This window comes from Methylomonas sp. HW2-6 (assembly GCF_052474525.1).
The window spans coordinates 1837159-1951458 of the sequence record NZ_CP184124.1; the positions used below are offsets into that span (position 1 = coordinate 1837159).

The 114300-nt window shown below is 55.9% G+C and carries 114 protein-coding genes, 3 tRNA genes and 1 pseudogene (1 of these 118 only partly in view); 77 read left to right on the plus strand and 41 right to left on the minus strand.

Translation table 11 applies throughout. From position 1 onward, the window contains the following. On the plus strand, positions 1 to 22 hold the end of the coding sequence (locus ACH518_RS09515; RefSeq protein WP_445372714.1) for a DUF2786 domain-containing protein. The gene continues 680 nt to the left of window position 1, outside the view; only the last 22 of its 702 coding nucleotides appear in the window; its start codon lies off the left edge, out of view; the stop codon is at positions 20 to 22. A gap of 192 nt (positions 23 to 214) precedes the next feature. After that, a complete protein-coding gene (locus ACH518_RS09520; protein ID WP_445372715.1) occupies positions 215 to 652 on the plus strand; it encodes a hypothetical protein in 438 nt (145 codons plus the stop codon). Between the two features lie 258 nt (positions 653 to 910). Here ACH518_RS09520 and ACH518_RS09525 read toward each other — a convergent pair whose 3' ends face one another. From ACH518_RS09525 to ACH518_RS09540, 4 genes are read right to left on the minus strand one after another with little or no spacing between them, the layout of a single operon-like run. Continuing rightward, entirely contained in the window at positions 911 to 1309 is a 399-nt protein-coding gene (locus ACH518_RS09525) for a PBECR2 nuclease fold domain-containing protein (RefSeq protein WP_445372716.1), read from the minus strand. Between the two features lie 10 nt (positions 1310 to 1319). After that, on the minus strand, positions 1320 to 1811 hold the full coding sequence (locus ACH518_RS09530; RefSeq protein WP_445372717.1) for an HNH endonuclease signature motif containing protein: 492 nt from the start codon (positions 1809 to 1811) through the stop codon (positions 1320 to 1322). Between the two features lie 12 nt (positions 1812 to 1823). Further along, positions 1824 to 2321 (minus strand): hypothetical protein, encoded by a 498-nt coding sequence (locus ACH518_RS09535; RefSeq protein ID WP_445372718.1) that lies wholly within the window; start codon positions 2319 to 2321, stop codon positions 1824 to 1826. Beyond that, entirely contained in the window at positions 2318 to 2749 is a 432-nt protein-coding gene (locus ACH518_RS09540; RefSeq protein ID WP_445372719.1) for a helix-turn-helix domain-containing protein, read from the minus strand. The genes ACH518_RS09535 and ACH518_RS09540 overlap by 4 nt, the downstream gene beginning before the upstream one ends. Before the next feature lie 81 nt (positions 2750 to 2830). Here ACH518_RS09540 and ACH518_RS09545 point away from each other — a divergent pair, with 81 nt between their 5' ends. The 33 genes from ACH518_RS09545 to ACH518_RS09705 all read left to right on the plus strand — a co-directional run bounded on the left by ACH518_RS09545 (position 2831) and on the right by ACH518_RS09705 (position 27439). Beyond that, on the plus strand, positions 2831 to 3037 hold the full coding sequence (locus ACH518_RS09545) for a hypothetical protein (protein WP_445372720.1): 207 nt from the start codon (positions 2831 to 2833) through the stop codon (positions 3035 to 3037). Between the two features lie 115 nt (positions 3038 to 3152). Beyond that, positions 3153 to 4112, plus strand: a complete 960-nt coding sequence (locus ACH518_RS09550; RefSeq protein ID WP_445372721.1) for a hypothetical protein — start codon at positions 3153 to 3155, stop codon at positions 4110 to 4112. 45 nt (positions 4113 to 4157) lie between these two features. Further along, on the plus strand, positions 4158 to 5789 hold the full coding sequence (locus tag ACH518_RS09555) for a transposase (RefSeq protein ID WP_445372722.1): 1632 nt from the start codon (positions 4158 to 4160) through the stop codon (positions 5787 to 5789). Between the two features lie 10 nt (positions 5790 to 5799). Further along, the gene (locus ACH518_RS09560; protein WP_278211993.1) at positions 5800 to 6126 is read left to right on the plus strand and encodes a hypothetical protein; all 327 of its coding nucleotides are present in this window, start codon (positions 5800 to 5802) and stop codon (positions 6124 to 6126) included. Then, positions 6123 to 7061 carry an AAA family ATPase gene (locus tag ACH518_RS09565; protein WP_445372723.1) on the plus strand — a complete coding sequence of 313 codons (939 nt, stop codon included), beginning with the start codon at positions 6123 to 6125 and terminating at the stop codon, positions 7059 to 7061. Before ACH518_RS09560 ends, ACH518_RS09565 begins: the two co-directional genes overlap by 4 nt. An 8-nt stretch (positions 7062 to 7069) precedes the next feature. Further along, complete coding sequence (locus tag ACH518_RS09570; protein WP_445372724.1) at positions 7070 to 7261, plus strand: hypothetical protein; 192 nt, start codon at positions 7070 to 7072, stop codon at positions 7259 to 7261. A gap of 7 nt (positions 7262 to 7268) precedes the next feature. Beyond that, positions 7269 to 7424, plus strand: a complete 156-nt coding sequence (locus ACH518_RS09575) for a hypothetical protein (RefSeq protein WP_278211997.1) — start codon at positions 7269 to 7271, stop codon at positions 7422 to 7424. Positions 7425 to 7434: 10 nt separating this feature from the next. Then, positions 7435 to 7677, plus strand: a complete 243-nt coding sequence (locus ACH518_RS09580) for a hypothetical protein (protein ID WP_445372725.1) — start codon at positions 7435 to 7437, stop codon at positions 7675 to 7677. After that, positions 7674 to 8228: a hypothetical protein gene (locus ACH518_RS09585; protein WP_445372726.1), complete on the plus strand. Its 555-nt coding sequence runs from the start codon at positions 7674 to 7676 to the stop codon at positions 8226 to 8228. Before ACH518_RS09580 ends, ACH518_RS09585 begins: the two co-directional genes overlap by 4 nt. A gap of 84 nt (positions 8229 to 8312) precedes the next feature. Beyond that, complete coding sequence (locus tag ACH518_RS09590; RefSeq protein ID WP_445372727.1) at positions 8313 to 8984, plus strand: DUF3164 family protein; 672 nt, start codon at positions 8313 to 8315, stop codon at positions 8982 to 8984. Between the two features lie 2 nt (positions 8985 to 8986). Then, the gene (locus tag ACH518_RS09595; protein ID WP_445372728.1) at positions 8987 to 9433 is read left to right on the plus strand and encodes a regulatory protein GemA; all 447 of its coding nucleotides are present in this window, start codon (positions 8987 to 8989) and stop codon (positions 9431 to 9433) included. Between the two features lie 2 nt (positions 9434 to 9435). Next, on the plus strand, positions 9436 to 9837 hold the full coding sequence (locus ACH518_RS09600) for a hypothetical protein (protein WP_445372729.1): 402 nt from the start codon (positions 9436 to 9438) through the stop codon (positions 9835 to 9837). Between the two features lie 136 nt (positions 9838 to 9973). After that, the gene (locus ACH518_RS09605; RefSeq protein ID WP_140911030.1) at positions 9974 to 10258 is read left to right on the plus strand and encodes a hypothetical protein; all 285 of its coding nucleotides are present in this window, start codon (positions 9974 to 9976) and stop codon (positions 10256 to 10258) included. Positions 10259 to 10550: 292 nt separating this feature from the next. Then, positions 10551 to 11555 (plus strand): phage protease, encoded by a 1005-nt coding sequence (locus ACH518_RS09610; protein ID WP_445372730.1) that lies wholly within the window; start codon positions 10551 to 10553, stop codon positions 11553 to 11555. A gap of 34 nt (positions 11556 to 11589) precedes the next feature. Beyond that, positions 11590 to 12480: a Mu-like prophage major head subunit gpT family protein gene (locus tag ACH518_RS09615; RefSeq protein WP_222101858.1), complete on the plus strand. Its 891-nt coding sequence runs from the start codon at positions 11590 to 11592 to the stop codon at positions 12478 to 12480. Between the two features lie 65 nt (positions 12481 to 12545). Next, entirely contained in the window at positions 12546 to 13376 is an 831-nt protein-coding gene (locus ACH518_RS09620; RefSeq protein WP_445372731.1) for a hypothetical protein, read from the plus strand. Further along, positions 13376 to 13879: a phage protein Gp36 family protein gene (locus ACH518_RS09625; RefSeq protein WP_445372732.1), complete on the plus strand. Its 504-nt coding sequence runs from the start codon at positions 13376 to 13378 to the stop codon at positions 13877 to 13879. Before ACH518_RS09620 ends, ACH518_RS09625 begins: the two co-directional genes overlap by 1 nt. A gap of 19 nt (positions 13880 to 13898) precedes the next feature. Further along, on the plus strand, positions 13899 to 14369 hold the full coding sequence (locus ACH518_RS09630) for a phage tail terminator protein (protein WP_445372733.1): 471 nt from the start codon (positions 13899 to 13901) through the stop codon (positions 14367 to 14369). Beyond that, positions 14366 to 15826 carry a hypothetical protein gene (locus ACH518_RS09635; protein WP_445372734.1) on the plus strand — a complete coding sequence of 487 codons (1461 nt, stop codon included), beginning with the start codon at positions 14366 to 14368 and terminating at the stop codon, positions 15824 to 15826. The genes ACH518_RS09630 and ACH518_RS09635 overlap by 4 nt, the downstream gene beginning before the upstream one ends. A 47-nt stretch (positions 15827 to 15873) precedes the next feature. Continuing rightward, positions 15874 to 16239 (plus strand): phage tail tube protein, encoded by a 366-nt coding sequence (locus ACH518_RS09640; RefSeq protein ID WP_445372735.1) that lies wholly within the window; start codon positions 15874 to 15876, stop codon positions 16237 to 16239. Between the two features lie 9 nt (positions 16240 to 16248). After that, entirely contained in the window at positions 16249 to 17436 is a 1188-nt protein-coding gene (locus ACH518_RS09645; protein ID WP_445372736.1) for a hypothetical protein, read from the plus strand. 18 nt (positions 17437 to 17454) lie between these two features. Beyond that, positions 17455 to 17874 carry a hypothetical protein gene (locus ACH518_RS09650; RefSeq protein ID WP_445372737.1) on the plus strand — a complete coding sequence of 140 codons (420 nt, stop codon included), beginning with the start codon at positions 17455 to 17457 and terminating at the stop codon, positions 17872 to 17874. Between the two features lie 209 nt (positions 17875 to 18083). Further along, positions 18084 to 20045, plus strand: a complete 1962-nt coding sequence (locus tag ACH518_RS09655; RefSeq protein WP_445372738.1) for a phage tail tape measure protein — start codon at positions 18084 to 18086, stop codon at positions 20043 to 20045. A 1-nt stretch (position 20046) separates the two neighbouring features. Further along, positions 20047 to 21225 (plus strand): DNA circularization N-terminal domain-containing protein, encoded by a 1179-nt coding sequence (locus ACH518_RS09660; protein WP_445372739.1) that lies wholly within the window; start codon positions 20047 to 20049, stop codon positions 21223 to 21225. Beyond that, complete coding sequence (locus ACH518_RS09665; RefSeq protein WP_186289479.1) at positions 21218 to 22261, plus strand: phage baseplate assembly protein; 1044 nt, start codon at positions 21218 to 21220, stop codon at positions 22259 to 22261. The genes ACH518_RS09660 and ACH518_RS09665 overlap by 8 nt, the downstream gene beginning before the upstream one ends. Beyond that, positions 22242 to 22712: a phage baseplate assembly protein domain-containing protein gene (locus ACH518_RS09670; protein WP_222101857.1), complete on the plus strand. Its 471-nt coding sequence runs from the start codon at positions 22242 to 22244 to the stop codon at positions 22710 to 22712. Before ACH518_RS09665 ends, ACH518_RS09670 begins: the two co-directional genes overlap by 20 nt. Beyond that, entirely contained in the window at positions 22713 to 23108 is a 396-nt protein-coding gene (locus ACH518_RS09675) for a phage GP46 family protein (protein ID WP_140911018.1), read from the plus strand. Beyond that, the gene (locus ACH518_RS09680) at positions 23105 to 24151 is read left to right on the plus strand and encodes a baseplate J/gp47 family protein (protein WP_445372740.1); all 1047 of its coding nucleotides are present in this window, start codon (positions 23105 to 23107) and stop codon (positions 24149 to 24151) included. The genes ACH518_RS09675 and ACH518_RS09680 overlap by 4 nt, the downstream gene beginning before the upstream one ends. Continuing rightward, positions 24148 to 24720: a hypothetical protein gene (locus tag ACH518_RS09685; RefSeq protein ID WP_445372741.1), complete on the plus strand. Its 573-nt coding sequence runs from the start codon at positions 24148 to 24150 to the stop codon at positions 24718 to 24720. Before ACH518_RS09680 ends, ACH518_RS09685 begins: the two co-directional genes overlap by 4 nt. Beyond that, the gene (locus ACH518_RS09690) at positions 24707 to 26026 is read left to right on the plus strand and encodes a hypothetical protein (RefSeq protein ID WP_445372742.1); all 1320 of its coding nucleotides are present in this window, start codon (positions 24707 to 24709) and stop codon (positions 26024 to 26026) included. Before ACH518_RS09685 ends, ACH518_RS09690 begins: the two co-directional genes overlap by 14 nt. Beyond that, positions 26023 to 26388, plus strand: a complete 366-nt coding sequence (locus ACH518_RS09695) for a hypothetical protein (protein WP_445372743.1) — start codon at positions 26023 to 26025, stop codon at positions 26386 to 26388. Before ACH518_RS09690 ends, ACH518_RS09695 begins: the two co-directional genes overlap by 4 nt. Positions 26389 to 26514: 126 nt before the next feature. Beyond that, positions 26515 to 26664 carry a Com family DNA-binding transcriptional regulator gene (locus ACH518_RS09700; RefSeq protein ID WP_445372744.1) on the plus strand — a complete coding sequence of 50 codons (150 nt, stop codon included), beginning with the start codon at positions 26515 to 26517 and terminating at the stop codon, positions 26662 to 26664. Positions 26665 to 26671: 7 nt separating this feature from the next. Further along, positions 26672 to 27439 (plus strand): DNA adenine methylase, encoded by a 768-nt coding sequence (locus tag ACH518_RS09705; protein ID WP_445372745.1) that lies wholly within the window; start codon positions 26672 to 26674, stop codon positions 27437 to 27439. Here ACH518_RS09705 and ACH518_RS09710 read toward each other — a convergent pair. From ACH518_RS09710 to ACH518_RS09735, 6 genes are all read right to left on the minus strand, one after another. Further along, complete coding sequence (locus ACH518_RS09710; RefSeq protein ID WP_445372746.1) at positions 27417 to 28379, minus strand: MASE1 domain-containing protein; 963 nt, start codon at positions 28377 to 28379, stop codon at positions 27417 to 27419. The genes ACH518_RS09705 and ACH518_RS09710 overlap by 23 nt on opposite strands. Positions 28380 to 28626: 247 nt before the next feature. Beyond that, a complete protein-coding gene (locus ACH518_RS09715) occupies positions 28627 to 29508 on the minus strand; it encodes a transglutaminase family protein (protein ID WP_445372747.1) in 882 nt (293 codons plus the stop codon). 9 nt (positions 29509 to 29517) lie between these two features. After that, positions 29518 to 32049 (minus strand): circularly permuted type 2 ATP-grasp protein, encoded by a 2532-nt coding sequence (locus tag ACH518_RS09720; protein WP_445372748.1) that lies wholly within the window; start codon positions 32047 to 32049, stop codon positions 29518 to 29520. A 267-nt stretch (positions 32050 to 32316) separates the two neighbouring features. Further along, entirely contained in the window at positions 32317 to 32655 is a 339-nt protein-coding gene (locus ACH518_RS09725; protein WP_445372749.1) for a hypothetical protein, read from the minus strand. A gap of 308 nt (positions 32656 to 32963) precedes the next feature. Further along, entirely contained in the window at positions 32964 to 33716 is a 753-nt protein-coding gene (locus tag ACH518_RS09730) for a peptidase (RefSeq protein ID WP_445372750.1), read from the minus strand. 130 nt (positions 33717 to 33846) lie between these two features. Further along, entirely contained in the window at positions 33847 to 35067 is a 1221-nt protein-coding gene (locus ACH518_RS09735) for a toxic anion resistance protein (RefSeq protein ID WP_445372751.1), read from the minus strand. Between the two features lie 230 nt (positions 35068 to 35297). Here ACH518_RS09735 and ACH518_RS09740 point away from each other — a divergent pair, with 230 nt between their 5' ends. The 8 genes and pseudogenes from ACH518_RS09740 to ACH518_RS09775 all read left to right on the plus strand — a co-directional run bounded on the left by ACH518_RS09740 (position 35298) and on the right by ACH518_RS09775 (position 44600). Continuing rightward, the gene (locus ACH518_RS09740) at positions 35298 to 36350 is read left to right on the plus strand and encodes a PspC domain-containing protein (protein ID WP_445372752.1); all 1053 of its coding nucleotides are present in this window, start codon (positions 35298 to 35300) and stop codon (positions 36348 to 36350) included. A 61-nt stretch (positions 36351 to 36411) separates the two neighbouring features. Beyond that, the gene (locus ACH518_RS09745) at positions 36412 to 36798 is read left to right on the plus strand and encodes a diacylglycerol kinase (protein ID WP_445372753.1); all 387 of its coding nucleotides are present in this window, start codon (positions 36412 to 36414) and stop codon (positions 36796 to 36798) included. Between the two features lie 357 nt (positions 36799 to 37155). Then, a pseudogene (locus tag ACH518_RS09750) lies at positions 37156 to 37688 on the plus strand (REP-associated tyrosine transposase). A 70-nt stretch (positions 37689 to 37758) separates the two neighbouring features. Next, positions 37759 to 39213, plus strand: a complete 1455-nt coding sequence (locus ACH518_RS09755; RefSeq protein ID WP_445372754.1) for a hypothetical protein — start codon at positions 37759 to 37761, stop codon at positions 39211 to 39213. Between the two features lie 364 nt (positions 39214 to 39577). Further along, positions 39578 to 40606, plus strand: coding sequence for an efflux RND transporter periplasmic adaptor subunit (locus ACH518_RS09760; protein ID WP_445372755.1), 1029 nt, complete (start codon positions 39578 to 39580; stop codon positions 40604 to 40606). Then, positions 40603 to 42366, plus strand: a complete 1764-nt coding sequence (locus ACH518_RS09765; RefSeq protein WP_445372756.1) for an ATP-binding cassette domain-containing protein — start codon at positions 40603 to 40605, stop codon at positions 42364 to 42366. The genes ACH518_RS09760 and ACH518_RS09765 overlap by 4 nt, the downstream gene beginning before the upstream one ends. Further along, a complete protein-coding gene (locus ACH518_RS09770; RefSeq protein WP_445372757.1) occupies positions 42363 to 43484 on the plus strand; it encodes an ABC transporter permease in 1122 nt (373 codons plus the stop codon). Before ACH518_RS09765 ends, ACH518_RS09770 begins: the two co-directional genes overlap by 4 nt. Positions 43485 to 43487: 3 nt before the next feature. After that, positions 43488 to 44600 (plus strand): ABC transporter permease, encoded by a 1113-nt coding sequence (locus tag ACH518_RS09775; RefSeq protein WP_445372758.1) that lies wholly within the window; start codon positions 43488 to 43490, stop codon positions 44598 to 44600. A 9-nt stretch (positions 44601 to 44609) separates the two neighbouring features. Here the strand turns inward: ACH518_RS09775 and ACH518_RS09780 are convergent, their stop codons facing one another. The 3 genes from ACH518_RS09780 to ACH518_RS09790 form a co-directional block, all read right to left on the minus strand. Then, positions 44610 to 44771, minus strand: coding sequence for a hypothetical protein (locus ACH518_RS09780; protein WP_278212787.1), 162 nt, complete (start codon positions 44769 to 44771; stop codon positions 44610 to 44612). Positions 44772 to 44837: 66 nt separating this feature from the next. After that, positions 44838 to 47555 (minus strand): TonB-dependent receptor, encoded by a 2718-nt coding sequence (locus ACH518_RS09785; protein ID WP_445372759.1) that lies wholly within the window; start codon positions 47553 to 47555, stop codon positions 44838 to 44840. 207 nt (positions 47556 to 47762) lie between these two features. After that, positions 47763 to 48596 (minus strand): hypothetical protein, encoded by an 834-nt coding sequence (locus tag ACH518_RS09790; protein WP_445372760.1) that lies wholly within the window; start codon positions 48594 to 48596, stop codon positions 47763 to 47765. 599 nt (positions 48597 to 49195) lie between these two features. Between ACH518_RS09790 and ACH518_RS09795 the strand changes: the two genes are divergently transcribed. Next, entirely contained in the window at positions 49196 to 50071 is an 876-nt protein-coding gene (locus ACH518_RS09795; protein WP_445372761.1) for a hypothetical protein, read from the plus strand. A gap of 617 nt (positions 50072 to 50688) precedes the next feature. Here the strand turns inward: ACH518_RS09795 and ACH518_RS09800 are convergent. Then, positions 50689 to 51141 (minus strand): hypothetical protein, encoded by a 453-nt coding sequence (locus ACH518_RS09800; protein ID WP_445372762.1) that lies wholly within the window; start codon positions 51139 to 51141, stop codon positions 50689 to 50691. A 585-nt stretch (positions 51142 to 51726) separates the two neighbouring features. Here ACH518_RS09800 and ACH518_RS09805 point away from each other — a divergent pair. Then, entirely contained in the window at positions 51727 to 52341 is a 615-nt protein-coding gene (locus ACH518_RS09805; protein WP_445372763.1) for a LuxR C-terminal-related transcriptional regulator, read from the plus strand. A 54-nt stretch (positions 52342 to 52395) separates the two neighbouring features. Continuing rightward, complete coding sequence (locus tag ACH518_RS09810; protein WP_278212781.1) at positions 52396 to 52920, plus strand: PepSY domain-containing protein; 525 nt, start codon at positions 52396 to 52398, stop codon at positions 52918 to 52920. Between the two features lie 121 nt (positions 52921 to 53041). Here ACH518_RS09810 and ACH518_RS09815 read toward each other — a convergent pair whose 3' ends face one another. After that, positions 53042 to 53911, minus strand: a complete 870-nt coding sequence (locus ACH518_RS09815) for an autotransporter outer membrane beta-barrel domain-containing protein (protein WP_445372764.1) — start codon at positions 53909 to 53911, stop codon at positions 53042 to 53044. Positions 53912 to 53999: 88 nt separating this feature from the next. Further along, positions 54000 to 55367: a beta strand repeat-containing protein gene (locus ACH518_RS09820; protein ID WP_445372765.1), complete on the minus strand. Its 1368-nt coding sequence runs from the start codon at positions 55365 to 55367 to the stop codon at positions 54000 to 54002. Positions 55368 to 55751: 384 nt separating this feature from the next. On the opposite strand from ACH518_RS09820, the gene nifB reads away from it, so the two are divergent. The 7 genes from nifB to ACH518_RS09855 all read left to right on the plus strand — a co-directional run bounded on the left by nifB (position 55752) and on the right by ACH518_RS09855 (position 60839). Further along, positions 55752 to 57245: a nitrogenase cofactor biosynthesis protein NifB gene (gene nifB, locus ACH518_RS09825; protein WP_140913106.1), complete on the plus strand. Its 1494-nt coding sequence runs from the start codon at positions 55752 to 55754 to the stop codon at positions 57243 to 57245. A gap of 93 nt (positions 57246 to 57338) precedes the next feature. Then, positions 57339 to 57623, plus strand: a complete 285-nt coding sequence (locus ACH518_RS09830) for a 4Fe-4S dicluster domain-containing protein (protein ID WP_140913107.1) — start codon at positions 57339 to 57341, stop codon at positions 57621 to 57623. Positions 57624 to 57628: 5 nt separating this feature from the next. Beyond that, entirely contained in the window at positions 57629 to 58054 is a 426-nt protein-coding gene (locus ACH518_RS09835; RefSeq protein WP_445372766.1) for an ArsC/Spx/MgsR family protein, read from the plus strand. Further along, the gene (locus tag ACH518_RS09840) at positions 58051 to 59331 is read left to right on the plus strand and encodes an FprA family A-type flavoprotein (protein ID WP_445372767.1); all 1281 of its coding nucleotides are present in this window, start codon (positions 58051 to 58053) and stop codon (positions 59329 to 59331) included. Before ACH518_RS09835 ends, ACH518_RS09840 begins: the two co-directional genes overlap by 4 nt. Before the next feature lie 205 nt (positions 59332 to 59536). Next, positions 59537 to 59824 (plus strand): 2Fe-2S iron-sulfur cluster-binding protein, encoded by a 288-nt coding sequence (locus ACH518_RS09845; protein ID WP_054763155.1) that lies wholly within the window; start codon positions 59537 to 59539, stop codon positions 59822 to 59824. Positions 59825 to 59844: 20 nt separating this feature from the next. After that, the gene (locus ACH518_RS09850; protein ID WP_140913110.1) at positions 59845 to 60195 is read left to right on the plus strand and encodes a 2Fe-2S iron-sulfur cluster-binding protein; all 351 of its coding nucleotides are present in this window, start codon (positions 59845 to 59847) and stop codon (positions 60193 to 60195) included. A gap of 41 nt (positions 60196 to 60236) precedes the next feature. Continuing rightward, positions 60237 to 60839: a nitrogen fixation protein NifQ gene (locus ACH518_RS09855; protein WP_445372768.1), complete on the plus strand. Its 603-nt coding sequence runs from the start codon at positions 60237 to 60239 to the stop codon at positions 60837 to 60839. A gap of 162 nt (positions 60840 to 61001) precedes the next feature. On the opposite strand, the gene ACH518_RS09860 is transcribed toward ACH518_RS09855, so the two are convergent. Together ACH518_RS09860 and ACH518_RS09865 are read right to left on the minus strand one after the other, a co-directional pair. Continuing rightward, complete coding sequence (locus ACH518_RS09860) at positions 61002 to 61298, minus strand: hypothetical protein (protein WP_445372769.1); 297 nt, start codon at positions 61296 to 61298, stop codon at positions 61002 to 61004. A gap of 191 nt (positions 61299 to 61489) precedes the next feature. Then, the gene (locus ACH518_RS09865; protein ID WP_445372770.1) at positions 61490 to 63997 is read right to left on the minus strand and encodes a TonB-dependent receptor; all 2508 of its coding nucleotides are present in this window, start codon (positions 63995 to 63997) and stop codon (positions 61490 to 61492) included. Positions 63998 to 64654: 657 nt separating this feature from the next. Between ACH518_RS09865 and ACH518_RS09870 the strand changes: the two genes are divergently transcribed. Together ACH518_RS09870 and ACH518_RS09875 are read left to right on the plus strand one after the other, a co-directional pair. Beyond that, positions 64655 to 65143 (plus strand): TlpA family protein disulfide reductase, encoded by a 489-nt coding sequence (locus ACH518_RS09870; RefSeq protein ID WP_445372771.1) that lies wholly within the window; start codon positions 64655 to 64657, stop codon positions 65141 to 65143. Positions 65144 to 65628: 485 nt separating this feature from the next. Continuing rightward, positions 65629 to 66954, plus strand: coding sequence for an HD-GYP domain-containing protein (locus ACH518_RS09875; RefSeq protein WP_140913115.1), 1326 nt, complete (start codon positions 65629 to 65631; stop codon positions 66952 to 66954). A 131-nt stretch (positions 66955 to 67085) separates the two neighbouring features. Here the strand turns inward: ACH518_RS09875 and ACH518_RS09880 are convergent, their stop codons facing one another. Both ACH518_RS09880 and ACH518_RS09885 read right to left on the minus strand, forming a co-directional pair. Beyond that, positions 67086 to 67361, minus strand: a complete 276-nt coding sequence (locus ACH518_RS09880; RefSeq protein ID WP_140913116.1) for a cupin domain-containing protein — start codon at positions 67359 to 67361, stop codon at positions 67086 to 67088. 62 nt (positions 67362 to 67423) lie between these two features. Then, positions 67424 to 68881, minus strand: a complete 1458-nt coding sequence (locus tag ACH518_RS09885) for a GumC family protein (protein ID WP_445372772.1) — start codon at positions 68879 to 68881, stop codon at positions 67424 to 67426. A 354-nt stretch (positions 68882 to 69235) separates the two neighbouring features. On the opposite strand from ACH518_RS09885, the gene ACH518_RS09890 reads away from it, so the two are divergent. Together ACH518_RS09890 and ACH518_RS09895 are read left to right on the plus strand one after the other, a co-directional pair. After that, positions 69236 to 70459, plus strand: a complete 1224-nt coding sequence (locus tag ACH518_RS09890; protein WP_445372773.1) for an HD-GYP domain-containing protein — start codon at positions 69236 to 69238, stop codon at positions 70457 to 70459. A 43-nt stretch (positions 70460 to 70502) separates the two neighbouring features. Further along, a complete protein-coding gene (locus tag ACH518_RS09895; protein ID WP_445372774.1) occupies positions 70503 to 71666 on the plus strand; it encodes an HD-GYP domain-containing protein in 1164 nt (387 codons plus the stop codon). Here ACH518_RS09895 and waaC read toward each other — a convergent pair. From waaC to ACH518_RS09940, 9 genes are all read right to left on the minus strand, one after another. Continuing rightward, the gene (gene waaC, locus ACH518_RS09900; RefSeq protein WP_445372775.1) at positions 71663 to 72682 is read right to left on the minus strand and encodes a lipopolysaccharide heptosyltransferase I; all 1020 of its coding nucleotides are present in this window, start codon (positions 72680 to 72682) and stop codon (positions 71663 to 71665) included. The genes ACH518_RS09895 and waaC overlap by 4 nt on opposite strands. Beyond that, on the minus strand, positions 72679 to 73692 hold the full coding sequence (gene waaF / locus ACH518_RS09905) for a lipopolysaccharide heptosyltransferase II (RefSeq protein WP_445372776.1): 1014 nt from the start codon (positions 73690 to 73692) through the stop codon (positions 72679 to 72681). The genes waaC and waaF overlap by 4 nt, the downstream gene beginning before the upstream one ends. A 6-nt stretch (positions 73693 to 73698) precedes the next feature. Beyond that, positions 73699 to 74625, minus strand: a complete 927-nt coding sequence (locus ACH518_RS09910; RefSeq protein WP_278212764.1) for a branched-chain amino acid transaminase — start codon at positions 74623 to 74625, stop codon at positions 73699 to 73701. 100 nt (positions 74626 to 74725) lie between these two features. Continuing rightward, positions 74726 to 75571, minus strand: a complete 846-nt coding sequence (locus ACH518_RS09915) for a CHAD domain-containing protein (RefSeq protein WP_445372777.1) — start codon at positions 75569 to 75571, stop codon at positions 74726 to 74728. Positions 75572 to 75573: 2 nt separating this feature from the next. After that, complete coding sequence (gene pssA / locus ACH518_RS09920; RefSeq protein ID WP_140913124.1) at positions 75574 to 76314, minus strand: CDP-diacylglycerol--serine O-phosphatidyltransferase; 741 nt, start codon at positions 76312 to 76314, stop codon at positions 75574 to 75576. 148 nt (positions 76315 to 76462) lie between these two features. Next, positions 76463 to 77236 (minus strand): outer membrane protein OmpK, encoded by a 774-nt coding sequence (locus ACH518_RS09925; protein ID WP_445372778.1) that lies wholly within the window; start codon positions 77234 to 77236, stop codon positions 76463 to 76465. Between the two features lie 65 nt (positions 77237 to 77301). Continuing rightward, positions 77302 to 78318, minus strand: coding sequence for a ketol-acid reductoisomerase (gene ilvC, locus ACH518_RS09930; protein WP_445372779.1), 1017 nt, complete (start codon positions 78316 to 78318; stop codon positions 77302 to 77304). An 87-nt stretch (positions 78319 to 78405) separates the two neighbouring features. Continuing rightward, positions 78406 to 78897, minus strand: coding sequence for an acetolactate synthase small subunit (ilvN, locus tag ACH518_RS09935; RefSeq protein ID WP_278212760.1), 492 nt, complete (start codon positions 78895 to 78897; stop codon positions 78406 to 78408). Then, on the minus strand, positions 78897 to 80633 hold the full coding sequence (locus ACH518_RS09940) for an acetolactate synthase 3 large subunit (protein WP_278212759.1): 1737 nt from the start codon (positions 80631 to 80633) through the stop codon (positions 78897 to 78899). Before ACH518_RS09940 ends, ilvN begins: the two co-directional genes overlap by 1 nt. Positions 80634 to 80776: 143 nt before the next feature. On the opposite strand from ACH518_RS09940, the gene ACH518_RS09945 reads away from it, so the two are divergent. Next, the gene (locus ACH518_RS09945) at positions 80777 to 81478 is read left to right on the plus strand and encodes a 4'-phosphopantetheinyl transferase family protein (RefSeq protein ID WP_445372780.1); all 702 of its coding nucleotides are present in this window, start codon (positions 80777 to 80779) and stop codon (positions 81476 to 81478) included. 64 nt (positions 81479 to 81542) lie between these two features. On the opposite strand, the gene rpsI is transcribed toward ACH518_RS09945, so the two are convergent. From rpsI to def, 8 genes are all read right to left on the minus strand, one after another. Further along, positions 81543 to 81932 carry a 30S ribosomal protein S9 gene (gene rpsI / locus ACH518_RS09950; protein WP_256609801.1) on the minus strand — a complete coding sequence of 130 codons (390 nt, stop codon included), beginning with the start codon at positions 81930 to 81932 and terminating at the stop codon, positions 81543 to 81545. A 15-nt stretch (positions 81933 to 81947) separates the two neighbouring features. Continuing rightward, on the minus strand, positions 81948 to 82376 hold the full coding sequence (rplM, locus tag ACH518_RS09955; protein ID WP_054759837.1) for a 50S ribosomal protein L13: 429 nt from the start codon (positions 82374 to 82376) through the stop codon (positions 81948 to 81950). A 77-nt stretch (positions 82377 to 82453) separates the two neighbouring features. After that, positions 82454 to 83815, minus strand: a complete 1362-nt coding sequence (locus tag ACH518_RS09960; RefSeq protein ID WP_278212757.1) for a sigma-54-dependent transcriptional regulator — start codon at positions 83813 to 83815, stop codon at positions 82454 to 82456. Further along, a complete protein-coding gene (locus ACH518_RS09965) occupies positions 83808 to 85967 on the minus strand; it encodes an ATP-binding protein (protein WP_445372781.1) in 2160 nt (719 codons plus the stop codon). Before ACH518_RS09965 ends, ACH518_RS09960 begins: the two co-directional genes overlap by 8 nt. After that, positions 85949 to 86515 (minus strand): DUF4390 domain-containing protein, encoded by a 567-nt coding sequence (locus ACH518_RS09970; protein WP_445372782.1) that lies wholly within the window; start codon positions 86513 to 86515, stop codon positions 85949 to 85951. The genes ACH518_RS09965 and ACH518_RS09970 overlap by 19 nt, the downstream gene beginning before the upstream one ends. Then, the gene (gene rsmB, locus ACH518_RS09975; protein ID WP_445372783.1) at positions 86490 to 87785 is read right to left on the minus strand and encodes a 16S rRNA (cytosine(967)-C(5))-methyltransferase RsmB; all 1296 of its coding nucleotides are present in this window, start codon (positions 87783 to 87785) and stop codon (positions 86490 to 86492) included. Before rsmB ends, ACH518_RS09970 begins: the two co-directional genes overlap by 26 nt. Then, complete coding sequence (gene fmt, locus ACH518_RS09980; RefSeq protein WP_445372784.1) at positions 87782 to 88708, minus strand: methionyl-tRNA formyltransferase; 927 nt, start codon at positions 88706 to 88708, stop codon at positions 87782 to 87784. Before fmt ends, rsmB begins: the two co-directional genes overlap by 4 nt. An 8-nt stretch (positions 88709 to 88716) precedes the next feature. After that, the gene (def, locus tag ACH518_RS09985; protein ID WP_445372785.1) at positions 88717 to 89223 is read right to left on the minus strand and encodes a peptide deformylase; all 507 of its coding nucleotides are present in this window, start codon (positions 89221 to 89223) and stop codon (positions 88717 to 88719) included. A gap of 25 nt (positions 89224 to 89248) precedes the next feature. Here def and ACH518_RS09990 point away from each other — a divergent pair, with 25 nt between their 5' ends. From ACH518_RS09990 to topA, 5 genes are all read left to right on the plus strand, one after another. Next, complete coding sequence (locus ACH518_RS09990) at positions 89249 to 89470, plus strand: hypothetical protein (RefSeq protein ID WP_445372786.1); 222 nt, start codon at positions 89249 to 89251, stop codon at positions 89468 to 89470. A 4-nt stretch (positions 89471 to 89474) separates the two neighbouring features. Next, the gene (locus ACH518_RS09995; RefSeq protein WP_445372787.1) at positions 89475 to 90509 is read left to right on the plus strand and encodes a LysM peptidoglycan-binding domain-containing protein; all 1035 of its coding nucleotides are present in this window, start codon (positions 89475 to 89477) and stop codon (positions 90507 to 90509) included. Between the two features lie 117 nt (positions 90510 to 90626). Beyond that, entirely contained in the window at positions 90627 to 91673 is a 1047-nt protein-coding gene (gene dprA, locus ACH518_RS10000) for a DNA-processing protein DprA (protein WP_445372990.1), read from the plus strand. An 8-nt stretch (positions 91674 to 91681) separates the two neighbouring features. After that, the gene (locus tag ACH518_RS10005; protein ID WP_140913138.1) at positions 91682 to 92149 is read left to right on the plus strand and encodes a DUF494 family protein; all 468 of its coding nucleotides are present in this window, start codon (positions 91682 to 91684) and stop codon (positions 92147 to 92149) included. 15 nt (positions 92150 to 92164) lie between these two features. Further along, positions 92165 to 94480 carry a type I DNA topoisomerase gene (gene topA / locus ACH518_RS10010; RefSeq protein WP_445372788.1) on the plus strand — a complete coding sequence of 772 codons (2316 nt, stop codon included), beginning with the start codon at positions 92165 to 92167 and terminating at the stop codon, positions 94478 to 94480. On the opposite strand, the gene ACH518_RS10015 is transcribed toward topA, so the two are convergent. Then, positions 94477 to 94962, minus strand: a complete 486-nt coding sequence (locus ACH518_RS10015) for a DUF192 domain-containing protein (RefSeq protein WP_445372789.1) — start codon at positions 94960 to 94962, stop codon at positions 94477 to 94479. The genes topA and ACH518_RS10015 overlap by 4 nt on opposite strands. An 89-nt stretch (positions 94963 to 95051) precedes the next feature. Between ACH518_RS10015 and ACH518_RS10020 the strand changes: the two genes are divergently transcribed. The 14 genes from ACH518_RS10020 to ACH518_RS10085 all read left to right on the plus strand — a co-directional run bounded on the left by ACH518_RS10020 (position 95052) and on the right by ACH518_RS10085 (position 110875). Next, positions 95052 to 95135, plus strand: a tRNA-Leu gene (locus ACH518_RS10020). A gap of 109 nt (positions 95136 to 95244) precedes the next feature. Beyond that, entirely contained in the window at positions 95245 to 96537 is a 1293-nt protein-coding gene (gene tig / locus ACH518_RS10025; RefSeq protein ID WP_445372790.1) for a trigger factor, read from the plus strand. A 48-nt stretch (positions 96538 to 96585) separates the two neighbouring features. Next, on the plus strand, positions 96586 to 97191 hold the full coding sequence (gene clpP / locus ACH518_RS10030; protein ID WP_140913164.1) for an ATP-dependent Clp endopeptidase proteolytic subunit ClpP: 606 nt from the start codon (positions 96586 to 96588) through the stop codon (positions 97189 to 97191). A gap of 103 nt (positions 97192 to 97294) precedes the next feature. After that, positions 97295 to 98572, plus strand: a complete 1278-nt coding sequence (gene clpX / locus ACH518_RS10035; RefSeq protein WP_445372791.1) for an ATP-dependent Clp protease ATP-binding subunit ClpX — start codon at positions 97295 to 97297, stop codon at positions 98570 to 98572. A gap of 159 nt (positions 98573 to 98731) precedes the next feature. Continuing rightward, positions 98732 to 101140 (plus strand): endopeptidase La, encoded by a 2409-nt coding sequence (gene lon / locus ACH518_RS10040; protein ID WP_445372792.1) that lies wholly within the window; start codon positions 98732 to 98734, stop codon positions 101138 to 101140. A gap of 205 nt (positions 101141 to 101345) precedes the next feature. Next, complete coding sequence (locus ACH518_RS10045) at positions 101346 to 101618, plus strand: HU family DNA-binding protein (RefSeq protein WP_020482925.1); 273 nt, start codon at positions 101346 to 101348, stop codon at positions 101616 to 101618. Between the two features lie 13 nt (positions 101619 to 101631). Beyond that, positions 101632 to 101707 (plus strand) — tRNA-Val (locus tag ACH518_RS10050). A 6-nt stretch (positions 101708 to 101713) separates the two neighbouring features. Then, positions 101714 to 101790, plus strand: a tRNA-Asp gene (locus ACH518_RS10055). Positions 101791 to 101887: 97 nt separating this feature from the next. Beyond that, a complete protein-coding gene (locus ACH518_RS10060) occupies positions 101888 to 103756 on the plus strand; it encodes a SurA N-terminal domain-containing protein (RefSeq protein ID WP_445372793.1) in 1869 nt (622 codons plus the stop codon). Positions 103757 to 104018: 262 nt separating this feature from the next. Continuing rightward, entirely contained in the window at positions 104019 to 105866 is a 1848-nt protein-coding gene (locus ACH518_RS10065) for a peptide-binding protein (protein ID WP_445372794.1), read from the plus strand. A gap of 15 nt (positions 105867 to 105881) precedes the next feature. Further along, positions 105882 to 106955: an ABC transporter permease gene (locus ACH518_RS10070; RefSeq protein WP_445372795.1), complete on the plus strand. Its 1074-nt coding sequence runs from the start codon at positions 105882 to 105884 to the stop codon at positions 106953 to 106955. Then, positions 106948 to 108129: an ABC transporter permease gene (locus ACH518_RS10075; protein ID WP_445372796.1), complete on the plus strand. Its 1182-nt coding sequence runs from the start codon at positions 106948 to 106950 to the stop codon at positions 108127 to 108129. The genes ACH518_RS10070 and ACH518_RS10075 overlap by 8 nt, the downstream gene beginning before the upstream one ends. Then, positions 108126 to 110003, plus strand: a complete 1878-nt coding sequence (locus ACH518_RS10080) for a dipeptide ABC transporter ATP-binding protein (RefSeq protein ID WP_445372797.1) — start codon at positions 108126 to 108128, stop codon at positions 110001 to 110003. Before ACH518_RS10075 ends, ACH518_RS10080 begins: the two co-directional genes overlap by 4 nt. A 164-nt stretch (positions 110004 to 110167) precedes the next feature. Further along, the gene (locus ACH518_RS10085) at positions 110168 to 110875 is read left to right on the plus strand and encodes a hypothetical protein (protein WP_445372798.1); all 708 of its coding nucleotides are present in this window, start codon (positions 110168 to 110170) and stop codon (positions 110873 to 110875) included. A 419-nt stretch (positions 110876 to 111294) separates the two neighbouring features. Here the strand turns inward: ACH518_RS10085 and ACH518_RS10090 are convergent, their stop codons facing one another. The 3 genes from ACH518_RS10090 to ACH518_RS10100 form a co-directional block, all read right to left on the minus strand. Continuing rightward, the gene (locus ACH518_RS10090; RefSeq protein ID WP_445371965.1) at positions 111295 to 112254 is read right to left on the minus strand and encodes an IS110 family transposase; all 960 of its coding nucleotides are present in this window, start codon (positions 112252 to 112254) and stop codon (positions 111295 to 111297) included. Between the two features lie 630 nt (positions 112255 to 112884). Beyond that, positions 112885 to 113277, minus strand: coding sequence for a lipocalin-like domain-containing protein (locus tag ACH518_RS10095; RefSeq protein WP_140912822.1), 393 nt, complete (start codon positions 113275 to 113277; stop codon positions 112885 to 112887). A gap of 248 nt (positions 113278 to 113525) precedes the next feature. Then, positions 113526 to 114101, minus strand: coding sequence for a chemoreceptor glutamine deamidase CheD (locus ACH518_RS10100; RefSeq protein ID WP_140912821.1), 576 nt, complete (start codon positions 114099 to 114101; stop codon positions 113526 to 113528). Between the last annotated feature and the right edge of the window lie 199 nt (positions 114102 to 114300).

Sequence of the window (114300 nt, forward strand, 5' to 3'; positions counted from 1 at the left end):
GTTGTTGGGGGTGTCGCCATGAAAGCCGGCGTGCTGTTTCGCTGGGGTAGCGTGTGGATCGGCGCGCATTGGTCGCCGTACAACAAGCGCCTTTGCCTCAACGTCCTGCCGTGCGTGACTGTTTGGATTGTGTTTCCGGGAGGGAATCCGCCATGACACATACCTGGCGCTGGCGCAAATGGCTGCCGGACCGCTCGGTGCGCAGGGTCGCAATATGAACGCGCTGCTACATCGCGAAAACGGATTCGACCGGCTGTCGGTGGAAGACGCCTACGTCTTCGGATTTTTTACACCCCCAACCCTCAATCTAAAACCCTTACCCATTTCCGATCCGGATCATCCGTTTTTGCTACCGGGCGATATGTTGAGCGCAATCGGCGGCGAAAGGCGCTCGGCCGGCTTCAAGCAGATCGAGTTTATCAATAGTTGGATGGAGTATTGCGGTTCGGTCAAATTTGGCGATTTCGAGTTGCTCTGTTTCGACTATTACCTACGCGGAGAGTACAAGCCGTTGCAGTTTCATCATCGGGATTCATTGCACTACGCCGCCGCGTATTACGGCTGGCTACGCATGTCCGTCGACGAATGGTTTGTCTCCAATACGGCCGGCGCCGGCCGGATCATTGAAACAAAGCGCGTAGTGCTGCTATGACCTGGCAGGAACGAGCCGACCGCAACTACCAGCGCATCCAGGCGTTTTACGAGAGCAAGGGCGGGACGAAATGGCACGAAGTCACCGCAGACCCCAGGGTTTTCAATCGAGTTTGGCGGCATATGCTTGGATTGCCAAAAGGCGATGATCCGCCGCCAATCGATAGGAGATAAATTATGTTAGAAAAGCCAATCCAAGGCGTTAAAGTTCAACTGCTGCCTTTGGGAGTTCTTGGTGCTGAAGAATTCCTAGCGACGTTTAATGTTGATATGCGGAATATTCGCAAGCCCCTTTCCTTATTTCTTCGTCGATTCTATCCATGACATTTTCTTGGCTTCCAAGTAATAGCCCAACCGTTTCAAGTTCCCACCTGGTGTTATAGGTAAATCCCATTACAGCTGCGCCGAAATTTTCGTCGATATCGGTTTCCGTTAGGTCGAGATACTGTATATAAAAGCGAGACCAATTCCATTTACCTTTGACCGCTTTATCTTCACGCATGGCCTTCCATATTTCATGCGGATTTTGAATAGTATCCGCTAATACTCGGGAAAATCTCCGCTGCTCCGGCGACATAGCCATAAGTAAACCCGCAATTTGTTCTTGCGAGAAGTAAACAAAAACTCCAGTTACATCACGATACTCAATTTGAGCCATTGGCTACCGGTCAACTGCAATATGAGTGGTCCACATATTGTTTTTTGCCGCTACCGTTGTACGTGTAGCAGCCGCCACGAGGACCGATGTGATAATTACCGCTGCCGGTCGGTGCGCTGGGTGCGTTGCCGCCATATCCGGAGCCACCGGTCGAATGCTTGCCTGTTGTCGATTTCCGCTTGCTAAAAAAGCCGGATGATGAACGGCGACCTCTAACATCCATAAGCCCAGGACAATCGGAACGCTCCCATTTATCTTTGGCTTTTGCGTCGGCCGTGGTTTGCCATTGCATATTTGTTGGTGCATCTGCGCCGCCGCAGGCCAATGGTTCTATGTGATCAATCACATAACCGGGGCATGCGCCTTTAGTATTGCCATTGGTGGGGCAAGGATGCGCCTGTTTAAAATCCCTAATTGCTGTTTGGCTTCGGGCTTGGGCAGCTTCGGCACTGCCGATTATGAAAGAAATTACAGTTACGATAGTCAGGATAGTCCGTTTCATAAAAATTCCGTTTTAGTCCAATTTGCCAAATTTAGTATTTTCAGCAATCTCCGCCGCAAAGTGGCTGGCATGTTGTTTCGCAGTTTCCAGTAAATCGGGCTCCAGTTTGCCGCAGTAGATTTCGGCATTGCTCGCGTCGCCGATACCTAAATGTTTGCTGCCTGAGTTCAGCACGACCAAATACCATGCGCACGCCAAAACCGGATTTTTCTGTTGGCCATGATAGGGCTGTGCGGCAAACCCGTAAGCTATATTGCGTTGCGCCTGGTAATTGCCTCGCAGTGCCAACTGCATAACTTGACCGAAATTGTCCGGGTCGGTTTGGTCAACCCCATAAGGGTAACCGTCTGGCACAGGCGTAGAAGTTGCATCGGGTTGGGATGCCAGTTGAGTGGCGGGTGCAGTTGTTGGCAAATAGTCGGCTTGTTCTTTGGTAGCCATGTAGGCGATGGCGGCAATACCTATTACGAGGCCGCCTAGGACTTCATACCATTTCAGATCGATATTCATATTCCATTACCCTCGCCGGCAAAGCCTTCGCTATGCACAGCACTCGAATGAGTACCCAGCCCTAAACCTGAGATCGGGAGCTCCGGGTACTGAGCCAAAGAGTTTGCCCGGTCGACCGCTCTGCCGGTCTCTGCCAAAAGTTTGCTGACACCCAATTGCACGTCGTGCGCGCTATGCCGGTAATTATCCAGCAGCGCAACCTCCATTGGTGTCACCGCCGCATTCTGTATACGTTTACCGGTCAATAAATAGGCAATATCCACCCCGATTTCGGCAATGGCCGCCAGGTAATTCGAGTCCGGACAACGTTCCCCTTTCTCATAATTGAATTGTGCTTGTTTGCGCACGCCGCCGATTTCACCGAATGCACTTTGACTCAGTTGCAGCCGATCCCGCTCTTCCTTCAATCGATCACCAAAATTACTCATACGGATACCAAAAAAGAGTTGACAGTTACTCGAACGAGTAACACAATGTATGCAACTGAATTACATTGTGGAGATTAACACATGTCTGCATTGCTGGACAGAGACGCGGTTCTGCATGCGCTGCGTAAGCGCGGATCGAACTTGACCAAATGGGCGGAAGCCGAGGGGCACGGCTATCGCAATGCCTCCAACGTACTACGCGGCGTCAGCCGGGCTCATTTCGGCCAAGGCCGGGAAATTTTTCAAAAACTCAAAAAACTAGAAGCGGAGGGATTAGCAGATGGCTGATCAAGAAATCGATCTGGGGATTGGCGCGTTGAGGGTTGGCACCAGCGAGTTAGACGGGGGCCTTCCATCGATATCCACGTTTATTGATGGAGTAGAGGTTGACTCTGAGACGCTAGTGCGACGCGGCGCACTCAATAATCAGTTAGCCGCATGCCTAGACGAATTTGGCATTGCCGGCTTGTCTTCCGAAGAACTCTTTCAGACTGGCATTGAAGAGCTCAATCGCAGCGTTTGGCATTCCTGCCGCGCCGGATTTGCGTTTTGGGCCACTCAAGAGTCAATAAAAAGCACTGCCAGCGCACTGGAAGGTGACAATGAAGAGCGAGTGCGACGCGGCGCACTGGGTACTTTTATCGAATGGATTGACGCCGCCGGCATGCCGAAAGAGCGGGTTTACGAGGCAATTCGTATCGCCAAGTTCTTTAGCCGTCTACCGACATCCAAGCGCGCACAAATGCTCAAGCTGGGCAAAAAGCCGGTGCTGCTGCTGGCAAAAATGCCGCAAGAAGTCATCGATCAGGTCGCGGAAAACGGCAAGGACATTCTCGACGAAGCCGAAACAATGACCTACGACCAACTGCGCGATTTGCTGAAAGCCGCCGAGCGGCGCAATCAGCAATTGAACGCCGAGGTCGAGCACCGCGACGCGGTTATCAACAAGTTCAAACAGCGCGACAACCGCGACTACCAGTTCCACTGGAAAACCCACACCGTCCGCGAAGAGTGCTTGGCGTACCAAGCCGAATGCGAAGTGGCGTTAAACAGCCTGCAAGCGGTGTTTAACGAGCAGATGAACGATATGGAAGTGGCCGAGAAAGAGCTGCGGATCGAGCAGCTGTGGGTAACCGCCAACGTCATCGCCGCCCGCGCCGCTACGGTGATGGAGCATATCCGCCTAAATAGCTTGGTCGATCTGCCGAACACTATCACCAGCAAGCACATGCTGACCGACGACGAGGCGCAGCGCTGGCTGCTGGATTACCCGTTGATTGAGCGCAAGCACGAAGCGGCCAAAGCCAAGCGCGAAGACGCCCGGCCCAACCGGCCAGGCCGGCCGAGCAAAAAGGACAAATAGAGGGCATGAGCCATGCGCCGCAACGCCAATCCACTCGTACAACAGATGGCCGATAACAGCCTCGCCGTGCGCCCCACTGCCCAGGTCATCGCGCTACGCCAGCGCGACCCCTGGAAAGAGGCCAACGACAGCCAGCGGGCGGTCGCTACGGCACGGTTCGATATCGTCAACACCATTCTGGACATGGAGCGCAACGGGTTTAGCGCCAACAAAGCGATCGAAACCTTGCTGGCCCGCGCGGAAACCGGCGCGCTGCATCCTTACCTGCAGAACGCGATGAAGACCGCCGCCAAAGCCAACCGCCTGGCGCCAACCCGCAGCGTGTTGTTCGAATGGTTGAAGGTGGTCAAAGCCGGCGGCGGTAGAGTCGATCTGTTGGAGCAACACAAGGGCCGCGTCGTCACCGAACAGCCGGCCTGGTGGGGGCCGGCGCTGGAGTATTACAACCAGCCCAGCCAACCGGAAATGTCCGTCGTCTGGCGACAGCTGGCGGAGGTGGACGGCTTTGCTTGCACCTACGACCAAGTGCGGCATTACCTGGGCAGCGTGCCGGCCATGCTCGGCCGCCACAGCCCGGCGCGGATTGGTCGCAAGCTGTACCGCCTGACCGAGAAGGCCTACATCCGTCGCTGCACCGAGCGCGCCTTGCCGGGCGACGTGTACGTCGCCGACGGCTACATGGCCGATATTTATCTGGTCAACCCCATCGACGGCAAATTCCCCTGGCGCCCGGAGCTGACCGTGGCGATGGATCTGCGCAGCCGCTTTATCGTCGGCTGGCGGGCCGACGAGCACGAAGGCACCACGGCCGTGCAGAACTTGTGGGCGGAAACCTTCGCCCGCTGGAACCACGTGCCGCTGTTCCTCTACGTGGACAACGGTTCCGGCCATAAGAACAAACTCATGTCCGACGACATGACCGGCTTTTATGCACGCCACAACATCGAAGTGATTCATGCCATACCCGGCAACCCGCACGGCAAAGGCTGGATCGAACGTTTCTTTGTGGAAGTGAAGCGCGACTTTCTGAAAGCCTGGCGGCCGGCGTTTTACTGCGGCGACGACATGTGCGACGAGGCCCGCGCCGAAACCATCAAAGCCGTCAAAGGTGGCAAGTTGCAACCTCCCACCTTGATGGAATTTGCCGAGGCATTTAACGGCTGGATCTCGCGCTACGTGCAACGCCAACACCCGGAGAACAAGCACGTCAGCCGCGCCCAGGTGTGGGGCGAGTTGTCGCCGCTGCCGCCGCATGCCGACCTGCTGGAAATGAAGCGGCAGGCGGTGTTGCTGACCGTGCGCCGGGCCAGTATCACCCATAACAAGCGCCAATACGGCCATCCGGACCTGCATGCTTACAACCACCTGCAAGTGGTGCTGGAGTACGACCTGATGGACAACAGCGTCGCCGTCATTCGCACCCAGGACGGTCGCTGGATCTGCGATGCGCATTTGATCAACAGCGTCGATGCCGTGGACAAGAGCCGGTTGGAAGAGCGCCGCGACAAGCGGGTGGAAGACCAACGCAAACGCTTGCAGCGCAAGGTGGACGAACTCAACGCCCGCGCCGGCCTGGTCATCGACGCCGACGCCGTCGCCAGCGATGCGCAAACCCTGTTGAACCAAACCCCGGCGCTGCCGGAAACCATTGAGATTGATCTTTTTAGCTTTGAGTGAGGCAAACCCTATGAGCACATTTACCGATGCATTTTTAGTCAACCGACGGCTAGCCATTCAGTTGGGCGAATCGATGGTATGGGCGGTTGTCAGAATGGACATTGATAGCCGAGAGCTGCTATCGCTGGATTATCAGAGTGAGTTTCACGAGCAGCAGCGCACGGCGTACCAGCCGGTCAGCAAGCCACACGTTAAAGGCGCTATTGAATTGTTTTTGGGGAAATTAGATCGCGCGGTGCTGATGAAAACCGAGGCCAAGAACCTGGACCAGTTGCGGTATGACACCCGCGAATTCCTGGACATTCTGCGCAACGCGGACGGCAAGGTGGTTTTATGAGCAACTATCCCCAACACTACACGCCGGACGATATCGCCCTGATCGAACAGATCAAAGGCTGGTTGGCCGAGCGCGACTACAAACAAGCGGCCCTGGCCAGGCTGGCCCGCGTCTCGGCCAGCACGCTGAGCCAAATCCTGGGCGGCAGTTATGCCACCAGCCCCAGCAAAATGCTAGTCAACGTCGCCAACGCGATGAAACACGCCGACGACACCGCCAGCGATACCGTGGCGCCGGTGGAAACCAGCGTGTTTCGTTTGGCCTTGACCGCCTGCCAAATGGCCCGTCGCTACCGCAACTTCGCAGTATTGAGCGCCTTCGTCGGCACCGGCAAGACCTTTGCCGTCAAGCATTACCAACGCACCACGCCCAATACCTATCTGATCGAAGCCACACCGACCATGACCGTGCAAAGCCTGATCCAGCTGCTGGCACGCACCGTGGCCGGCTACGAGGGCAAAGGCAGCATCGACGACAAATTCCAGTCGGTCATCAACAGCCTGCAGAACACCGACAGCCTGTTGATCGTCGACGAGGCCGACACGCTGACGCCGCACGTGCTGCACACGCTGCGCCGGCTGCGCGACCTGGCCAACATCGGCATCGTGCTGGCCGGCACCGAACACCTGACCGGCCTGATCAGACCAGCCCACGGCCAGTTCGACCAAATCCGCAGCCGCACCGGCTTCTGGCCGGAAACGGTGAAAGGCATCACCGCCGACGATGCCGCCGCATTGACCCAGGCCGCGTTCGGCGACGAGGACGTCAGCGACGACGTGGTCAAGCGCCTGTATGCCTACAGCAAGGGCAGCGCTCGGATGCTGATCGAGGGCTTGGTTGCCGCCATCCAGCAATTCCGCGGTAACCGCGAGTTGAACGTGGCCCTGGTGGATGCGGTGGCCAAACAGGCGTTGTGCCTGCAATCGGTCGCGTAGGAGGCTCCGTGGCTATTTACCTGATCAAAATCCGCGACACCGAACACGGCGTTGAAATCGAAGGCACCGAAGTCGCCAACCCCGGCGAGCGCAACGCGCCGTCGGCGGTGCTGGGCGAGGCCATGGTCGCCAACGCCACCCGCTATCTGGAACAACACGGCCGGCATATCACGCTGGCCGAGACGGTTACCCGCCATTGAGGCCGCCATGAACAACTATCTCGTCAATCGATTTCTGCGCGGCGACTACGCCGGCAAAACCCAGCGCCAGGCCAACCAGCTCAAGCGGTTGGTGGCCCGGCAATGCCACAAACCGCACAACCGGCTGCGCGTGCGCGTGCAATCGGACTGGGCTTTCTACTAGGAGAGACGCCATGCCTTTGGTTAACCAAATGATCGAACAACGCCGCCGCCGCCAGCAAATTGAACGCGACCAACGCCTGTCCGGGCACGACCGGATCATCGACGACCTGCTCGGCAAAGAGGGCCGTTTGCGCCACCAGCTCACCGATACCCGCTGGATCGCTGCCATCGGCTGGGCCGCGTTTGCCTACCTGGCGTATTGCCATTGGGCCGCGCCGATCATGGTGGTCGCCGGCCTGGAGTGCCGCCTGTGAGCAACGCCTGCGCCATCCCGTGCCCGTACTGCGGCAAGGACGTCGATATCGTCCAGGCGCTGGAAGTGGCGGCCGGCAACGAATGGACCGGTTTACTCAACGGCCTGCCGATCAGCCTGGTCGGTGCGCTGCTGCGCTACCTGGAGCTGTTCAAGCCCACCAAGCAGGAACTGCGCTGGTCCAGACGTTTGGCCTTGACCAAAGAATTGGTGCCGCTGATCAAGGACGCGCAGATCAAGCGCAACGGCATCGCCTATTCGGCGCCGGCAGCGATTTGGGAAGCGGAGATGATGAAACTGGTCGTCAACCGTCCCGAATCGTTAGTGCTGCCGCTCAAGTCCAACGGCTATCTGCTGAGCATGATCGCCGGCCGCGGCGAGCGGGCGGCCGCCAAGCTGGAGCAAGACAAAATCGAGCAACAGCGCAATCGCAGCAATGTGGGCGGTGCGCCGGTGTCGGTGGTCAGTCTCGCCGCCCAGGCACAAACCAAAACCAAGAGCAAGCCGCCGGCCGGCTGGAAAGGCCCGGTGGCGCCGCCGGACACCTCGTAGGGTGGGCACGATAGAGCCCACCGTTATTTCCGCGTGGGCACATAAACCGTGCCCACCCTACGCATAACCCACAAGGATAAGACCATGACCGCAATCAACCCCGAAGAATTGACCGAGCAGCAACTGCAAGACCTGCTGGCCAAGGTGCAGACCAAAAAGGCAAAAGACCGTGAGGCCTATAAAGCCATCGTCGCCAATACCGTGCCTCAGGCCGTGGATTTGCTGCTCAAGGCCAGCGAAGACCTGACCGCAATCAAAACCCACATCTTCAATCTGTTCCGCGACGTACTGACGCTGAAGGCCTCGGCATACGACATCAAAGACCAGCAGCAGAGCCATACCTTTACTGCCGACAAATACAGCATCACCCTCGGCTACCGGGTATTGGATGCCTGGGACGACACGTGCCACACCGGCATTCAAAAGGTCAACGCCTTTCTGGAAACCCTGGCCAAGGACGAAAACAGCGCCAAGTTGGTCGAGACCGTGTTTCGTCTGTTGCGCAAGGATGCTAAGGGCAACCTACGCGCCAACCGGGTGATCGAACTGCAAAAGATGGCCGAAAAGTTCAACGACGCCGGCTTCAAGGACGGCGTCGATATCATCCTCAAGGCTTATCAACCCAAGCGTTCCTGCTGGTTCATCGAAGCGTTTTACACCAACGATGCCGGCGAAAAGGTGGGCATCCCGCTGTCGATATCGGCGGTGGATTTTGCTGAAGATTTCGAATTCGACTTCGCGCCGGCTGCGGTCTAACCATGGCAGACATCCTCGCGCACTACATCCAGCTGGTCGGCATCGCCAAAAGCTGGGCAGAGAAGCACTTGCCCGGTTGGGACGACGACATGCACCGCACCGTACTGGCGCGCCACGGCGCCACCGAGCACAACGGCCATATCAGCGCCAAAACGCTGAACGTGCCGCAACTGGCTAACGTGCTGGAGGATTATGTCGCCCGCGGCTGGCCGCGGCGGAACACCTACGGTGCTGGCAATAGCACTAAAGCCGTATCGCCGCAGATCGGTCTGATCGTTAAGCTATGGGGCAAGATCGGCCGGGCGGGCAAAATCACCAACGCCTCTCGCCCGGCGCTGCTGGCCTTTTGCGCTAGACAAACCGCCCACAACGTACCCGACCTGGACAGCCTGACCGACATGGAGCGGCAGGCCATTATCGAAGCACTCAAAGCCTGGATGGCTAGATAGAAATGGATTTCCCCGACGTCGCCCCCGAACTGCTATCCACGCTGCCGCCCGTGTTGCGGGCGATCGTGCGCGCGCTCGGGTTCGTCCGCGCCCAGGAATGGCTGCGCGACCACGGCGGCGTCAATGTGGAAATCCCCAAATACAAATCGGTGGCGCTGGGGCTGACTCCGGAGGAATTGCAGCGCATGGCATCCGTGCTGGAGCCGCATCTGGATGCCGATCGCCGCTTTTGGTGTCCCAAGGCGGACAAGCTGTTCAATCTGAGCCGCAATGCGGCGATTATCGCCACCGCTCACCGCGACAGCATCAACCGCCAGGCCCGGCAATTCAACCTGTCCAGCCGGCAGATCACCAACATTCGCCGCCAGGCCGACACCGGCGTGCAGCTGGATTTATTCGATTGATCGACCATTTTCGTGGCCTCACGAAAATGATGCAGAACAAGCCCTACAGGGGCACGGCTCCAGCGGGCGGTGAGCCAGCTACAAAAAACACCCGCAGCGGTCCCGGTGACTACCTCCCATCGGCGCAACCGTCGGCATGGCCCCACGAGACGGGGCCGTTTATACTGGTCCGGAGTTGCCGCGCCGGACCGCTTTTATTGAGTTTGTAGGGTTTATGATGAAAATTTCCGAGCTGATCGAATTATTGAAAACATTCCAAAACCAGCATGGAGACCTGCCCGTGAATGTTGTTTGGGAAGGCGTGAAACACGGCGTTGACCGAGACTGTCTGTACGTGAGCGGTGACATACTGTTTATCGACGGCGAAGGCGGGGAATGGTTGATGCCCGTCAGCCAAAACCGAGAGGATCATACCCGGTGACTACCTCCCATCGGCGCAACCGTCGGCATGGCCCCACGAGACGGGGCCGGTTTTTCATAAATCGAAATACACGCCGCACACGGCGCTTAACGGTATTGATCGCCCCCGTTGCATAGCCCAAAAACGTTTAAACGCGCCTGCGAGGTTTTAAACGGGGTTTTGCCGCCAATGCAATCGGGTTATTATCGATAACTCGTTCGGATACTAACAACCCGCCCCTGGAAACATTTCCAGCCTCTTTTTACACCCCTCAAACCCGGATACTGGCCTCAACTGATTTACCGAGGCCGTCATGTCCAAACCCGCTGTCAAAGTTGTTGCCCTGGCTTTTGAAATTGCTGCCGATGCTGCTGCGCCAACGACGGCGCATTTATTGCCGGTAGGACCGTTTCGCGCCACCGACGGCCGCCCTTACGACTGCGAAGCCTGGCAACTGGATGCTTCCATTGCCGCCAATGTGATCCTGCGTTTGCGCGATCGCGCCAACGATACCTTGATCGACTACGAGCACCAATCCCTTCGCACCGAATACAACGGCCAGCCCGTTATCGCTGCCGGCTGGTTTCACGATATGGAATGGCGTGACGGCAAAGGCCTCTACGCCATCGGCGTCGACTGGACTGCAGTCGCCAAACAACGCATCGCCGACAAAGAGTATCGCTACATCAGCACCGTTTTTTTATATCTGGCCACCACCGGCGAAGTGCTGGACGTCATTTCCGTGGCCCTGACCAATACCCCTGCTGTCGATGGCCTGGATGATCTGGGCGAAGACGGTATGGCGGCTTTGAGTAAACGCTTTTCTTTACCCGACCCCGATCCGGAGCATACCGATATGGCCACACCGCAAGAAGAACTCGCGGCGCTGCGCGTCACGCACGCCCAAACCGAAACCGCCCTGGCGGCACTCACCGCCGAACGCGACACGCTGAGCGCCAAAGTCGCCGCGTTGACCACCGAGCGCGATACCGCGCTGGGCGAATTGGCCGCGCTGAACAAGCAAATCAACGACGACAGAGCCGCGGCCGAAGCCCAGCAAAAAACCGACCTGATCACCGCCGCGTTGACCGACGGCCGCATGGCGCCGGCATTGAAACCCTGGGCGGAAAAGCAAAGCCTGGCCGCGTTGACCGAGTTTTTGCAAACCACCGCGCCGTTGCCGATCACCGAACGCCAGGCCGGCGCCGGCCATGCCACCGGCACCGCGGCATTAACCGCCGAGCAAAAGGCTGTTGCCGAAAAAATGGGCGTGACGGAAGAAGAGTTTCTGGCCACGCAAAAAAAACACGCCCGCTAATCGCCGGCACCGCACTTTAACTTAGGAGATACCGATGCTGACGCAAGCGCAACTCGACGCACTCAAAACCTCGCTTCAGGCCAATTTTGATAAGGGCTTGGTTGATACTCCCTCGAACTGGGCCATGATCGCTGAGCTGATGAAATCCACCAGCAAAAACAGCACCTACGCCTGGTTGACGCAATGGCCGTCGTTCCGCAAGTGGGTCGGCTCCAGGTTGCATAAAGCGATCGCCGAAAAAGCGTATACCGTCTTCAACGACAAATACGAGGCGACCATCGACGTGCAGCGGACGGATATCGAGGACGACGATTTCGGCCACTATGCCAATTCCGCCCGCGGTCATGGTAAAGCCGCCGCGCGCTTGAAAGACGAGCTGATTTTTGGCGCGCTGCTGGCCGGTTGGTCGACCAACTGCTACGACGATCAGTACTTTTTCGACACCGATCATCCGGTCTATGCCAATGCCGATGGCACCGGAGCCGTGACCGCAACCTCCAATATCCAGGCCGGCGCCGGCGCGCCGTGGTACCTGTTCTCCGATGCCGCCCCGGCGCTGTTTTTACAAGAACGGGTGCCGGCACAATTGGAGGCTATGGGCGCCGGAACGACCAATTATTTCGAGAATGACGTGTTCAGTTTCGGCGGCCGTTGGCGCGGCGCGGCAGCGTACGGGTTTTGGCAATGCTGCTACGGCTCAAAGGCGACGCTGAACGCGGCCAATTTCGACGATCTGTACAACCGCATGTTTGCCCAGGTCGGCGATGGCGGCATCAAGCTCGGCACGGTGCCCACTCTGCTGGTCTGTGGCCCAACCAATCGGGCTGCCGCGGAAACGCTGCTCGACAAAGAATATCTGGCCGGCGGCGAGAGCAACACCAACTATCAGCGCGTCAAACTGCTGGTGACTCCGTGGGTGGCGTAGGCCAATAACCGTAGGCCGGGTAGCGCGCTCGCGAAACCCGGCACAACCAATCCGAGGATTAGAACATGTCGAATACGAAATACGTCCGTATCAACCCGCGCACCCAATTGACGACCCGCCACCGTGCCGGCATCGGCTTTAGCCAAACCTGGAAGCAGGTGGACGTCGACGCCGCCACACTGGAGGCCATCGAAGAAGACCCCTATCTGGAAGTAACCGACCACCCGACGGTGCTGGTCGAGCTGCCGGCCGTCAGCCAGATCGGAGCGATCGAAGCCGGACAAGAGCCAAATAACACACCCGAGAGCACTGCAACTGATGAGGGATCGACTGGGGAGACTGCGGCGGAAGGAACCGATACCGGTACCGCCTCCCCGGTGGCCAATGCGGCCGACGCTGAAACGGGCAACGAAAACCCAACCGAAACAGGTCCGGAGGCCGACGGGTCCGAGGGCCTCACTACCGGCGACGAAATTAAAACGGGCGACGACGCCCCGGTGGCCGATGCGGCCGACGCTGAAACGGGCAACGAAAACCCAACCGAAACAGGTCCGGAGGCCGACGGGTCCGAGGGCCTCACTACCGGCGACGAAATTAAAACGGGCGACGACGCCCCGGTGGCCGATGCCGCTGACGCTGGAGCGGATGGCACCGCTGCCACGGATGGCGAACAACCGGCGAACACCGCTGAAAAAACCGCAGCCGAGCTCAGAATTGAGCAAATCAAAGGTGCAATCGAGGTGTTGAATCCGAACGTTGCCGAAAACTGGCTGGGGGACGGTCGCCCGGCAACGAAAGCCATTGATCTGATTCTCGGTGCGCCGTTGTCTCCGGTCTCCGCCGCAGAACGGGACGCCATTTGGGCTGAAATCCAATCCGCCCGGAGCGCCGGCTAATGCCCTTCGCCAGCCGCGCCGATCTGCTGGCCCGTACCAACGCCCGTCGCCTGGCGCAGCTGGCGGTACCGGCCGACATGGCGATGCCGCCCGAGGCCGCGCTGCGCGTCGCCATCGACGGCGGCAGCCTGGCCGGCTACAGCGCGGACGAACAAACCGCGCTGGCCGGCGCGCTGGATGCGATCGACACATGCCTTGCCGATGCCGATGCATTGATCCTCAGCTACGGCATTCCGGACACGGTGCAAACAACGCTGATCGCCCGGCTGTCGTCCACTGTTGCGCTCTACTATCTGCACGGCGCCGAGCGGATGACCGACGATGCCGCCAAAGCGTATCAAGGCGTCATGGATACGCTGAATGCTCATGCTACCGGCCGATTGAGTTTGATCCCACCAGAGCCGCCGTTGCCGACCGACCCGGTCGTATCCGACGACCTGGTGCAGTTCGAAAGCTCGGCCCGCCGTTACGGCGTCACATCGACCGTGATTGAGGACTGGTAACGTGATTTCGCTGACGCCTGTGCTCGAACACCTGCGCACCAAACCCGCTGCATTTCCGCACGCCTGGTTCCGCGACTTCGGCCTGGCCGCCGAGTACGCGCAGATCGATCCGGACCGGCTGCCGCTGCCGGCGTTGTGGCTGGTGCGCGCCGCCGATAAGTCCGACGAGCTGGACGCCGAGGCTCGCGCCGCGAATATCACCCTCGGCTTCGATGCGGTGATTGCGATCGAGAACATTCGCGCCGAGCGTGCCGGCGAAACCGATGATGTGCTGCTGTCCTATCGCGACGCCGTCCGCACCAAATTGCAAGGCTGGGAGATCGAGGCCGGCGTGCGACCGATCAAATTCAAGGGCGGCAAGGTGTTGGAGTATTCCGCCCAAGACATTTACTGGGCCGATCGATACGAATTCTCGGCCCTGATCACCAACTATTTACCCGACCCAGGCGCCTACGACAGCCTGGTCTACACTGGAGCCCCCGCGCTATGACTATCTCATTTGACAATATCCCGCAGGCGCTACGCTATCCGGGCGTCTATATCGAAATCGACGGCAGCCAGGCCGGCCTGGGCGACGACATTCCGGCGGTGTTGCTTGTCGGCCAAAAACTGGCGGCCGGTAGCGCCGTGGCCGGCGAGATTACCCGGATTAGTTCGGTCTATGACGCAGTGCAAAAAGCCGGCGCCGGCTCGATGTTAGCGCAGATGGCGGCGCGTTACCGGGCCATCGACGCGACGCTGGATATGTACATGCTGCCTTACAGCGACAACGGCGCCGGCGTTGCCGCGACCGGTACCATTGCCGTGACCAACGCCGCCACGGCCGACGGCACACTCTCATTATATATAGGCGGCCGATTGGTCTCGGTAGGCGTGACCAGCACCATGACCACCGCCCAAATCGCTACCGCGATTGCCGCCGCGTTTACCGATGCCGATTTACCGGTCACGGCCGCCGCCGTGGCCAGCGTCGTCACGTTGACCGCAAAGCACAAAGGCACCTGCGGCAATAACATCGATATGCGGCTGAATCTGTACGGCGAACTCAAGCCGACCGGTTTGGCGTTGACCCTGGCTGCGATGGCCGGCGGCTCCGGCGACCCGGCGCCGGGCAACCTGGCGACATTGCTGGGCGCCAACCGCTGGTACCGTTACATCGCGCTGGGCATCAACGACGCCGCCACCCTGGCCGCCTGGCACACCGAAAGCCAGCGCCGGTATCAACCGCCTGTGCAGGCCGGCTTTAGGTGCTTCACCGCCCATCGCGGCGATTACGCCGCAGCGGCAGCGTTTGGCGAAACCAAAAACTACGAGCACATCTGCCACCTGTCGCTGGAGATCAACCCAACTCCAACTTGGGAAGCGGCGGCGATATTGTGCGCGGCGGCCGCGCCCAAACTTTACAACAGCCCGGTGCAATCGCTGGAAGGTGTGGCGCTGACCGGCATGGTTGGTGTGACCTATCACGACTGGACCAACGCCAACAGCTTGCTGTTTAAAGGCATGTCGGTGATGCAGATCGCCCAGGACGGCAGTTGCTACATCAAGCGGCTGATTACCCTGCACCAGCGCCGGCCGGACGGTTCGCCGGACGATGCCTACCTGGACGTCAATACGCCGGAGACATTGGAGCGCGTGCGCTACGAGCAACGCATCGGCGCCATCAAAGCGTTCGTCGGCACCGCCGCGGCCAAAACCAACGAAGGCTACCGTCCAGGGCTGCGCATCACCACAGAAGACTCGGTGCGGGCGTATTTGCTGAGCCTGTATCAAAACGTGCTGATGCGCGAATACGGCTGGGTGCAGAACTACGACCACTACAAAACCACGCTGGTCGTCGAACAAGACGCCGACAATCCGAGCCGGTTCAACTATCTGGATACGCCGATCCTGCTATCGCCGTTCTACATCCTGGCCGGCCGCGCGCAGTTTGCGAAACGGGTTTAACGGTCGGGCAAACGCATTTGAAACGGGATTTATTGGAGATTTAAACCATGGCCGAATTAAACAACATCCGCACCGTCTCGGTGCCGTCCATCGGCAAATTGCCGCTGGCAACGCCGCCCGGCACCTTCACCCCGGCCGGCGAATCGCGCGAACACAAACCCGGCCGCCTGCCGGAGGACGGCGGCTTTTTGACCGGCTACAAACCGGCCGTGCTGGAGCTGAACATCAATCTGCAAGCCGGCGTCGATCTGGATGCTATCAACGCCATCAAAAATGAGACAGTCACGATCCGGCTGGAAAGCGGCCAAGTCTATATGATGCCGCAAGCGTTCCGCTCCGGCGATCCGGCCGGCTGGGGCGATGGTGAAAGCAAGATCACCATCATGAGTAATACGTCTGAGCGGATTGGGTAGGGGGAGGCCATGATCGGAAGACAAGCGCGGATTGCAACTCAATACGACGATTTGGCGGCATTCGTTGCGGATGGCGGCGCCTCGAATTACGGGGACGGTCCGGTCGGCATCGGTAACCAAAGTTTTCGTTGCCATCAACGATTTTTATTGCCGGTGAGCCATGGTGTGGCGGAGAAAGCAGCCGGTTTTGATGTGATCAACGGCTCCGGTGTACTGAACAACAAAGTGACTGATAGCGGCCACACCTGGTCTTTATCCGGTACGGGCGTCAATAACGCGATTATTGCCGACGATCATGTTGAATCCACGGCCAATACTTACCTGTATATCAATACCGGGCAACCCGTAAGACGTATCATTCAACGCAGTTCCGGCCATGGTGCGACGCTGGCGTTTCTGTTGACCCACGCCTCGCTCGCGGACATGATCCATGTCAATTTCGTATCGGGCGGCGCTCGCAGAATCAGTCATTGGAAAACCGGTACCGGTAGCGATATTGATCCTATTTGGTCTATTCCCTACGGTTCGATGCCGGCGTTCGGCGACGGCAATATTCACGAATTCATGGCGGAGATCATCGACGGTGTCGTCTTCGGCTATATAGACAAACAGCTTGTGATCGTGGCTTACCACCCGGACTACAAAACGGTATCGGGTAACTCGATCATGCTGCAGCTACACGATGCCGGCACGGGCAATGCTTTTGTCGACGACAAGATTTACGAATTTGCGGCTTACACGCACACTCAGTTTGACGATGCGCTTTTACCCAATCCGGTGGCGAATTGCATACGGACCAAGGCGTTGCTCTCATATCAGTTCCAGTTGGGCAACCCTAGCGGTGCCGGATTCAGCCCGCAATCGCGTTCGTATTTCTGGACCGACGATGCCAATGGCCATTTTTTCAGCGGCTCCAGCATTGCCACCGTCCGGATCAAGTCACAAGCGGCCGGCTACGCTGCAAATCTAATCGTCGAAGCAAATATCGGCAGCGCTAGCCGGGTCGAAATCACGGCTGGCAATGACGCGGTCGGCAAAATCCGCCACGGCGGCGTGGACAAAATAACGTTCCCGAACGGTATCACGCGAGCAGATTTCGCCGGCCGTGTGCGTGTGGCGGCGTTGCCGACGTCGGCCGCAGGTCTATCGTCAGGCGAACTGTGGAACAACGGTGGCACACTGGCTATCGTCCCTTAATCTGTTGATGGATCGAGTATGAATTTGAAGCTAACAAACCCGCTGAAAATTGGCAAAACTGAAATCGCGTCTCTGGAGTTTCGAGACTACACCACCGCCGAAGATTACCTCAGCTTCGACCAGCGCGGCGGCGTGGCGCAACGGATTGCGTTGATCGCCTCGCTGACCGGTACCGACGTGGCGTTGATCCGGCAGTTGCGCGGGCCGGATTACATCCGCGCCGAGCAGATGGTCAGCGACATGTTGGAGGCCGATGCCACAGCGGCAAGCGAGGCTAACGCCAATCGCGTCAAGCTGTTGTCCCGGTTGACTGGCGCGACCGAAAGTGAGGTGGCGAAGATCCTCGGCGTGTTGACCGAAAAGGCTGCGTCGGCCGCAACCAGCAACGAGGGCGATGCCGAAAAAAAGTTGTCAGAATCATCACCGCAGTCGGTTTAGTTGCCAAAGTGATGAACCAGCCGCTGCCGATCGTCAAGCGCATGCCGCTGGCCGAGTTGTTCATGTGGGCCAGGATGGCGGCGGCAATGGACGGGCGGAAGTTTGATTAATCCAATGTAGGGGGGGGTTACCCCGGAAACATTTCCAGCCTAAGCGCGCATCCCATAACTCAATAAACTCCTGTTACATCCCGTAACCGGAGTTTTTTTATGTCCAACGCTGCCGACGTCGAGTTGCGCGTCAAGTTTGTCGATAAGACCGGCAACGGCTTCGACAAATACGTCAAGCACGTCGAGCAAACCACCCGGCGCACGGAAACCACCGTCACCCAGTCCAATGCGCGCCAGCGCACCTCATTCGAGAGAACGTCGCTTGCCCGCGAGACCTTAGGCGTTCGCTCAGAGCAGCGCATCCAGCGCGAAATTCAACAGACCGAGGCCGCCTACAAGCGCTTGGCAGCGTCCGGCAAGCTCAGCCAGGACGAACTGACCCGCGCCGCCGAAAAGACCCGGCAAAAGATCACCGGCTTGACCAATGAGATGGGCAAGCTGACCAAAGAGCAGCAGCGCGCCGCCAAGGCCGCGAAGGACTTCGAGGTCGCGCAAGGGCGGATCAGAACAGGAGCAGCCGTTGGCGCCGGTTTGGTGGCCGGCGGGTATGCACTAAAAGCGCCGATTGCCAATGCGCTGTCGTTCGACGAGCGGCTGGCCAGCATGGCTAACACTGCCTATCCGGAGCGCACCGCCACCGGCCGCTTGCAGGGCGCCAAAGAGTTGGAAGCGGTTATCAATCGTTCCGTGGACCTGAAACAAGGCGGCGGCGGTACCCGCGACCAGGCTGCCGAGGCGCTGGATGCGTTGATTGCCAAAGGCACGCTGTCGCGCGAGCAATCGCTGGCATTTTTGCCGACCGTGATGCGCACGGCTTACGGTTCGTCGTCAGCTCCGATCGATATCGCCAATCTGGTCAGCGCGTTGGTCGGCCAGGGTGTCGTCGGCAATGAACGCGATTTAATGCGGGCGTTGAACATGGTCACCGCATCCGGCCAAGCTGGCGGTTTCGAGATTAAAGACATGGCCAGGGCGTTGCCCGGCCAACTTGCGGTCGGCAAAACGGCGGGCTTGGTGGGTTTGCCTGGCCTGCAAAAAATCCTGACCATGAACCAGGCGGCGTTGCTGCCCTCCAGCGATGCCGCGACGGCCGGCAACAATGTGCTGAATCTGTTGACCAAGCTGTCGTCCAGCGACACCGCCAAGGACTTCGAGAAAGCCGGTCGCGGCGATCTGGCCAAGTTTTTGGTGGAGCAACGATTGAAAGGCGTGGATGCTGTAGATGCGTGGATGAATCTGATTGATCAGGAATCGACGAAAAGCCCGCTATTAAAAAGCGCATTGGCCAAACTGAAGGGAGCCGGCAACAAAGCCGACCAAGCAGCAGCTATCGAGGCGATCAGCCAGCTGTCGGAGGGGAATGTCATCGGCCAGTTCTTTCAAGACATGCAGGCGCGTGGCGCTCTGTTCGGCATGCGTAACAAGGCGTTGACCGAGCGCGTGAGCGCGTTTATTGGCAAAAACAATAGCGAATTCGGCGCCAACGACCTCAACTACCAAACCATGGCCGGCACCGGCGCCGCGGCGATCCGCAACGCCGAACAGGAAGCGGCGATCAAGCAAAAGGAAGCGATGGAGCGCTTGATCCCTACCATCACCCGGGCGGCCGATATCTTTGTCGACCTGTCGCAGAAATATCCTGATCTGAGTGCGGCAGTGGTCGGCGCCACGCCGCCGATTATTGCATTGGGTACCGCCGCCGGCGTGTCGGCATTGGCGATGGGTGGCGGGGCTGGCGGTAGGTTTTTGAGCATGGCCGGCAAAGGCGTTAGCGCGTTGGCGGTGGCTGGCGCCGGTGCGGCGGGTTATGGCGCAGGCAGTTTGTTTGTTAAGCCGGCTGTAGACAACGTCACTCGGTTTTTGTCCGGCGATAACAACGCCACACTCGGCACCGCGTTATTCGATTATTTCAACAAAGGCCAGCCCAATAAGTCCGAAGTGCATCTGACTGTGGAGTCGACCACGCCCGGCTTTATGGTCAAGCAAAAATCCAAATCCGACGGCGTCAGTGTGACGACTCGCGGCAGCACCGGCAACATTTTCAGCGGAGCCCCTGAATAATATGGCCGAGCAATCCTACCTTGACCGCTGGGCGCCGGCGCAATGGCGCGATATCGAGTTTTTGACCGACCGCCATGACGACAAGGGTGGTCGGCGCCTGGTGGTGCATGAATTTCCCGGTGCTGAAGAGCCACTGGTCGAAGATCTGGGCGGCAAGGCCTGGGACTACCAGCTGAACGCTTATTTTCTCGGCAATGATTACGACCTCGAGGTCGATGCGCTGATTGCGGAGCTGAATAAGCCGGGCGCGGATTGGCTGGTGCATCCCTGGCTGGGGCGGTTATGGCTGCGGCCGCAAACCTGGTCGCGGCAAGAAAGCAGCGATGCCAACGGCTATTGCACGCTGACCATCGGCTGGGCGCCCGGCGGCGGAGCGCCGCAGGTGCCGCGTCCGGATGCGGCCGATCTGGCCATGGCCTCATTGGCGGAATGGGCCAGCAGCGCCGAGGACGATTTCGATTTGTTGGCGATGGGCGAAGACGCCCTGGCGGCGTTCAGTTCCATCACCCAATCCGGCATGGAAATGGTGCGCCAGGCGATATCTCTGTCAGCGTTGCCGTTGTCGTTTGCGCAAAAGGTCATGACCGGCGCGCTCGGCTTTCAACACGATATCGCTACGCTGGCGGCAGTACCGCGCAGCTATTCCAACGCCTTGCGCGGCCTGTTGGGCGGTATCGGCCTCGGTGCCGACGATGTCGGCCTGGCTCCCGGTAGCCGGGTGCGGTTGGTGTCTCGGCTGGCAGGCTTGGCCGTGGCCAGTGCGTCCCCGACATTCATCACCCCGGCCGGCGTGTCGCTGATCGATACCACCGCGCGCACTAACATCGTCGCGGCCGCCGAGTTGCAAAGCCGGCTACTGTTCGGCGCCGCGATGCAAACGGCGCTGGCCGACTTCACTACCGAGCTCGACCGCGACATGGCCGTGCTGGCAATCGACACCGCCTATGATGCGTTGCTGCCGGCGCTGCCAGATACCTTGTTCCAAGCCGCCGTATCCGCCCGTGCCGCGGTCGTAAAAGCGGTGATGGCACAGGACTTAAAGCCGCAGCAGATCCGCGATATCGTCTCGCCGCTGCCGTCCACGGTGTTGGCGCATCGGATGCAGATCGATGAGGCCGTGTTTTTAGAGCGCAATGCGGTGCGGCATCCATTGTTTGTGCAAGGGCGTATGTATGGTTGAGTTGCGGTTTAACGGCCAGCGCTACGCCTATTGGCAAAAGGTGTACATCAAAAGCTCGGTGGACGATTTGGTTGCCGATATGAACTTTGCCGTGACCCGCGACGGCCTGGGCAAACTATCGGCGCTGGATGAAAACACGGTGGTGCAGGTGTTGATCGACGATCATTTGGTGTCGACGATTCGCCCCGATATCGTCAACGAAACGGTGCGCGCGCAAAGCCACAGTATCGAGATCGACGGCCGGTCGCTGGGCCGCGAGTTTGTCGACTGTAAATATTCGAAAAGCCTGTCCGGATTGAAGCTCGACGAGATTGTAAAGCAGCTTTGCAGCACGTTTAACGTGCCGGTACAGATCGATGCCGAAACCGCCGTGGTCGCCGATTTTGCGATGCAATGCGAAACGCCCGCGAATGCGCTGATCAACGCCGCCCGCGCGGCCAACCTGTTGTTGTATCCCACCCCGGACGGCGGTCTGAAACTGACCAAGCCGACCGCAGCCGCGCCGGTGGCCACGCTGGTCTATGGCGACCATATCGAAAGCTATAGCGTGGTCGACGAATACCGGCTGCGCTACTCCGATTATCTGGTTAAAGGCTACGACTACGCCGCCAATCAGGCCTTGAAAGGTGCGGTAAAGGATGGCGGTCTGACCTATTTCCGGCCGCTGCATATCATGGCGGACAAGCTGGGAAAAAGCCTGGGCGGCTGCGATCGGCGCGCCGAACTGGAACGCAACCGGCGCTTGGCCCGCGCCCATCGCATCGATCTGGACGTGTACGGCTGGACCCACTCCGGCGGAGTATGGGAGATCAATACCCAGGTGCGGGTGGTAATCCCCTATCGCAACATCGATGGCGTGTATTTGATTGGCGACCGGATTTTTACGTTGGACGATCAGGGCGGCAGCATGACGCGATTGACGGTGATGCAGCGCGATGCCTTTATCGGCGAAGACAAGCCTGCCGCTCACAGCAAACGCAGCGCGGCCAAGAAGCCGACCAAACAGCAGACGATTTATGCATCAGATTTGGAATAGATTGCAGCTGTTGTTCTCGCAGGGCGTGGCGACGTTGGTCGGCGCCGATACGGTGCAGGCGCGGGTGCTGGATAACGAGGTACTGGATAACCTGGCGCGGATCGAGCCGTATGGCTTCAGTTATCGGCCAAAGCCGGGCGCGCAGGTCTATCTGGCGTTCCCGGCCGGCGACCGCAGCTATGGCGTGGCGTTGGTGGTGGGCGACAAGCGGTATCAAGTGGAATTACAAGCGGGCGAAGTGGCGCTGCATGACGATATCGGCCACGTCATAAAACTGGGGCGCGATGGAATTTCGATCGATGGCGGCGGCCATGACTTGAACATTGTCAATACACCACGCGTGTTGATTCCGGACGGCGATATCGTCGTCAATGACATTTCGTTTTTAGATCATGCCCACGGCAACGTGCAAAACGGTGGCGGCAATACCAGTCCGCCGGTGGGAGGCTAAATGTTGAAATTGGTCCAAGTCGATAACGGCGTATTCGATCTGCAATTCGACGATCCGGCATTGAACGATGCCGATGCCGCGATTCGCACGGTCGTTTATGCGGCGTTGTTTTCCGATGCCGAAGCCCCGGCGCGGCGCGTGCCGGATCGATACGAGCGCCGCGGCTGGTGGGCCGATCCGGAAGCCGGAAGCGGATTGTGGCATGTGCGCTGGCAAGGGCTAAGCGACGCGGCCCGGCGCGAAGCGCTGTTTATGGTGCGGCAGGCTTTGTTGGACCATGGCGTTTCCGATGTTGTCGTGGTTGAGCAGGCTGTCCCTGGAAATGTTTCCAGCCTCTTTATGCGCATCTCCGGTGCTCATAATGGCCGCAACTTCGATCTGAGCATTGAGCTGTGACCAATTACGTCCGCCCGTCGTATTCCGAATTAAAGGCCCGCATCCAAAACGACCTGGCAGCGCTACCGGCTGTGTTGGCCGGACCGTTGGCGGCCGCCTGGGCGCGAGCCTGCCACGGCGTGCACGGCAATCTGGACTGGATCGATCGCCAATGCTCGCCGCTGACCTGCGAGCTGGAACGGTTGTACGACTGGGCGGCGCTGTACGGCGTCGATCGTTTGGCCGCGACGGCGGCCACCGGTCACGTGCTGGTCACCGGTACCGCCGGCACCGATCTGCTGGCCGACACCCTGCTGCGCGGCCAAAACGGCCTTGATTACAAGGTGCTGGCTGCCGTGGAATTGGGCGCCGGCGCCACGCCAGTGGCGGTGCGCTGCCAGACAGCCGGTTCCGCCGGCAATTTGATTGCCGGCCAGAGTTTGACGCTGGTCGATCCGGTACCCGGCATCGCCGGTTCGTTGACGGTCGACAGTAACGGGCTGACCGGCGGCGCAGCAGAAGAAACGCTCGAAGATTGGCGGATAAGGGTTGCCGATGAATGGCAGGTGATGGTTATTCGGGGCGGCCGCTCCGGCAAGTCCGCGGATTATCGATTCTGGGCCAAAACCGCGCATCCCTCAGTAACCGGCGCTTTGGTGCAGCCCCATGCGTTGGGTATCGGTACGGTCATCGTCCGCCCCATTTGTAACGGCCTGCTGGACCGGTTGCCCACCCCGGCGGTGTTGGATGCGGTAGCGGCGTATCTGGCCGATATCGCCCCGGCCACCGCTGATTGGCGGGTGGCCGCTCCGATCGTCAAGCGCGTGTCCGTGACGATCGATCTTTTGCCTGGTTACGACAGCCAGGCGAATCGTGATGCCATTCAGGCAGCGTTGGCCGCGTTGGTGTTATCGGAATCGTCGGAAGCGGCTGTATTGACCATGGCCGAAATCGATGCGGCGATTGCCAGCGTGACGCAACAGTACACACGTTTAGCACCCCTGGCCGATTTACACGTCGCTGCCGGCGATTTGTTCGTATTGAATCCGGTGACCTGGGCATGATGCAAATTCGTCCGCATAGCGCCGACGACTATGCGACCGCCATCCAATCGTTGCTGCCGCCGGGTGCGGCGTGGCGATGGCCGACTAACGGTGTCGGCCATGCGATGTTGTTGGGGACCGGCCAGGAACTGGCCCGCGTCGAAGCCGAGACCCAACAGGTGTTGGATCGCGCGGTAGAGATTCATCGGCCGCGGGCTGCCAATTGGCATATCAGTACGTACCGGGCGGTAGCAAACAATGCCGTGGCCGACGTCGTAGAGACTATTCCGCGCAAACCGATTCGGGTTGGCAGTCGAGTGGGCGAGCGGCTGTGGCGGGCAGATGCGGTGTTTCCGGTGCCATTGGTGCAAGTCGACCATCTATTTGGTCCGCTCCGCGTCGGCAGCCGCGTCGGCGATAGGGTGTGGGGTACGCGATCGAGGTATGTGCTGCGGGTGCGGTATTACCGATCTGTTGTTAACCCAAAAGCATTGTGGCGGGCGCTGAACGAGTTCAAGCAATCCCACGTTTTTCTCTGGTTCGAAGACATTACCGGGATCGGTGGTGAGGTGAGTTATGCACAAGATTGACGGCGCCGGCAATATCGGCGGCATGTTCGTTTGGGAAGATCCGGATCTGAATCGGCCACCGACCGAATTGACGGCTGAATGGCTCAACGCCGTGCAGCAAGAACTTATCAACGTGATTTTGTGGGCCGAGCTGGACTTAAACAAGTCGGATAACTCGCAATTGCTGCAAGCGCTGCAAGCCAAGTTTGCGTCGATCGATCCCGGCGGCGATTACGCGGCCAAGGCGGCCGTGCAATCAGACGACTATAAGATCGCGGACGCCACCGGGACCGCTAATGCAATCGTGGGTGCGTTTTTTCCGGCGATCACGTCGCTGGCCTCGGCTCATGGCACGTCCTTATTTGTGAGGGCCTCGGCAGCGAATACGATCGCGGCGCCGACCTTTACTCCGAACACTGGCACGGTCCCGGCCAAGGCCATCGTAAAAGGCAACAATCTGCCGTTGGCGCCCGGCGATATCGCCGGCGCCGGGTATTGGATGGAGTTGCGTTACGACTCGGCTTTCGATAAATGGGTGCTGGCCAACCCGGCCCGTGGCTTGTCGAGTGCGTCGGCGGCGGTATCAGGCAGTGCGAAGAATTTGCGTTCATCGGCCACCGGCGCCAGTGTGAGCATTTCGATTTCGGCCGATGAGATCGTAGTGAAAAACACGTTGGGCGAATCAGTGACGCTGGAGAACGTCGCGGTGGTGCTGAATACTGCGTCGGTGGGCGTGAACGGACTGGATAGCGGTATTTTGGCGGCTAACACCTGGTACGACCGCTACATCATTTATGACGGCGCGACGCCGGCGGCGTTAATGTGCGTGTCCGGTAATAGTCCGGTGCTGCCGGCTGGGTATGCATTTAAAGCGTATGTTGGCGCGTTCCGGACGGACAACACCGTCAATAAATTTCCTGTGGGGTTTACTCAGGCCGGCGGAATGTTTCAGCCTCGGGTGTCTGCCAGCGGGAATCTGCCGGCGTTGCCCGTGATGGCGAACGGGGTGGTTGGTTCCGGTATGTCGTCGGCTACGCCGACATGGGGCGCTGTAGCCGTCAGAGGTGTTGTAGCGCCCCCCAACGCCACTGCGGTGCATTTTGTCGTGGGGTGTTTTACGAATACCTCCGGCGCTCAATTCATTGTGGCTCCGAATAACCAATATGGTGGCCTGGGGCTGACGAATAGTCCGGCGCCCATCGCCTCTAACGGTTACGGCTTTGCGAATTTTCAAGGCCGCTTGCTGTTGGAGTCGAATAATATTTTTTACGTATCCGGGAGTGCGTCGTTGACGATGTATTGCTTCGGATGGGAGGAGGCGTTATGAGTTTTGCGGTGCGAGTAGATGGGCTCGGATTTCGCACGGTGGGCGGTGTCGACGAATTGTTGCCCGGCGAGTTTTTCAGCGAAACCCAGCCGCAGTTGATTGGCATGGGCGACGATCTGGCGCAGCGTCGGGCGTTGATGGTGGTCGATGCCTGGCGTATTTTGCGAGCGCTCACCGTGTTGGGGTGGCGTGACGACGTGGAATCGCTCATTGCCGTCAGCAGCCAGGACGTGAAAGATATGTACACTCGGGCGCCTGTTTTTCGGCGCTTGTCGCCCTTCGTCGAGTTGGTGGCGGCCGCTATGAATAAAACGGATGCCGACGTCGACGAGTTGTTCGAGCTGGCAGCGACGATCGAGTAAAACCGGTGCGACCTGACGCGATGTTCGAGCATCGTGCCAGGCCACCTTTCGCAGGGATGAGCTGCTTCAGGCCTAGTCACCGTGCCGTGTACACAGCGTGACAAGCCTAGTTGAAAGTGGCTATTTATGGAAATTGTGCGTTGCGGCCATTGCGGCCGAAAATTGGCCGAAGCCGAATTTGTTCGGTTGGCTATTAAGTGTCCCCGTTGCGGGACGTTGAATACCTTGAAGGCCGTCGAGCCTCTTACCCGTGCGCCACGAGCGCCCGACTGCTAGTGTTACGATGGCAAAACCAATTGTCCCGTGGGTGGGCGGCAAACGCCGCCTGGCTAAACATATCCTGCCGTTGTTTCCCGAGCATGGCTGCTACGTCGAGCCGTTCGCTGGGGGCGCAGCTTTGTTCTTTATGAAGCAGCAGGCCGAAACCGAGGTGTTGAACGATATCAACGGCGATTTGGTGAACCTTTACAGGGTCGTCAAACACCATTTGGAGGAGTTTGTACGCCAGTTTAAATGGGCGCTGATCAGCCGGCAGATATACGCCTGGTTGCGCGATACGCCGATCGACACTTTGACCGATATCCAGCGCGCCGCCCGGTTTTACTACCTGCAAAAGCTGGCGTTCGGCGGCAAGGTGTCGGATCAAACTTTTGGCACCGCTACAACAGGTAAGCCGCGTCTGAATTTGCTGCGCATCGAAGAAGAACTGTCGGCGGCGCACTTGCGCCTGTCGCGTGTGTTTATCGAGCACTTGGCATGGGACGAATGCATCCGGCGTTACGATCGACCGCACACGCTGTTCTATCTCGATCCGCCGTATTGGGGAACGGAGGGCTACGGCGTGGGGTTTGGGCTAGAGCAATACGATTTGATGGCGGCGTTGGCCAGGTCCACCGAAGGCAGAATGGTGATATCGGTGAACGATATCCCTGAGATGCGCCAGGCGTTTGCCGGTTTGGAAATTGACCAGGTCGACATTAATTACACCGTCGGCGGCGGCGCAAAGCGCAAGGCGGCAAGGGAATTAATTATCCGGAATTGGTCCGATTAATTCGTTGTCCGGTTTTCAAGGCAAATCGGCGTTTATTCCCCGTCCGAAATTCAACGCCGCTTTGTCCGGAATTCAAACGCGCTTTACTCAGGGCCAGCATGATGCCGAGGACCGCGCAGAGCAACAGGTAGGACCACTCCAGGTAGGGCCCGCTGTGAGGATCGACGCCGGCGAAGTAACCGCGGCCGAGTGCGGCGCCGAGCAGCGTTTGCATCGCCATTGTCGCGACCAAGGGCAAAACGCCGGGCAGGCCGAAATTCAATGCCCCGTAACCGATAAAGGCCAGCAGGTAAAAGGCTTTGCCGAAAGCGCCCGGATAAAGCGGCCAATTTAAAAAGACGATATGGCCGGCCAAGAGGGCTAGTGCCAGATGGGCCGCGCCGTGGCTGTAACGCCAGACATTCCAGCGGACCAGGGGACGGTATTGCCGGAGCAGCAGTATGGGGGTGGCGATGGCGATGCCCAGCAAATCCGCCATCCACCAATGCAGCCAGTCGTTGGTCCACTGTCCGGCCGGGCTCAATTCGAAAACACGTAACGCCGTGGCGGCGCAAAATGCCGAGATGACCGATACCAGGCTGCCGCAGAGCAGTAAGCGCAGGAAATCCTGCGGGGTTTGCAACAGAGTGGGGGAATGGCGCAATAAACGCTGGCCGGCCAATGCCGATACGGCGGCTCCGCCGGCGAAGGCCAATGCCGCCAGCGGCGGGCTGCCGGCCCACAGATTGCCGGCCAGAGCGCCAGAAAACACGGCAGGCCAGTAGCGGCGGCCGGCCAGCAACAATCCGCCCAAGGCAATCCCGCTGGCCGGCCAGATAATGGCGACCGTGCCATAGGACGTAAAAAAATCAGCCGCCAGCTTTGCCGCCAGCGCGTAGGCCAAGGCCAGTGCGGTTGCTGCAAGCGGATTGCCGCTGAAAGGGGAAAATATAGTTTGCAAACAAATACCTTGGGTCAAAACGAAGAGCCGGGATTCGGGGTGCCGAAACCGACCGTTTATCGCACAAATGATAAGGTTTTGTCATCCATTGCAGCCGGCCGCGGAGGCTGGCCGGTTGAAAGCGGCGCCGGTTCGCTCAATTGATAGCGCCTTTGGTCCCTTGGGTAGGGAGTGTTTCGAAGTGCGGGTCAGCTGGGCCTTAGACAGGTTCAGCCCGAACCGAATACCCGCAATAAACCGCGCCGGTTTATTGGCCCAGGTTTTCCATTTCGACGCTGACGCTCAATTCGTGGTCCTGGCCGCCGAAAATGACGCCTTTCAGCGGCGTGACGTCGCTGTAGTCGCGGCCCCAGGCGACGACGATGTGCTGGTCGCCAGGGGTTTGGTTGTTGGTCGGGTCGAAGTCCATCCAGCCCAGGTCCGGCAAATACACCGAAAACCAGGCGTGCGAGGCGTCGGCGCCGACCAGCTTCGGTTGGCCCGGCGGTGGCAGCGTTTCGATGTAGCCGCTAACGTAACGCGCGGCCAGCCCCTGGGAGCGGATGCAGCCAATCGCCAAGTGGGCGAAATCCTGGCAGACGCCGCGCCGGTGTTCCAAGACGGTTGCCAGTGGCGTGCTCAAAGTGGTGAATTCCGGATCGAAGGTGAAATCGCGGTAGATGCGTTGCATCAAATCGCGTATCGCTTCCGGTAGCGCTCTGCCCGGTGCGAAGGATGGCTTTGCATACGCCGCCAGCTCCGGGCCGGCGCTGACCAGCGGCGAATCCAACGCATATTGGCGCGCGTCCAAGGTCGGTTCGCTGATCTCGCTGTGCAGTATCTGTTTGGCGGTTTCCCAGGCGACGCCGTGACTGAGATCCATTTGTGCCGGCTGGCGGATGACCCGGACTTCGCTGACGGCGGTGACTTCGAACGTCTGGTGCGGTTCGCGGATCGAAAACCAGGCCACCTGGTTACCGAAAAAATCGTTCCGTACCCGGTATTCGCTGGGGCTGGGCAAAATCTGCAATTGGGTGTCGATCACCTGCTGATTCGGGGTCGGCCGCGGCAACATGCGGACTTCGTTGTAGGACAATCCGACCGTTTGCTGGTAGCTGTAAGCCGTGGTATGAGTCACCTTATAACGCATGGCAAGCCCTCAAAGCAGCGATTGCGGCGCATCGCCGTGGCGGAAATAGGTCGCCGTCAGCGTTTCCGACAGGTTGGCCAATAGCCCGTATATTTTGCCGAGTTGGCTGTCCAACGCTTCGCGGCTGCCGCTTGCGGCGACAGTCTGCAATTCTTCGATGTTGGCGATGTGCAAAATGCAACTGGCCTCCAGCAGCAAACGTTCTTCGGCACCGATGCGGCGGTTGCCGGCCTCGCGCGGCAGCTTGGCGACGTGTTCTTGTAGCCGGCCGATTTGGTAAGCCAGGGAACGCGGATTGTTCGGGTCCAGCAACAGCAATTCCAGAAAAGGCGCCAGCTCCAGGTTGGCGCGGTAATGTTGCCGGTAGCAGATCAGATTGTCGCTGCTGTCCAGCAAGGATTCGATTAGCCGGGTTTCGGCGGCTTCGCTTTGCGGTTCGGCGAATGCGGTGCGCAGCAGCGACACCAGTTGCAGGCCGCGTTCCAGGCGGCGGCCGATGTCCAGAAACAGCCAGCCGTCGCCGCGGGTCATGCTTTCCATGGCCAGGCCGCTGAAGGCGGACAAGGTCGTGACCAATTGGTCCATCTGTTCCTGCATCGACCACAGTCCGGACTTGCGCAGGCGTTGCGCCGCGGCGATCTGCTCTTCGATTTCGTCCACCACCCGCCAGGTATCCGACGACCACAAGTCGCGCACGGCATAGGCCGACTGCGCCATGCGGTTGATGGTATCGGGCAGGCTGCCGATGCGCTCGGCATCGGTGGCCAATGCCAGCAACTCGGCTTCCGGCGCCTTCAGCAATTCCTCGGCATCTTCGCCGAAGAAACCGGGGTAGGAACCGGTGGTACCGGTGACGCAGCGTAGCAGGGTATGCATGCTGTGTTGGTAATCGGGATTGTCGCGTTCCGGATTGATGAATAATTTTTTGATCGTGGCCCGGATCAGGCGAATGCCGCCTTCCGCGCGTTCCGCGTTGCGGCCGACCCAGAAAATATTATCGGCCGCGCGGCTGGGCAGGGCGCTGGCATGGCCGCTGAGGCCGTTATCGCCGGCTTGCGGCAGGGTAGTGATTTGCGGTTCGCTGGCGATGACCCAGGTATCCTTGCTGATGCTGCCCATCTGGTTCGTGATCAGCATTTCGCCGTAACTGTGGGCGCTGCGGGTCAAACCGCCCGGCATTAAGGTATAGCCGTCGGCTCGAGCCACCATGAAGCAGCGCAACAAGGATTGCCGCGGCTGATAGCTGCCTTCGGCCAGACTGGGCGCAGTGGAAAAGCTTTCGTACTCCTGGCCGACGTAGAAAGCCGGCCGGGCCTGAATCCGCTGGCGCCAGGCGGCCAGTTCGGCCCGGCTCAGTTTGTGGCCGAACACGGCGTGCTCGCCGGGTTTGCGGTAAATCGGCTTGATCACCAGCCGTGGCAAGTTGGCCAACACGTAGCTCAGTTCCAGACTTTGCCCGCACCACCAGGTCGCGATTGAATTCAATTTCAGCGACTGGCCCAGAAAGTATTCGGCGATACCGGGCAGGAAGGCCATCAGACCGGGGTTTTCCAGCACGCCGCTGCCCAGCGGGTTGGCGATGGCGACATTGCCGCGGCGGACGACCTCCAACAAACCGGGTACGCCCAACCGCGAGTCTTCCCGCAGTTCCAGCGGATCGCAGTAATTGTCGTCGACCCGGCGCAGGATCACGTCGACCCGTTGCAGGCCGGTCAGGGATTTCAGCCAGACGCAGCCGTCACGCACGGTGAGGTCGTCGCCTTGGACCAGCGGATAGCCCAGGTAGGCAGCCAGATAGGCGTGTTCGAAAAAGGTTTCGTTCAGCGGCCCCGGCGTCAATACCACGACCCGCGGCAATTCGTGGTGCTTTGGCGCGATTGCGTTCAGGCCGGCGCGTAGCGACTGGAAAAAACGCGCCAGCCGATGGACTTGGTTGTCGCGAAACAAGCTGGGCAGTACTCGGGACATAGCCAGCCGGTTTTCCAGCGCATAGCCGGCGCCGGACGGCGCTTGGGTCCGGTCGCCCAACACCCACATTTTTCGATCCGGGCCGCGAGCCAGATCGGCGGCATAAAGTATCAGTTGGTGCTGCCCGGCCAAGCGAATCTGGTTGCAGACCCGCAAAAAGCCGCCGTGGTTGTAAACCAGTTCCAGCGGCAACAGGTTCTTTTTGATCAGCTCGCGCGGGCCGTAGAGGTCGGCCAGGATCAAGTTCAGCAATTCGGCCCGTTGCAACAGGCCGGCTTCGATATCGAACCATTCGTCGCTGGAGACCAGCAGCGGCACCGGGTCCAATCCCCACGGGCGGCTGGCGCCGTCCGGGTCGCCGTAGACATTGTAGGTGACGCCGTTCTCCCGCAGCAGCCGCAATGCTTCGCGGTGGCGTTGCGCCACCTCGTCCGGGCCAAGCTGGATCAAGGCTTGCATCAAATGCAGCCAATGGCCGCGGATCTGGCCGCTCTCGTCCAGCATTTCGTCGTAGCACTCGGGCTGTTGGCGGTACGCGGATGCGAAAGCTTCTGGCAGGCTGAAAGTGGTCATGGCGACGAGTTTGCCGGTTTAAGGCGAATTACGCAATCGATAGTGGCAGTCTCGGTTGCTTGGCCGCTGCCGGTTTTCCGACAGCAAATGTCGTGCCGCTGCGTTCGGATTGGGGCGTCGGATTCCGGAATGGGCGGTACGCGGCTGGCAGGCGGCATACCGCGGGTGGCGCAGCAATATCAAGGCCGCGCCAAACCGGAGCGCTGTGCTCGCTATCGGGGCAATGGCGCGAGCGGGTTCGGCGCCTGCAGAAAAGGGCTGGTCGATTTAGTAGTGGTAGCCAAATTCGCAATTGCCGCCGAGGCGTTCGCTGAGCGGGGCGGTACCGAGGGTGTTTTGGTTTAAATCCATATTGCAGTCGACGTCGACATTGGATTTGCGGCTTTTCCGCGAACCAATCAAATTTTGCTCGCGGTTATCGGCCAACGTCGGGCCACTTTGCGCCGGCCGTTCGTCCAGCCAGCGGTCCGATGGCATGCTGAGGATCAATTCCGGGCGGGATTCGGGCGCCGCGGTGGGGGTGGCGCCGGTAGTGCCGGGCCAAACGGCAAAAACGGCGATGACTGCCAACAACTTGGCGGGGTGGGCAACAAGTAGGGTTTTCATGGCACTCTCCTCAAGCCCCTTAGGCTTGGATGACGAGTTTTTTGGTGTAAAAGGCTTTAAAAATGGCCTGTAAGGCTTGGAAAAGTATAGACAAAATTTTCAGATTGTGGATGATTTTTTCCGGATTCTGGCGTGTTGAAATTTGACGGCAACGCTGATCCAACCGCGGTTGGACAGTGTTGGCGGGCGTTATATCCCGCTGGGCGGCGGACCGGTTGGCGTGCGTAGAGTCCAAGTTGGACGCCGGAAGGTTGGGCCCGGCCGAAAGAGTCAGGCCGGGCGGCGAGGGGGGTATAGTCTGGGGGCGTTCAGCAATTCATCGGTAGCGGCCGGGAGTCGGCCTTGCTGAATTGCGGCAGCGTCGCGAATGCTTCCTTCAGCTTTTCATGCCACATGCGGCGCAGTTGAATCAGGTACTCGTTATCTTCCTGGAAGCAGTAGTATTCGTCGAGAGTCAGGCTGTCCTTGTGATAGACCAGCAGTTCCACCGGTGCGCCGACGCTGGCGTTGCTGCGCATGGTCGAGTCCATCGAAATCAGACAGCAGCGGCCGGCTTCCTGCAGCGATGTTTCGATTTTCAGAAACCGGTCGAGGACCGGTTTGCCGTATTTGTTTTCACCGATTTGCAAATAGGGGGTTTGGCGGGAGGTGGTAATGCAATTGCCTTCCGGATACACCAGATAGGCGCCGTGCGGCTCCTGGCCGATCTGCCCCGCCAGGATGAAGGTGGCCGAGGGGTTGAAACTGCTTTGGCCTTCATCGACATGCCGCCGTTGTTTTTCGACGCTGACATGGCCGACGTAATCGGCGGCTTCCGACAAATAGCTGACGCTGTCCAAATTGACTTCGGCCTGCTCCTTGATGTCCCGTTTCAATTGGTCGATCACCGCCTGCGTGGTCGCCAGATTGCCGGCACTGAGCAGGATGATCTTGCGATCGCTGGCCGTGGTAAAGGCATGCATTTTGCCGTAGGTGCTGACGTTGTCGATGCCGGCGTTGGTTCGGGAATCCGAGGTTAACACCAATCCGTCCTTCAGAGAGACGGCGATACAGTAAGTCATAAGCGCAGAGTCTGAAACATTAGGTTAACCGCAGTGTACTAGAGATAAACCGCAAAGGCCAACGCCGGTCTTGGTGGACTGAGGCCGAGAGTTTGGCCGGATCGCGGCTACCGGGTCCGACGTCCGGCCGTCAAAACACGATGTCGTCATCGGCCGTGATTTGTAAGGTCTGCTTGGTTTCCTGCACGGTGCTCTCGCGGGTTTTGTCCAGATAGCCTTTGGCCTTGTCGATTTCCGTGCTCAGCGAGGCCACGGTTTGTTTCATGTTGGCGAGGGCTTCCAGTTTGTAATTGGCCACCGTGTCCATCGTGTGGTAGATGTTTTTGAAGGCCACGGCCAGTTGATCCAGGCTGACCGCAGCCGTGCCGGCCTGTTGCTGGATTTGCCCGGCCTGCTGCTTGAGCAGCGCCGAGGTGGATTCGATCAGGTTGCCGGTGGTGGCACGCAGCGCGCCAATCTGATCCAACACCAGTTTTTGGTTAGCCAGCGCTTGCGCCACGATCACGGCGGTGCGCAAGGCGGAGATGGTGGTGGTCGTGGCCCGGTCGACGCCCTTGATCAACTCCAGATTGTTCTTGCGGATCAGATCCATCGCCAGATAACCCTGGATGGTCACGGCGAGCTGGGTCATCAAATCCTGCACCTTCTGCCGCAAGTAAAACAGCAGTTCTTCGCGAATGACGCGCGCCTTTTCCGGGTCGGCCGGCTCGATCTCGGCCAGCTTGGCTTCCAGCGCCGCGTCGATGCTGCGGCCGACGTGGATGTATTGCTCCAGCTTTTCCATGGTGTGCCAGGCGTTGACTTTCTCTTCTTCGATGGCGGCGTTGTCCTTGCGCAGTTCGTCCTGGCCGCCGTAAAGGGCGACGATGATGGCATCGATATGCTGCTGGGCCGATTGGTATTGCTGGAAATAATCGTGCAGCCGGTTGCCCCACGGAATCAAGCCCAGCAATTTGCGCGGTTGCAGCAAGTCGCCCTGACGGCTGGGATCGAGCGCTTCCACCTGGTTGCGCAGATCGACCAGCGAACGGGAGATTTTCGAACCCTCGGTGAACACGCCGGCATCCAGCGCTTGGGTAGGACGCGCCAGCAGGCGATTGGAAATGGCGGCGGCCTCCTTAATTTCGCCGGCACCAAGCTGGTGAACGCTATCCACCTTGGCCTTGAAGGCCGGGCTTTGGCTGGATTCCGCCAACACCGTATCGATGAATTCGGCGACGCGCTGGTCCAGTTTGACCACGGTTTCGGTCGGCAGTTTGACCATGGAAACCGCTTGCTCCTTGGCGATCGGCAACACCGGGGCCGGTGCGGTCAGGGTTTCCGGCGGGGTCAATTCGGGGATGTTGCTCATCGTGGGTCTCCCTGGTGCTGTCGTTAAATGTGGGCGGGTCCGGAACCGGATTGCTAGTGCCGATCTGCGCCGGCAAGTGGCGACCAGCGGCGCGGACTATGATAACCCGGATTGGATTGGCGCCCGATCGCGTTCAGCCGCGCGGCCCGTTTCGGTTCGGATTGGCTGGCGAATTGGGGTATGATCGGCTTTCGACACGTCTCGCCAAAACCCAACTTTTTGAGGGCGCCATGCCAATATTCCCGGAAGCTGCCGCAAGCCGCAAACTCGAACGCGATCTCGACCGACGCCGGTTGGGCGGCGTCTGCAGCGGTTTGGCGCGTTATACCGGTTTTAGCGTCACCGCCGTGCGGTTTATTTTTCTCGGCTCGATATTTTTCAGTTTCAGTCTGACGTTTTGGCTTTACCTGGTGTTATGGATCGTACTGCCGGGGCGACGCTCGTCGGTATCGGAATTGTCCTGGAGCCTCCGGCGCAAGGCCCGGCGCCTGGAAAAACTGATCGAGACCACCCAGGCCCGCTTGCGCCAGCCCGCGGCCCGGTCGGCGCTGGAACATACCCATCAACTGGTACTGAACCTGCTGCCGGATTTCGACGGTCTGTCCAATCGCAGCAGTAATGAACTGGCCGCGGCCAAACGCGCGGTATTGGAACAGTTGCCGACTATGCTAGAACACTACCTGCGTCTGCCGCCGTCCGATCCGGAACCGGCGGGCGGTTCCGCGGCCGAGGAACGCTTGGGCCAGGAGTTGCAACGCCTGGAAACGCAATTGCGCGGGACGGCGGAAACGCTGTATTACCAGCGGATCGAGAAAGCCGCGGCAAATTCCGCCGCCCACCAAACCCCAACGCAGCACGCCGTTCCGTTGCTGGTTCGTCAGCAACTGGAATCTCTGCAGCGCCGCGTTGCCGGCAGGGTCGACGACGAGGTGGAACGCAAAATCGCCGGTATCGTCGATACCTTGCTGACGCTATTGTCCCGCCTGCCACAAACCGCCGATGCTACCGACCCCGACCATTACAATCTGCAGCAAATCGCCCGCGACTACCTGCCTGGCGCCATCGAACGCTATCTGGCCCTGCCGCCCGCGCTGGCCCGCACCGAACCGGTGAGCCAGGGCAAAACCGCGCATGCCTTATTGGCGGAACAATTGGACCTGCTCGACCGCTCGCTGCATAGCATGCTGACCAGCCTGTATCGGCACGACGCCCAAGGCCTGTCGATCCACGGCCGCTTCCTGCGCGACAAATTTGTGGAAAATGCGGAGGATTGGTCGACGTGAATTGGCAATCGCCACGGTTTATCGCAAATCTCGTCAACGTTTCAGGTGACTCGGAAAACGCATGCGCAATAAATTTTTAAACACCGGCCAACCCGGCTACCACCCGCTACGCAAAATCAAGGTGTGCCTGTCCGGCTTGCGTTACGCCGTTGTTTACGACTTTAGCGTCGCTTACAAATGCGTGCTGTCGGTGCCGGTATTGGCCGCATGTTTTTATTACCGGCAATGGCTCGATTTTTTGTCGGTGTTTGCCGCGACCGGCTTGATGCTGATCGCGGAAATGTTCAACACCACCATCGAAGCGCTGTGCGATTTCGTCGAATCCGGCCATAACGACAAAATTGGTATCATCAAGGATATCTCCGCCGCCGCAACCGGCATTGCCATATTGATCTGGATTGCGGTTATCGGCGCGGAATTGAACAGGCTATGGCAGGCGTTAACCTGAGCCGCAATTAAATTGCGTATACAGGTCGGCGCTTCGCCTGCCGGTTTTCCGATTGGCAAAGGCTTCGGTCGTGCACGGTGAAGCAGGCGACGACAGCGAAATTTTTTGCTGGGTTCGACTTTGTCGGAACAGGTTGGACTAATAGCGGCGCTTTCAAACGATCTGGCCCGTAAGGTTGATGTGATGCGAGAGCGAACAATAAATATTTACGGCGAAGTGCCTTGCGGGTAGCCCGGCCGTGATGAAAGATCGCTCACTCTATCGGGAAATGGCAAATGCCTTTGGTAAGGCAGATATCCTTGTAGGATGCGGTGAGGAACGAACCGCATCGATCGAGAAAGGAGTTAAATAACAACGATGACAGACTACCGCTGCTTTCAATATCCCGGAGCCACGTGGTTTTTACGGTCAATCTGGCTGAGCGTCGTGGCAACCGATTGCTGACCGACCAGATCGATCAACTACGAACCGCCTTCGCGCAGGTTAAAAGCCGCCACGCTTTTGAAATTGACGCGATTGTTGTGCTGCCAGAGCATTTGCATTGCATTTTGACCTTGCCGGTTGGCGATTCCGATTTTTCTACCCGCTGGGGATTAATCAAAGCCAATTTTTCCCGGCGAGTCGCCAAAGGCGAGAGAATATCGAAAAGTCGAGAAAAACGAGGCGAACGGGGTGTCTGGCAAAGGCGATTCTGGGAGCATCTGATTCGCGATGAAACCGACTACCGGCAGCATATCGATTATATTCATTGGAACCCAGTCAAACATGGATGGGTTCAGGTAGTCAAAGATTGGCCTTATTCCAGCTTTCATCGTTATGTGAAATTAGGTTTGTATGCCGAGAATTGGGGGCATGAAATCAACTTATCGAAGATAGCGGCGAGAGAGTGACGCGATCGATGCGGTTCACCGCATCCTAAGTGCTCTCGTTTTAAATTTTTTTTCGTGGGTAAGACTATTTATGACAGGCTTGAACAATAAATTACAAGTAATTTTTAATCATATTAAAGAGTCAATTCCTTGTCTTCAAGACTTATTCAGAGCTGAGGAAATTGTAATCGAATCTCTTCTTTATGGGAAATCTGCCGAATGTGGAATAAAAAAGGGTGGAGGCATTGCTTGTAAAGGGCTTGTTCGAGCAGAGGTTTTAAGATTTCTATGTACGGACAGCTTAGTGTTGTCAAACGCCGATCCCAGGGGGATTCACATTAGAAATGCAGTAATAAAATGCGGTTTTGATAAGGACAGGGTTGCCAAGCAACGAGGAGATTTAGATATTGATCTAGACTCTACAAACATACCTTTTACATTATATTTATTTCACTGTTTTATACCGGGGGGTATTCAATGTCGGGATGCAATTACAAAGATGATTGCTTTACCAGGTTGCAACGTTTCTAAACTTAAGTTTGATCGGATAAAAAGTAATGGCCCTGTTTGGTTATGTTCGACAAAACCTGGCAAAAATAATGATGTAATTTATCCGTTTATATGTAATGGAGAATTGTCAATAAATTCTGCGGTCATTAATGGGGATCTATTGCTTTCAGGGGGGCAATATGGGTCAGAGAAAATTGATAGTAATTTTAAGCTTAGTGTTAAAGAGTCCGAAATAAAGGGAACGTTAAGCTTGGCTGACTCAATGATATCTGGTGAGATGTTATTAACAGACACTAAAACAAGGATTTTTAAAGACAGTGAAAAAGCTTATAAAAGTTTAAGGAATTATAATATTGATGGGTTTTGTTATGAACGAATTTTGCTGATGGATAATCATAACTTAGAGTATAATAACTTTAAATGGAGACGTGAGGTATGGGTTTCGTCGCAGAAGTTAAGTCGCACGTTTAAAAGTCAACCATTTGAACAGTTAGCTAATGTCCTCAAAAAGGAGGGCTATGAAAATGAATCTATAAATGTTTTAGTTAGCAAGCAAGATAGTTATTTTAAACATAAAATAAAGCAGGCTGGTTTTATATACTGGCCTTTTTTATATGTGCAGAAACTTAGTTGGAAGTATTTGGCTGGTTATGGGTATAAGCCAATTCGTGCATTTGTGTTTATTTCCATTTTATGGGTGGTGTGCTCATTTTTGTATAAAAGCTTGTATGAAGAAGGTTGTATTGGGCCTGGTAATCCTGCGATTTATTGGAGAGATGAGTATAGTGAATGTAAAAAAAATTGGAGTAAATGTGATAAAAAAATTCAAGGCTATCCAAGCTTTATTCCCTTGGTTTATTCCCTGGATGTGCTAATACCTTTTGTGGATTTTAAGCAGAATAATAATTGGATTCCTTATGATTCAACTACATGTTCTTCTATGCCTTGGATTCTTTATTGGATAGAGACCGTGCTTGGCTGGTTAGGAAGTTTTTTCTTTCTAGCGTTAGCATCTGGCCTAGTGAAAATTAAATAGATCACCAAATAGCAGGTGCAGCTGAAGAATGATTGGGCATTGTATCAATAGGAGATGCGCTTATAAGCAAAACATGTCATTGCATTTTAAATCAGGGCCGTAGGATGTGCTGAACAGAGTGAAGCGCATCGTTCGCGATTGGTGCTGGTCTTAAACTCACCACACCCTGCCTGCTTTGGGCGGATCAACGCCTGGCAAAATCAATGTGCGACTTTCCGACTCCAGATGAATCGCAGCGGACCAACGGATTTTTTGCGCAATCGGCCCCAACGGGGCGTGCCACAGGGAATCCATCCAGCGTCTTAACCCGGACTCGGCCATTGGCTATACTGCAGGCTTCAGGACAATTGGCGGGTAGCGGAGCGTGGCGACGAAACGAAGGTTGGCGATTATCGGTGCGTTACTCGCGGTTGGCGCAGTCGGCCTGGGCTGGCAGGGCAGCCGAAACGGCGGCGATCCGGATGTGTTGCTGCTGCACGGCAATATCGATATCCGCCAGGTCGAGTTGAGTTTTCGCGACCCGGAGCGGATCGAGCGGGTCGAGGTGCAGGAGGGTGAGCGGGTGGAACGCGGCCAGTTGTTGGCGACGCAAGCGCTGGAGCGTTTTCAATATACCAAGGATCAAGCGGCGGCGACGCTGGCCGTGCGCCAACACCAGCTCGACAAGTTGTTGCACGGCTCCCGGCCGCAGGAAATCCGCAAAGCCGGTAACGACGTCAAAGCCGCCGAAGCCGCCGTGGTGCTGGCCGAGAAGGAGTTGGCCCGCTTGAAAACCCTGGTGGCGCGCAAACTCAGTTCCGTAGAGTCGGTGGATCGGGCCAAGGCTCAATACGACTCGGCGCGGGAGTCGCTGCACGCCTTGCAGCAGCAGTACGCATTGGCCGAGATTGGACCGCGGCGCGAGGATATCCGGGCGGCCCAGGCCCAGGTCGAGGCCGACCGCGCCGCGCTGCAACTGGCGGAAAAAGCCTGGACCGACGCCCATCTTTACGCACCGCAGACCGGCGTCGTCCAAAACCGCATCCTGGAACCGGGCGACATGGCCGGCCCGCAGACGCCGGTGCTGACCCTGGCCCTGCCGGAGCCGCTGTGGGCCAGAACCTATCTGGCCGAAACCGATCTGGGCAAGGTTCGCCCCGGGGCGCCGGCCAGCGTCTACAGCGACAGCTTTCCCGGCAAGGCTTATCCCGGCTGGGTGGGCTATATCTCGCCGACCGCCGAATTCACTCCGAAAAGCGTCGAAACCAGCGAACTGCGCACCAGTCTGGTCTACCAGATCCGGGTATTCGTCTGCGATAGCCAGGACCAGTTGCGTTTGGGGATGCCGGTCAGCGTGACGATCGATACCCGGCAGCAACCGTTGGCGCAACCGGGCTGCGGCCCACGGCCGTGAACCAATCCGCTAGTGCCTGCGCGCTGCGCTTTGCTGCGGTCAGCAAGGCGTTTGCCGATACCGGCCCGGCCCTGCGCGACATCGACCTTGCCTTGCCGGTCGGCGGCATCACGGCGCTGGTCGGACCCGACGGCGCCGGCAAAACCACGTTGCTGCGTTTGGCGGCCGGACTGCTGTTGCCGGACCGCGGCCGCATCGAAAGCTTTGGTTTGGATAGCGTCACCGCCAGCGGCCGGTTGCACAGTCTGATCGGCTACATGCCGCAGCGCTTCGGCCTCTACGAAGACCTCAGCGTGCAGGAGAACCTGCAACTCTATGCCGACCTTTACGGCATTGCGCAAGCCGAGCGCCACAGCCGCTTCGCCGATTTGATGCGGATGACCAATCTGGCCAAGTTCGGCGAGCGACTGGCCGGCCGCTTGTCCGGCGGCATGAAACAAAAGCTGGGCTTGGCCTGCACTTTATTGAACCGGCCGCGGCTGCTGTTGCTGGACGAACCGTCGGTCGGCGTCGATCCGCTGTCGCGCCGCGAGTTGTGGCAGATCATCGCCACCCTGGTCGCCGAATTCGGTACCACGGTGTTGCTCAGCACCGCTTACATGGACGAAGCCGAACGCTGCCAGCGGGTGGTGTTGCTGGACCGCGGCGAAATCCTGCACCAGGACGCGCCGGCTGCATTCCACGCACTGGCTAGCGATTGCAGTTTCCTGTTGTCCAGCCCCCGCACTTCGAACCGGGCCTTGCAACAACGCTTGGCGACGCATGCCGACGTGGTCGACAGCGTCGTGCAAAGCGGCGCGGTGCGCACCGTGGTCAGGCCGGGTAGTCGGCCGGATTGGTCCAAGTTGTTTCCGGGCGCCGAGACCGTGGTCAGCCGGCCGGTGGCGCCGCGTTTGGAGGATGCCTTTATTTTGTTGCTGACCCGGCGCCGCAGCAGCGTAGCGGATGCGGAGACGGTTTGTTTCAACCCTCACGGCACAGGTGTCAAACTCGAAGGTAGCAGGGCTCCGGTGATCGAGGTCGATCAGGTCGACCGCTGGTTCGGCCGGTTCCAGGCCGTGAAAAAATTGTCGTTTCAGGTCGGCCGCGGCGAAATCTTTGGCTTGTTGGGTGCCAACGGCGCCGGCAAGACCACGACCTTCCGCATGCTGTGCGGTCTGCTGCCGGCCAGCAACGGCACATTGCAGGTGGCCGGGCTGGATTTGCGCCGCGCCGCCTCGCAGGCCCGAGCCCGGCTGGGCTACATGTCGCAAAAATTCTCGCTGTACGGCCAATTGTCGGTCCGGCAGAACCTGGAGTTTTTCAGCCAGGCCTACGGCCTGCATCAAGGCCGGCGCCGGGAGCGGATCGATTGGGCGGTGGGCCAGTTCGGCTTGCAAGCCTTTCTGGAACATAACAGCGCCGATCTGCCCCTGGGCTACAAGCAGCGCTTGGCGTTGGCCTGCGCGTTGATGCACGAGCCGGAAATCCTGTTTCTGGACGAACCGACTTCCGGCATCGACCCGCTGGCGCGGCGCGAATTCTGGGCCAGGATCAATCAATTGGCGGCGCAGGGCGTGACGATTCTGGTCACGACCCATTTCATGGAAGAAGCCGAATACTGCGACCGCTTGCTGATCATGCGCGAAGGCGACATTCTGGCGGCCGGCACGCCGGCCGAGATCAAACAGCGCAGCCAGGCCGGCGGCGCAGAGCCGGTAACGACGATGGAAGACGCCTTTATCCGGCTGGTCGAAGCCGGCGGCGAGGCCGGCGGATGAGCGGTTTCGGTTTGCGTTTGCGCGGTTTGATGCGCAAGGAGTTCCTGCAAGTCTGGCGTGACCCCAGCAGTCTGGCGATTGCCTTCGCGATGCCGGTGTTTCTGCTGTTGCTGTTCGGTTACGGCGTCTCGCTCGACGCCAAACAGGTGCCGATCGGCCTGGTCATCGAGCAAACCTCGCCGGCCGCGCGCGAATTCGTCGGCGGCTTCGCGCAGTCCGACTATTTCGCGCCGCGCTATTTTTCCAATCTGCACGAGGCGGAAGCGGCTTTGCTGGCGCGGCAGATCAACGGCATCGTCCATTTGCAAAGCGATTTCGCCCGGCGTTTGCAGGCCAATGGGCCGGCGCCGATTCAAGTGATTTTGAACGGCGTCGACGCCAATACCGCCAGGCTGGTGTCCGGTTATGTGCAAGGCGTGTGGGACAAATGGCTGGGCGCCGATGCCGAACGCGCCGGCCGGACGGCAAACCGGCCGGTACAGATGGAAGCGCGGATCTGGTTCAATAGCGCGTTGCGCAGTCGCAATTTTCTGGTGCCGGGCTTGATCGCCGTGATCATGACCCTGATCGGCGCCTTGTTGACCGCATTGGTGGTGGCGCGGGAATGGGAGCGCGGCACGATGGAAGCCTTGATTTCGACGCCGGTGACGGTGCGCGAGGTGCTGCTGGGCAAACTGTTGCCGTATTACCTGTTGGGCATGGGCGGCATGTTGTTGTCGATCGGCATGGCGGTGTTTTTGTTTCAGGTGCCGCTGGCCGGCTCGCTGTGGGTTTTGCTGCTGGCCGGTACCTTGTTTTTGCTGGCGGCGTTGGGCATGGGCCTGTTGATTTCGATTGCCGCCAAAAACCAGTTCGTCGCCGGCCAGATCGCGATTATCGTCACCTTTCTGCCGGCTTTTATCTTGTCCGGCTTTATATTCAATATCGACAGCATGCCGCCGGCGGTGCAACTGATCACGCATCTGGTTGCGGCGCGCTATTTCGTGGCGATTTTGCAGACAGTGTTCCTGGCCGGCGACGTCTGGGAGGTGATTCTGCCCAATGCCTTGGCCTTGTTGGTGATGGCCGCGGCCTTTCTGGCCCTGGCCCTGTGGCGCGCGCCGCGCCGCTTGGAGTAAGCCATGTGGTGGCGGGTTTATGCCTTGTTGGCCAAAGAGTTTTTGAATTTGCTGCGCGACAAGAAAAGTCGCTTCGTGCTGATCGTGCCGCCGTTGGTGCAATTGTTCGTGCTCAGTTACGCCGCCACCTTCGATCTGAACCAAATGCCGATTGCGATTTACAACGAAGACAGCGGACAAGCGGCGCGGGATTTGATCGCCCGCTTTACCGGCGCGCCGGCCTTCCGCGAAGAGCTGCGGATTACCCGGCAGGAGCAGATCGCCGTCGCGCTGGACAGCAAGCGGGTGTTGCTGGTGTTGCACATCGGCCGCAATTTCAGTCGCGATCTGCTCGGCGGGCACCAGCCGGCCAGTCTGCAAGTGTTGCTGGACGGGCGCGATTCGAATACCGCGCAGATTGCGCAGGGTTATCTGCGTTCGGTATTGAGCCGGTTCAATAACGATTGGACGGCCGGCCGCGGCCAGGCCGGGCCGCCGGCGGAACTGGTGGTGCGGGCCTGGTTCAACCCCAATCTGGAAAGCCGCTGGTTCATCGTGCCGGGCATCGTCGGCCTGCTGACCCTGGTGGTGACGATGACGGTCTCGGCCTTGTCGGTGGCGCGGGAGCGGGAGCAGGGCACCTTCGACCAGCTGTTGGTCACGCCGTTTACCCCGACCGAAATTCTGCTGGGCAAGGCGATACCGGGCCTGATCATCGGCGTGCTGGAAGCCTCGCTCAGTATCTTTTTCGCGGTGTTCTGGTTTCAGGTGCCGTTGTTGGGCAGCCTGCCGGCGCTGTATCTGGGGATCGTGCTGTACGTGTTTTCGGTGATCGGCGTCGGCCTGATGATTTCGTCGCTGTCGCTGACCCAGCAACAAGGCCTGCTCGGCGGCTTTCTGGTGATCGTGCCCGGCGTGATTTTGTCCGGCTACGCCACGCCGATCGAAAACATGCCCGAGCTGGTGCAGCATTTCACGCTGATCAATCCGCTGCGCTATTTTCTGGTCATCATCCGCGGCGTGTTTCTGCAAGGCTTGCAGACCGCCGACTTGCTCGACCAATACTGGCCGCTGGCGATCATTGGCCTGTTCTGTCTGAGCTGCGCCGGCTGGTTGTTTCGCAAGCGCTTGTATTGAGCGCCGCCGTCAGCGCAGTACCCGGATCGAACCGAGCGTGCCGGTTTCCACCGTGACGCTGAGTCGGGTGATTTTGCTGACCCGAATCGCGTTTTTCGGTTGCGAGGGGTCGAAATTGAATTCGTCGCCCTCGCGGACCATGAAGGTGCCGACGCCGGTGACTTCCAGCAAGGCGATAAAGGGCTTGCCTCTTCGTTTGTCTTTTAGAAATGGATATTGAATAGATACCCTTACTTTTTATTTAAATTCCGTCCAGTCCAAATCGACATCCAATCCTACCCACGCTGCCAAGGGCGCGCCCGGTCCAATAAAGGTGGTTTTATTCCAAGCATCAGAATCAGTAATAAAGTTACCTGCGGAGTCAAAGCTGTTGCGGCCTAAATCGCCTGCAGTGGCATATTTTTTATTAAACAGGTTATCTACTTTGGCAAACAGGGTAATGCTTTTATTAAACTTATAATTCGCTCTCAGGTTAAACACGATATAGCCTGCAGTTTTACCACCACCGATATAGTCGTTTGGGTCGCGATTAAAGCCACCGCCAGTGGCATTACTGGCGGCTCTTGGTTGATGGTCATTATTTTCGTTGCCGCGTACAAAGGCTGATGAATGCGCTACCATATTAATAGTGAAATCAAATTTGTCGTTGAACTGATGACTCCAGCCGGCTTGAATGATATGGTTAGGCAGGCCTGGTAAAGAATCACCAGGTTCTATTTGGTTATACGCCTGCAAGGTTATTGGCGCGGTGTTGCTACTATTGCTCTCATTGATTGTGCGCGCTGCAGATTCAAAGGTCGCTTCTAAAAACGTGTAGCTCAAATGCAGCTTGTTTTTGCCCAAAGTCCCATCCAGTCCCATCTCAAGGCCTTCACGCCGGGTACCCCCAAAATTATCAAATAAACCCCGGTTTTTACGGCCTAGCGGCACAAATAAAATATCGTTTGTTAAATCGGTACGAAACCAGCCCACGTTCCATTGCAAAATGTCTGTAGCACCGCGAAAGCCAGCCTCGAATGCAGTGGAGCGCACCTGCTCCAAATAAGGATCGGATGATAACGCGGTGGGAATCGAACAGCCATATTGATAATTGGTGCTGCCGAGACTATTGTCTTTAGTTTTATCGTTGGCGCAACCCAATTCAATGACCGTAGGCGTTCTTGCGCCTCTGCTGACGTTGGCATAAACAGCCAAATCTTGCTTCGCTTGCCAGGTAATACCAAGGGCCGGGTTGAAACTTTGATAATTGTAATCTCCTTCACTACAGATAAAGCGGGCACGAAAATCAGCTGAATTTAGTGCGCAACGCTGTCGGAGAGGGTCTAGCAATCCTCGATTGGGTTGGCTCGGATCAACGGCAAATTGGTATAAATCGATGCCGCGATCTGATGTCAAGTTATTGGTCACATTAGTCCAGTTATAACGTGCGCCAAAAGTAATATGCAAGTCATCAAGCGGTGACCAAGTATCTGTAAAGAAGATACTTTTTGTTGTGCTTTGTCCATTCAGATCATTTCTAGTAACGGGAAATTTTGCCGCATACAAGCCCTCAATAGAATAAGCCTCGTCTCTAACCGGCGTCACGACATGCGATATGTCGTTGATTTCGCCAAACTTTTGCCCTTGCAAAAAATGGATTTTATTACTATCCAACGTTGCGCCAAGCACCATTTGATGTTTGTTAGAATCTAACATCATTTGCAAGGCCAAACCTTCAGAACTTTGCTTTAGATCAGATAAATTGAATACGCCTTTTATATATTCAACGCCTGCTACACGCCCTTGTAAAGCATTGTAAGTATCATAAATATCACCATTAACCGCCGATTGGTCTATCTTACGGCTATACGCCATACCCGTTAGGCTGATGGCGTCGCTTAAATAAGCTTGCGCATTAACATTATAGTGGCTCATGTCATTTCTCGATTCGTCGGGCGAGGTAAACACGGCTTCTCGATTAATATCAGCGGTTTCATACGGTAATAAGCCATTACCGACTAGTTTGTTGTCTATATTAAGGGCACTGACATTAAGTTCGCCGAAAGGTAATCGAAGTGTTAACTGGTTATACAATTGTCGGATATTGCTAGGCGAATTAACACGCCAACCGTCTTCTTTTAATTGGTTATAGGCAGTAAATAACCCAAAAGTACCATTATTTATACCGTTAGAAATCTGCGTTTGCAGCCTGCCCCAACTACCACCTAGTACTTGCGCTCTAGTATGTTCGTCACTGAAGCCAGTTTTGGTTCTTAATGCCAAGGCACCACCCAACGTATTTAAGCCGAACATGGGATTGGTGCCAGGAATCAAATCCAAACTGGCTAATGCATTCATGGGAATTAAACCCCAATTTACAATTTCGCCAAATGGCTCATTAATGCGAACGCCATCCATATAAACCGAAATGCCTTGCGGCGTTCCGATAGCAGGTGACGCAGTAAAGCCGCGGAAATTGAGATCCTGCTGAAAAGGATTGCCAGCATAGTCCGTAACGCTAACCGATTGCATTTGACTATTCAAAAATTCGGTTACATTCAACGCTTTAGATTCTGCCAACTCTTTATCGGATGCACTTTGTATATTGGTGGTTGACATGCCGCGATCAATTGCCAATCCAGGTAGAGGTGTGATAATGCGAAGACGACGTTCTGTAACTATAACGTCTTCTAATTGGGAAACATCTTTTTGCTGGTCGGTTGATTGATCTGGTATTTGATTTGGCGGCTCGGAGGAGTCTTGCGAGGCTTCAAGTTTAACTTCCGATTTTGCAGGCTGTTGTGAGCCTTGTGTTTGATTTTCAGGGGGTGATTGCCCGCTTTCCAAAACAATATTTTCTATCGGATCGGCTGCACTTTCATTTGCTTTTGCTTTAAAAGATAACAACGTAGTGCTAGCTGCACTATAAAACACAATACCTGCAATAAAATACTTTTTCACAATATATGTAGCCATAGATAAGCTAGTTCTTATTCATTCTTAGGCCTTTGCACTAATTCCAGCGCTCATGAATACGACTGTTTGAAACGGCCTCTCGATTCGGCTAATTGACTATCAGCAATCCAGGTGTTGCCGTGCCGGCATCAATGAAGGGAGATGTAAGACCGGTCATCCCATGGACATTGAAATGCCGGTCAGAAGAAATAAACCAAGAACGAAGTCTTAACCGACCTTTCGCGCCCTCAGCAGACCGATACCTAGCAATGCACTAGTAAATAGTGGCAGCGCTGCAGGAACAGGGACGGGGGCTATTACATCAAGACGATAGGAATTCGCGGTGCTTGCTGAATTACCCCAATAGCCGCTCGCGGCAATACCGCGCAATGACGGATCGATGTTGGTCGTTCCGCGAATTTTAATCCAGGCATAAGTATCCGGAAGGCTCGGGTCGTTGCCATTAGTAACCGGATTGCTGAGTAGGCTAGCCACACTGATGTTGGACAAACCAGCTCCATTGAAGATATCAATGGTGGAGGTCTTGCCTTGGGTCAGGCTGTCGGCAGTGAATGTCGATCCGCTGAAATTGAATTCCTGGGCAAAAACCTGCCAACCATTGGTGGCGCCCCCTTCTTGCCACTCGATGCCGCCACTACCTAAGGGTGTGCCGCTAACATTTGCCCAACGATTTCCGACGCCTGCACTGTCGTATCCATTGAGACCATTCTCTTCGTGATCCATGGTGCCCGGAAAATTTAGCACATAAGAACCGATCCACGTGGCGGTGCCTGCCGCGCCGCTACCGAACTGATTGGTTCCGAGATTTGTGATTGTTGCTCTGACTCCCCCAGAGCCCTCCCCCGCTGAGGCCAGTTGTGCCGGCGTGAGTATGTCTGCAAGGTCTGTAATGGTCAGTGAGGCGACCGGAGATACGCCTGCGCTGCCATACTTATTGGTCGCTATATAATTGAAATTCAAGTTAACCGTGGCTGACCATGCACTGGGGGCATTTAAAGCAAACGCACTAATCAGCGTTAAATATTTAATCGAATTTTTCATGACTGTTAATTAATATTGTAATAACGAATGTTGCAAACAAAATGTTCGAGTCCGATTTTCGGGAAATTTATAACCAAAGACAAGGGAATAATTCCTTTTTTATGCTTTGGCGAAAAAATCATTGCGAATTGCAGTGTTTGCCGGCTGTTGGTTTTGCAAAAAACGAATTGCCAAGCACTACATTTAGTGTTTTTTTATAAGCCCTGTGCCATATATTGTGAGCGGTTAGCACTAAAAATCAATTTTTCAACAGTCTGCCAACCTTGAGAGTTAGCTTGCTGTTGTAAAATAGACGAAGGCGGGTCAATTATTGTTTGTTCCGGGAAAAATTCCTTTTCTTTTTCTTTAGGTCTGCTAGATCAAACTCAAGGGATATTTGTGATAATTTATGTGTCGCTATAAGTAATTTGCTCCTATTCTACAAGTTCTATCCATTTATTATCCAGGACAGGTTTTTGGTTCTGGCCGAAAATTCCGCTGACTATAATGGGTTTTTTAGTTTTCTCATTTGTGGATGAATTAGTAGTGATGTGGGGTTGTTAATATAGTGTTTTAAATTTTTTCAAGCAAAACGGATATCAATTTTTAAGGAGACGTCCATGAAAGTTAAGTTAAAAAACTTAGGTGTGCAGGCCTTACTGGCAACAGCGTTTTTTGCAGGGTCGACAACATCCCAAGCGGGGAATTTTGTGACTTTAAACAACGGTGTTGGAGGCAGTTTAACCACCGGTAACGGCGGCATCGTTTCTGGGACAACTAATCAAAATGTGGATAAATTGTTTATAGAGACCACTTCTGCGATCTATTTAAACGGTTTTGATCCTTCAAATTTAACGGGTGAGGTAGTAGCCAGTTCGCTGAGCTATCGCGCATTTACAGGCGCAAATACAATTTCTACCGGCACCTTGACTTTGCTGGATTGGCAGGTTACGCGTGATGTGGCCTTGTCGCAGCCTGGCCAATTTGATTATTTCGATTTTGTGTATCGCGATAGTGCAGACAACAAACTGGTGTTTGGTACACGCGCACTCAATCAACTTGATAATAATGAGGAGGCAAACTTTCTATATCGCTATGGCTTTTCCGGGTTTGAAACAGCATCGGCCTGGACATATTTAACCGATTTTGACTTAAGGCAGTATCAGGCGGCGCGCACTGATAGCTTAAGCCCCGCTCCGACTTTGCCTTTTGATGCCGATGCGGTTCGCCAAAGAAGTGATATAAGCTTATCTGAAGGTAATCCTTGGAGTGGATTATATCTTGTGAAAACAGATGCAACTAATTACGCCTTGGGTGAAAAAGCAATCGGTTTTGGACAAGCCGGTGAAGAAGGTCAAGCGGTTGTACGCGGATATATCGGCGGGTATATTCCAACTGCTACCACCGCCCCCGTCCCTTTACCGGGAGCTTTCGTCCTGATAGCAACAGGTTTGAGTTTTTTGGGTTTCTCAGCGCGCCGAGGGAATAAAGCTTGATTGGTTAACTAAGTAATTATACTCTTTGCATGACCAGGTTTTATGTAAAACAATATGCTATATATTGTCAAATTAAACTTTGAAGTGCTGAGAGTATATTACACGCATGCGCCCATCTAGCCACTCCAATGTTTGCTATCTTCCGTATTATTTTTAAATAAGTTTGGGATGCAAAATAACAACAAAAATCTAGGCTTCATAAAATCCTTATTTTTATTGTTAACTGTCGGAGATACCCGAGACAATTCGACTGTCGATTTGAGCTAGTTGCGTGCGGTGAGTTGCATTTAGTTCCGGTCGAAATTGCGCCGAATGCTGAAACTGGGATTCCAACTACGCAAGGATGCGCAATTCTATTCTTTTTGCTTAGCTAACCAAGGCCCAGAGCCTGCTGTGTTGCCTGAATCCGGCTCTGAAGGCGGACAACTCTTCCCCGGTTTTTTGTTTCCTTACAAACATTGCTCTGGTCGCTGGTTTTGACGATGAGCTGGTTGTGTGTTCCTGGTTGACGGTGACGAACACCACTTTATTGGCGCCGGCGACTTCGGCAAACTTGTTGCTATCGATATGTTTGCCGTCCTAGACGCTCATGTTTCCAGGCACCTGGTCCTGAAAGGTCAGATTGCCCATCTGCTGCCCATCACCGGGTTGAAGCTGACTCGAACCCGAGGCGCGTACAGGTTTTGAATGGTCATGGCAATGGCGAGGATGTTGGGGGTGAGGAGTTGAAACACTTTGATATTGTCGTCCTGGCCCAGCATCAAATCTTGGCTGTACTGGTCCTTGGTCATCAGTCGGTAAGTGCCGGGACCGCCTTCGTCCTGGCGGTACCAGAGTTCGCTGATGCGACAGATCGCGCGAAGGGCGTCTTCGAGCGCGATTTTCTTCAGAAAGATGGTGACTTCTTTTTTACCGGCTTCGGGGGTGGCGACGATGTTTACCTTGGCGTCTTCGGACAGCACGCGGATGATGTCGGCGACCTGGGTATTTTTGAACTCCAGTTCTTCGATAATAAAGGCGTTGCCGGCTGCCTGCGTATCGGCGCTAATCATCAAAACCATGATCGTCAATAGGAATATGCACTTCGTGAACTTGTCCAACAAGCCAAGCATCCTTTGTTTTTCTTATTTGCCGCCAATTTGGCGGGGTAATCACTCTTGGGTTTCCGGTTTGTTTTGCTGGGCGGGGCGGCCTGATCCGCGCTTACGTCCAAAAAAAATCTGCGGTGCATACCGAGGTTGCATCGCAGATTTTTAAAACAAACGGAGGAAACACAATTAATTCAACAACGCATCCTGCAACGTCCTTGTCGTTACTTCTCCTGAGTAATCCGTTAACCGAGTCACATTTTAAGCGGGTGGGAATTATGGCTAGTAGGGAATAAAACCCAAATTTGGCCGGGAAAATTTCCCGATATAAAGCGATACTAAATATTGTAAGGCCGCGGTTTTAGTGCGAGTAGAGCGATAAGTCCCGAATCTTCTGCGGAATTTTTCGGAAATTTTATCGGCATTCGGCGAATTGACACCGGGTTTAGGCTTACAAAGCGTAGTCCGTCGGCGTCGAGGTTGGCGGCTGCGATTGTTTCAGGGATTCGGTCTGCCGTCTCTTTCCTGTTCCTTTTCACTTATCATCGCAATCTGCAAGGTCCGGATGTGGCTATCCGCTTATTGGTCGTCGATTCAGAATCCAGCGCAAATACGTTCGATGTCGCCGCCTTAGCGGCAGAGGGAGTGCTGGCCGATGTTACCGAATTCGCCAGCCCGGACTGCGATCGGCCGCAGCCGGACGTGATTTGGTTCGCCGACCGGGCTGAACGCGGGGCGGTCGCGCGCGTCGCCGAGATTAAGGCAATCGCTCCGGAATGCCGGGCGCTGCTGGTAGCCGGCGCTTGTGGCAGCCGGGCCTTGGCCTACCTGCAGGCTGGCGTGGTCGGAGTCGCCGATTTCGGTACCGATACGCAACGTCTGGCCGAAATAGCCCATCGAGTTCTGGGCGGGGCCTATTATCTGGACCCGGATATCGCCCAAGTCTTGGCGATCCGCCACGTCAAGCGCTTGTTGGAGCCGTTCAACACATTGAGTTCGCGCGAGTTCGACGTGTTTTGCATGTTGGCCGAGGGATTTGCCTTGCAAGACATCGCCGAGCAGTTGGGCATCAGTTCCAAGACCGTTTCCAACTGTCAGACCTCGTTGAAGCTGAAACTTGGCTTGGACGGTCGGGACGCGATGAAAAAATTTGCCCAAAGCCATGGCTTGATCTCGGGTTGAAGGGTATGATTCCCGTCGTTCGGGAATTTTTCCTTTTTTTATGTGAGGTGAGTTATGAAGAAGATATCGGTAAAAACCGCGGTAATGGTCGGTTTGGGTTTGTTGTCGCTGGGTGCGGTGGCGGCCGATCAGGGTTTGGAAAGCTGTATCCAGGCGGTGAAAAAAGAAAAATCCGGTGACTTGGTCAAGTTGGAGAAGTTGAACGTGGCCGGCAAGGGTGTATACGAGCTGGAATTACGCGACGGCAACCGTCAGGAATGGGAATTCATGTGCGACGCCGATAGCGGCAAATTGACCGAGCGGGAATCGGAAGTCGCCGATCCGAATAGTCAGGCCTTCAAAAAGAGCGTCAAGGTTACTGAAGAAGACGCCGCGGCGACCGCATTGAAAGCCAATCCCGGCACGATAGAAGAAGTCGAATATGAGATCGAGGAAAACGGCGCCGCGTCTTATGAGTTCGATATCGTCAACGACAAAGGCGTCGAAACCAAGATAGAAGTCGATGCCGCCAGCGGCAAGATCATCGAGACTGCCACCGAGGAATGGGAAATCGGCGAGGAGGCCGACGAACGGCGTTAAGCAATAATCTCCCCGATTGCGACAGCCCTGTTGCAATCGCTTCCTCTCTTCAGCTACCAGGGGGCGGAGGAGGTTTTCTAAACAAATCTCCTCTCCACTCTGCTTATTTCCGGCCCCGACATCAGAACTCGAACCTTACCCCGGCATTGATGGCGTGGCGCGAGGTATTCTCCAGGCCCAAGGTCGTATCGTACTGCACGAAGGCCGAGCCGCCGTAGGGCAACTGCGCGGAAACCGCGGCCCTGACGTTCAAATAATCCTGATCGACCACGTAGGACGCGGTGGTGAATTTGACGTTGGGCTGGTCGGCAAAACCGGTCTTCATGCTGGGCAACTTATCTATCCATTGCCGCTCGTATTCGACGTTGATTTGCGACACCAGCACCCCGAACGGCAGGCTGAAACTGCGCATGACGACGGCGCCGACCGCGCTGGTCAGCGAATCGTATTTTTGGTCGTCGATAATCAGATTCATGCCCAAATTGGCGCCGTGTTCCTTCCGTCCGGCGATGGATATACGCGCGTATTCGCCGCGAGCCCGCAAACCGAAGGTCCACTCGCCGACCGGCAAATCGTAGCCGCTGGACAGGCTGAACTGTTGTTGCCAGCCGTCGGTTTTGCTTTTTGCGGTTTCGTTGACCGCAATGCCGTTGGCGTCGGTATAGGCCGTGGTGCGGTTGGTATGGTATTGGTTGTAAGTCAGGTTGCCGACGGCATCGATATACCAGTTGTCGGTCAGATTCAGCGAGCTGAACAGCGATGCGGTATAGCCGCCGATGGATTGGTCGCCGCCGTTGTTGGCGACCTCGGCGTAAGTGTTGCCGTAACCGATTGAGGTACCCAATAAAAACCGCTGGCTGAAGCGGTAGTCGGCGCCGGCCGTGACGCCGTAAAGCGCCGAGCGGTAGCCGCGCTGCACCAGTATCGAGCTGCGATCCACCCATTCGAACTGGCCGTTCAGGAAAAAACCCAGGTTCTTGAACGACGACAACAAATCGGGCGGGCTGTCCCGGTCGCTTTGCAGATTGATCGACAGCGCGCCGGAACCGGGCGTGGCGCCGGGCGCCTGGCCGGAGCGGTCAGCGCTTGTCGGTGCGCCGCCTGCGGGAGAGGGGGCGGACGTGGGCGCCGCTGCCGGTGACCGGGCCGTTCAACACCAGGTTGTTGCCATTGGCGCCTAGCGTACCCTGGTTGACCAACTGGCCGCCGACGCTACCGTTGCCGCGCAAAACTCCGGCCTGGATCTCGGTCAAGGCCTGGGTCCAGTTGCCGTCGACTTGGGTGGTGCCGGCGGTCTGCCGGTAGCTGCCGTTGCCTTGCAGCGCGGCGGTCGCGGCGACCACGACATTGCCGCTATTGATCAAGGTGGATTGGTTATCCAATTGGAAATTGCCGGTCAACTGCAGGTTGGTCGAAGTGCCGCCGTTGCCGTCGATGATAAATTTGCCGGGCCCGAGCATGGAACCGCCGGACAAAGTCGCCGAAGACACTCTCAATTCGCCCGGTCCGGATAAGGTGCCGCCGGTCTGAATGTACTGGTCGACTTCGGTGACGGCCGCGGCGAAAGTGACGTGGCCGTCGTTAATCACCAGGGTCTGACCCAATACCGCCGGCGTCGATGAGGCGAAATTGACTTTGCCGCCATTGATTGTCGTGGTGCCGCTGACGGTGTAGCCGGCGTTGATATCGGTGGTGTCGACGGTTTCGTCGCCGCTAAAAGTCGCATTGGTCGCGGTTAGCGCTGCGTTCAGGGTGTTGGTACCGCCGCTGGCGGTGAACGAAGTAACGGATAAGGCTTTGTCGATAGTGTTGTTGCCGCCGCTCAAGGTAATGTTGGCGGATGTGACGCCGGCGCCGCTGGTGATGTGGTTGCTACCGCCGCTCAGCGTAAAATTGGCGGTGGCGATGGTCGCGCCGGTCGCGAACTGGTTGGTGCCGCCGGCAAATTCCAAGGTGCCGGCGCCGGTATAACTGCCGGTAAGCGTGTGGTTGCCGCTGCCGTTGAAAATCAAGGTCCCGGCGTTGACCTGGGTCGTGCCGGTGTAAGTGTTGGCGCCGCTCAAGGTGACGCTGCCGGCCGTGGTTTTGTTGGCGCCCTGGTTGCCGGCGAGAATGGCGCTGACCGTGCCGGATTGCAAATCGAATGCGCTGTTCGAAGTCAACGGCCCGCTACCTTGCAGTACGGCGCTGGCGGAAGCCAGGGTGAATTTTTGGACGGTCGCGGCAACATCCAGATCCAGGTTGTCGTCGGTATTCAGCACCGCGTCGTCGGCATTGCCAGGCACGGCCGCGCAGCTCCAGTTACCGGGGGTGGACCAGACCGAGTCGCCGCCCTCCCAGGTACAGACCGCGGCAAGGGCCGGCCCCGGCAAGGACAGAAACGCTACGCCCAACCGGACCGAAAATCCTAAAACGCCCATCGCGGCGGGAGAACGAAACCTGTTCATAAGCGTTGGCCCAGCTCCATATTAAGGTCGTAGACGCGTTATCCGTTGGCCAGCAGCGCAGCCCTATTCACCGGGGAGGCGAATGTTGATTTATGTGAAGTCTATCACGCATATTGTGGCGCCACACTCAAAATAAGTAGGGTTTTCGTCGCGAACTTGCCGCGTTGGGCCAGGCTATATCCGACCGCAAATCCCAATGGTTTCCGAAATTTCGACAATTCGACGCGATGGTTTGTGCTCTTACAAACATCGGCATGTGATATTTGCGACAAGTCGCAGGGTTCTTGATTTAAAAAAACAAATAAATCATACGGTTACGATATAAAAATAACTGGCATGGCCTGTGCTATCTCTCTTGCAACCCATTTAAGCGAGGTGAAGATCATGGAATTGCCAGTTTTGAACGAAACTCCAGCGGCCAGCGGCGGCGGCTGCTCCTCCCACTCCTGCGGCTCATCGGACGACCAATTAGGCCACTTGTCCGATGAGATCCGGGCCAAAGTGGAAAACCATCCGTGCTATTCGGAAGACGCCCACCACTATTTCGCGCGGATGCACGTCGCGGTGGCACCGGCCTGTAACATCCAATGCCATTATTGCAACCGCAAATACGATTGCTCCAACGAATCGCGTCCGGGCGTGGTATCGGAGTTGCTGACTCCCGATCAGGCCGTGAAAAAAACCATGGCGGTGGCTGCCAACATTCCGCAAATGACCGTACTCGGCATCGCCGGCCCCGGCGACCCGCTGGCCAATCCGGAACGCACCTTCGAAACCTTCCGTCGGCTGAGTGCCGAAGCGCCGGACATCAAACTATGCGTTTCAACCAACGGTCTGGCCTTGCCGGAATCGGTCGAGGAATTGTCCAAACACAACATCGACCATGTGACGATCACGATCAACTGCGTCGATCCCGAAATCGGTGCCCAAATCTATCCGTGGATTTTCTGGGAGAACAAGCGGATCAAGGGCGTCAAAGGCGCGAAAATTCTGATCGAGCAGCAGCAAAAAGGCCTGGAAATGCTGACGGCCCGGGGCATTCTGGTCAAAGTCAACTCGGTGATGATTCCCGGCGTCAACGACAAGCATTTGGCTGAAGTCAGCAAAATCGTCAAAGCCAAGGGCGCTTTCCTGCACAACGTGATGCCGCTGATCGCCGAAGCCGAACACGGCACTTTCTACGGCGTGATGGGCCAACGCGGCCCGACTCAGGACGAGTTGATGGATCTGCAGGACGCCTGTTCCGGCGACATGAACATGATGCGCCACTGCCGCCAATGCCGGGCCGACGCGGTCGGTCTGCTGGGTGAAGACCGCGGCGACGAGTTCACGATGGACAAGATCGAGGCGATGGAGATCGATTACCAATCGGCGATGGAAAAACGCAAAGTCATCCACGAAGCGATTGCCGAGGAAATGCATAGCAAGCGCGCCGCCAAAGCTGAAAAAGCCGCCGGCCATGCCGACGAGCCCAAACTCAATACTCGTCCGGTGTTGATGGCCATCGCCACCAGTGGCCAGGGCGTGATCAACCAGCACTTCGGCCACGCCAAAGAGTTCCTGATCTACGAAGCCTCACCGGACGGTGTGCGCTTCATGAGTCACCGCAAAACCGATTTGTACTGCAGCGGTGACGACACTTGCGGCGACGGCGAGAGCGTGTTGCAACGCACGATCCGGGCGCTGGAAGGCTGCGAAGTTGTGCTGTGCTCCAAAATCGGCTACGAGCCCTGGGACATGCTGGAACAAGCCGGTATCCAACCCAACGGCGAGCATGCGATGGAACCGATCGAGGATGCGGTGATGGCGGTTTACAAAGAGTTGGCCGCCGCCGGCAAGCTGGACGAGAGCGCTACCGAAGAGCGGGCAACCGCTTAATAAACCTCGGCCGGGTTAGTGTTAACGCGCGACCCGGCCATCGAATCCAATGCCGGGTTACGGCCGTAACCCGGCCTGCATAGGACGAACGTCATGGCTCTACAAATCATTGAATCCTGTGTCAACTGTTACGCCTGCGAGCCTTTGTGCCCGAGCAAGGCGATTTTCATGTCCAGCAAAGCCGGACATTTTCGGATCAATCCGAACAAATGCACCGAATGCGAAGGCGATTACCAGGATACCCAATGCGCCAGCATCTGCCCGATCGAGGGTGCGATCCTGGATGCAAACGGTTTGGCGATCAATCCGCCCGGTTCGTTGACCGGCATTCCACCGGAGAGAATGGCCGAGGTGATGGCGGAACTCCAAGCCCACTGACGGCTATGGCTACCGTCCACTTTTACGAGAAGCCGGGCTGTTTGAACAACACCCGGCAAAAGCAGCTATTGAGCGCAGCCGGCCATTTGCTGGTGGTCTACGACTTGTTGCAGCAGCCCTGGGCCAAGCAGCAGGTCAAGCTGCGTTCGTTTTTCGGCGACAAGCCGGTCGCGGAATGGTTTAACCGCAGCGCGCCGGCGATCAAGCAGGGTCTGATCGACCCGGCAACACTCGACGAACAGCAGGCGATCGCCTTGATGGTGGAACAACCCTTGTTGATCCGGCGGCCGTTGATGGAATCCGGTCTGCGGCAGGTGTCCGGCTTCGACGAAGCCGAAGTCGATGCCTGGCTGGGATTGAAATCGGCGCCCAGCGGCAGAGATCTGGAGACCTGCCCGCGCCAGGCCCGCGCCGAGGCGTACGGGCCATGAAGGGCGTCAAGCTGGAAGGCGACGACGGCACACCGATTGCCGTGCCGCTGTCCGAGCGGGTGTATTGGGTCGGTGCCTTCGATCCCAATCTGCGCATCTTCGACATCATTTTAAAAACCGCCAACGGCACCAGCTACAACGCCTACGTCATCCGCGGCAGCGAAGGCGTCGCGGTAATCGACACGGTCAAGGAAGGCTTCGCCGGCGATTTTTTTGCCCGGCTGGAAAGCGTCGCCGACTACAGCGAAATCAAAGTCATCGTCCTCAACCATCTGGAACCGGATCACACCGGGGCGCTGCCGGAACTGATGCGGCGGGCGCCGCAGGCGCAATTGTTCATTTCCCAAAAAGCCCAAACCATGCTGAAAGGCCTGCTGAAGCAGGACGCGTTGAGCTTTACGCCGGTGGTAACCGGCGATTCGGTATCGTTGGGCGACCGTCGGCTGGAGTTTTTGCACACGCCGTATCTGCATTGGCCCGATACCCAGTGCACCTATTCCCCGGAAGAAAAAATGCTGTTTTCCGGCGACGTGTTCGGTTGCCATTTCTGCGACAAGCGTCTGTTCAACGACAGCGTCGGCGATTTCCGTTTCTCGTTCGAATACTACTACGCCCACATCATGCGGCCGTTCAAGGAGTATGTGGTGCGGGCGCTGGAATTGATCGAACCGTTGCCGCTGACGCTGATCGCGCCGACCCACGGCCCGATTCTGCGCGACCGGCCGCAGCACTACATCCAGCGCTACCGGCAACTGTCCAGCCCGGCCTTGCACAACGAACTCAGCCCCAACCAGAAAACCCTGCTGATTTTTTACATCAGCTCCTACGGCAATACCCGGCGCATGGCCGAGGCGATTTACCAGGGAGCGATGCAGGTCGAGGATGTGCGGGTGTCGCTGTACGACCTGGAAGGTGGGGAGGTCGGGCCGTTCGTCGATCTGATCGAGGAAGCGGACGGCCTGGTGCTGGGCACGCCGACCATCAACGGCGACGCGGTCAAGCCGATCTGGGACCTGTTGTCGTCGCTGGCGGTGGTGAATCTGAAGAACAAACTGGGCGGCGTGTTCGGTTCCTACGGCTGGACCGGCGAGGGCGTGCGTCTGGTCGAGGACCGCTTGCGCGGCCTGAAATTGCGGGTGCCGATTCCGGGCTTGCGGGTGAAATTGATCCCGACCGACGACGAAATCCTGGAATGCACGGCCTTTGGCTTGGAACTGGCGCAGGAATTGACCGGCGCCCGCTTATCCAAAGTGATTAATTTTGCGGATCTGGCCTGAGCTGGATGCGACTTCAATAGTTTTAGACATACGTCACGCGTTGAGCCGGTGCAGTAAGGCCGGCTAAGCCGATCCCAGGACGGATAGGCGAACCCCGCCGGCTTTCGAGTCGGCGGGAATCGGGAATCTTTGCGGATTCCAAAACGGCAGTCCTCAGATTGGAGGTTGCCGAGATGACACTTAAACAGCGTAAGGAGTTTTTTCAATGGCCAAAGCGACCATTACATTCGAAGACATCAATGTCACCGTCACCGTACCCGCCGGCACTCGCATCATCGAAGTGTCCGAGAAGGTCGGTTCCGGCATTACCTACGGCTGCCGAGAGGGCGATTGCGGCACCTGCATCATGAAAGTGACGTCGGGCTGGAATCATCTGACCGAACCCTCGGTATTGGAAGACAAAATTCTGCGGGAAAACATGGCCGGCAAGCACAACCGTCTGGCCTGTCAGGCGCAGGTGCTGGGCGGCGAAATTTCCGTCAAACCGGTGTAAGCCGTTCAAGGAGACAACACATGGCATTAGTCACATTTTCAAGCCCGGAATACCGGGATAAAACCGTTTACGCCGTCGCCGGCAGCCACACCCAAACCGTGTTGAAGCTGGCGCTGGAAAACAAGATCCCCATCCACTTCGAATGCGAAGACGGGGAATGCGGTACCTGTCTGGTCAAAGTCACCAGTATCGACAAGAAAAACCAACGCATGGGCGGCCCGCTGACCGAAAAAGAAAAAGCGGTGCTGAAACAGCTCGGCAAGGTCACCGGCGAAGAGCTGGAAAAAATGATCGTCGACGATCTGCCCTGCGAATGGCGTCTGGCCTGCCAGATGATCGTCAGGGACGAAGACATCCGCGTTGAGTATTAGTCCGTTCCATCCCTAAACGCCGGAGGACCGAAATGAATTGCATGCCTGCTCTAGAACCGACCCAAACCATTCCCAGTCTAGCGGTTACGCCAAAGTCACGGCAGCAAATTTATCAGGAACTCGCGGCGTGCGCCGGCCGGTCGCCCAACAGCGTCTGGCTGGCGCAAATCATCGCCAGTTGGGCGGTGGGAGAGGGCGCGTTGCCGGATCGGCTGGGTTTGGCGGCGGAGCAATTCGTCGCGTTGCTGGCCAGCCATTTTCCCGGGTACGCATTGGCCGAGTCCGCTGTGTCGGGCCTTACGCTGGATTACAGCCGGATGCTGGAAAAGCAGGATCTGGAAACGCTATTGCGCCAATTCGCCGCGCAACCGGGCACCGATACCGAATGGCTGATCGCGCTGATCGTCGCCGCCTGCCTGGGCAGCGATCATTTATGGCAGGACTTGGGTTTGTGGTCGCGCGCCGATCTGTCGGCGATGCTGGCCTGCAACTTCCCCGACCTGGTCGCGCGCAACAGCAAGGATATGAAATGGAAGAAATTTTTGTACAAACAGCTCTGCGAAGCCGAGGGTTTGTACGTCTGCCGGGCGCCGTCCTGCGAAGTCTGTAAGGACTACCAGCAGTGTTTTGGGTCGGAGGATTGAGGGGGCGGAGGTAAATTCCGGTTAGAGCCGCCGGGCAAATCAAAAATGCTAATGCTAGGTGGCAGACTTAGGGGGGGAGTTTGTGAACCGGGCCAAGCGCGAATAATGAGGTAAGTTGTATACGGTATCCCTATATGTGCGGTCTTAAGTCATAACCTGATTTCATCCACCATATTTGATACGCTCAGACTCGATGTAGAACCGACTTACCTCTTCCACATCTCCAGGATTGCAGGTAACTGTCCCGAAATTGCCATTCTTGTTGCGGCGCCGAAATCTAGGCTCTGGCATTGCCATTAGTTTCTCAAGCGCAACCCAATAACTCTGTATTTCGCGCTCCTTGTCTTTGTATCTTGCTCCGATTTCATAACCTTTCGTCATTCTGCAATCTGGCAGAAAGAACGTCTTGCTTCCGTCTTCTTCCAATTTATACGGAACTTTTACAAATTGTTCACTCATATTTTCTCTCCTGGCTTGTCTAGCTCTGTATCCGAAAGTTTTTTGAAACTCAAAACTATCGGCTTGCAAGCAGGGTTTCATTGTCACTTAACGTTGCCCAATCCTTGCCACTACCGGAAAACCGTAAATATAGGCGGCAGAGCCAAACTTCGGTTTTCCGGCGAGGATTCGCTAATACCAATACGCGCTGATCAGAAACTTATTGCACCTTCGATGAAGAACGTCCGTTGCGGATAGGGATGGACGACGTAGGCGGTTTTGTCGGTCAAGTTGTTGATACCGAAAGACACCCGGCTTTTTGCCGGTTTACCCAATAGGTCGTATTTGAACCGGTAGCTGGTTTTGAAATCCAGGAAGAAAAAGCCGTCTTGGGCGCCGAAGACGTGGTTGACATAGTCTTTATTGTCGATGTCGTTGAACGAGTCGCTGGTATATCTGCCGGCCATCGATACATCCCAGACTTCGCTAACATGGTAAGTCGCCAAGGCGTTGAAACGCCATTCGGGCAGGCGGATGCGCTGTTTGCCGGTAAGGTTGAAACTGGTAGGTGTAGAGCTGAAGGCCTCCAGAAAGCCCAAATTGGGACCGCCGTCTTCTACAATCGCATTCATCCAAGTGGCGTTAAAATTCAAATCGAAGTCGGAATCCATCACCCTAGCTTGGTCATATACCAACTCTACGCCAGTGGTGCTGGTGGCGGGTATGTTTTGAAACGCGTTATCAGTAAAGGCACCGGACGCGCGGCGGACTTGCTGGATCGTGTTGCGTATATCATCCCGGAACACATTGACCCTTACGTAGCCGTTATTCAGCCCGTATTCGATCGTGAAGTTATGATGCCAACCGTCCTCGGGCTGCAAGCTAGCGTTGGCAATCGTTCTGCTGGTCGCGTTCGTAATATTTTGATACATCTCGGCGATGACCGGGAACCGGTAGGCCCGGCCAAACGAGTACCGAAACTTCCAGTTTGCGGGTTCGAAGCCCAGAGAGGCCTTGGGTGAAATGGCATCGGCACTGCGGTCAGGCAAGGGCGCTCCAGCGCCTACACCACTGTTTGCCAACCACCATTCGTAACGTGCGCCCAAGGTCAAATCCCAATCGGGAGCAAAGTGATAGGCGAACTGACCGAACATGGCGTTGGTTGTCACCTCGCCTTGATTACGTCTATCTAACTGTTCTGAGCCAAGCTGATTTGCCGAATATTTGACATAACCAAATTGCTTGAAATTCATGTTGTAGTTATCGAAGTGGTAACCACCTAAAAACTCCAAGGGTTTCCAGCCTAAAAATTCCCGGGTGCTGAGCTTCAAGTCATAATTTTTCCAATTGAAGTCATCAAAAACTTGCAATTGCCCGTTTCTACCCAGCGCACTGCTAACATTTAGAGGGTCGTCGGGAGCGAAGTTTGCGGATCGGCGAACGTCTTTTATGACATCCAGATAGCTAAACGTGGTGTCGATGTCCCATCTGTCAGAAATAGCCCCTTTCACCTGCATGCCGATTTGCATGGTTTGCCTTTCGTCGTCTGAGGGACCGAAGCCGCTGTTTTGAACATTGAACGCTCTTCCGTCAAAGACTGCCTCACGAGTGCTATTTAACGTGTTGTCGTTATTGCCATAGAAGGCATTGCCGTTCGCAGTAGTCAGGTAATTACGCGGGCTCTCGGTTTTGCGGGTGCGTTCCTCGAATGCGCCGGTAAAGATGGCCTGTAAGTCAGGGGTGATGTCGTAACCGACTTTGAGTTTCATTAAGTCGGTGTTAACCAATTCAGGGCCTGTGTCGCCGTAGATGTAACTGGGGGTGCCCCGGGTGTCCAAAGTGGGCACTGCGCCGTTGACCGCAGTTTGCGAGCCGTTTGGATTGCGTAGGCCTGTATTATCAAGGAAGTAGCTCATCGGTTGGCTCTCGGCTTCCAGGCGGTTATAAGACAACAACGCAGACCACTTGTCCAAACGATTGCCGTAAGAGAAATACTGCCGGTTGCCGTCGAAGGTACCATTGTCGGCGCCTATATTCTCCCAGGGCTGCACGAAATAGCTGGTCTCGGCATAGTATTCCTCTTTCATCGGCATATGGGTTTTGATATTTACCACCCCTCCGATCGAGTTGCCGCTGTATTCGGCCGAGAACGGGCCGTAAACCACGTCTACTGCATCGATTTCGTTAGGGCCGACCATGGACCAACGTGGGGCGCCGTTAAACGAGGCCTGCAATTGGTTGTGTAAGGGTAATCCATCTGCGTAAACCATGTTTCTCGCGGTCGAGAACATGTCGGCGCCGCGGATGCCGAGCACGCCATTCGGATCGCCGATGTAGCGTTGCCGGATTTGCAGGCTCGGCTGATATTTGACTGCCTCTTCGGTGGTTTGGGCGTTCTGCCGTTCGATGTCGGCCCGTTTCAATCGCGTCGACGGAGAGGTGAAGTGAGAATCCTTGGCTACGGCTTCAGTGACCACCATCTCTTCCATGACATCAATGTTGTCAGCCACTTTGTCCGACGAGGCTTGGGTTTTCTTGGCTTGTTTAGCCTGAGTTGGGTCGTCCGCTTCTTTTACGCTTTGATTTGGATTGCTCTTGTTCTGGGTGTTATCCGCGGCGGCATTGCCGGCGAAGAGCGCTAACAAAATCGCGGTAGATAAAGGACTTCTTGGCAAGTAAGAGTATGGAACGTAACTAAATGAGTATTTTCGATTCTTCACGCGTAATCTCTGTTGTTGTTATGTATGTTTCATTTACCAGCGATTCCGCCGACAAACGTTGTCGAACTCATAAGAGCATTGAACTTCAGCTTGAGGCTGCGGGCTCCAGCCAGTCTTTATCTGCCAAGAGGTGCCAGACCTGTCCGATGCGATGCGTGTCGCCAATTGATGAGCGGTGCTGACGCGTAAGCAGGACTTGAGCCAAATAATAATGTATTGATTTTATTGAATAAATTTCGTGATAAGTTAAAAAACTATGTTAAATAACTTATTCAACTGCGTGATATGCATGGTTTAGTGTGATTTCTTTGCTTGTTACGGTTTATGGAGTCGCGATTGACGACACTTTCGAGTGCCTTCAGCGCTAAGCCCAGTGAGGCATTAATGCTTATTCCTGGAGAATTGCCGGAGGTGAGTTCCGCGAGCTCGACTTATAATTAATCTATGTTAAATAATGTAATTCTGTGTAAGGAAATCTTTACAAATGACAGGATAGTGTTTGGGTAACTTTTACGCGGCAGGTCTTCGAAGTAAACTGGATGTCGGTCGGCCTGGATATAGAGGTAAAATGGGTCGGGATGAGCGTTAGAGCAAGCGAATCAGTTCGAGTCGGGGGACGCCTGATTCAATCGATTCATTTTCCAGGGGAAACAATTAATGACAATTAGGCAAATCGTTTTTACATTTGCGTTAGTGCTGGGCCACATTGCGTATGCGCCGGCCGATCAAACACCGATAAAACCCTTCATCCCCGGCAGTTACCAGCAAATTCTGGCGGCGAATGCCGGCAAGCCGTTGATGCTGGCGATCTGGTCGGTGGATTGCCCGTCGTGCCTGAGGGACATGGCGGCCATCAATCAATTGCACGACAAACACCCGGCGTTGAAGATCGTGATGCTGGCGGCCGACGAGGGGGATGCCTTGCCCGAGATTCAGCGGATCGTCGACACTCATAAGCTTGGCAGTATGGAAAATTGGGCTTTTAGCGGGGACAATTCGGAAAAATTACGCTATGAGATCGATCCGGCTTGGTATGGAGAGTTGCCGAGGACTTATTTCTTTGATGCAGGACACCAGCGCTACGGTAAAAGCGGGGCGATGACGCTCGAAGAATTCGAGGCTCAGCTCGCCAAGATGAAAATCTGAAACAAGTTGCCGCCGCGTTTCGGCTTTGCTTAACCCAGTAACGATTCAGCCGGCCCTATTTCCACTGGCGTTCCGTTTTAGCCGTCGAAGCTTGGCTACGCCATTCGCTCGGCTCTGTGCCATCGTGGGCAACAGGTAACGGTATGGTTTCGGCTTTGGTGTGTCAGGTCTGAAGCAACCAAACTCAAATCCTACCGGTTCAAGGCCAGGGGAATGCCAGGTGGATTGCGGGCCAAGCAACCGCAGCCCTCCATTCGGCTAGTCGGGCCGTCTGTCCGCTGATAAATTATGTTACTTTTATGTCGTGGCCGGTTATGCCGGTACGATAGGTTTCTATCTCGGAAACGAGAGCTAGCGCACGGCGGAAAACTTGGGTAACGTTGGACATACCGGTATTATCCGGCCCAATTCGGCTGGCGCCAGATGACGGCGATTTCGCCTTGGTCAGGAAAGCGCATTCCATCTTCTTCGGTAAATCGAATCACATGCCTATAACAAACTGGTGGCCGTTCCGTCGCAACAAGAAAAAAACGGTACAGAGCACTGTCAACGTTTACGACGTTAACCAGCGGGTTTATACGCCGGTGGCTCAGCTCAAGCTGGGCATGTATGTGATCGAATTGGACCGGCCCTGGCTGGACAGTCCGTTTTTGTTTCAGGGTTTCGAATTGCAAACCGAGGACGATATTCGCAAGGTGCGCGAGGTTTGCGAGTACGTGTATATCGACGTCACCAAGAGCCGTAAAAAAGTAGTCGAGTACAAAGGTGGGCAAGAAAATCTATCCTTAGACAGCATCGCCGATTTCCCGCCGCCACCGCCGAAATTGAGCGTGTTCGAAAAGGAAATCGAACGGGCCGAATCGGTTTACCAGGAGATGGGGGAGCTGGTTTCCGATTTTATGGAGCGTATCGCTCGCGGCGAGGGCGTCGATACTAAGGCCGCCAAGGCTGCCGTGGCCGAATGCGTGAACAGTATTTTGCATTCGCCGGATGCTTTTCTTTGGCTAAGCCAGCTGAAAAACCGGGACGAATATACCGCTCAACATAGTTTGAACGTCTGCGCTTTGTCCATTGTGTTGGGCCGGCACCTGAACTTTTCGGTGTCCAACCTGAATTTGGTAGGCTTGTGCGGCATGATGCACGATATGGGCAAGATGTTGATTCCGCTTGAGATTTTAAACAAGCCCGGCAAGTTGGATGAGGATGAAATGGAAATTATGCGTTCGCATACCTCGCTGGGTCACGAGTTGTTGAAATCGAGCTCGGATATGTATTTGGGCGCGATCGAAACGGCTTTAACCCATCACGAAACCCTGGACGGTAAAGGTTATCCGCGGCGGATCAAAGACAAAGGCATTTCGTTATTTACCCGGATGGTGACGATTGTCGATATGTACGATGCAATGACCAGCGACCGTGTCTATCAAAAGGGCCGGACTCATCTGGAGGCCACCAGCATCATGTCGAATTTGAGCGGCAGCCAGTTGGACGGTCGGCTGGTCGTCAAATTTATCGAAGCCTTGGGGGTTTATCCGCCGGGCAGTCTGGTGCAGATGACCAATGGCGCAATTGCGATTGTGGTCGAAGTCAACGAGCTGGCGCGCCTGAGGCCTAAGGTCATCATTTTGCTCGATTCGGAAGGGCAGCCGGTCGAAGAAAGAGTGGTCAATTTGGCCGAAATGGTACTCGACAAGCGCGGTAACGTGCTGACCATAAAAGGGATCGTTCGGCCGCAGGATTACGGTATCGACATCAGTAAATATTATCGGCAGGGCGTTTTGCAAAAGGGGTTTGCCCAAAGCCGAGCTTAAAATCGCCGAAACCGGCCCAAGCCTTATCCTGACTGGGTCGGCTTTTCGGCCACAAATTACCCAGGCGGGTTCGGCAATCAAAAAAGGCATCCGCAGATGCCTTTTCGATCAGTGCCAGCCTGCGGCAACAATCAATCGTAGTGGTAATGTTTGCGTAGCGGTTTGACGACTTCCCAATGGCTGTCGAGGCCGGCGTGAAACATGACCAAATCGCCCGGCAGAATGCGGACCGGCTCGCCGCCGGTCGGCGTGACGATGATTTCACCCTCCAGCACGTAGGCGGTTTCGGTCTCGTCGAAATCGATGGTGAAGGTAGAGATTTCTTTTTCCCAGATCGGCCAGCTTGCTACACCCAGTTCCTGCAAACGCTCTTCGCTGGGGTTGTGCTCTACGGTAATGAGGCTCATGAATTTCCTTTTGGCTTGAGTTTAACAAAAGCCGGATTCTAGCATTGATGCTGCGGTAGCGCCTAGGAATGGGACGGATCGTCGGGTAGAGGTTTCGGATCGTCCCAGCGCCTTAGTTTTTTGACTTGGTCGAACTCCACGTGGGGCGGGGCCGGATGTTCTGTCAGTTGAGGGTCGGCTTGGTGGTAGATTTGGTATTCGGTGACGCTGTTGATCGTCGCCAGCATCGGTTCCCTGTTCAGGTAATCGCGCAGCCAGACGACCAATAACGCCAGCATCAGACTGGCGGCAGCGGCGATTGCGGCTTCCGCCGTGTAGTCTGGCCTGATCGGCGTTTCCGGTAACGAGGCCCAGTCGACCACATCCAGCTGCGGATTACTTTGTCGCTGTTTTACTTCGATTTCGACCAGTCGTTGCCGAGTTTGCCTTTGCAGCTCTTCCACTTTGGCCAGCTGTTCCAACATTGCCTGATGCTGGGCAAAACGGTCGGTGTAAGCGGCTGCCTGTTGTTTATGCCGTTCCAGTTCCTGGCGCAGATTTTTCACAGCGGCTTGGGCCGCATTGTAATTATTCTCCGCCTCCTGTTCGGCGAAGCGGCTGGCCGATTGCTCCTTCTCGGCGATTTTTCGTTCCAGTTCGGCCAGTTGGATTTTAACCGTACGTAGCGTCGGGTGAAAATCGATGTATTCGTCGGTGTATTGGCTGCGTTGGCGCTCCAGCGCTGCGCGTAAGGTTTCTGCTTGCGCCGTCAATACTGCCAGGGTTTGCGAATCGGTATCGGTCACCACGGCTTTGCCGGCCGCTAAAGCATCGCGGATCGCTTCGAGTCTGGCCTTGGCCTTGACTTCCTCTTCCTGGGCGTTGTTCAACGCGCCGTTTAGTCCTTGCAACCGGGCGTGGGCTTCGTTATCCGGGCTTTGCAGCGAAACGATGTCGTGTTCGCGGCGGAAGGTTTCAACGCTGCGGCGCTGGTCTTGTACTTGCCGGTCCAGGCGCATCAGTTCGGCGTTGATGTCGACCGTGGCTTTATCGCTGATTTCGGCAATATATTCGCTGCGGATTTGTTGGTAGGCCCTAATCCAGGTATTTAAGGCTTTTTGCAAAAAATGCGGTTCGTGGCCCTCGGCGCTGAGTTGTACCAGATTGGTATCCGCGATCGGGCTGACCTGAAATAAGGTTTTTAGTTGGTTGACCCCGATATGCGGGGAATTCTCCGTGCTATTCAGTACTGCCACGGTTTGATCCAGCACGTTTTGCCCCAGCAGTACCTGTTTTTGGATATTGACGTGTTCCAGATCCGCGACGGCGTGGGTTTGGTCTATATCGCTCGCCGCCGTGGTCAATACCAGCGCTTGGCTTTGATAGACGGCAGGTTGCAGAAACACATAGCATTCGGTCGCGGCTAAAGCCGGCAGCAGGACCAGAAAAAACAGGTGTCTGCGGCGCAAACGTTTCGGTGCCGGCTCGGGGCTGTAAAATTCGTCGGCGTCGACTTGGAAATCGTTGTGATTCAACAGCATAACGATTCTCTCCGGGAAAATGGCCGATCTGGCGCTATTCTTATTGTTCGTAAGCATGTGGCGACGACTGCCGAAATCGGTTTCGGCCTGAGGTTGCCGGCATGTTGGAAATGCAGTGTAAACCTTTATCCGAATCTGGCAATTGAATTATTACCGCCGGAAGTCCATGGGTTCGCTTGGTGTGGCCTGACTGCATGCACTAGCCGAATCTTCCGATTCTAACTGTGAATTGCCGCATACTTGACGATGCAATTTTGCGGGATCGGCGTCGTATGACTATAGGGTTCGGCTGCTGACTGTATTAAGCTGTATCCATTGCTGAAATGTGTAAACGTGTTGGGATGTGTCGCAGGTATGAGTAGTAAAGACGACGGTGAGCTCAGAATTCATGTCTACGAATTGAGAGTCGGTATGTGCGTATGCCGATTGGAGGAGCCGCGGAAAGAATCGCCGTTCATGTTCGATCGTATCGTGATCGAAAGCCCAGCCGATATTAAGTTGATTCAGGATATTTGCGATTACGTCTATATCGACGTCAAATGGCAAAAGTCGTCGGCCGGAGCAATTCCGACCCGAAACAGCGATTCGCTCAAGCACTTGAGTTTTGCCAGATCGTTCAACCAGACCGCAAATACGTTCAACCGAACCGGTAGTCTGATTAAAACGGTGCTGGATGACATCCGCTTCGGCAATCAGTTCAGCGTCAGCGCGGTGAAGCAGGCCGTGGCGGAAACGGTGGATCAAGTTTTGGAGAATCCGGATGCCATGCTGTTGTTAACCCAGCTCAAGGATCAGGATCAATATACCGCTCAACATTCTATGAATGTCTGCGTGTTGTCGATATTGCTGGGGCGCGAGTTGAAGCTCTCGGTCCAGGAATTGAACAAACTCGGATTTTGTGGGTTGATGCACGATGTCGGCAAAATGCGAGTACCGCTGGAAATTCTGAACAAACCCGGCAGGTTGGAAGACGACGAAATGGCCATCATGCGCCAGCATACGCTGCATGGACGCAATGTGCTGATGTCGGCGCGCAACGCCTATCCCGGCGCGGTGGATGTGGCCTATGCTCACCACGAGCATCTGGCGGGCACCGGCTATCCGCGCGGATTGGGAAAAGAAGCGCTATCGTTGTTCACGCGCTTGGTGACGGTGGTCGATACTTACGACGCGATCACCAGCGACCGGGTTTACCAAAAAGGCAAACCGCATTTGGAGGCGCTGGGCATCTTGGTAAAAGGCATGAATCAGCACTACGAGGCCAATTTCGTTACTCAATTCATTAACTGCATCGGATTTTACCCGCAAGGCAATTTAGCCGAGTTGAGTAACGGCGAAGTTGGCGTCATTGTCGAACAAAACCGAGCCGACCGGCTGAAGCCGAAAATTTTGCTGATTCAAGACGAGAACAAACAGCCAATCGCCGAGCACATCCTCGATCTGGCGGTGACCGCTACCGACAAAAACGGTAAGCGTTACGGGATCAAACAAATCATGCGGCCGCAGGATTACGGGATCGACTTAAACCAATACTGCCGGGACGGTAAATTCAGCCAAGCGTATCCGGAAGTTTCCTGAAGCCCGCTCGCGGCTGCACAACAGACCGTTTCGACTCTTTGCCATGGTAAAAAAAATCGCCACCAGCCAACTGCGTAAAGGCATGTATCTATGCGGTACTGACCGCAAATGGATAGACATTCCGTTTCTCACCACCAAGTTTTTAATCCGCTCTGACGCCGACATCGATACCTTAAGGCAGTATTGCCGCGAAGTGTTCATCGATTTGGCGAAGGGGCTGGACGTAGCCGAGCCGGAACACGATTACACAACCCCGTCTGACCGGTCGGCGCCGGCCGCGCCGGAACCGGGGCCGTTGCTGCAGTTCCGGAGCCGTTTCGAAACGGTGTTGGGCAGGATTCGCGCCGGCGCCGGCTTGGATTTCGCCGCCGTCGAAGACATTGCCTGCGAAATTGTGTCTGTGCTGGATAGCGGCAGCATCTCGCTAAACCGGGTTGAAGGCTGGCACCAGAGTGGTGACAGGTTGGCGCACAAAGCGGTCAACGTCTGTTTTCTGGCCGCAGCTCTGGCACAGCGGCAGGCATTGGCGCCGGAGCTGGTGCGGCATACCGCAATCGGCGCGCTATTGCATGATCTCGGTTTGCTAAAGCTGCCGCAAGCCATCTTAGGCAAAGCCTCGGTGCTGACCGACGCGGAGCAGCTAGAAATTCGGCAACATCTAACGACGGGATTGGCGCTGCTGGCGACGACGCCGGAGGTGCCGAGCACGGTGCTGGAGGTTGTCGGGGATCACCACGAACGGCCGGACGGTGCAGGCTATCCGCGCGGTTTGGCCGGCGGGCAAATCGGCTTGCCGGCCCGGCTGGTGGGCGCGGCATCGGTCTATGAAGCCCTGCTTAGCGATCGCGCCGACCGGCCGGCGCAAAGCAAAGTCGAAGCGCTCCGGTATCTATATCAGGCGAGTCCGACACAATTCGATGCCGTCGCGGTGGCTGGCTTGATCGAGGCCGTCACCGTCTATCCGCCGGGATGTGTTGTCGAATTGTCCAATGGCGTGTTGGCGATGGTGGATCAGATGCCGGCTGATGATCCAGGCCGGCCGGCGTGCCGCGTCATTGCCGACTCCAACAAACAGTTGCTGTTTCAGGAACAACGCATCGATTTGAGTCAAGCCGTGCATTCCAATTTAGCCATAGCGAGGCTTCCGGCAACCGACGAGCCGTTTATCGAATTGCTCGCCAGCTTTGCGGCGATGGAGCGGCTTTAACTTTCTGCCGTTTCGGCGGCAGGCTTTGGCAACAATTGTTTGGCCAAGGCCACGATATCGGCTACCGGAATTTCGCCGATCGAAAAATCGTTTTTGTTCAGCTTGAACGGATCGACCACGGACGGCGATTTCAGCACTTGGTTGATTTCGGTCTGGTATACCCGGCTGACAGGTGTCGGGCCGAACAAGGTGATAGACGGCCGGTTCATGCCCCAGGCCATGTGGGTCGGGCCGGTGTCGTTGCCGATCACCAGATCGGATTTGGCCACGACCGCTTTCAAGTCGTTCAGGTTCATCTGCGGCAACACTCGCGCCAGACTGCGTTCCGCCAGCCATTGCGCCATCCAGTGTTCCTTTTCGTTACCCCAGCAGATCAGAAAATTGGCTTCCACGCCGAAAATCACCTGCAGATATTTTTCCAGCGGATAATTGCGGCTGGGCCAGGTCGAGCCAACCACCAGCAGGATATTGCTTTGTTGCTTGGAAAAATAGTCTTCCAGCCTGATTCGCGGCGGTCGAAAAAACAGAAAAGGCTGTTTTTCCAGGATGCGATCGGTCCCGACCTCCAGCCCGAGCGGCCGGGTCAGCACCGTCACATTGCGGTCTATGGTGTTGGCATCGTAAGGGCAGGCGACGGTCTGAGCGTAAAACCAGGCCGCCGATTTTTCGCGGATCGAATTGCGATCGAAGCCGGCGCAATTGGCGGCCAGCAGCCGGCTGACCAAGGCCGATTTGATCAAGCCCTGGGCGTCGATTACCAGATCGTAGCCGTGCTTGGCATAACCGCGGACCTTGCCGATTTCGCCGAATATGCGCAGCTTATCGGTTTTCAAGGCCTTCAAATTCAGCGGCAGCACCTGATCGATATGCGGATTGTCTGCCAGCAGCCCGGCGAAACGTTCTTCGACGATCCAGTCGATTGTCAGATCCGGATAGGCGGCCTTGATGAACTGCAAGGCTACCATCGCATGCACGATATCACCCAATGCCGATAGTTTGACGACCGCGATTTTCATCGGTCGGCTTCCAGTGCGGCCAGAACTTGCTCGGGGCGCAGGTCGACCAGACAGCGGGTGTGGCTGAAAGGGCAGTCGCGCTTGAAGCAGGGCGAACATTCCAATTTCAGGGTCAGAATATGCGCGGCCGGATTCAGCGGCGGGGTAAAGCCCGGATCGGAGGAGCCGTAAACGGCGACGATTTTTTTGTCCAGCGCGGCGGCCACGTGCATCAAGCCCGAGTCGTTGCTGACTACGGCGTCGGCCAGCGACAGCAAGTCGACCGCTTCGGCCAGCGAGGTGTCACCGGCGAAATTGCGGCAGACGCCGCCGGTCAAATTCACGATGGTGTCGGCGACCGGCCGGTCTTTATCGGAACCGAACAACCAGACCTGCCAGCCTTCGCCGATTTTGGCATTGGCGACGGCGGCGAAATGCTCAGCCGGCCAGCGCTTGGCCGGACCGTATTCGGCGCCGGGGCACAGTGCCAGGATTTTTTTGTCGTCATCGATGCGGAATTTGTCGCAGACTTGTCGGCGCTGTTCGGCGCTGATCGCCAGTTGCGGAATCGGATAGGCCGGCGGCTGTTCGTTTGCAGCGGGCAGTCCCAGCGCGACAAAGCGTTGCACCGTCATGGCCAGCTGGTTTTTATCCAGTCGGCGGGCGTCGTTGAGCAGACCCCAGCGCAATTCGCCAAGATAGCCGGTGCGTAGCGGGATGCCGGCAAAAAACGGCACCAGCCCCGACTTCCAGGAGTTGGGCAGGACGATGGCTTGGTCGTAACGGCCGCGAAGCTGACGGCCCAAGCCAAACCGGGCGCCGAGGCCGAATTGGCCGTGGCCGAGCGGCATGGCTATGCCTTGTCGCACTTGCGGCATTCTTGCCAATAACGGCAAAGACCAGGCCGGCGCCAGGACGTCGATATGAGAATCGGGGAGGCGTTGTTTTAGCTTGATGAACAGGCTTTGCGCCATCACCATGTCGCCGACCCAGGATGGGCCGACGACCAGGATGTTATGCGGGGCAGGCACGTCGGTTTAGGATACCAGCGTCAACCATTCCTTGTGGTCGGCGCGGCGGCCTTGGACGTAGTCGAAATATAAGGCTTGCAACTTCTCGGTAATCGGGCCGCGGCTGCCGGAGCCGATGTCGCGGTTATCGTATTGGCGAATCGGCGTCACTTCGGCGGCGGAACCGGTGAAGAAGGCTTCGTCGGCGACATAAACTTCGTCGCGGGTGATGCGCTTTTCGATCACTTCGTAGCCTTGTTCGCGAGCTATCGTCATCAGTGTGTCGCGGGTGATGCCTTCCAGCGCCGAGGTGGTTTCCGGGGTATAAATCTTGCCGTTGCGGACGATGAACAGATTCTCGCCGCTGCCTTCGGCGCAGAAACCTTCGTGGTCCAGCAGCAGCGCTTCGTCGTAACCGGTCGATAGCGCTTCCTGCAAGGCCAGGATCGAGTTGATGTAATTGCCGTTGGCCTTGGCCTTGCACATCGTGCTGTTGACATGGTTGCGGGTGTAGGACGAGGTGCGGATGCGGATGCCTTTTTCCATGTTTTCCGCGCCCAGATAAGCGCCCCAGGTCCAGGCCGCGATCATAACGTGGACTTTCAAGTTGTCGGCGCGCAGGCCCATGCCTTCGGAACCGAAGAACACCATGCTGCGGATATAGGCCGACTCCAGGTTGTTCTTGGCGACCGCGTCGCGGTGGGCCTGGTTGATCTCGTCCTTGGAATACGGCATTTTCATGTTCATGATATGCGCGGAACGGAACAGACGGTCGGTATGTTCGGCCAGTTTGAAAATGGCGGTGCCGTTGTCGGTTTTGTAAGCGCGCAGACCTTCGAAGACGCCACAGCCGTAATGCAGGGTGTGGGTCAGGACGTGGACTTTCGCGTCACGCCAGTCAACCCATTTCCCGTCTAGCCATATCAAACCGTCTCTATCATCCATCGTTGCCATTTGTCTGAACCCGTTTTGTGAAAAAATCGTGCGCCGCCGTCGCGGCCGAAAACTGCCCGAAATTGTACTATAAAGCCGCGGCCGGCAATACCGGCGGCGTTTACTGCCAGGGGAAGGCGTGATCGGGGGCAGGGCGCCAGAAACCGAATAACTGTTCGCGGCGAGCGACAAATTCGCCGATCAACTGGTTTTGGCGCTGCCGATAGTGTGCCAACGCCGATTCCGGTGGATTTCCGCCGTAGAAGCTCTGCAGCGCCGCGAGCATGACGACGGTATTCTGGATCTCGCCCATGGCGGTCAAATAGCGTTGCAAGCGTTGGTCGTGGTCGGCCGGCAATCGCGGGACGGTTGCCGCCATCGCGGCGATGGCATAGCGTAGTTTTTTAACGGAGATACGCAGGCGGTGGATGCTGTGCAGGTCTTCGACAGAAACCGTAGCGTAGCGCGCCATCGCTTCCGCATAAATTCGGTCCAATGCGTTGAGTACGTCGGCAGAGATTTGGTTTCGGTGGGCTTTGGGATGCCGAAATTGGCGCGCCGCCTTATCGATTTTTCGGCGCAGTTTGGCTTGGCGCAGCTCGGCAAGGAGCGCAGGTAAACGTGTCAGTTGTTGTTGCTCGCGTCGGTGCAGGTGATCGAGGAAGTCGCTTAATTCCGGCAATTGCGGCAGCTTGCCGGCCACTTCGTAGAGCATGACCTGCACGTCGCGCAGATCGTCGAAGCTGTCCAGTTGGTGTTTTAGCGTCTTGCGTAACGGCGTCAGCGGCCGGCAAGGGCCGATTTGTTGTAATAGCCCGAGAATGCTCAACAAACGGCGGATGCCGGTGCGCAAAGAGTGGACGTGGTCTTCGCTGCACGTTTGGCAGCAGGCTTTCAGGCGTTTGCGATATTGGCGCCACTGACGGTAAAGCGCTGTACTCAGCAAATTACCGTCGGCGTCGGCCACGTCTAGCCCTTGCGGCTTTGTAGCCGGCGTTTGCGCATTACCAGCGTGATGATAGGGCCGGATGCGGCGTAACCGACCGACAGCAGGAACAGCATGCGTTGCGGCTGAGCCATGACAAAGCTGATGACCAGCATCGCGATAATGGCGACGATGAACGGCACTTTGTTTTTCAGATCGATTTCTTTGAAGCTGGAATAGCGGAAATTGCTGACCATCAGCAGGCCGGTGGTGATGGTGGCCAGCAACACCAGATATTTGAAGTTTTCTACGTCGTAGCCGTTCTCGACGCAAAACCACAGGCCGCCGGCCAGAATCGCTGCCGCTGCCGGGCTGGGTAGGCCCTGGAAGTAGCGTTTGTCGGCGACTTCGACTTGCGTGTTGAAGCGCGCCAGCCGCAATGCGCCGCCGGCCATATGCACAAAAGCCGCGAACAAACCGGCCTGGCCCATGCTGGATAGAGTCCACAAATACATGACGATGGCCGGTGCGGCGCCGAAGGAAACCATGTCCGACAAACTGTCGTATTGCACCCCGAACTCGCTCTGGGTGTTGGTCAAGCGGGCGACCCGTCCGTCCAGGCCGTCAAGTACCATGGCGATGAACAACGAAATCGCCGCCGTTTCGAAGCGGCCGTTAATCGCCGACGTAATCGCGTAAAAACCGGCAAACATGGCGCCTGTGGTAAATAGGTTGGGCAGCAGATAGATGCCGCGGTGGCGTTTCGGTTGAGGATTTTTCAGCATGGCGGTTGCAAGCGGTAACAAGTTGGCGGCATTTTACATGCTCGGTCCGGGGCGTGCTATTGCGATTGCGTGACAGGGCGGGATTGCGCGCTCTAAAGCGGATAGTGCGGCAATCTGTTTCCAGATAGTATGGTCGCCCTCGAACCGTTCAGAATTTCCAGACCAGCAAAGCCTGCGGCACATTGTCGTGCAAGCCTTTGATGCCGTACTTGTTATGCCAATATTGGTATTCCAGGCCGATGAATAGATGGCCGGCGTCACCCCAGAAATCGCCCAGGTCCAATCTCAATTGCGGTTGGGCCAGCGCCTGGCGAGCGGCGGTCTGGTTGCGACCGATGAAATCGGCGAAGCCTTCGAAACTCCATTTCGTGCCGGCGATTTGAAACGGTAATTGCCAGTATGGGGTGATTTGCCAGGAGGTACCAATGTCGGCGGTTTCGGTGACGCGTTGGCGCAGAAAATCGATGTTGAAGTAATTGAAGCCGGGCAGGTCGAAATCGACGCTGATGCCGTACAGCCAAGCCCGAAAACCGCTTTGCCGGCTGTTCATGTCCTCGCCAAGATTGATGCCGGCGGTCAGGCCAAAGTCTTTGAAAATCCCGTACGATAAATCCAGGCCGCCGATTTTACTCAAACTGAAGGTGCTGTAGGCTTCGCCGTATAAATGGGTTTGCGCCTGTTGGCCGGATTCGCTGAACAGCGTGTCCATGAAGAAAAAGTTGCGGCCGTAAGCCCAGCCGTGGGCATGAGTGATCGTGACGATGGCTTGGCTGACGTCGTTAGGATTGAAAGGCTCGTGGTAGTTGCTGCCGTGCAGATATTGGATTTCGCTGTTGCTCCATTGCATGAAGTCGGCGGAGGCCTGCTCAGCTAGCGTTGCGGCTAGTAGGGTGATGCAGAGCGAAGGCGCAAGATTGGTCATATTTGAAATCCTGCAGGCAAAAAAAAGCCCATCGTGTAGATGGGCTTTAATCCTAGCCGATAAGCTTAGTTTTTGCTTTTGTCGACGATTTGGTTGGCTTTGATCCAAGGCATCATCGCCCGCAGTTTGGCGCCGACGGTTTCGATCGGGTGCTCGGCGTTCAGGCGGCGGCGTGCGGTCATTTCCGGATAGCCGGTGGCGCCTTCCTGGATGAATTGCTTGGCATAGCGGCCTTCCTGGATGTTTTTCAGGGCTTCCTTCATCGCTTTGCGGCTTTCGTCGTTGATCACGCGTGGACCGGTGACGTATTCGCCGTACTCGGCGTTGTTGGAGATCGAATAGTTCATATTGGCGATGCCGCCTTCGTACATCAAATCCACGATCAATTTCAGTTCGTGCAAGCACTCGAAGTAGGCCATTTCGGGTGGGTAGCCCGCTTCGGTCAGGGTTTCGAAACCGGCTTTGACCAGTTCCACCGCGCCGCCGCACAGTACTGCTTGTTCGCCGAACAGGTCGGTTTCGCATTCGTCGCGGAAGGTGGTTTCGATGATGCCGGAACGGCCGCCGCCGATCGCGGATGCATAAGACAAGCACAATTCTTTGGCTTGGCCGGAAGCGTTTTGATGCACGGCGATCAAGTCAGGGATACCGCCGCCTTTGGTGAATTCGGAACGCACGGTGTGGCCCGGCGCTTTCGGGGCGATCATGATCACGTCCAGGTCGGCGCGCGGTACGACTTGGTTGTACAGGATGGAGAAACCGTGGGCGAAAGCCAGGGCCGCGCCTTGTTTGATGTTAGGCTCGATTTCTTCTTTGTACAGTTTGGATTGGAATTCGTCCGGGGTCAGGATCATGACCACGTCGGCGCCGGCGATGGCTTCCGGTACATCTTTCACGATCAGGCCGCTGTTGGTGGCTTTGGCGACGGACGCGGAGTTGGAGCGCAAGCCGACCACGACGTCAACGCCGGAGTCTTTCAGGTTGTTGGCATGGGCGTGGCCTTGCGAGCCGTAGCCGATGATGGCAACTTTTTTGCTGCGGATGATCGAGAGATCGGCGTCTTTGTCGTAATAAACTTGCATAGTGTTTCTCGTTACTCTTGGTGTGAATTAAAAATTGTATTTGGCTGTCGACGTGCGGAGCGCAGTGGGTTTGCGCTCCGCTAGCGTTTAAAGATGTAAGCCTTTCTCGCCGCGGGAAATCCCGGTCGGTCCGGAACGCGCCACTTCGATGATGCTGCCTTCCTCGAAGCCGTGAATGAAGGCGTCCAGTTTGTTTGATTGGCCGGTCATTTCGACCACATAGCTGTTCGGCGTCACGTCGATGATCTTGCCGCGGAAAATGTCGACCATGCGTTTCACTTCCTCGCGGGTGTCGTGCGTGGTTTTGATCTTGACCAGCATCAATTCGCGCTCGATATGGGCCGACTCGGCCAGATCGATCAATTTGACCACATCAATCAGTTTGTTCAATTGCTTGGTGATCTGCTCGATGATCTCGTCGCTGCCGCTGGTGACCAGGGTCATCCGCGACAGACTGGGATCTTCGGTCGGGGCGACGGTCAGCGATTCGATGTTGTAGCCGCGCGCCGAGAACAGGCCGGCCACCCGCGACAGGGCGCCGGATTCGTTTTCGATCAAGATGGAGATGATATGGCGCATCAGGACAACTCCCTCTCGACCGGGGTGCCGGGCGCGACGCGCAATTTCATGTCGTGGTGAGCTTTGCCGGCTTCAATCATCGGGTATACGTTTTCGGTTCTATCGGTAATGAAATCGAGGAACACAGTTCTGTCCTTCATTTCGAATGCTTGTTTCAAGGCGTCGCGCACTTCTTCCGGTTTTTCGACGCGGATGCCGACATGGCCGTAGGCTTCGGATAGTTTGACGAAATCCGGGATCGTGTCCATGTACGAGTGCGAGTAACGGCTTTGGTAAGAAAATTCCTGCCACTGGCGAACCATACCCATGTAACGGTTGTTCAGGTTGATGATCTTGACCGGTGTTTTGTATTGCAACGCGGTCGACAGTTCCTGAATACACATCTGGATGCTGGCCTCGCCGGTGATGCACGCCACATCGGAATCCGGAAACGCCAGTTTGACGCCGATTGCCGCTGGTAAGCCGAAGCCCATTGTGCCCAGGCCGCCGGAGTTGATCCAGCGCCGCGGTTTGTCGAACTTGTAATACTGCGCTGCGTACATTTGATGCTGGCCGACGTCGGAAGTCACGAACGCTTCGCCGTTGGTCACTTCATATAGCTGTTCGACGACGTATTGCGGCTTGATGATCCGGCTTTCGCGGTCGTATTCCAGACAATTGACGTCGCGCCAGCTTTGGATCAATTGCCACCAAGATTCCAGCGCCGCTTTTGACGGCTTGGTTTTGCTGTCCTTGACCAGTTCGATCATTTGTTGCAACACCGGTTTGACTTCGCCGACGATCGGTACGTCCACTTTCACGGTTTTTGAGATCGAGGCTGGATCGACGTCGATGTGGATGATCTTGGCATAGGGGCAAAACTCGGCCAGTTTGCCGGTGACACGATCGTCGAAGCGGGCGCCGACCGCCAAAATCACGTCGGCTTCGTGCATGCCCATATTGGCTTCGTAAGTACCGTGCATGCCGAGCATGCCGACGAACTGCTTGTCGGTGGCCGGATAGGCGCCCAAGCCCATCAGCGTGTTGGTGATCGGATAACCCAGCATCCGGGTCAACTCGGTCAATTCTTCATGGGCTTCGCCCAAGATCACGCCGCCGCCGGAATAAATCATCGGTCGTTGCGCACCCAACAGCATTTCCACGGCGCGTTTGATCTGACCCTTGTGGCCGGTAACCACCGGGTTGTAAGAGCGCATACTGACTTTTTTCGGATATTTGTAAGGTATCTTGATATTGGGATCAGTGATGTCCTTGGGTACGTCGACCAAAACCGGGCCGGGGCGGCCAGTGGTGGCCACGTAAAACGCTTTCTTGATCGTTTCAGCCAGGTCGTTGACGTCCTTGACCAGGAAGTTGTGTTTGACGCAGGGGCGAGTGATGCCGACCGTATCGACTTCCTGAAACGCGTCGCTGCCGATTACCGGCGACGGCACCTGACCGGAAATGATCACCATCGGGATCGAATCCATATAGGCTGTCGCGATGCCGGTTACGGCGTTGGTCGCACCCGGGCCGGAGGTGACCAGCACCACGCCCGGTTTGCCGGTCGCGCGCGCGTAAGCGTCGGCCGAATGGGTGGCGCCTTGCTCATGCCGCACCAGGATGTGTTTTACGTCGTCTTGATGGAAAATGGCATCGTAGATGTGCAAGACAGAGCCACCCGGATAGCCAAATACAAATTCGACACCTTCATCTTTAAGACATTGGACAAGAATTTGTCCGCCACTGAGTTCCAATTTTATGCCCTCGAAAAGCTAACCAAAGCGTGAAATGCGGATTTTACAAAAAAGGTTGGATAAGCTACTGTCTTTGGCCGATTTCGTCAAGGAAAACCAAGGGTTTTGCTTGGTTTCGCGGTAAGCAGCGACAGGTTTTGAAAATGAGGGATGTTTTGCGGGCGCAATTTGTTGATGTTTGGCATGCCGAGTTGAGGGGGCTGGATTCTAAGGCCTTAACCTTTTGGGATGCCTTATTGTCGGATCAGGAGCGACAGCGGAGCCAAGAGTATAAGCGCCCGGAGCGGCGCCAGGGCTTTGTTGCGGTGCGGGGGTTGTTGCGTTGCACATTGGCCGGGTATTTGGATGTCGAGCCGCGGGAATTGGTGTTCGAGTCGGGCGAGTACGGCAAGCCGGCGTTAGCCGGAGCAAGGCTGCATTTTAATATTTCCCATTCCGGAGATCATTTGCTGATTGCGGTGTCCGATCTCGGCGAGTTGGGGGTTGATGTTGAGAGTCTGCGAGTCGGGCGAAATCTGCATGCGCTCGCCGGGCGTTGTTTCTCGGTGCGGGAATATCGGGAGTGGGCGGCGTTGCCGACCGAGCAGCAATTGCCGACTTTTTACCGTCTCTGGGTCAAGAAGGAGGCGTTTGTTAAGGCGGTCGGGCGTGGGATTGCGGCAGGTTTGGACTTGTGCGAGTTTGCGCTGGAAGCGGGCGGACAGCTTGTTGCGATTCCTGGCGAATTCGGGGGTATCGACGCTTGGTCGGTGGTCGAGTTACCGGTTGCCAATGCTGCTGCGGCGTTGGTCGCGCCGAACAAGTCCGGTATGTTCTGCTTTCGCGAGTTGGGGCTGGGTGTTTGACGAGGCCTATGCGGCAGTCGAAAAAAAAGCCGCTGGTGTGCGGCTTTTTGTGATCGATCGTTTCTTAACGTTTCGAGTATTGCGGACGCTTTCTGGCGCCGTGCAAACCGATTTTTTTACGCTCGACTTCGCGGGCGTCGCGAGTCACGTAACCGGCTTTTCTCAATGGAGAGCGGAGGGATTCGTCGTATTCCATCAGTGCGCGGGTCAGGCCGTGGCGAATAGCGCCCGCTTGGCCGGAAGGGCCTCCGCCGGAGACGATGATGTTGATGTCGAAGTCGCCGGATTTTGCCAGCAGTTCCAGAGGTTGTCTGGCGATCATTTCATCGGTTTTGCGGCCGAAGTATTGGTCTACAGGGCGGTTGTTGATGATGAACTTGCCTGTGCCGACCGTTGCGTAAACGCGGGCTACCGAGCTTTTGCGGCGACCTGTTCCGTAGTATTGAGCTGCCATAAACTATCTACCTGCTTAGAATTCTAAAACTTTAGGTTGTTGAGACTGATGATTGTGCTCCGGACCGGCATACACTTTCAATTTTTTGAACATCGCCCGGCCCAGTGGGTTTTTAGGCAGCATGCCTTGCACTGCGGTAGTGATGATGCGGTCGGGGAAGGTTTGTCTCAATTTGCCCAAAGAGGCGGACTTCATGTTGCCGACATAACCGGTGTGGCGGTAATACATTTTGTCTTTTTCTTTGTTGCCGGTAACGCCGATTTTTTCGGCATTGACGACGATGATGTAGTCGCCGGTGTCGACGTGCGGGGTGTATTCTGGTTTATGTTTGCCGCGAAGACGTCGTGCAATTTCAGTAGCAAGGCGACCCAATGTCTTTCCTTCTGCATCAATCACGTACCAATCGCGCTTAACTTCTGCGGGCTTTGCACTAAATGTTTTCATCGTTGCTTTCTTAAAATCGGTTGAAGCTGTAAAAGCATGGCATTCTACTTAAACCGGCCGCTAACTTCAAGTTGCAATTACAGCTTGATTTTCAGCGAATGCAGTTTCCGGTACAAATGGGTCCGTTCCATGCCGATCGCCGCAGCTAACTTGGCAACGCTGCCGCCGTTTTTTTCGAAATGGTACTCCAGATAGGATTTTTCGAAATGGTCGCGGGCCTCTTTTAGCGGCAGGTTGAAAAATTCCGGCACGTTCAAACCCAGTTTGGGCTGCTCGGCAATCGAACCTAGCGCTGCTTTGACTTCGTCCAACTCGATGTCATCGCCGGCACCCAGAATCATCAGCCGCTGCACCAGATTGCGCAATTCTCGGACATTGCCGGGCCAACTGTAGTTGCGCAGATAATTTTGCGCCGCCATCGAAAAACGGCGGAACGGCAGTTTTTCGTGCACAACGAAATGATCGACGTAAAAATTCAGCAGACTCGGTACATCCTCGCTGTGCTCGCGCAGCGGCGGAATTTCTAACGTCACCACGTTCAGTAGGTAGTACAAGTCCTGGCGGAAGCGGCCGCTGTTGACTTCTTCCTCCAGCGCCATTCGGGTCGAGGCGACCACGCGCACGTCGACCCGCACGGCCTGGCTGCCGCCGACGCGCAGGAACGAACTCGATTCCAAAGCACTGAGCAAACGGGTTTGGGTTTCCGGGTCCATGCCGCCGATTTCGCCCAGGAACAGCGTGCCGCGGTCGGCCTGCTCCAGCAGGCCGCGGTAAATCCGGCCGTTGTCTTCGCGGCCGAAAAATTCGACCGCCGCGTTTTCCGGGGAGATGCTGCCGACCGAGACGTCGACAAAGGCGCCGTCGCGGCGGGAGCTGTTGTTGTGCAGGTAGCGGGCGTACATTTCCTTGCCGACGCCGGCTTCGCCGACCAGCAGCACGCGGGCGTCGTGTTGCGCCAGACGTTTCAGTTTGTCTTTGGTGCGCTCGACCACGGCGCTTTTGCCGACCGGCTCCACGCCTATCATCAATTGCTGCTTCAGGCCGGCGTTTTCCCGCTGCAAGGAACTGGTCTCCAGGGCGCGCTCGACGATCAATAGCAATTTTGCCATCGACAACGGTTTTTCCAGAAAATCGTAAGCGCCGAGGCGGGTGGCTTCGACTGCCGACTCGACCGAGCCGTGGCCGGACATCATGATTACCGGACAGAGTGAGCTGTCTTCGCCGACCCATTCCCGCAACAGCGTGATGCCGTCGCTATCGGGCATCCAGATGTCCAACAAAATCAGATTCGGCTGGCGCTGGTTTTTCAGTTTCTTCGCTTCCGTGGCATTTTCGGCCATCGCGACTTGATAGCCCTCGTCTTCCAAAATCTCCGACACCAGTTCGCGAATATCCTGTTCGTCGTCGACCACCAATATGTAGGGCGCTTGTTTATTCATGCATCGTTCCAAATTCAAAAACCGGTAGCTGGAGCAGAAAGCCCGCGCCGCCATTATATGCCGTATCCACCCAAATCACGCCGCCGTGTTCTTCCACGATTTTTTTGACGATGGCCAGGCCCAAACCAGTACCCTTGGATTTGCTGGTGACGTAGGGTTCGAAAATGGTTTCGATCTGATCGGCATTCAGGCCGCTACCGTTGTCGTACAAACCGACTTCGACATAATCGGTGTTATTGCGCGTGACTTTGCCGATTTTAATGGCGATATGGCATTTTTCCCCAGTGGCTTCTTGTGCGTTCTTGATCAGGTTATGCAGCACCTGGCGAATGCTGACCGGATCGACTTCGACAATGACGTGCTGGTTGGCGGCGGCCATCGCGAAGCTAATTCCGGACGGCAGGTACAGCGTAGTGATCTGCTGGATCAAATCCACCAGGTTGATTTTTTCGACCTGCTTTTTCGACGGGCGGGCGTACTCGGAGAAGTCGTCGACCATGCGTTTCATCGCTTCCACTTGCTGGACGATGGTGCGGGTGCCGCGTTGCAGAAACTCGGCTGAGCCATCCTGCAGTTCTTTGGACAACTTGTGCTGCAAACGTTCTGCGGACAGTTGGATCGGCGTCAATGGATTCTTGATTTCGTGGGCCAGACGCCGGGCGACTTCGCCCCAAGCGGCGTTTTTCTGGGCTTGAATCAAATCGGTGACGTCGTCGAACACCACCACGGCGCCGGTGTGGGCGCCGTGTTGCGAAAACAGCGGCGTACCGCGGCACAGTAGCTCTTGGCGGCCGTTCGGGCCGAGAAAGACGATGCGCTGCTCCCAGATGTCATCGGCTTTTTCCAGCAGGCTTTGGATTGCTGTCAACACGTCGGCCAGCTCGGGATGCAGCTCGGCCAAGGCGGGTAGATTCTGGCCGACGAAATGGCTGACCGGGATGTGCAAAATGCGGTAGGCGGCCTGATTTGCAGTGCGGATGAAGTATGCCGCGTCGAAACTGATTACGCCGGCGGTCAGGTTGGCGAGGATGGTTTCCAGGTAGGCGCGCTGATTTTCCACCTCCAGGCCGGCGGCGCGGGTTTCGTCGCGGGAACGAGCGATGCGCCGGGTCATCTGGTTGAACGATTCGACCAGAAAGCCCAGGTCGTCCTGGCTCATCACCGGCAATTGCTGCTGATAATCGCCGTCGGCGACGGCCTGGGTGCCTTTTACCAATTCCCTGACCGGAGCGACGATGTTGCGGATGCTGATAAAGGCCACCCAGATCGCCGCCAGCATGCTCAACAGCAGCACCAGCAGCAGGATCAGCGAAAAACTGGTTTTCAGCGAATCGCGCAGGAAATTCATTTCCTGGTAGCGAATGAAGGCGAATTCGATCGAATCGGCCAAATCGGTGACCCGCACCGGAATCGGATACAAAACCTGGAGAAACCGGCTTTGGTCGGCTTCGATCGCGACGATGATGCGCACCAACATTTCGTCGTTGTCGCCGGGATCGAAGGCAAAATATTCCTTGTTCTGTTTCAACTGCAGCCAGATTTGCTCGTCGGGCAAATGCGGCAGAATGTCGCTGGGGTTGATGCTGCTGGAGGCCAGAATTCGGCCCTGGTTGTTGAATACCGCCAGTTCCAGCGCCCCCGATTCGCGCCACAACGAACCGACTTCCAATGCAATCAGCGTTTCTGATTTGTGCTGCAAATGCTCGGCCATTTGCTTGGTTTGCTTGATGTGCCAATTCATGCGCTGATTCATCGCCGACTGGCTCAGTTCCAGCGCGTCGTCCATGGCCCGGTCGATTTCGACGTTAAACCAACTGTCGATACCTTGGTGCAGGAATTGCACCGAGAAGTAGAACACGATTGCGGCTGGTGCCAGCGCCAACAACACGAATAGCGAGACCATGCGCGTGGTGAGTTTCGAGCCGGCTTCCTTCTTCTTCAGTTCGCGGACCAGCGAGTAGGCGTTGACGACGACGAGGCCCAGCAGAATGATCGAGCCCAAAGTGTTGATCACCAGCAGCCAGGAATAGAGCTCGCCGAGTTCCGAAGACTCCTGGGTGGCGCTGCTCATCAGTTGCAGCGATAACAGCACGAAACCGAACAGTATGACGATGGATGCGCTGGCCGGCAGTTTCATTTTTGAATAGGCCATAAGCTCCAATGGCTGGAAAGAAACCAGCGGTGATCCAGATACGCCACCGGGCGCAACGGGATTGGCAACGCCTCGCGTTTGAACTCGCTACGCACCGCCAGTTGGTAGTAGCGGTCGGTTTGCAGTGCGGCGGCCGGGATCGGTTGTTGGTCGCGCACGCTGGCCATGAAATGCAGCGCGGCGCTCAGGGTCAAAAACATCTCGCTGTGGTTTTGCGGGGTTTGCACCGCGTATTGGTTCAATAGTGCGTGAAACTGCAGCCGGTAGCGCTGCTTGCTGCGATAGGCCACGCTGTCCCACAGCCAGCCCGGTTCGCGCAATTCCATGATCACATCCCAAGTTAACGGCACGCCTTTGTCCAGCGCCTCTTTGGCGACGGGACTCAGTCGATACTCGATCTGGCTGGCGATGGTCGCCGCATCGCCTTCGGTTTGTAGTTCGGCGTATTCTATCCGGGCGGCGTAGTCACCGGCCCAGGCCGGCGTCGAGCCCAGGGCCAGGCATAGCGCAAACAGGCCGGGGCTAAACCGCTTTGCGCAGCTTGGCATAATAAAAGCCGTCCATTTGCCGTTCTCCGGTCAAGATTTGCCGGCCGTGCGGGCGGGCCAGGCCCCAATGAGCGTCTATCGTCAGTTCTTCGGCGTCGGTTTGGGTCGCCAGAAACGCGGCGATTTGCTGCTCGTTTTCGACTTTCAGCACCGAGCAGGTAGCGTAAAGTAGAACGCCGCCGGGAGTGAGTAGTTGCCATGCGGCCTGCAGGATTTTGGCTTGCGTGGCCTGCAATACCGCTATGTCATCCGGTCGACGCAGCAATTTGATGTCCGGGTGGCGGCGGATTACGCCGAAACCGGAGCAGGGAGCGTCCAGCAAAATTCGCTGAAAACGGCGTGGATCGGCCCAATCGGCGGGGTTTCCGGCGTCGGCCACCAAGGTTTCGGCCTGCAAATGCAGCCGGGCCAGATTTTCCTCGACCCGTTGCAGGCGCTGGGCGTCGACGTCGATCGCCATTAGTCCGGTCAATGCCGGTTGCCGTTCCAGAATCGCTGCGGTCTTGCCGCCAGGTGCCGCGCACATGTCCAGTACCCAGTCGCCGGCTTGGGCGTCGAGGAGTTCGGCTGCCAGTTGCGCGGCGCTGTCCTGTACCGAGACCCGGCCGTCGCTGAAGCCGGGCAATTGCTCGACCGCCACGGCCTGATCCAGACGAATCGCCGTATCGCAGCAATCGACCGGCTGCCCGGCAATGCCTTGCGCCGCCAATTGGTCCAGGTAGGTTTCGCGACTGGTCTGCCGTTGATTGACCCGCAAAAACATCGGTGCGGCTTGGTCGTTGGCGTGCAGAATTTTTTCGTGGCGTTCGGGCCAGTCGCGGCACAGCGCGTCGATAATCCATTGCGGATGGTTGAGTCGGGCCTGTTGATCCCGGTCTGCGGCTTGCAACAAGTTGTCTGCGTCGCGTAAATACTGCCGGAGTATGCCGTTGACCAAGCCTCTGGCCCAAGGTTTGTGGCTGGTGGCGGCGACGGTTTCCGAGACGGCGGCGTGCGGTTTGACCCGCATGTGTTGCAATTGGTAGAGGCCGACCAGCAGCAGGGTTTTGATGTCGGCGTCCTTGGCTTTTAGCGGTTTGCCGAGCAGTTTGCCTAACGCGAAATCCAGTGCGTAATAATGGCGCACCACGCCGTAGCATAAGGCTTGGACGAAGGCCCTGTCTTTGCTGTCTTTCAGCTTGGGCAAGCCGTGCTCCAGGGCGGCGGTCAGCGACTGGCCGTCGCCGATGACCTTGGCCAAAATTTGCGCCGCGCAGCCGCGAAGATTCATAAGCCGAGTACGACGCCGGCGGCAGGATGCGCGTTCAGAAAATCCTTGCCGTTGATACGCTTGCCGCCTGGCAGTTGCACTTCCAGTAACCGAAGCATGCCGTCGCCGGTAGCGACGTCCAGGGCTTGCGCCGAACTGTCTATCGCGCCGGGCGCTAAGGTCGCCGCCTTCTCCAAGACTTCGCTGCGCCAAACGCGCAAGATCTGGCCGGAAAAGGTGGTTTGCGCTACCGGCCAGGCGTTGAGGCCGCGAATTTTTCGGTCCAGTTCGACCGCCGATTGTCGCCAATCGATTAACGCTTCCTGTTTTTCCAGCTTATGGGCATAGGTGACCAGGCTCTCGTCCTGAGCTTCGGCTTGCAACGCACCGCGTTCAATCATGTCCACCACTTGCAGCAAACCTTGGGCGCCGAGTTCGGCCAGGCGGTCGTGCAATTCGCTGGAGGTGGCGTCGGCACTGATCGGGCATTCCAGCTTGAGCAGCATATCGCCGGCATCGAGTTTTTTGACGACTTTCATGATCGTGACGCCGGTTTTGGCATCGCCGGCCATCACGGCACGATGGATCGGTGCCGCGCCGCGCCAGCGCGGTAATAATGAGCCGTGGACATTGATGCAGCCGAACTTGGGAATATCGAGCACCGCTTGCGGCAAAATCAGGCCGTAGGCGACCACAACCAGCAACTCGGGCTTTAAATCGGCCAAGGCTTGGATGGCTTCGGCGGTTTTGAAGTTTTCCGGCTGGGCGACCGGGATGCCGGCCGTCAACGCCAAATCTTTGATCGGGCTGGCCGTCAATTTACGGCCGCGGCCGGCCGGCCGGTCCGGTTGGGTATAGGCGGCGACAACTTCGTGCGGCGAATCTATCAGGGTTTGCAACGTTGGCACCGCGAATTCCGGGGTGCCGGCAAAAACGATTTTCATGGTTGTCCTTATACGCCCTGTGAGCGGTGGATCTTATCCAGTTTGGATTTTATTCGGTTACGCTTGAATGCCGACAGGTAATCGACGAACAGCTTACCTTCCAGATGGTCCATTTCGTGTTGGATGCAAACCGCCAACAAGTCGCGGGCTTCGAGTTCGAAACTGTCGCCGTTACGATCGAGCGCTTTGACTTTGATCTGTTCGGCGCGGCTGACTTTTTCGAAGAAGCCGGGTACGGACAAGCAGCCTTCTTCGGATTCTTCAACGCCGTCGCGTTCGACGATTTGCGGGTTGATCAGGCAGATTGGATTGTCTTTGTTTTCGGAGACATCCATCACGATCACGCGTTTATGGACGTTGACCTGGGTTGCGGCCAGGCCGACGCCCTTGGCCGAATACATGGTTTCGATCATGTCGTCGACCAGTTTTCTGATGCTGTCGTCGACTTGCTCCACCTCGCTGGCGACCGTGCGCAAGCGTTTGTCGGGGAACTCCAAAATCGTAAGAATACTCACGCCTTACTCCGAATTGCTGAAATCAATGCTGACGATTTTATCCGAAATCAGCTTGGGTTTGCATGCAGCGGCCGGCGAAGGCCAGGTTGGCGAGCCGCCGCGTCTGCTGGCAATCTGCGTCAATTCATCTAAACTGTGCGGCAAATTCTATTGGCGGCCGGCGGCGATAGCGCCGGCCGGCTCATACTACACCCGGTTTCGGCTGTTAGAGATCGGATCGAACACGTTACTGGCTTCGGCAGGATAGATATATGTTGCTTCGCACCGCTCTGGGTATTGCATTTTCGTTGTTGGCCGCGGCAACTGCACGCGCCGACGAATTGCAGATCAACCCCAATCATCCCGACCAATACACGGTGGTAAAAGGCGACACGCTGTGGGATATCTCCGGCAAGTTTTTGCAACACCCTTGGCAATGGCCCGAGCTCTGGCATAACAATCCGCAAGTTAAAGACCCGCACTGGATTTATCCGGGTGATACTTTGTACTTTTCTTATGTTGATGGCAAACCCAGGTTAAGTTTCGCTCCGGGCGATGCAACTGAAGAAAAACTGTTGCCACGGGTTCGCGAATCTTCGGTCGAACAAGCCATACGGATGGTGCCGAGTGATGCGATTATCCAGTTTCTGAATTCGCCGAAAGTGGTGACGGCCGATGAATTGCATCGTGCGCCCTACGTGATCGGTTTTGTTGGCGAGCATCTGATCGCCGGTGCTGGCGACGGGGTTTACGTGCGGGCGATCGAGGAGCCACAGGGCTTGGGTTATACGATCTACCGGCAGGGCAAACCTTACATCAGCCCGGTTACCAAAGAGATTTTGGGTTACGAGGCGCAGTTCATTGCCGATACCACGTTGCAACAGCCCGGCGATCCGGCGACGCTGCTCATCAATAAATCGGATATGGAGGTTCAGCGCGGCGACCGCTTGATGCTGACGTCCGAAGGCGAATTGGCGTTGAACTACTTCCCGCGGCCGCCGGAAAAACAAATCGTCGGCAGTATTATCCGGGTGATGGGCGGCGTATCCCAGATCGGCCAGCACGACGTGGTGGTGATCGATAAAGGAACGGCCGACGGTATCGAAGTCGGCCATGTATTCGACGTTTACCGGCGCGGTAACTTCTTGGTGGACCGCTACCGGTCTCCGGAAGGGGTTGCTGTGAAAATGCCGGACGAGCTGGCCGGCGAACTGATGGTGTTCCGGACCTTCGAGCGGGTCAGCTATGCCTTGGTGATGAAAGCGTCGGCCGCGATGCACACCTTGGACCGGGTGCAGACGCCTTGACCTTTACGGTATGGCGCGACCTGATCCTAAGTGCTCCGGGGCGAGCGGCTCGATCGGTTGACTGAATTGGACCTGGCGCGCGATTCCGAGCTGAAATACTGGTTGGCCTTGTTGCGCATGCCGGGCATCGGCGGCGGAACGATTCAACGCTTGCTGGAGCATTTTCAACCTGAAGCTATTTTTACCGCCTCCCGCGCCAGCCTTGGCGCTCTCGGAATCAGCGACAAGTTAATCTCCGTGTTGCAAGCGCCCGACTGGCAGGCCGTCGAAACGGATCTGGCTTGGCTGGCACAAACCGGTAACCATGCGTTTACGCTGCGGGATCCGGACTATCCTCCCCAATTGAAAGAAATCGACCGGCCGCCGCCGGTGCTGTTCGTCAAAGGCGATCCGGCCGTATTGGCCGAGCCGCAATTGGCGATCGTCGGCAGTCGCAATCCGTCCCCGGTCGGGGTCAGTACCGCGCTGCAATTTGCCGAAACGCTGGCGGCCGCCGGGTTGGTCATTACCAGCGGTTTGGCGTTGGGCATCGATGCCGCCAGCCACCAAGGGGCTTTGAACGCCAACGGCCGTACCGTTGCCGTGGCCGGCACCGGGCTGGACCGGGTATATCCGGCCCGGCACAAGGACTTGGCCACGCAAATCGTCGAGCACGGCGCTTTGGTGTCCGAATTTCCGCCCGGCACCGGCGCCAAGGCCAGTCATTTCCCGCTCAGGAATCGCATCATCAGCGGCCTATGCCTGGGCTTGCTGGTGGTGGAGGCGGCGCAGCAGAGCGGGTCGCTGATCACGGCGCGGCTGGCGCTGGAGCAGAATCGGGAGGTGTTTGCGATTCCGGGTTCGATCCATAACCCGCTGGCACGCGGCTGCAATGCCCTGATTCGGCAAGGTGCGAAACTGGTGGAGACCGTCGAGGATATTTTTGAAGAATTAGGCCAATATAATCAACAAAGTATGCGAACCGAGCCGGAATCGGCGCAGACTGTGCTTGACCTGGAACAACAAAATCTATTGAATTTGATTCCGTATAGCCCCACAACGGTAGATGCTTTGGTGCACGCAGGTACTTGGACGGTCGAAGAGGTCTCCTCGATGTTGCTGGTGTTGGAGCTGCAGGGCTACGTGGCCGGTATCGCCGGCGGTAGCTACCTTCGAATCAAATAAAGGTTCTAATGAAAGAAGATATTTTTGATGTGCTGATATATCTGTTTGAAAACTATCTGGATGGCGACAGCGATAACTACCCTGATACTTCAATCATTGCCAGCGAATTGTTGGATGCCGGTTTTCAGCAGCCGGACGTCAATAAAGCCTTCGATTGGCTGGAGTCGCTCGCGGAAATGGACAGCATATCGCCGGCGATTTCGTCGTCTTTCCGGATTTTTAGCCAGCAGGAAAACGCTGTTTTCGATTTGGAATGCCGTGACTTTCTGATGTACTTGGAACACGCCGGCATTCTGACTCCGGGCAACCGCGAGATCGCCATCGACCGGGCGATGGCATTGAAAGACGAAAATATCACCCTAGACAAATTGAAGTGGATCGTGTTGATGGTGCTATTGAGCCAACCCGGTGACAGTGCCGCTTTTTCCAGAATGGAAGACATCGTCTACGATTTGATACCTAGTTCTTTACACTGAGGCTTTTACGACTGTATGAGCAAAAGTTTAGTCATTGTAGAGTCGCCTGCGAAATGCAAAACCATCGAAAAATACCTGGGTAAAGATTTTCAGGTTCTCGCCTCCTACGGCCATGTTCGCGATTTGATACCCAAAGAAGGCGCAGTCGATCCGGAGAACGGCTTTGCGATGAAGTATCAGGTTATCGACCGCAACCAGCGCCATCTGCAGGAAATCGGTAAGGCCATTAAAGATGTCGATACACTCTATTTGGCGACCGACCCGGATCGGGAAGGCGAGGCGATTTCCTGGCACGTTTTCGAGCATTTGAAGGAGAAAAAACTCCTGAAGGATAAAGAGGTACGGCGGGTGGTGTTTCACGAAATCACCAAGAAGGCCGTGACTGAAGCCATTGCCCATCCGACCGAGTTATCCAACAGTCTGGTCAATGCCCAACAGGCGCGGCGGGCCTTGGATTATCTAGTGGGCTTCAATTTGTCGCCGTTGCTGTGGAAGAAAATCCGCCGCGGTTTGTCCGCCGGCCGGGTGCAAAGTCCGGCGTTGCGGATGATCGTCGAACGCGAGATGGAGATCGAAGCGTTTAAGACCCGAGAATACTGGTCGCATACTGCCGAGGCCAATGCCCAGGGTCAGCCTTTCAAAGCCAAACTGACGCATTTCAACGGCGAAAAACTCAACCAATTCAGCTTTACTGAAGAAGCGCAGGCCCATCAGGTCAAACAGACTTTGTTGGCCGAAGCCGACGGCCAGCTGATCGTTGCCAAGCTGGAGAAGAAGCAGCGCAACAGGAATCCGGCGCCGCCGTTTATCACGTCGACCCTGCAACAGGAAGCGGCGCGGAAACTGGGGTTTACCACCAAGCGCACGATGATGGTTGCCCAGCAGTTGTACGAAGGTATTGATCTCGGTGGCGAAACCGTCGGTTTAATCTCTTATATGCGTACCGACTCGGTGAATCTGGCAGAAGAAGCTGTTGCCGATATTCGCGCTCTGATTGCCGAGAAATACGGTGCCGAGAACGTGCCGAAACAGCCGCGCGAATTTAAAACCAAGTCAAAAAACGCACAAGAAGCTCACGAGGCTATTCGGCCGACTTCGGTGCAACGTTTGCCTGAGCAGGTCAAAGGCCGGCTGACGGCTGAGCAGTACAAACTTTACGATTTAATCTGGAAGCGTACCGTAGCCTGTCAGATGATCCATGCCACTCTGAATCTTGTGGCCGTGGATTTGAACTGCGGTAGCGAAAAAAATGTGTTTCGCGCCACCGGTTCCACCGTGACCAATCCCGGCTTCATGATGGTTTATCTGGAAGGCGTCGACGACAGCAAAGAAGCGGCGGACGACCAGGAAAGTATTCTGCCGCCTATGGAGGAAGGACGGCCGGTCAAGCTGCAGGAGATCGTCGCCACCCAGCATTTTACCGAGCCGCCGCCGCGTTATAGCGAGGCCAGTTTGGTCAAGGCTTTGGAAGAACACGGCATCGGTCGGCCTTCGACCTATGCGACCATCATTTCGACACTGCAAAATCGCGAATATGTGACGATAGAAAACAAGCGTTTCTATCCGACCGATGTCGGTCGCATCGTCAACAAATTCCTGACGGAGCATTTCACCAAGTACGTTGACTACGGTTTTACCGCTAATCTGGAGGACGAACTGGACGCGGTATCCCGCGGCGAAAAGGATTGGATTCCGTTGATGAACGATTTCTGGCGGCCGTTTACCCAGTTGATCAACGAGAAAGAAGAAAGCGTACAGCGCAAGGATGTCACGCAAGAAAGTATCGACGAAAAATGCCCGGAATGCGGCAGCGCCTTGTCGATCCGGTTGGGCCGGAACGGCCGTTTCATCGGTTGTACTAATTATCCGACTTGTTCTTACACCCGCAATCTCGGCGAAGACAATGCGGTGGCGGCTAACGAGCCGGAAGTGGTCGAAGGTCGCGTCTGCCCGAAGTGCGAGTCGGCGTTGGTGATCAAGACTGGGCGTTACGGCAAGTTTGTCGGTTGCAGCGCTTATCCGAAATGCAAGCACATCGAACCGCTGGAAAAGCCCCAGGATACCGGGGTCGAATGCCCGCAGTGCAAAAAAGGCGCGATTTTGAAGCGCAAGGCACGCAGCGGTAAGATTTTCTACTCCTGTTCGGAATACCCAAAATGCGATTATGCGTTATGGGATGCGCCGATCAAGGAAGAATGTCCGGATTGTCATTGGCCTATTCTGACCTTGAAAACCACGAAGCGCCGGGGCACCGAAAAAGTCTGCCCGCAGAAGGAATGCAAATACGCAACGCCGTATGAAGGCGATGCCGAGGATGTCAATGGGCCTTAATCCCTGTCGGCAGTAGCTAGGCCGTCGGGCAAGACCAATTTCTGGCCGATGCCGATTGCGTGCCGGTCGATAAAGCCGGCCGGCAATTCCAGCATGTACTGCGCCGGAATCTGCGAGTCGTAGATCCGGCAAGGGTCGATTCTGCAGGGAGGCAGGTTTTTCAGGACGGCTGCGATCCTGGCGTCTGCGGAGACGAATAGCACGTCGAGCGCGATCATCGTATTTTTCATCCACATGCTGCGCGGGCGTTGTTCCGCATAAACGAATAGCATGCCTTGGTCCGGGCCGAGCTCGCGGCGGAACATCAAACCCAATTCCCGTTGCTCGGCGCTATTGGCGATAGCCACGTAGACCGGATGTTGTTGATTCTCAAAAATCAGTTTGTGGGCGAATGGGGTTTGTCCGTCCGCCAGTGCCGGCTTTGCGCCCGTCGTAAGGGCTAATGCCAAAGCGGCGATTGCGCCGCGCAGTCGAATATTCATGCTGGAAGTGGCGTGTTGCCTCATAGAAAAAGGTAACCGAAGTTGTTTTTGCCGGGTCGGCTGATTATAATGCCGCGTTCTTTTGTTTTGCGAGCGTGGCGAAATTGGTAGACGCGCTGGATTTAGGTTCCAGTGGTAACCCCGTGAGAGTTCGAGTCTCTCCGCTCGCACCATACCCGCTTAATGCGTCACTTTACGACCGTAAAGCTCCCCGGATTTGAACATCGTCGACGATTCTCCCGAATCATAAATTCCTATTTTTTTAGTTATCGAGGTAAAGCAATGCAAGTTTCTGTCGAGAAGACATCAGAATTAAGCCGGAAAATGACTGTCAGCATTCCAGACGCCGTAGTTCAGGAAAAAATGGAAACTCGCTTTAAAACACTGGCGCGCACCGTCAAAGTGGATGGATTCCGCCCGGGTAAAGTGCCTGCGAGTATGGTGAAAAAACTTTATGGCGATCGGGTCAGAAACGAAGTCACCGGCGACTTGATTCAGTCGACTTACTTTGAAGCTTTGCAGCAGCAGGATTTGAATCCGGCTGGTCATCCTCATATCCATCCCAGCGAGAAAACCGAGGGATTCGAATACGTCGCCGAGTTTGAAGTGTATCCGGAAATCGCGTTGGACGGCATCGGCAACTTGCAAATCGAGCGGCCTAATGCGAGCGTCGAAGAAAGCGATGTCGATAACATGGTCGAAAAGTTGCGGCAACAGAAGAAAACCTGGAACGGCGTCGAACGCGCATCGCAGGAAGGCGATAGAGTTTCGATCCATTTTTCCGGTGTTTGCGAAGGCGAAAACTTCACCGACGGCAAGGTTGAAAACTATCAGGTCGAGATCGGCGGCAAGCAAATGATCCCCGGTTTCGAAGACGAGCTGAAAGGCCTGAACGTCGGCGAAAGCAAAACATTTGCTGTGACTTTTCCGGAAAAATACAACAGTGAAAAGCTGGCCGGCAAACCGGCTGAGTTCGAAGTCGAATTGGTTAAAGTCGAGGAGCCTGTGTTGCCCGAAGTCGATGCCGACTTCATCAAAGCCTACGGCGTCGAAGACGGCGATGCGGTAACCTTCCGCGCCGATGTGCGCGCCAACATGGAGCGGGAGTTGGTGCAAGGCTTGAAAAACAAATTGAAAACCGCCGTGATGGATGCGTTGTTCGAGCACATTTCGGTGTCGATCCCAAATGCATTGATCGACCAGGAAATTCAAGCCCTGATGAAGCCTTACGCGGAACGGGCCAAGAACATGCGTTTGAAATTGGAAGACCTGAATCTGCCGCGGGATATGTTCGAAGAGCAAGCCAAGCGCCGCGTGGCCTTGGGCTTGATTTTGGGCGAAGTGATTCATAAAAACGAATTGAAGGTTGATGCCGACAAAGTTCGTTCGGTTATCGAAGACATGGCGAAGAGTTATGAGCGCCCTGAAGACGTCGTGAACTGGTATTATGCAGACAAGTCTCGGCTGAACGACGTGCAACAAATGGTTCTCGAGGATCAGGCTGTGGCATGGATCGTAAGTCAGGCTAAAGTCGCCGACGTGACCGTCGGTTTTGATCAGGTAATGGAACGATAGTGACAATGAGGGCTTAACGTGTTTAACCAAAATGTGATTAGCGAAATGATGGCGCCGCAAGCGGCGGGCGGTCTAGTGCCGATAGTGGTTGAACAAACAGCCCGTGGGGAAAGATCGTTTGATATATACTCCCGCTTACTGAAGGAGCGGGTCATTTTTCTGGTGGGCAAGGTTGAGGATTACATGGCCAATCTGGTTGTGGCCCAACTATTGTTCCTGGAATCGGAAAACCCGGATAAGGATATTCACCTGTACATCAATTCGCCAGGCGGTTCGGTAACTGCGGGTATGGCGATCTACGACACGATGCAGTTTATCAAGCCGGACGTCAGCACCATGTGCATCGGCCAGGCGGCCAGTATGGGAGCGTTGTTGTTGGCGGGCGGTGCGGCCGGAAAGCGCTATTGCTTGCCGCATTCCCGGGTCATGATTCATCAGCCTCTGGGTGGTTTCCAGGGACAGGCCTCGGATATCGACATCCATGCAAGAGAAATCCTGCAGATTCGGGATCGGTTGAACAAGGTGTTGGCGCACCACACCGGCCAGTCCTTGCAGAAGATCGAACAGGATACCGATAGGGATAATTTTCTGAGTGCGGAACAGGCCGTGGATTACGGTTTGATCGATAAGGTGTTGACCAGTCGTAGCGGTTAACAGCAACGCACCCCGGTTGCCGCGATGTGCGGGGGAGTTTACTATTGGTTTTTGAAGTATTTCATCTCTGTGATGAAGCGAAGTGAAACGGTGGAGTCTGTCTATGAGTAGAGACAAGAAAGGTAAAGACGACGAAAAGCTTCTTTACTGTTCTTTTTGCGGTAAAAGCCAAAATGAAGTGCGGAAACTGATTGCCGGGCCATCCGTTTATGTTTGCGACGAGTGTGTCGAGCTTTGTAACGACATCATCAGGGATGAATTGCTCGAAGACGAAATGGCGGTATCCGGCGGTGCGTTACCTAAGCCCAAAGAAATCAAAGCTGAATTGGATAATTATGTAATCGGCCAGGAAAACGCCAAGAAAATTTTGGCAGTCGCCGTTTACAATCATTACAAACGCCTGCGAAGCAACAGCAAGAAAAGCGATGTCGAGTTGGCGAAAAGTAATATTCTGTTGATAGGTCCGACCGGTTCCGGTAAGACCCTGCTCGCGGAAACGCTGGCCAGATTGTTGGATGTACCCTTTACGATCGCAGACGCGACGACTTTGACCGAAGCCGGATATGTCGGGGAAGACGTCGAAAATATCATCCTGAAGATCCTGCAAAAGTGCGACTACGATGTGGAAAAAGCCGAAACCGGCATCGTCTACATTGACGAGATTGATAAAATTTCCCGTAAGGCCGATAACCCGTCAATTACGCGGGATGTATCCGGCGAAGGGGTGCAGCAGGCCCTGCTGAAGCTGATCGAAGGCACGGTAGCTTCGGTGCCGCCGCAAGGCGGACGCAAGCACCCGCAGCAGGATTTTCTGCAAGTGAATACCGCCAATATTTTGTTTATCGTCGGCGGGGCTTTTGCCGGACTGGATAAAGTCATCAAAAACCGCACCGAAAAAGGTGGTATCGGTTTTTCTGCTGAAGTCAAAACCAAAGACGATAACAGAAACGTGGGCGAAATTTTTGCTGACGTGCGCTCAGAGGATTTGATCAAATATGGTCTGATTCCGGAGTTCGTCGGCCGTTTGCCGGTTATCGCGACGTTGGATGAATTGGATGAGGCAGCGCTGATTCAAATTCTGACGCAGCCGAAAAATGCGTTGATCAAGCAGTACAAACATTTGTTTGAAATGGAAGGTGCCGAACTGGAATTCAGAGACGACTCGTTGGCGGCGATTGCCCGCAAGTCGATGGAACGAAAGACCGGTGCCCGCGGTTTGCGTACTATCGTCGAAAACGTTTTGCTGGATACGATGTACGAGTTGCCGTCCAACGACAAAATTTCGAAAGTCGTGATCGACGAAAGCGTGATATCGGGTAATTCCGACCCGATTCTGGTTTACGAAACCGAGCCGAAAATGGCCGTTTCCGACGCTTCTTAGTCTTAAACAGCCGGCTTTTCGTTGAGCCGAAACAAAAATCAGGGAGTTTGGCCGATGCCAAGCTCCTTTTTTTTGCGCTGAATTTAAGATACTTGTTTTCTCCAGGATCGTCCTCATATAGGATTGGGTGTGTATTGACGTGCTCCGGGAGCAATTGAAATGACCGATTTGAAAAACCAAGACGAACTGATTCCAGTCCTGCCTTTACGGGACGTGGTGGTTTACCCGCACATGGTAATCCCGTTGTTTGTCGGCCGAGGCATGTCTATCGACGCACTCGATGCCGCTATCAAGCAAGATAAGCAGGTGCTGCTGGTAGCCCAGAAACAAGCCGATGTCGACGAACCGGGCTTCGACGATCTGTATAAGGTCGGAACGTTGGCCAATATCCTGCAATTACTGAAATTGCCGGACGGCACCGTGAAAGTGTTGGTGGAGGGTAGTCAACGGTGTTCAGTGATCCAATACTGCGAAATCGACAGTTATTGCGCTGCCAGTGTCGTCGAATTAGCCGACGAAATGAATATTTCCGAGCAGGAAGCGGAAGTGCTGCAACGCACTGCGATCAACTCGTTCGATCAGTACGTGAAACTGAATAACAAAATTCCGCCCGAAGTATTGAATTCTTTGTCCGGCATTGACGATCCCAGTCGTCTGGCCGATACGATGGCTGCGCATATGGCGTTGAAGGTCGAGGAAAAACAGGAGATGCTGGAAATGGTCGACGTTGCCAAGCGTCTGGAAAACCTGATGACGCTGATGGAGGGCGAAGTCGATATTCTGGAAATGGAGAAGAAGATTCGTGGCCGCGTCAAAAAACAGATGGAAAAGAACCAGCGGGAATACTATCTGAATGAGCAAATGAAGGCGATTCAGAAAGAGTTGGGCGAAATGGATGAGGCCGGCAACGAAATCGAAGAGCTGGAAAAGAAAATCGCCGCTGCGGGTATGAGTGCGGAAGCGAAAACCAAGGCAACCGCCGAGCTGAACAAATTGAAGATGATGTCGCCGATGTCCGCGGAAGCTACAGTGGTTCGGAATTATATCGACTGGATGGTTAATGTGCCTTGGAAGAAAAAAACCAAGGTTCGCCACGATTTGAAAGTGGCCGAAGAGGTATTGGAAGCCGAACATTTCGGTCTGGAAAAAGTCAAGGAACGCATTCTCGAATACCTCGCGGTTCAACAACGGGTCAAAGCGTTGAAAGGGCCGATTTTGTGCTTGGTCGGACCTCCGGGGGTCGGTAAAACCTCGTTGGGGCAATCGATTGCGCGGGCCACCAATCGTAAATATGTACGCATGGCCCTGGGCGGCGTCCGAGACGAGGCGGAGATTCGCGGTCATCGCCGGACCTACATCGGTTCGATGCCGGGTAAGATTCTGCAGAATCTGGCGAAGATCAAAACCCGCAATCCGATGTTCCTGCTCGACGAAATCGACAAAATGGCCGCGGATTTTCGCGGTGACCCGGCATCGGCGCTGTTGGAGGTGCTGGACCCCGAGCAGAACCACACTTTTTCCGATCACTATTTGGAGGTCGATTTCGATTTGTCTGACGTCATGTTCGTTGCTACCGCCAACACAATGAATATTCCGCCAGCCTTGCTGGACAGAATGGAAATCATTCGCTTGGCCGGCTACACCGAAGACGAGAAGATCAATATAGCGACCCGGTTTTTAATTCCGAAGCAGATCAAGAGTAACGGCTTGGTCGAGTCGGAAATCCATATCTCGGAAGGCGCGGTCAAAGATATTGTGCGTTACTACACTCGGGAAGCCGGGGTGCGCGGCCTGGAGCGGGAAATATCGAAGATTTGCCGTAAAGTAGTTAAGGATTTGTTGCTGAAAGCGAAAAAGTCGCGGACCTCCATTACCGAAAAGAACTTGGACAAGTACCTTGGTGTGCGCCGCTTCAGCTACGGCATGGCCGAGGATAGCGACCAAATCGGCCAAGTAACCGGTCTGGCTTGGACCGAAGTCGGCGGCGAACTGCTGACGATAGAGACCGCAGTCATGCCTGGTAAGGGTAAGCAATTGGCTACCGGCAAGCTTGGCGATGTGATGAAGGAGTCTATCGAAGCCGCCGTAACGGTTGCGCGCAGTCGGGCCGGTATATTAGGTATCGACAGCGAAGTGTTCCAGAAGAGCGACATTCACATCCACGTTCCGGAAGGAGCGACGCCGAAAGACGGACCGAGCGCCGGTATTGGTATGTGCACCGCGATTATCTCGGCGCTGACCAAGATTCCGGTGCGGGCCGACGTGGCTATGACCGGCGAGATTACCCTGCGCGGGGAGGTCTTGCCCATCGGTGGTTTGAAGGAAAAACTGCTTGCCGCACACCGAGGCGGCATTGCTACCGTGGTCATTCCTGCCGAAAACGAAAAAGACTTGGCTGAGATTCCGGAAAACATCAAACGCAATCTGGCGATCAAGTGCGTACGTTGGATCGACGAAGTTTTGGAATTGGCCTTACAACGTATGCCAACCCCTCTTTCTCCGGCTGAATTGGCCGATGCGACTAGCGCAAAGGTCGAGGTAAAACAGTCCGGGGTAGTGGCACATTAAGCATGGGTTAAAATCCTTGGAAACCGCAAAAATCGTGGTTTCCAAGGCTCCTAACGCTTGACACCGATCGCAGCCCGTTGATATAAATGTCGGCCTCTCGCAGAGGAGAGGCCGTATTCGGGTTGGTGGAATAACCGGTGGGCGGGCAAAACACGTGTTTGTTTGCCGAGCATAATTAATACAACGACATCCTAAGGGGAAATAAATGAATAAATCGGAACTTATTGACGCTATTGCCAGTGCGTCACAGTTGACAAAAGCCGATGCTGGTCGGGCTCTGGATGGTTTTATCAAAGCCGTTGAAGACGCATTGAAACAAGGCGATTCCGTTGCCCTGGTTGGTTTCGGTACTTTCGATGTTAAAGAAAGAGCGGAACGTAAAGGTCGCAACCCGCAAACCGGCGAAGAGATCACTATTAAAGCCGCAAAAATTCCTTCATTTAAAGCTGGCAAATCTTTAAAAGATGCTGTAAACTAGTCGTTCTTTAGTCGGGTGCTTAGCTCAGCTGGGAGAGCATCGCCCTTACAAGGCGAGGGTCGGGGGTTCGAACCCCTCAGCACCCACCAGACTTTGGAGCGGTAGTTCAGTTGGTTAGAATACCGGCCTGTCACGCCGGGGGTCGCGGGTTCGAGCCCCGTCCGCTCCGCCAAAACAGAAACCTCGGGCCGTACGGTCCGAGGTTTTTTTTTGCGTGTAATTTTATCGCCTTTAGCGATCGGGTTTAATTCTGTTTAAGGAAAGCGTTTATGCTTTTAGAAATAAGAGAAAAGGTGCATGGAGTTTTTGCATCGATCATATTGATATTTATTTGCGTGCTGTTCGGTTTGTGGGGCATTCAAAATTATCTCGGCGGCGGCAAAGAAGCGCCGGTAGTGACGGTGGAAGGCAAGGAGTTTTTCCAGCGCGACGTCAATCAGGCCTACCAGCAATATGCCCAAAACTTGGCGGGCATGAAATTCGATGAAGAAACGCTGAAAAAGCAAGCTCTGGAAAAGCTGGTGCGCGACGAAGTATTGCTGCAGTACGTGCAGAATGAAAACCTGATCGTCAGCGACGACACTGCCAGGGATTTCATTCAATCGCTGGAGTATTTCCAAAAAGACGGCAAGTTCGACAAAACCCAATACCAAACGCTGTTGGGCTCGCAGGGCATGTCATCCGCTGAGTTCGTCAATCGCATCAAGAAAGCCTTGGTCATGGAACAGTTTCAGCGCGCCATCATCGATAGCAGTTTCGCGACACCTGCCGAAATCGCCGGTTTCTTCAAAATCCAAAACCAAACCCGCGATATTGAATATGTGACGGTCCCGTTGGTTCAGGTCTCGCAACAGCCTGGCGACGACGAACTTACCGCTTATTACCAGCAGCATCAGGACGATTACCGTACCGACGAACAGGTTTCGGTCGAGTATGTCGAACTCTCGGTGGATAAACTGGCATCCGGTATTGCGGCCGACGACGAACAGCTGAAGGCCTATTACGAAGACCAAAAAGCTCAATTCACGACCCAGGAGCGTCGCAAAATCAGCCATATCCTGTTTGCTTTCGGTAAAGACAAGGATGCAGACGCTCAAGCGCTGCAAAGAGCCGTAAAAGCCAAGCAGGATTTGCAAACCAAGGATTTTGCCGCATTGGCGGCCGAAGTGTCGGACGACAAATTGACGGCGAAAAACGGCGGCGATTTGGGTCTGTTCAACGTCGGCGTGATGGAAAAGGCCTTCGAGGACGCGGCCAGCAAGCTGAAGCTGGGCGAAATATCCGAGCCGGTGCGTTCCGCTTTCGGTTACCACCTGATCAAAGTGACCGAACTGGTTCCGGGCGAAACCAAGCCCTACGAAGCGGTCAAAGCCGAAGTCGCCAAGGCCTATCAAAAGAGCCAAGCCGAAACCAAATTCAATACCTTGGCTGAGAAGTTGGCCGAAGTCAGCTACGAGAATCCGGACAGTCTGGCGGCCGCAGCCGATTTACTGGGCGGCCCGGTACAAAAAACGGCTGAGTTTACCCGGGCAAACGGCGAAGGCATCGCCGCCGAAGAAAAGGTTCGTGCCGCCGCATTCTCTGAAGATGTGTTGAAGGGCGGCAACAGCGAGCCGATCGAAGTCGGTGGCGATAAGCTGGTGGTATTGCGCGTAGCCTCGCACCAGCCGGCAGCAGTTAAGGAATTGAAAGATGTCAAAAAAGAGCTGATTGCCGCTATTCAACGCGACAAGGCCAGTCAGCAAGCCGTCGCGGTGGCGGATCAGGTCAAACAGGATCTGGCGTCGGGAAAAACGCTGGCCCAGGCGGCCGAAGCCAGAAAATTGGTTTCGAAAAAACTGGATGGTTTGGCGCGTAACGCCACTCAGTTACCTGCGCCGGTCGTCCAGGAAATATTCAAAGCCGCCAAGCCGCATGCCGGTCAACCGAGTATTGCTGTGCTGGATAATGCCGACGGCGGCAAATTGGTGCTGGCCATTCACAAAGTCAACGAAGGCGTAATGTCCGAGGCCGACAAAAACAAGCAAGCTGCGATCTCGAAAAACATCGCCGCGGCTTTCGGTAAGGCGCAACTCGAAGCAGTGTTGAACGCGTTGCAAGCCAAAGCCGAAATTGTGGTTCGGCCGGAAAAGCAATAATTTTTCAGCCGAGACTTGAAAAGGGAGCGTAAAGCTCCCTTTTTTGTACCTGCGCTACGGCGGCGCCTGACTACGGGCTCCGTCAGGCGCAATCGGTAAAACGGAGGCTTGGAAGCACGAAGCGATTTTGCAAATCGCCGGCCTGAAGGTAAAGTACAGCAGCTTTTGCGGCAGTTTCTGGAAATTGATACCGGTTGCCGTTGTGGTCAGCGTCAATATAAACTCCGCTCCCTTCGCCTCGAAACTTTCGGACAGATTTACCATGGAAAAACCATTCGCTTCTCGGGATTGGACGCTTTACGGCTTGGTTTGCTTGGCACTCGTTTTGATCGTATTGACGATGTACCAGATAGACCGGCAATGGTTGAAGCTTAGCGAAATGCAGACCGCATTGGCCGAACAAGCCCAGGCCATGCGCGAGTTGCACACTCTAGCAGCTAGCGGTGCGTTGACTGGGCAGACGCAAACCGCACAATCCGGCGGCATTGCCCCGGCCTTTCAACGAGCGCATGCCGCAACCAAGCTGCCGGATTATGCCGCAGGCGACTGGAGTGTCGAAGCCTTCGGCACTAACCTGAAAACCATTACGCCGCTGGTATCGACCGATGCCTACGCCTCGAATGTACAAAGCTACGTCCAGGAAAGCCTGATTACCCGCAACCCGGATACGCTGGCCTGGGAAGGTTTGATCGCCAAAAGCTGGACGGTTAGCGAAGACGGTCTCACCATTGCTTTCGAGTTGCGCGACGACGTCACTTTCTCCGACGGCCAGTCGCTGACCGCCGACGATGTGGTGTTCAGCTTCAGTTTCATCATGACCGAGGCGATCCAGGCGCCCCGCGAGCGTGCCTATTTGCAGAAGATTCAGTCGGTCAAGGCCGAGGGCAAATACCGGGTGGTGTTCACCTACAAGGAACCGTATTTCGAAGCACTGTCCCTGGCCGGCGGCATGAATATTCTGCCCAAGCATTTTTACGAACCCTACCTGAAAGAACCGCAAAAATTCAACGAATCCAAAGGTCTGTTGCTGGGCAGCGGTCCCTATAAACTGGCCGATCCGAAAAGCTGGACCCCGGACCAAGGCAACGTCGAGCTGGTCCGTAACGAGCGCTACTGGGGCGACGTGCAGCCGGCCTACAACCGCATTTTGTGGAAAATCATCCAAAACGACAGCGCCCGCCTGACGACCTACCGTAACGGCGACATCGACTCCTACTCGGCGCGAGCCTCCGAATACAAACAACTGCAAAGCGACGCCCAGATTCAAGCCAAGAGCCAAAGCTTCGAATACATGCCGCCAGTGGTGGGTTATAGCTACATCGGCTGGAACCAGATGCGCGGCGGCAAACCGACCCGCTTCGCCGACAAGCGCGTGCGCCAGGCCATGAGCTATTTGACCGACACCGGCCGCATCATCAAGGATGTGTTTCTAGGCTACGCCGAGCCGGCGGTCAGCCCGTTCGGCAACGCCAGCAAGCAGCACGACGCTACCTTGCAGCCGTATCAAGCCAATCTCGATAAAGCCAAGGCCTTGCTGAAAGAAGCCGGCTACGAAGACCGCAACCAGGACGGCGTGTTGGAAGACAAAACAGGTCAGCCCTTCGAATTCAAACTGACTTACTTTCAGGCCAACGAAGACACCAGCCGCATGGTGCTGTTGTTGAAGGATCTGTACGCCAAAGCCGGCGTCAAACTGGTGCCGTTCCCGCAGGAATGGCCGGTGATGCTGGAGAACCTGGATAAAAAAGACTTCGACGCCATCACCCTGGGCTGGACCAGCAGCATCGAAACCGACCTGTACCAAGCCTTCCATAGCTCGCAGGCGATCAGCAAGGGTGATAATTTCATCGGCTACCAAAATCCGGAACTGGACAAATTGATCGACGCCGCGCGCCGTACCGTCGACGAAGGCAAACGCATGCCGCTGTGGCAGCAGGCCGAACGCATCCTCTACGAAGACCAGCCCTATACCTTCCTGATGCGCCGCAAAAGCCTGTTGTTCGTCGACAAGCGTATTCACAATCTGCAAATGACCAAACTGGGCTTGAACCTGGGTTCGCTGCCGCTGGAAAACTACGTGCCGCTGGCCCAGCAAAAATACACTCAATAAGCCGGAGGACGCCGGATGCTGACTTATCTGCTGCGCCGCCTGCTGTTGATGGTGCCGACTTTGCTGGGTATCACCATCGTCGTGTTCACGGTGATGGCCGCGTCGCCGGGCGGCATCAGCGCCCAAACCCTGGTCGGCGGCATGGACATGAAGCCGCAGGAAAAGCAGGCCCTGCTGGACTATTACAACAAGCGCTACGGCCTGGACCAGCCGGCGCCGCTGCAATACCTGCGCTGGCTGAACAACGTCTCGCCGGTCGGTTTCGTCGCCGACGAACAGGGCCACCAGTCGTTCTCGCTGACCAAGGGCATGGACCTAGGCACCAGCTTTCAATACGGCCGGCCGGTAGCCGATATCCTTGTTGAGCGCATTCCGATCACCTTGCTACTCAATCTGGTGACGATACCGTTCACCTACGCGCTGGCGATCTGGATCGGCATGAAATCGGCGACCGAACGCGGCGGCGCCTTCGATGTCGGTTCCAGCCTGGCGATGCTGGGCTTGTGGTCGATCCCGACCATGCTGGCCGGCGTCCTGCTGCTGGGTTTCTTTGCCAACGTCCAATATTTTCAATGGTTTCCCACTGCCGGCCTTAGCGCCCGCGAAGCGCTGGACATGCCGTTTTTGCCGCATTGGGACGACAGCGGTTTCGTGCGCGGCTTTTTGCTGGATCGCATCTGGCACTTGGTGTTGCCGGTGATTTGTCTGTCCTACGGCGGTTTTGCCGCGCTGGCCAAGCTGACCCGCACCTCGATCCTGGAAAACTTGCACGCCGACTACGCCCGTACCGCCCGCGCCAAGGGCCTGGCCGAAAACGATGTGCTGTGGAAGCACGTGTTCCGCAACAGCCTGTTGCCGCTGATTACCGTCTCGGCTGGCTTGCTGCCGAGTTTGCTGGCCGGCTCGTTGATCGTCGAGAACATTTTCAGCATCAACGGCATGGGCCAACTGGCGGTGGAAGCCGTGAAGGGCAGGGACCGCGAACTGGTGCTATCGATCACCTGGATCAGCGGCTTTCTGACTCTGATCGGCTATCTGATCGCCGACTTCTGCTATACCCTGGCCGACCCGAGGGTGAGTTATGACTAAGCCCATTATCAGCCGGCAATCCTTCGCCGCCCGCATCTGGCGCCGAACCCTGGACGGGGTCGGCGTCAAATTCGGCCTGGCCTGGGTTGGCGTGCTGGTGTTCTTTGCGGTGTTCGCGCCATTTTTGGCCAACTCGATGCCGTTATTGATGAGCAAAAACGGCGAGATTACGGCGCCGGTGTTGCGCTATCTATCGATCGAGGACGCCTGGATTCTGGCGGGGTTTTTCATCGCGTTGGCGGTGTCGCGGTTGCCGTTGGCAGGCGGCACCAAGTTTTTCCTGTTTCTGGCCGGCACCGGGCTGGCCGCTTTGATTGCCAACCTGACTGTGCAACCGCCAGCCTTGGTGATTTACGACGATTTTCGCGGCCCGGAATACAGCCAGGTCGATTGGAAAATCATGCCGCCGATTCCCTATGCACCCGGCGATTACCTGCGCGACCTCGGTAGCAAGGGTCTGGAAGCGCCGTTCGCCAGCGAAGGCCATAAGCACTGGATGGGCACCGAAGAAAACGGCGCCGACGTGTTGAGCCGGATGATCCACGCCAGCCGCATCGCGCTCAGCATCGGTTTCATCGCCACCGGCATCGCCTTGGCGATCGGCATCGTCGTTGGCGGCCTGATGGGCTATTTCTCCGGCGTGGTCGATATGCTCGGCATGCGTTTGGTGGAAATCTTCGAGGACATTCCTACGCTATTTCTACTGCTAACCTTCGTCGCCTTCTTCGGCCGCAGTTTGTACATGATGATGGTCATCATCGGCGTCACCGGCTGGTCGGGTTACGCCCGCTACGTACGCACCGAGTTTCTGAAACTGCGCAAGCAGGATTACGTGCAGGCCGCCATCGCCAGCGGCTTGCCGCTGCCGTCTATCTTGTTCCGTCACATGCTGCCCAACGGCGTCGCGCCCTTGCTGGTAGCGGTCAGCTTTGGCGTGGCTGGGGCGATATTGTCGGAAGCGACCTTGAGTTTCTTGGGGTTGGGGGTGGTCGATGCGCCGTCGTGGGGGGCGATGCTGGATCAGGCCGTAAAATCCTCGACTTTCAACTGGTGGATGGCGGTGTTTCCCGGCGGGGCGATTTTCATGACGGTGTTCGCCTACAACCTGATCGGCGAAGCGTTCAGGGACGCGATCGATCCGAAATTGTCGCGCCGTAACGGAGGCGAGTCGTGAGCGCGCCGTTATTGCAAGTCAAAAACCTGCGCACCTACCTGCACACCGGCGCCGAGCCGGTTAAAGCCGTGGAAGACGTCAGCTTCGAGATTCCGCAAGGCGAAACCTTTTGCCTGGTCGGCGAATCCGGCAGCGGCAAGTCGATCAGCGCCTTGTCGGTGATCCGCTTGTTGCCGGACGGTATCGCCAACCATCCCAGCGGCCAGATTCTGTTCGAGGGCCGCGACCTGCTGACCTTGCCCGATGCCGATATCCGCCAAGTGCGCGGCGCGCAGATCGCGATGATCTTCCAGGAACCGATGACTTCGCTGAACCCGGTGTTGACCATCGGCGAGCAAATCATCGAAGCGCTGCAACTGCATTACCCGGACATGAACCCGGACGAGGCCGAGCAACGCGCGGTCGCAGCCCTGACTCAGGTACAGATACCCAATCCCGGCTCGCGCTTTCGCGATTACCCGCACCAACTGTCCGGCGGCCAGCGCCAGCGAGTGATGATTGCGATGGCGCTGGCCTGCCAGCCCAAACTGCTGATCGCCGACGAGCCGACCACTGCGCTGGACGTCACCGTGCAGGCCGAGATTCTAAGGCTGATGCGGCAGCTGCAAGACGACACCGGCATGAGCATGCTGTTCATCACCCACGACTTCGGCGTGGTTGCGCAAATGGCGCACTGGGTCGGCGTGATGCAATACGGTCGCCTGGTCGAAGCCGGCCGTTGCCGCGACGTGTTGGGTCGTCCGCAACATCCGTACACGCAGAAACTGTTGGCCTCGGTGCCGGAGAATCTGGCCAAGCCCGATGTCTCCGCATCCCCGAAAGCCGTTCGCGCTGAGCCCGTCGAAGCGCCGCCGCAGCTCGCAGAAGAAACACAGCCACCTCACTCCGCTCACGCTGAGAAAGATCGAAAATCGCTTTCCGTTCTGGAAAGGGCCGGTCTGAAGCTGCAGTCGGCATCGGCTACCGGAGTTGATGTTATTCCCGTCGAGGCACAGGCAGCCGCTGCGCGGGTTGAACCCACTGCGAATCTGCAACCAGCCGAGCCTGCAATTGGAACAAAACCGCAAGCCGCTACCGAAAGCGACGCGCTAATCCAGATCCGCAACCTGAAAGTCTGGTTCCCGGTGCGCAAGGGTCTGTTGCGCCGCGTGGTCGATCACATCAAAGCCGTCGACGACGTGTCGCTGGACATTCCGCGCGGCGAAATCGTCGCGCTGGTCGGCGAATCCGGTTGCGGCAAAACCACGTTGGGCCGGGCCGTGCTGCAACTGGAGCCGCCGACCGAGGGCAGCATCAAGATAGCCGGCCGGGAGCTGGTCGGATTGTCCGCCAAAGAGCTGCGGCCGTTGCGTCGGCAGATGCAGATCGCCTTCCAAGACCCGCAATCGTCGTTGAATCCGCGATTATTGATCGAAACCACCTTGACCGAACCGATGCAGGTGCACGGCATCGGCGCCAGCCGCGACGAGCGCATCGCTCTGGCCGAACAACTGCTGGACGACATGCAACTCGGCCGCGAGGCGCTGTGGCGCTACCCGCACGAATTCTCCGGCGGCCAGCGCCAGCGCATCGGCCTGGCCCGCGCCCTGGCCTTGAACCCGGAATTCATCGTCTGCGACGAAATCACCAGCGCGCTGGATGTCTCGGTGCAGGCGGAAATTCTGCAGCTGTTATTGGACATCCGCCGCCGGCGTAATCTGACTTTGCTGTTTATCACCCATAACATTGGCGTCGTCGAGTATCTCAGCGATCGGACGGTGGTGATGTATCGGGGGAAGATCGTCGAACAGGGGGCGACTTCTTCAGTTTGCGGGGCGCCGGAGCATGAGTATACGCAGAGGTTGTTGGCGGCGGTGCCGAGGTTGGTGGTTTAAGGTTATGATAAACAGTACTTTTGCTTGCGAAGTCGCGGTAATGTGGGTCGGCGACAGTACCTTCTTTATTAGCGTCATTGCTGCTATCCGATAGAGTTTCAATCATTCAGCTCTTAGGATGCTGCGGCATGCCCCTCTCAACTTATATTTTAATATGTGTATGTATGAAATCATTATTGCCATTGTTTATTTCATTTTTTTCTTCTGTTACAGCTATAAAGGTAGAAGGATATTTTCGAGCGCAGGGGGTAGAGGCATCAACAAGCATAATGTTTGCAGTAATAATAGCTTCAGTCATCTATCTAGCATTTACATATCTTCTCTTAAAGTTTCCAAAGAGATTCAAAACGACTCGGCTTTTGTTATCTAAAGCAGCAGCTCTAGAAGGTCACTGGTATGAGGAAGTCGATAAAGAAGAAAATCCTTATAGTTATGCCTGTATTGAGTATGATTATGGCAGTGATAAATTTCTCTATTATGGAAAGAACTACGATAGGGATATGAGTTTACATGCAACTTTCAGAGCAATTGATGTGCGCATAGAAGAAGCAAATAATGAAATGAGATGGTTATTTAATGCTCAGATGCATGCTGAAGGAAAAGATGAGGTTACGGGCTTCGGAAGTATTACTTTCTATAAAGATGGTCATAATTCCTTTAATAGAGGTGCTGGATACATTATAGATTCAGCGGCCGGAAGCGTACGGAAAATACAGTTGAATTTATCAAGGGTCAGCAAAAAAAAATTAAGAGAGATCATTGATAAAAATTATATTGAAACAGACGAGGATAGCTATAAACTTGTGGATTATTTTCGAAAAAAACCGGAATATAATCGTTTTATATTACGTAATCAATCAAAGCCTGCGTAGGTAATATTAGTGGTAGCGTAATCGTACGCATGGTGTGAATTTGCCACGACCTGTTTTTATGTCGGGTCTCGGCCCGACAGCCGAGATACTTTTCTTTGCTTGTCCAAAGAAAAGTATCCAAAAGAAAAGACACCCGGATGCCGCTTTTATCCTGCGCTCCTCGCTTTTGAACGGGGTTGCCGAAAGGGGCTTCCTGCCCCTTCGGCAACGCGCCGCATCCCTGCGGCGCCCCTAACGGGCTGATCCGTTCAAAAGCTCCGGTGCTCGGCGCGGCATACGGGAAGAAAACCACCCCGATTTCATGGATGCTGGTTGTAAAAGGCTTTTGTGCCGGCGCGGCGATTTGGGGTTGAACGGTTTACCTTTGAAAAAGCCCGCATAGGTACGATTAGATATCGTAGATACCGTCTTAAACCCGCTCATGCAAGGGAAAAATTAGGATCAAAAGGTTTACCGGATTTCAAGATAGCGAAAGCCAGATGAATGAGCTTACGCATGGCGGCGCAGACGATGAGCTTGCCGTTTTTGCCGTTGGCTTTGAGCCGTTCGCATGGGACGCGGATGGCTGGATTATGTTGCCAGGCGACCAAAGCGGGTAGATAGAGCGCTTTGCGCAACCGAGCGTCACCGGTCTTGGCAATACAGGTTTTGCCTTGCCATTGTCCTGACTGACGGATGGCGGGCGCGAGTCCGGCTTGGGCCACGATTTGTTTGGCATTGACGTAGCCGTGATGAGGGCTTAGAGCCACGAGCAAATAGGCGGTCGTCGCGGGGCCGATCCCCGGAATGGAGGTCAACAGGTCGCTTTGCTGTTTGAGATCGGGATTCTTGTCGATATGGTCCTGGATGGCTTGACGGGTGGCCTTTAGTTCGGCCGCCAATGTCGCCAGCACCGTGTTGATGGAAGGGACGATGGTGGTGTCAGCCGTCTCCAACCGGTTCTGCTCCATGCGCTGCATTTCCCCCAAGTGCTCTAAGCGACGCGTGAGGGCGTGCAACTGGCGCAGATTTGCGGGTAGTGGTTTCCAGGCGACCGGGTCGGCTTGCAGGGCATAGCGGGCAATCAGCTTGGCATCGGCTTTATCGGTTTTGGCGCGACTGAGTTCGCTTTTTCCGAAGGCATGAATTTGAGCAGGATTGACCACGCTGACGAAGTAGGCTCGGTCGGCGAGAAACTCTGCCAGGGGTAGGCCGTAAGCGCCAGTGGCTTCCATGCAAAGACGCGGGTCGGTGTCGCCAAAGCCGTCTAGCCAGACGGCAAACGCGGCAAAGCCCTCGGGATTGTTGGCAAACTTAGCATGCTTGTATTTGCCTTCGGCGAGCCGGGCCACGTCGAATTTAAGCTTGGCAATATCGATGCCAATGATAATGGAAGTCATGATCGCTACCTAACTGAAATAACAAAAATCGAACGCTGGATCAGAATGGACACTCGCAAAGTTCAGCCTTATGCATACAGGGTCAAGGTTAACCAAGCCCTTAGAATACCGTTCGAACTTTAAAGTGAGTGCGGGCGATGGAGAGAACTATCTACAAGGCAGGCTTTAAAGCCTCAGGGTGGGCACGTCTTCTCCATCGCCCTCCCGATGATCAGTCGGGGATTCTGCTTCTTTTTTCGGTCAGAATCGAGATATAAGGGTGGGCACGGGTTTTGTGCCCACGCGGTTAATAGACCTTCCTGTCTTGTGTCGCTGACACGACGGTTACTTTCAATGTCGGTTCGCGGACCGACAACCGCGATTCACCCCTGCATAGCCCCCTGTCGGGCTGTTCCACTCAAACCCTCCGGTGCTGGCCGCGGCACCAGGGGATGAAAACCATCCCGATTGCGCGGTATGCCGGAGTACGCCTATCTGGGCGCGTGGATTTTAGCAGCGTGGCAACCGCAACAATCGCAACGATTGGCTTGGGCGGCAGTTGCGAGAGGAGGCGGCCGGGGGCGTTCATGAAGTCTTTGCGGTCGAATAATCGCAAGTCAGACCGGCCCAGGAAGCGTCAGCTCGCGGTGCTTATTTTTTGGTCATGAAGAAATAGATCGACTGGCATTTCAAGACCATTTTGCTGCCGTCTTTTGTGGTGGCGGCGCAGGTTTCCATTTTCGAGCGGCCTGGAGCAGCCTGTTTTTTCAATTTGCCGTCTTCGACGCTGTAGTTCAGTACCGCTTTGAGTTGCTCGATGCGGGCGTGGGAGTCGTTTTCTTGGGAAATGCCTTCCATGGTGCCGTCGTTTCTGAAGGTCCATGTCGTGTTCAGGCCGCGGGCGCCGCTACCGTCGGCGTTGACCGATTCTTTTTCGATTTGCCAGGTGCCCAGCAGGTCGGCTTGGGTCAGCGGAATTTCCGCGGCGCCGGCGGCGAAAGAGGCGGAGAACAACAGCAAGCCGATGAGTTTGATGGAGGGCATAAAATTCCTGTGAGTTGATATGGATGAGGTACGGATTGTATCACGTACGAATGTCAGGGTTTTTGCTGCATCTGTTGTCGCCGTCGGTAGCAGATGAAGTTTACTGGCCGAGACTGTCGGTGTTTTGCGCTGGTGCCCTTCTGAAGGTGTTTTTTAAACCGGGCGGTGAGGAGGGAGTCGACTGGCTAGTTGTCGAGGGAAGCGGCCGGATCAACTCTGTTCGTATCCGGCCGCTCCGCGTCGAGGCATCAAGCCAGGCTGCCGGCGAATATTCGCGTCGAATATTCCTGTTCGCGGAGCAGGATGGTCTCGTTTTTGACGTCTTTGAGTTTTTTTACCAGAACTTTGCCGGATTCCGGAAAGAAATAGATCTTGCGCGGATAGATATCCAGCGTGTCGGCGGCAACGATCGGGATGTCGCGTTCGGCCAGGTAATTACGCAAGAATTGCGCACTACGGGCGCCGACGTTGTCGCGGTGCAGGCCGTTCAGAATATTGCCGCCGCCGAAGACTTTAGCTTCCAGCTGGTGCGCCTCCGCACCGATGTCGAGCAGATGGTCGATGAACTTATCCATCGCCGCGACCGCCTGGTGTTCCAGGCGCGCATTCAGCGGTTGGCCTTCGTTGGTGTTGGCCACCATGATGTGGTTCATGCCGCCTATGCCTTTGTTGCGGTCGCGGATACAGGCAGTGACGCAAGAGCCCAGCACGGTGACGATCACCGAACCGGCCGTGGCGAGGCAGTATTCGCCGGGGATGATTTTCTGGGCGCGGGTGCGCCAGTAAGGGTCGAAATAGGTTTCGGAGCGCTTTTTCAGGTACATGGCTCGGTGAATTCGGTAGTCGAGAGTATGAAAAATAACAAACAAAAATCGGGCCAGTCTTGAATAATGCCCTAAGCTCAAAATCTTGGCACTGAGCGATGTTGGTCGGCGGCGAACTTTGTAAAGCGGATTGACAATCTGTCGTTTTGGTCTACGCGCTCCGCACTGTTTGAGAGCAGATCGGTGCGGTATCGATTCC

Bases quoted from the DNA above. Each gene is read 5' to 3' on its own strand.
- ACH518_RS09790 (WP_445372760.1), bottom strand. From the start codon at position 48,596: ATGAAAAATTCGATTAAATATTTAACGCTGATTAGTGCGTTTGCTTTA.
- dprA (WP_445372990.1), top strand. From the start codon at position 90,627: ATGCCGGGCATCGGCGGCGGAACGATTCAACGCTTGCTGGAGCATTTT.
- ACH518_RS09880 (WP_140913116.1), bottom strand. From the start codon at position 67,361: ATGAGCCTCATTACCGTAGAGCACAACCCCAGCGAAGAGCGTTTGCAG.
- ACH518_RS10015 (WP_445372789.1), bottom strand. From the start codon at position 94,962: ATGAATATTCGACTGCGCGGCGCAATCGCCGCTTTGGCATTAGCCCTT.
- ACH518_RS09735 (WP_445372751.1), bottom strand. From the start codon at position 35,067: ATGAGCAACATCCCCGAATTGACCCCGCCGGAAACCCTGACCGCACCG.
- ACH518_RS09675 (WP_140911018.1), top strand. From the start codon at position 22,713: ATGTTGAAATTGGTCCAAGTCGATAACGGCGTATTCGATCTGCAATTC.
- ACH518_RS09520 (WP_445372715.1), top strand. From the start codon at position 215: ATGAACGCGCTGCTACATCGCGAAAACGGATTCGACCGGCTGTCGGTG.
- ACH518_RS10095 (WP_140912822.1), bottom strand. From the start codon at position 113,277: ATGCCCTCCATCAAACTCATCGGCTTGCTGTTGTTCTCCGCCTCTTTC.
- ACH518_RS09600 (WP_445372729.1), top strand. From the start codon at position 9,436: ATGGATTTCCCCGACGTCGCCCCCGAACTGCTATCCACGCTGCCGCCC.
- ACH518_RS10070 (WP_445372795.1), top strand. From the start codon at position 105,882: ATGCTGACTTATCTGCTGCGCCGCCTGCTGTTGATGGTGCCGACTTTG.
- rsmB (WP_445372783.1), bottom strand. From the start codon at position 87,785: ATGAATCTTCGCGGCTGCGCGGCGCAAATTTTGGCCAAGGTCATCGGC.
- ACH518_RS09615 (WP_222101858.1), top strand. From the start codon at position 11,590: ATGCTGACGCAAGCGCAACTCGACGCACTCAAAACCTCGCTTCAGGCC.
- rplM (WP_054759837.1), bottom strand. From the start codon at position 82,376: ATGAAAACATTTAGTGCAAAGCCCGCAGAAGTTAAGCGCGATTGGTAC.
- ACH518_RS09850 (WP_140913110.1), top strand. From the start codon at position 59,845: ATGGCATTAGTCACATTTTCAAGCCCGGAATACCGGGATAAAACCGTT.
- ACH518_RS10065 (WP_445372794.1), top strand. From the start codon at position 104,019: ATGGAAAAACCATTCGCTTCTCGGGATTGGACGCTTTACGGCTTGGTT.
- lon (WP_445372792.1), top strand. From the start codon at position 98,732: ATGACCGATTTGAAAAACCAAGACGAACTGATTCCAGTCCTGCCTTTA.
- ACH518_RS09910 (WP_278212764.1), bottom strand. From the start codon at position 74,625: ATGGCAACGATGGATGATAGAGACGGTTTGATATGGCTAGACGGGAAA.
- ACH518_RS09925 (WP_445372778.1), bottom strand. From the start codon at position 77,236: ATGACCAATCTTGCGCCTTCGCTCTGCATCACCCTACTAGCCGCAACG.
- ACH518_RS09845 (WP_054763155.1), top strand. From the start codon at position 59,537: ATGGCCAAAGCGACCATTACATTCGAAGACATCAATGTCACCGTCACC.
- ACH518_RS09575 (WP_278211997.1), top strand. From the start codon at position 7,269: ATGAACAACTATCTCGTCAATCGATTTCTGCGCGGCGACTACGCCGGC.
- ACH518_RS09785 (WP_445372759.1), bottom strand. From the start codon at position 47,555: ATGGCTACATATATTGTGAAAAAGTATTTTATTGCAGGTATTGTGTTT.
- ACH518_RS09705 (WP_445372745.1), top strand. From the start codon at position 26,672: ATGGCAAAACCAATTGTCCCGTGGGTGGGCGGCAAACGCCGCCTGGCT.
- ACH518_RS09545 (WP_445372720.1), top strand. From the start codon at position 2,831: ATGTCTGCATTGCTGGACAGAGACGCGGTTCTGCATGCGCTGCGTAAG.
- fmt (WP_445372784.1), bottom strand. From the start codon at position 88,708: ATGAAAATCGTTTTTGCCGGCACCCCGGAATTCGCGGTGCCAACGTTG.
- ACH518_RS09820 (WP_445372765.1), bottom strand. From the start codon at position 55,367: ATGAACAGGTTTCGTTCTCCCGCCGCGATGGGCGTTTTAGGATTTTCG.
- waaC (WP_445372775.1), bottom strand. From the start codon at position 72,682: ATGAAAATCGCGGTCGTCAAACTATCGGCATTGGGTGATATCGTGCAT.
- ACH518_RS09835 (WP_445372766.1), top strand. From the start codon at position 57,629: ATGGCTACCGTCCACTTTTACGAGAAGCCGGGCTGTTTGAACAACACC.
- ACH518_RS09625 (WP_445372732.1), top strand. From the start codon at position 13,376: ATGCCCTTCGCCAGCCGCGCCGATCTGCTGGCCCGTACCAACGCCCGT.
- ACH518_RS09715 (WP_445372747.1), bottom strand. From the start codon at position 29,508: ATGCGTTATAAGGTGACTCATACCACGGCTTACAGCTACCAGCAAACG.
- ACH518_RS09740 (WP_445372752.1), top strand. From the start codon at position 35,298: ATGCCAATATTCCCGGAAGCTGCCGCAAGCCGCAAACTCGAACGCGAT.
- ACH518_RS09635 (WP_445372734.1), top strand. From the start codon at position 14,366: ATGACTATCTCATTTGACAATATCCCGCAGGCGCTACGCTATCCGGGC.
- ACH518_RS09590 (WP_445372727.1), top strand. From the start codon at position 8,313: ATGACCGCAATCAACCCCGAAGAATTGACCGAGCAGCAACTGCAAGAC.
- ACH518_RS09725 (WP_445372749.1), bottom strand. From the start codon at position 32,655: ATGAAAACCCTACTTGTTGCCCACCCCGCCAAGTTGTTGGCAGTCATC.
- clpP (WP_140913164.1), top strand. From the start codon at position 96,586: ATGGCGCCGCAAGCGGCGGGCGGTCTAGTGCCGATAGTGGTTGAACAA.
- ACH518_RS09560 (WP_278211993.1), top strand. From the start codon at position 5,800: ATGAGCACATTTACCGATGCATTTTTAGTCAACCGACGGCTAGCCATT.
- ACH518_RS09700 (WP_445372744.1), top strand. From the start codon at position 26,515: ATGGAAATTGTGCGTTGCGGCCATTGCGGCCGAAAATTGGCCGAAGCC.
- ACH518_RS10005 (WP_140913138.1), top strand. From the start codon at position 91,682: ATGAAAGAAGATATTTTTGATGTGCTGATATATCTGTTTGAAAACTAT.
- ACH518_RS10085 (WP_445372798.1), top strand. From the start codon at position 110,168: ATGAAATCATTATTGCCATTGTTTATTTCATTTTTTTCTTCTGTTACA.
- ACH518_RS09755 (WP_445372754.1), top strand. From the start codon at position 37,759: ATGACAGGCTTGAACAATAAATTACAAGTAATTTTTAATCATATTAAA.
- nifB (WP_140913106.1), top strand. From the start codon at position 55,752: ATGGAATTGCCAGTTTTGAACGAAACTCCAGCGGCCAGCGGCGGCGGC.
- ACH518_RS09745 (WP_445372753.1), top strand. From the start codon at position 36,412: ATGCGCAATAAATTTTTAAACACCGGCCAACCCGGCTACCACCCGCTA.
- ACH518_RS09970 (WP_445372782.1), bottom strand. From the start codon at position 86,515: ATGCCAAGCTGCGCAAAGCGGTTTAGCCCCGGCCTGTTTGCGCTATGC.
- ACH518_RS09695 (WP_445372743.1), top strand. From the start codon at position 26,023: ATGAGTTTTGCGGTGCGAGTAGATGGGCTCGGATTTCGCACGGTGGGC.
- ACH518_RS09640 (WP_445372735.1), top strand. From the start codon at position 15,874: ATGGCCGAATTAAACAACATCCGCACCGTCTCGGTGCCGTCCATCGGC.
- ACH518_RS09660 (WP_445372739.1), top strand. From the start codon at position 20,047: ATGGCCGAGCAATCCTACCTTGACCGCTGGGCGCCGGCGCAATGGCGC.
- ACH518_RS09730 (WP_445372750.1), bottom strand. From the start codon at position 33,716: ATGACTTACTGTATCGCCGTCTCTCTGAAGGACGGATTGGTGTTAACC.
- ACH518_RS09965 (WP_445372781.1), bottom strand. From the start codon at position 85,967: ATGGCCTATTCAAAAATGAAACTGCCGGCCAGCGCATCCATCGTCATA.
- ACH518_RS09650 (WP_445372737.1), top strand. From the start codon at position 17,455: ATGAATTTGAAGCTAACAAACCCGCTGAAAATTGGCAAAACTGAAATC.
- pssA (WP_140913124.1), bottom strand. From the start codon at position 76,314: ATGCTGAAAAATCCTCAACCGAAACGCCACCGCGGCATCTATCTGCTG.
- ilvC (WP_445372779.1), bottom strand. From the start codon at position 78,318: ATGCAAGTTTATTACGACAAAGACGCCGATCTCTCGATCATCCGCAGC.
- ACH518_RS09810 (WP_278212781.1), top strand. From the start codon at position 52,396: ATGAAGAAGATATCGGTAAAAACCGCGGTAATGGTCGGTTTGGGTTTG.
- ACH518_RS09775 (WP_445372758.1), top strand. From the start codon at position 43,488: ATGTGGTGGCGGGTTTATGCCTTGTTGGCCAAAGAGTTTTTGAATTTG.
- ACH518_RS09665 (WP_186289479.1), top strand. From the start codon at position 21,218: ATGGTTGAGTTGCGGTTTAACGGCCAGCGCTACGCCTATTGGCAAAAG.
- ACH518_RS09885 (WP_445372772.1), bottom strand. From the start codon at position 68,881: ATGCTGTTGAATCACAACGATTTCCAAGTCGACGCCGACGAATTTTAC.
- ACH518_RS09860 (WP_445372769.1), bottom strand. From the start codon at position 61,298: ATGAGTGAACAATTTGTAAAAGTTCCGTATAAATTGGAAGAAGACGGA.
- ACH518_RS09895 (WP_445372774.1), top strand. From the start codon at position 70,503: ATGGTAAAAAAAATCGCCACCAGCCAACTGCGTAAAGGCATGTATCTA.
- ACH518_RS09830 (WP_140913107.1), top strand. From the start codon at position 57,339: ATGGCTCTACAAATCATTGAATCCTGTGTCAACTGTTACGCCTGCGAG.
- ACH518_RS10090 (WP_445371965.1), bottom strand. From the start codon at position 112,254: ATGACTTCCATTATCATTGGCATCGATATTGCCAAGCTTAAATTCGAC.
- ACH518_RS09540 (WP_445372719.1), bottom strand. From the start codon at position 2,749: ATGAGTAATTTTGGTGATCGATTGAAGGAAGAGCGGGATCGGCTGCAA.
- tig (WP_445372790.1), top strand. From the start codon at position 95,245: ATGCAAGTTTCTGTCGAGAAGACATCAGAATTAAGCCGGAAAATGACT.
- ilvN (WP_278212760.1), bottom strand. From the start codon at position 78,897: ATGCGCCATATCATCTCCATCTTGATCGAAAACGAATCCGGCGCCCTG.
- ACH518_RS09875 (WP_140913115.1), top strand. From the start codon at position 65,629: ATGCCTATAACAAACTGGTGGCCGTTCCGTCGCAACAAGAAAAAAACG.
- clpX (WP_445372791.1), top strand. From the start codon at position 97,295: ATGAGTAGAGACAAGAAAGGTAAAGACGACGAAAAGCTTCTTTACTGT.
- ACH518_RS09605 (WP_140911030.1), top strand. From the start codon at position 9,974: ATGGCCCCACGAGACGGGGCCGTTTATACTGGTCCGGAGTTGCCGCGC.
- ACH518_RS09670 (WP_222101857.1), top strand. From the start codon at position 22,242: ATGCATCAGATTTGGAATAGATTGCAGCTGTTGTTCTCGCAGGGCGTG.
- ACH518_RS09945 (WP_445372780.1), top strand. From the start codon at position 80,777: ATGAGGGATGTTTTGCGGGCGCAATTTGTTGATGTTTGGCATGCCGAG.
- ACH518_RS09995 (WP_445372787.1), top strand. From the start codon at position 89,475: ATGTTGCTTCGCACCGCTCTGGGTATTGCATTTTCGTTGTTGGCCGCG.
- topA (WP_445372788.1), top strand. From the start codon at position 92,165: ATGAGCAAAAGTTTAGTCATTGTAGAGTCGCCTGCGAAATGCAAAACC.
- ACH518_RS09535 (WP_445372718.1), bottom strand. From the start codon at position 2,321: ATGAATATCGATCTGAAATGGTATGAAGTCCTAGGCGGCCTCGTAATA.
- ACH518_RS09840 (WP_445372767.1), top strand. From the start codon at position 58,051: ATGAAGGGCGTCAAGCTGGAAGGCGACGACGGCACACCGATTGCCGTG.
- ACH518_RS09655 (WP_445372738.1), top strand. From the start codon at position 18,084: ATGTCCAACGCTGCCGACGTCGAGTTGCGCGTCAAGTTTGTCGATAAG.
- ACH518_RS09770 (WP_445372757.1), top strand. From the start codon at position 42,363: ATGAGCGGTTTCGGTTTGCGTTTGCGCGGTTTGATGCGCAAGGAGTTC.
- ACH518_RS09890 (WP_445372773.1), top strand. From the start codon at position 69,236: ATGAGTAGTAAAGACGACGGTGAGCTCAGAATTCATGTCTACGAATTG.
- ACH518_RS09960 (WP_278212757.1), bottom strand. From the start codon at position 83,815: ATGAATAAACAAGCGCCCTACATATTGGTGGTCGACGACGAACAGGAT.
- ACH518_RS09610 (WP_445372730.1), top strand. From the start codon at position 10,551: ATGTCCAAACCCGCTGTCAAAGTTGTTGCCCTGGCTTTTGAAATTGCT.
- ACH518_RS09990 (WP_445372786.1), top strand. From the start codon at position 89,249: ATGCTGACGATTTTATCCGAAATCAGCTTGGGTTTGCATGCAGCGGCC.
- ACH518_RS09645 (WP_445372736.1), top strand. From the start codon at position 16,249: ATGATCGGAAGACAAGCGCGGATTGCAACTCAATACGACGATTTGGCG.
- ACH518_RS09580 (WP_445372725.1), top strand. From the start codon at position 7,435: ATGCCTTTGGTTAACCAAATGATCGAACAACGCCGCCGCCGCCAGCAA.
- ACH518_RS09685 (WP_445372741.1), top strand. From the start codon at position 24,148: ATGATGCAAATTCGTCCGCATAGCGCCGACGACTATGCGACCGCCATC.
- ACH518_RS09620 (WP_445372731.1), top strand. From the start codon at position 12,546: ATGTCGAATACGAAATACGTCCGTATCAACCCGCGCACCCAATTGACG.
- ACH518_RS09530 (WP_445372717.1), bottom strand. From the start codon at position 1,811: ATGAAACGGACTATCCTGACTATCGTAACTGTAATTTCTTTCATAATC.
- ACH518_RS09595 (WP_445372728.1), top strand. From the start codon at position 8,987: ATGGCAGACATCCTCGCGCACTACATCCAGCTGGTCGGCATCGCCAAA.
- ACH518_RS09565 (WP_445372723.1), top strand. From the start codon at position 6,123: ATGAGCAACTATCCCCAACACTACACGCCGGACGATATCGCCCTGATC.
- ACH518_RS09855 (WP_445372768.1), top strand. From the start codon at position 60,237: ATGCCTGCTCTAGAACCGACCCAAACCATTCCCAGTCTAGCGGTTACG.
- ACH518_RS09690 (WP_445372742.1), top strand. From the start codon at position 24,707: ATGCACAAGATTGACGGCGCCGGCAATATCGGCGGCATGTTCGTTTGG.
- ACH518_RS10075 (WP_445372796.1), top strand. From the start codon at position 106,948: ATGACTAAGCCCATTATCAGCCGGCAATCCTTCGCCGCCCGCATCTGG.
- ACH518_RS09795 (WP_445372761.1), top strand. From the start codon at position 49,196: ATGAAAGTTAAGTTAAAAAACTTAGGTGTGCAGGCCTTACTGGCAACA.
- ACH518_RS10060 (WP_445372793.1), top strand. From the start codon at position 101,888: ATGCTTTTAGAAATAAGAGAAAAGGTGCATGGAGTTTTTGCATCGATC.
- ACH518_RS10045 (WP_020482925.1), top strand. From the start codon at position 101,346: ATGAATAAATCGGAACTTATTGACGCTATTGCCAGTGCGTCACAGTTG.
- ACH518_RS09870 (WP_445372771.1), top strand. From the start codon at position 64,655: ATGACAATTAGGCAAATCGTTTTTACATTTGCGTTAGTGCTGGGCCAC.
- ACH518_RS10100 (WP_140912821.1), bottom strand. From the start codon at position 114,101: ATGTACCTGAAAAAGCGCTCCGAAACCTATTTCGACCCTTACTGGCGC.
- ACH518_RS09525 (WP_445372716.1), bottom strand. From the start codon at position 1,309: ATGGCTCAAATTGAGTATCGTGATGTAACTGGAGTTTTTGTTTACTTC.
- ACH518_RS09555 (WP_445372722.1), top strand. From the start codon at position 4,158: ATGGCCGATAACAGCCTCGCCGTGCGCCCCACTGCCCAGGTCATCGCG.
- rpsI (WP_256609801.1), bottom strand. From the start codon at position 81,932: ATGGCAGCTCAATACTACGGAACAGGTCGCCGCAAAAGCTCGGTAGCC.
- ACH518_RS09720 (WP_445372748.1), bottom strand. From the start codon at position 32,049: ATGACCACTTTCAGCCTGCCAGAAGCTTTCGCATCCGCGTACCGCCAA.